General features: G+C 44.2%; 124 protein-coding genes, 1 tRNA gene, 1 other RNA gene, 2 pseudogenes and 1 riboswitch (1 of these 129 only partly in view). Of the genes and pseudogenes, 100 read left to right on the top strand and 28 right to left on the bottom strand.

Features of this window, described 5'->3' with window-relative positions:
* Positions 1–252 carry the 5' portion of an MATE family efflux transporter gene (locus tag HAP68_RS09650; protein ID WP_024085479.1) on the bottom strand. 1,110 nt of this gene lie to the left of the window's left edge, so 252 of the gene's 1,362 nt are visible here — the first part of the coding sequence; it begins with the start codon at positions 250–252; its stop codon lies beyond the left edge, outside the window.
* Between the two features lie 276 nt (positions 253–528).
* Here HAP68_RS09650 and cdaS point away from each other — a divergent pair, with 276 nt between their 5' ends.
* The 9 genes from cdaS to HAP68_RS09605 all read left to right on the top strand — a co-directional run bounded on the left by cdaS (position 529) and on the right by HAP68_RS09605 (position 12,757).
* Complete coding sequence (cdaS, locus tag HAP68_RS09645) at positions 529–1,155, top strand: sporulation-specific diadenylate cyclase CdaS (RefSeq protein WP_014305204.1); 627 nt, start codon at positions 529–531, stop codon at positions 1,153–1,155.
* A 118-nt stretch (positions 1,156–1,273) separates the two neighbouring features.
* Positions 1,274–2,485, top strand: a complete 1,212-nt coding sequence (locus HAP68_RS09640; RefSeq protein WP_024085478.1) for a macrolide family glycosyltransferase — start codon at positions 1,274–1,276, stop codon at positions 2,483–2,485.
* A gap of 318 nt (positions 2,486–2,803) precedes the next feature.
* On the top strand, positions 2,804–4,045 hold the full coding sequence (locus HAP68_RS09635; protein WP_024085477.1) for a C40 family peptidase: 1,242 nt from the start codon (positions 2,804–2,806) through the stop codon (positions 4,043–4,045).
* Positions 4,046–4,128: 83 nt separating this feature from the next.
* Entirely contained in the window at positions 4,129–4,719 is a 591-nt protein-coding gene (locus HAP68_RS09630; protein WP_003153756.1) for a superoxide dismutase family protein, read from the top strand.
* Between the two features lie 77 nt (positions 4,720–4,796).
* Entirely contained in the window at positions 4,797–5,687 is an 891-nt protein-coding gene (locus HAP68_RS09625; protein WP_003153758.1) for an AAA family ATPase, read from the top strand.
* Between the two features lie 10 nt (positions 5,688–5,697).
* On the top strand, positions 5,698–7,614 hold the full coding sequence (locus HAP68_RS09620; protein WP_024085476.1) for a vWA domain-containing protein: 1,917 nt from the start codon (positions 5,698–5,700) through the stop codon (positions 7,612–7,614).
* 226 nt (positions 7,615–7,840) lie between these two features.
* Complete coding sequence (sucA, locus tag HAP68_RS09615; protein ID WP_015388115.1) at positions 7,841–10,675, top strand: 2-oxoglutarate dehydrogenase E1 component; 2,835 nt, start codon at positions 7,841–7,843, stop codon at positions 10,673–10,675.
* Positions 10,676–10,690: 15 nt separating this feature from the next.
* Entirely contained in the window at positions 10,691–11,938 is a 1,248-nt protein-coding gene (odhB, locus tag HAP68_RS09610; RefSeq protein WP_003153764.1) for a 2-oxoglutarate dehydrogenase complex dihydrolipoyllysine-residue succinyltransferase, read from the top strand.
* A 72-nt stretch (positions 11,939–12,010) separates the two neighbouring features.
* Positions 12,011–12,757 (top strand): MBL fold metallo-hydrolase, encoded by a 747-nt coding sequence (locus HAP68_RS09605; protein ID WP_024085475.1) that lies wholly within the window; start codon positions 12,011–12,013, stop codon positions 12,755–12,757.
* 27 nt (positions 12,758–12,784) lie between these two features.
* On the opposite strand, the gene HAP68_RS09600 is transcribed toward HAP68_RS09605, so the two are convergent.
* Complete coding sequence (locus HAP68_RS09600) at positions 12,785–13,753, bottom strand: bile acid:sodium symporter family transporter (protein ID WP_015388118.1); 969 nt, start codon at positions 13,751–13,753, stop codon at positions 12,785–12,787.
* 203 nt (positions 13,754–13,956) lie between these two features.
* On the opposite strand from HAP68_RS09600, the gene HAP68_RS09595 reads away from it, so the two are divergent.
* Positions 13,957–15,294 carry a sodium-dependent transporter gene (locus HAP68_RS09595; protein ID WP_024085474.1) on the top strand — a complete coding sequence of 446 codons (1,338 nt, stop codon included), beginning with the start codon at positions 13,957–13,959 and terminating at the stop codon, positions 15,292–15,294.
* Positions 15,295–15,334: 40 nt separating this feature from the next.
* On the opposite strand, the gene HAP68_RS09590 is transcribed toward HAP68_RS09595, so the two are convergent.
* The 3 genes from HAP68_RS09590 to HAP68_RS09580 all read right to left on the bottom strand — a co-directional run bounded on the left by HAP68_RS09590 (position 15,335) and on the right by HAP68_RS09580 (position 19,644).
* Positions 15,335–16,180: a superoxide dismutase gene (locus HAP68_RS09590; RefSeq protein ID WP_014305196.1), complete on the bottom strand. Its 846-nt coding sequence runs from the start codon at positions 16,178–16,180 to the stop codon at positions 15,335–15,337.
* Complete coding sequence (locus tag HAP68_RS09585; protein WP_024085473.1) at positions 16,177–18,060, bottom strand: terpene cyclase/mutase family protein; 1,884 nt, start codon at positions 18,058–18,060, stop codon at positions 16,177–16,179. Before HAP68_RS09585 ends, HAP68_RS09590 begins: the two co-directional genes overlap by 4 nt.
* Positions 18,061–18,156: 96 nt before the next feature.
* The gene (locus tag HAP68_RS09580) at positions 18,157–19,644 is read right to left on the bottom strand and encodes an aldehyde dehydrogenase family protein (protein ID WP_024085472.1); all 1,488 of its coding nucleotides are present in this window, start codon (positions 19,642–19,644) and stop codon (positions 18,157–18,159) included.
* 182 nt (positions 19,645–19,826) lie between these two features.
* Here HAP68_RS09580 and HAP68_RS09575 point away from each other — a divergent pair, with 182 nt between their 5' ends.
* The 3 genes from HAP68_RS09575 to HAP68_RS09565 all read left to right on the top strand — a co-directional run bounded on the left by HAP68_RS09575 (position 19,827) and on the right by HAP68_RS09565 (position 20,873).
* Positions 19,827–20,030: a DUF6501 family protein gene (locus HAP68_RS09575; RefSeq protein WP_003153779.1), complete on the top strand. Its 204-nt coding sequence runs from the start codon at positions 19,827–19,829 to the stop codon at positions 20,028–20,030.
* A gap of 65 nt (positions 20,031–20,095) precedes the next feature.
* Positions 20,096–20,236 carry a DUF4025 domain-containing protein gene (locus HAP68_RS09570; RefSeq protein ID WP_003153781.1) on the top strand — a complete coding sequence of 47 codons (141 nt, stop codon included), beginning with the start codon at positions 20,096–20,098 and terminating at the stop codon, positions 20,234–20,236.
* A 292-nt stretch (positions 20,237–20,528) separates the two neighbouring features.
* Positions 20,529–20,873: a PH domain-containing protein gene (locus HAP68_RS09565; RefSeq protein ID WP_003153783.1), complete on the top strand. Its 345-nt coding sequence runs from the start codon at positions 20,529–20,531 to the stop codon at positions 20,871–20,873.
* A 44-nt stretch (positions 20,874–20,917) separates the two neighbouring features.
* Here the strand turns inward: HAP68_RS09565 and HAP68_RS09560 are convergent, their stop codons facing one another.
* Positions 20,918–21,151 (bottom strand): hypothetical protein, encoded by a 234-nt coding sequence (locus tag HAP68_RS09560; RefSeq protein ID WP_003153785.1) that lies wholly within the window; start codon positions 21,149–21,151, stop codon positions 20,918–20,920.
* The gene (locus tag HAP68_RS09555) at positions 21,148–21,420 is read right to left on the bottom strand and encodes a hypothetical protein (RefSeq protein WP_003153786.1); all 273 of its coding nucleotides are present in this window, start codon (positions 21,418–21,420) and stop codon (positions 21,148–21,150) included. The genes HAP68_RS09560 and HAP68_RS09555 overlap by 4 nt, the downstream gene beginning before the upstream one ends.
* A gap of 70 nt (positions 21,421–21,490) precedes the next feature.
* Here HAP68_RS09555 and HAP68_RS09550 point away from each other — a divergent pair, with 70 nt between their 5' ends.
* Positions 21,491–21,973: an Hsp20/alpha crystallin family protein gene (locus HAP68_RS09550; RefSeq protein ID WP_003153787.1), complete on the top strand. Its 483-nt coding sequence runs from the start codon at positions 21,491–21,493 to the stop codon at positions 21,971–21,973.
* Here the strand turns inward: HAP68_RS09550 and HAP68_RS09545 are convergent.
* Complete coding sequence (locus HAP68_RS09545) at positions 21,960–22,193, bottom strand: hypothetical protein (protein ID WP_014305194.1); 234 nt, start codon at positions 22,191–22,193, stop codon at positions 21,960–21,962. The two genes, HAP68_RS09550 and HAP68_RS09545, sit on opposite strands and share 14 nt — an antisense overlap.
* A 92-nt stretch (positions 22,194–22,285) precedes the next feature.
* Between HAP68_RS09545 and gerPC the strand changes: the two genes are divergently transcribed.
* The 7 genes from gerPC to HAP68_RS09510 all read left to right on the top strand — a co-directional run bounded on the left by gerPC (position 22,286) and on the right by HAP68_RS09510 (position 27,956).
* Positions 22,286–22,666, top strand: a complete 381-nt coding sequence (gene gerPC / locus HAP68_RS09540) for a spore germination protein GerPC (protein ID WP_024085471.1) — start codon at positions 22,286–22,288, stop codon at positions 22,664–22,666.
* Positions 22,667–22,749: 83 nt separating this feature from the next.
* Positions 22,750–23,241 (top strand): TraR/DksA family transcriptional regulator, encoded by a 492-nt coding sequence (locus HAP68_RS09535; RefSeq protein WP_024085470.1) that lies wholly within the window; start codon positions 22,750–22,752, stop codon positions 23,239–23,241.
* A 144-nt stretch (positions 23,242–23,385) separates the two neighbouring features.
* Positions 23,386–24,012, top strand: coding sequence for an FMN-dependent NADH-azoreductase (locus tag HAP68_RS09530; RefSeq protein WP_003153791.1), 627 nt, complete (start codon positions 23,386–23,388; stop codon positions 24,010–24,012).
* Between the two features lie 214 nt (positions 24,013–24,226).
* Positions 24,227–24,412: non-coding RNA, 6S RNA (gene ssrS / locus HAP68_RS09525), on the top strand.
* A 107-nt stretch (positions 24,413–24,519) separates the two neighbouring features.
* Positions 24,520–26,298, top strand: a complete 1,779-nt coding sequence (recQ, locus tag HAP68_RS09520; RefSeq protein WP_024085469.1) for a DNA helicase RecQ — start codon at positions 24,520–24,522, stop codon at positions 26,296–26,298.
* A 235-nt stretch (positions 26,299–26,533) separates the two neighbouring features.
* Entirely contained in the window at positions 26,534–27,406 is an 873-nt protein-coding gene (locus HAP68_RS09515) for a 3D domain-containing protein (protein WP_003153795.1), read from the top strand.
* A 157-nt stretch (positions 27,407–27,563) separates the two neighbouring features.
* The gene (locus HAP68_RS09510) at positions 27,564–27,956 is read left to right on the top strand and encodes a hypothetical protein (protein ID WP_024085467.1); all 393 of its coding nucleotides are present in this window, start codon (positions 27,564–27,566) and stop codon (positions 27,954–27,956) included.
* 31 nt (positions 27,957–27,987) lie between these two features.
* Here the strand turns inward: HAP68_RS09510 and HAP68_RS09505 are convergent, their stop codons facing one another.
* Both HAP68_RS09505 and HAP68_RS09500 read right to left on the bottom strand, forming a co-directional pair.
* Positions 27,988–28,965: a S66 family peptidase gene (locus HAP68_RS09505; RefSeq protein WP_014305190.1), complete on the bottom strand. Its 978-nt coding sequence runs from the start codon at positions 28,963–28,965 to the stop codon at positions 27,988–27,990.
* 64 nt (positions 28,966–29,029) lie between these two features.
* Complete coding sequence (locus tag HAP68_RS09500) at positions 29,030–29,533, bottom strand: N-acetyltransferase (RefSeq protein WP_014305189.1); 504 nt, start codon at positions 29,531–29,533, stop codon at positions 29,030–29,032.
* Positions 29,534–29,721: 188 nt separating this feature from the next.
* Between HAP68_RS09500 and HAP68_RS09495 the strand changes: the two genes are divergently transcribed.
* Positions 29,722–30,504, top strand: coding sequence for a VLRF1 family aeRF1-type release factor (locus tag HAP68_RS09495; RefSeq protein ID WP_024085466.1), 783 nt, complete (start codon positions 29,722–29,724; stop codon positions 30,502–30,504).
* A 144-nt stretch (positions 30,505–30,648) separates the two neighbouring features.
* A complete protein-coding gene (locus tag HAP68_RS09490) occupies positions 30,649–31,185 on the top strand; it encodes a DUF420 domain-containing protein (RefSeq protein ID WP_003153801.1) in 537 nt (178 codons plus the stop codon).
* A 64-nt stretch (positions 31,186–31,249) separates the two neighbouring features.
* On the opposite strand, the gene HAP68_RS09485 is transcribed toward HAP68_RS09490, so the two are convergent.
* Positions 31,250–31,915: a lysozyme family protein gene (locus tag HAP68_RS09485; protein ID WP_003153802.1), complete on the bottom strand. Its 666-nt coding sequence runs from the start codon at positions 31,913–31,915 to the stop codon at positions 31,250–31,252.
* Positions 31,916–32,106: 191 nt separating this feature from the next.
* Here HAP68_RS09485 and czrA point away from each other — a divergent pair, with 191 nt between their 5' ends.
* Complete coding sequence (gene czrA / locus HAP68_RS09480) at positions 32,107–32,439, top strand: Zn(II)-responsive metalloregulatory transcriptional repressor CzrA (RefSeq protein WP_007407993.1); 333 nt, start codon at positions 32,107–32,109, stop codon at positions 32,437–32,439.
* Between the two features lie 29 nt (positions 32,440–32,468).
* Here the strand turns inward: czrA and HAP68_RS09475 are convergent, their stop codons facing one another.
* The gene (locus HAP68_RS09475) at positions 32,469–32,990 is read right to left on the bottom strand and encodes a CcdC protein domain-containing protein (RefSeq protein ID WP_003153804.1); all 522 of its coding nucleotides are present in this window, start codon (positions 32,988–32,990) and stop codon (positions 32,469–32,471) included.
* Between the two features lie 224 nt (positions 32,991–33,214).
* On the opposite strand from HAP68_RS09475, the gene HAP68_RS09470 reads away from it, so the two are divergent.
* The 4 genes from HAP68_RS09470 (at position 33,215) to csaA (ending at position 35,662) form a co-directional block, all read left to right on the top strand.
* Complete coding sequence (locus HAP68_RS09470) at positions 33,215–33,934, top strand: MBL fold metallo-hydrolase (RefSeq protein WP_024085465.1); 720 nt, start codon at positions 33,215–33,217, stop codon at positions 33,932–33,934.
* On the top strand, positions 33,934–34,500 hold the full coding sequence (locus HAP68_RS09465; RefSeq protein ID WP_024085464.1) for a TetR/AcrR family transcriptional regulator: 567 nt from the start codon (positions 33,934–33,936) through the stop codon (positions 34,498–34,500). The genes HAP68_RS09470 and HAP68_RS09465 overlap by 1 nt, the downstream gene beginning before the upstream one ends.
* Before the next feature lie 50 nt (positions 34,501–34,550).
* Positions 34,551–35,261: an AraC family transcriptional regulator gene (locus tag HAP68_RS09460; RefSeq protein WP_003153808.1), complete on the top strand. Its 711-nt coding sequence runs from the start codon at positions 34,551–34,553 to the stop codon at positions 35,259–35,261.
* Between the two features lie 68 nt (positions 35,262–35,329).
* The gene (gene csaA / locus HAP68_RS09455) at positions 35,330–35,662 is read left to right on the top strand and encodes a chaperone CsaA (RefSeq protein WP_015388124.1); all 333 of its coding nucleotides are present in this window, start codon (positions 35,330–35,332) and stop codon (positions 35,660–35,662) included.
* A 597-nt stretch (positions 35,663–36,259) separates the two neighbouring features.
* On the opposite strand, the gene HAP68_RS09450 is transcribed toward csaA, so the two are convergent.
* Entirely contained in the window at positions 36,260–36,616 is a 357-nt protein-coding gene (locus HAP68_RS09450; protein WP_024085463.1) for a winged helix-turn-helix transcriptional regulator, read from the bottom strand.
* Positions 36,617–36,784: 168 nt separating this feature from the next.
* Here HAP68_RS09450 and HAP68_RS09445 point away from each other — a divergent pair, with 168 nt between their 5' ends.
* Positions 36,785–37,531 (top strand): SDR family NAD(P)-dependent oxidoreductase, encoded by a 747-nt coding sequence (locus tag HAP68_RS09445; RefSeq protein WP_003153813.1) that lies wholly within the window; start codon positions 36,785–36,787, stop codon positions 37,529–37,531.
* 391 nt (positions 37,532–37,922) lie between these two features.
* Here HAP68_RS09445 and HAP68_RS09440 read toward each other — a convergent pair whose 3' ends face one another.
* From HAP68_RS09440 to HAP68_RS09430, 4 genes and pseudogenes are all read right to left on the bottom strand, one after another.
* Positions 37,923–38,204, bottom strand: coding sequence for a hypothetical protein (locus HAP68_RS09440; protein ID WP_003153816.1), 282 nt, complete (start codon positions 38,202–38,204; stop codon positions 37,923–37,925).
* Positions 38,197–38,775, bottom strand: a complete 579-nt coding sequence (locus HAP68_RS09435) for a MarR family winged helix-turn-helix transcriptional regulator (RefSeq protein ID WP_014305183.1) — start codon at positions 38,773–38,775, stop codon at positions 38,197–38,199. The genes HAP68_RS09440 and HAP68_RS09435 overlap by 8 nt, the downstream gene beginning before the upstream one ends.
* Positions 38,776–39,241: 466 nt before the next feature.
* Positions 39,242–39,380, bottom strand: a pseudogene (locus HAP68_RS19795) (hypothetical protein).
* Between the two features lie 121 nt (positions 39,381–39,501).
* Positions 39,502–41,565, bottom strand: a complete 2,064-nt coding sequence (locus HAP68_RS09430; RefSeq protein WP_014305182.1) for a molybdopterin oxidoreductase family protein — start codon at positions 41,563–41,565, stop codon at positions 39,502–39,504.
* A gap of 146 nt (positions 41,566–41,711) precedes the next feature.
* Positions 41,712–41,804, top strand: a riboswitch (SAM riboswitch).
* A 121-nt stretch (positions 41,805–41,925) separates the two neighbouring features.
* Between HAP68_RS09430 and HAP68_RS09425 the strand changes: the two genes are divergently transcribed.
* From HAP68_RS09425 to HAP68_RS09415, 3 genes are read left to right on the top strand one after another with little or no spacing between them, the layout of a single operon-like run.
* On the top strand, positions 41,926–42,942 hold the full coding sequence (locus HAP68_RS09425) for a 2-hydroxyacid dehydrogenase (protein WP_024085460.1): 1,017 nt from the start codon (positions 41,926–41,928) through the stop codon (positions 42,940–42,942).
* Complete coding sequence (locus HAP68_RS09420) at positions 42,935–44,398, top strand: FGGY-family carbohydrate kinase (RefSeq protein WP_024085459.1); 1,464 nt, start codon at positions 42,935–42,937, stop codon at positions 44,396–44,398. The genes HAP68_RS09425 and HAP68_RS09420 overlap by 8 nt, the downstream gene beginning before the upstream one ends.
* A gap of 47 nt (positions 44,399–44,445) precedes the next feature.
* Positions 44,446–45,693 carry an RbtT/DalT/CsbX family MFS transporter gene (locus tag HAP68_RS09415; protein WP_024085458.1) on the top strand — a complete coding sequence of 416 codons (1,248 nt, stop codon included), beginning with the start codon at positions 44,446–44,448 and terminating at the stop codon, positions 45,691–45,693.
* Positions 45,694–45,724: 31 nt separating this feature from the next.
* Here HAP68_RS09415 and HAP68_RS09410 read toward each other — a convergent pair whose 3' ends face one another.
* The gene (locus HAP68_RS09410; RefSeq protein WP_015388133.1) at positions 45,725–46,486 is read right to left on the bottom strand and encodes a hypothetical protein; all 762 of its coding nucleotides are present in this window, start codon (positions 46,484–46,486) and stop codon (positions 45,725–45,727) included.
* Between the two features lie 65 nt (positions 46,487–46,551).
* Positions 46,552–46,857, bottom strand: a complete 306-nt coding sequence (locus HAP68_RS09405; protein WP_003153826.1) for a DUF948 domain-containing protein — start codon at positions 46,855–46,857, stop codon at positions 46,552–46,554.
* A 129-nt stretch (positions 46,858–46,986) separates the two neighbouring features.
* Here HAP68_RS09405 and HAP68_RS09400 point away from each other — a divergent pair, with 129 nt between their 5' ends.
* The 4 genes from HAP68_RS09400 to proB all read left to right on the top strand — a co-directional run bounded on the left by HAP68_RS09400 (position 46,987) and on the right by proB (position 50,525).
* The gene (locus HAP68_RS09400) at positions 46,987–47,703 is read left to right on the top strand and encodes a 3-ketoacyl-ACP reductase (RefSeq protein ID WP_003153828.1); all 717 of its coding nucleotides are present in this window, start codon (positions 46,987–46,989) and stop codon (positions 47,701–47,703) included.
* Between the two features lie 285 nt (positions 47,704–47,988).
* Complete coding sequence (rtp, locus tag HAP68_RS09395; RefSeq protein ID WP_003153833.1) at positions 47,989–48,357, top strand: replication termination protein; 369 nt, start codon at positions 47,989–47,991, stop codon at positions 48,355–48,357.
* 176 nt (positions 48,358–48,533) lie between these two features.
* Positions 48,534–49,382, top strand: a complete 849-nt coding sequence (proC, locus tag HAP68_RS09390) for a pyrroline-5-carboxylate reductase (RefSeq protein ID WP_014418088.1) — start codon at positions 48,534–48,536, stop codon at positions 49,380–49,382.
* Positions 49,383–49,406: 24 nt separating this feature from the next.
* The gene (gene proB / locus HAP68_RS09385; protein ID WP_014305177.1) at positions 49,407–50,525 is read left to right on the top strand and encodes a glutamate 5-kinase; all 1,119 of its coding nucleotides are present in this window, start codon (positions 49,407–49,409) and stop codon (positions 50,523–50,525) included.
* Positions 50,526–50,585: 60 nt separating this feature from the next.
* Here proB and gltC read toward each other — a convergent pair whose 3' ends face one another.
* Entirely contained in the window at positions 50,586–51,488 is a 903-nt protein-coding gene (gltC, locus tag HAP68_RS09380; RefSeq protein WP_003153836.1) for a glutamate biosynthesis transcriptional regulator GltC, read from the bottom strand.
* 145 nt (positions 51,489–51,633) lie between these two features.
* Here gltC and gltB point away from each other — a divergent pair, with 145 nt between their 5' ends.
* Positions 51,634–56,193: a glutamate synthase large subunit gene (gene gltB, locus HAP68_RS09375; RefSeq protein ID WP_024085456.1), complete on the top strand. Its 4,560-nt coding sequence runs from the start codon at positions 51,634–51,636 to the stop codon at positions 56,191–56,193.
* 16 nt (positions 56,194–56,209) lie between these two features.
* On the top strand, positions 56,210–57,691 hold the full coding sequence (gltD, locus tag HAP68_RS09370; RefSeq protein WP_003153838.1) for a glutamate synthase small subunit: 1,482 nt from the start codon (positions 56,210–56,212) through the stop codon (positions 57,689–57,691).
* 375 nt (positions 57,692–58,066) lie between these two features.
* Here the strand turns inward: gltD and HAP68_RS09365 are convergent, their stop codons facing one another.
* On the bottom strand, positions 58,067–59,047 hold the full coding sequence (locus HAP68_RS09365; RefSeq protein ID WP_041482368.1) for a zinc-binding dehydrogenase: 981 nt from the start codon (positions 59,045–59,047) through the stop codon (positions 58,067–58,069).
* A gap of 118 nt (positions 59,048–59,165) precedes the next feature.
* On the opposite strand from HAP68_RS09365, the gene HAP68_RS09360 reads away from it, so the two are divergent.
* The 4 genes and pseudogenes from HAP68_RS09360 to HAP68_RS09345 all read left to right on the top strand — a co-directional run bounded on the left by HAP68_RS09360 (position 59,166) and on the right by HAP68_RS09345 (position 61,984).
* Positions 59,166–60,032, top strand: a complete 867-nt coding sequence (locus HAP68_RS09360; RefSeq protein WP_024085452.1) for a LysR family transcriptional regulator — start codon at positions 59,166–59,168, stop codon at positions 60,030–60,032.
* 53 nt (positions 60,033–60,085) lie between these two features.
* Positions 60,086–60,325: pseudogene (locus HAP68_RS09355) on the top strand (His/Gly/Thr/Pro-type tRNA ligase C-terminal domain-containing protein); the annotation flags it as partial.
* A 37-nt stretch (positions 60,326–60,362) separates the two neighbouring features.
* The gene (locus tag HAP68_RS09350; protein WP_003153841.1) at positions 60,363–60,665 is read left to right on the top strand and encodes an ArsR/SmtB family transcription factor; all 303 of its coding nucleotides are present in this window, start codon (positions 60,363–60,365) and stop codon (positions 60,663–60,665) included.
* A 143-nt stretch (positions 60,666–60,808) separates the two neighbouring features.
* Entirely contained in the window at positions 60,809–61,984 is a 1,176-nt protein-coding gene (locus HAP68_RS09345) for an MFS transporter (protein WP_024085450.1), read from the top strand.
* Positions 61,985–62,030: 46 nt separating this feature from the next.
* Here the strand turns inward: HAP68_RS09345 and ggt are convergent, their stop codons facing one another.
* Complete coding sequence (ggt, locus tag HAP68_RS09340) at positions 62,031–63,806, bottom strand: gamma-glutamyltransferase (protein WP_024085449.1); 1,776 nt, start codon at positions 63,804–63,806, stop codon at positions 62,031–62,033.
* Positions 63,807–64,049: 243 nt separating this feature from the next.
* Between ggt and HAP68_RS09335 the strand changes: the two genes are divergently transcribed.
* The 3 genes from HAP68_RS09335 (at position 64,050) to HAP68_RS09325 (ending at position 65,254) form a co-directional block, all read left to right on the top strand.
* Positions 64,050–64,280 carry an excisionase family DNA-binding protein gene (locus HAP68_RS09335; RefSeq protein WP_003153848.1) on the top strand — a complete coding sequence of 77 codons (231 nt, stop codon included), beginning with the start codon at positions 64,050–64,052 and terminating at the stop codon, positions 64,278–64,280.
* A 313-nt stretch (positions 64,281–64,593) separates the two neighbouring features.
* Positions 64,594–65,139 carry a site-specific integrase gene (locus HAP68_RS09330; protein ID WP_003153850.1) on the top strand — a complete coding sequence of 182 codons (546 nt, stop codon included), beginning with the start codon at positions 64,594–64,596 and terminating at the stop codon, positions 65,137–65,139.
* A 42-nt stretch (positions 65,140–65,181) separates the two neighbouring features.
* Positions 65,182–65,254 (top strand) — tRNA-Arg (locus tag HAP68_RS09325).
* 158 nt (positions 65,255–65,412) lie between these two features.
* On the opposite strand, the gene HAP68_RS09320 is transcribed toward HAP68_RS09325, so the two are convergent.
* A complete protein-coding gene (locus HAP68_RS09320) occupies positions 65,413–66,525 on the bottom strand; it encodes a site-specific integrase (protein WP_039251237.1) in 1,113 nt (370 codons plus the stop codon).
* 239 nt (positions 66,526–66,764) lie between these two features.
* Here HAP68_RS09320 and HAP68_RS09315 point away from each other — a divergent pair, with 239 nt between their 5' ends.
* Complete coding sequence (locus tag HAP68_RS09315; protein WP_032858781.1) at positions 66,765–67,865, top strand: AimR family lysis-lysogeny pheromone receptor; 1,101 nt, start codon at positions 66,765–66,767, stop codon at positions 67,863–67,865.
* Between the two features lie 431 nt (positions 67,866–68,296).
* On the opposite strand, the gene HAP68_RS09310 is transcribed toward HAP68_RS09315, so the two are convergent.
* Positions 68,297–68,695, bottom strand: a complete 399-nt coding sequence (locus tag HAP68_RS09310; protein ID WP_014305167.1) for a helix-turn-helix domain-containing protein — start codon at positions 68,693–68,695, stop codon at positions 68,297–68,299.
* Positions 68,696–68,859: 164 nt separating this feature from the next.
* Between HAP68_RS09310 and HAP68_RS09305 the strand changes: the two genes are divergently transcribed.
* The 50 genes from HAP68_RS09305 (at position 68,860) to HAP68_RS09065 (ending at position 102,080) form a co-directional block, all read left to right on the top strand.
* Positions 68,860–69,066: a helix-turn-helix domain-containing protein gene (locus HAP68_RS09305; RefSeq protein ID WP_032858779.1), complete on the top strand. Its 207-nt coding sequence runs from the start codon at positions 68,860–68,862 to the stop codon at positions 69,064–69,066.
* 63 nt (positions 69,067–69,129) lie between these two features.
* The gene (locus tag HAP68_RS09300) at positions 69,130–69,453 is read left to right on the top strand and encodes a DUF771 domain-containing protein (protein ID WP_017417255.1); all 324 of its coding nucleotides are present in this window, start codon (positions 69,130–69,132) and stop codon (positions 69,451–69,453) included.
* Between the two features lie 228 nt (positions 69,454–69,681).
* Positions 69,682–70,542 (top strand): phage replisome organizer N-terminal domain-containing protein, encoded by an 861-nt coding sequence (locus HAP68_RS09295; RefSeq protein ID WP_039251241.1) that lies wholly within the window; start codon positions 69,682–69,684, stop codon positions 70,540–70,542.
* Positions 70,493–71,350 carry an ATP-binding protein gene (locus HAP68_RS09290; protein WP_039251244.1) on the top strand — a complete coding sequence of 286 codons (858 nt, stop codon included), beginning with the start codon at positions 70,493–70,495 and terminating at the stop codon, positions 71,348–71,350. The genes HAP68_RS09295 and HAP68_RS09290 overlap by 50 nt, the downstream gene beginning before the upstream one ends.
* Positions 71,331–71,492: a hypothetical protein gene (locus HAP68_RS09285; protein ID WP_154018700.1), complete on the top strand. Its 162-nt coding sequence runs from the start codon at positions 71,331–71,333 to the stop codon at positions 71,490–71,492. Before HAP68_RS09290 ends, HAP68_RS09285 begins: the two co-directional genes overlap by 20 nt.
* Positions 71,489–71,647, top strand: coding sequence for a DUF6906 family protein (locus HAP68_RS09280; RefSeq protein ID WP_165869033.1), 159 nt, complete (start codon positions 71,489–71,491; stop codon positions 71,645–71,647). Before HAP68_RS09285 ends, HAP68_RS09280 begins: the two co-directional genes overlap by 4 nt.
* Complete coding sequence (locus HAP68_RS09275; RefSeq protein WP_039251246.1) at positions 71,644–72,192, top strand: hypothetical protein; 549 nt, start codon at positions 71,644–71,646, stop codon at positions 72,190–72,192. Before HAP68_RS09280 ends, HAP68_RS09275 begins: the two co-directional genes overlap by 4 nt.
* 107 nt (positions 72,193–72,299) lie before the next feature.
* Positions 72,300–72,440 (top strand): BH0509 family protein, encoded by a 141-nt coding sequence (locus tag HAP68_RS09270; protein ID WP_015387918.1) that lies wholly within the window; start codon positions 72,300–72,302, stop codon positions 72,438–72,440.
* A gap of 12 nt (positions 72,441–72,452) precedes the next feature.
* Positions 72,453–72,608, top strand: a complete 156-nt coding sequence (locus HAP68_RS09265) for a hypothetical protein (RefSeq protein ID WP_015387919.1) — start codon at positions 72,453–72,455, stop codon at positions 72,606–72,608.
* Between the two features lie 79 nt (positions 72,609–72,687).
* A complete protein-coding gene (locus HAP68_RS09260; protein WP_024085436.1) occupies positions 72,688–72,891 on the top strand; it encodes an XtrA/YqaO family protein in 204 nt (67 codons plus the stop codon).
* 140 nt (positions 72,892–73,031) lie between these two features.
* Positions 73,032–73,409 carry a hypothetical protein gene (locus tag HAP68_RS09255; protein ID WP_039251249.1) on the top strand — a complete coding sequence of 126 codons (378 nt, stop codon included), beginning with the start codon at positions 73,032–73,034 and terminating at the stop codon, positions 73,407–73,409.
* Positions 73,406–73,636, top strand: a complete 231-nt coding sequence (locus HAP68_RS09250; protein ID WP_039251250.1) for a hypothetical protein — start codon at positions 73,406–73,408, stop codon at positions 73,634–73,636. The genes HAP68_RS09255 and HAP68_RS09250 overlap by 4 nt, the downstream gene beginning before the upstream one ends.
* Before the next feature lie 220 nt (positions 73,637–73,856).
* Positions 73,857–74,114 (top strand): hypothetical protein, encoded by a 258-nt coding sequence (locus HAP68_RS09245; protein WP_039251254.1) that lies wholly within the window; start codon positions 73,857–73,859, stop codon positions 74,112–74,114.
* 4 nt (positions 74,115–74,118) lie between these two features.
* The gene (locus HAP68_RS09240) at positions 74,119–74,256 is read left to right on the top strand and encodes a hypothetical protein (protein WP_172437940.1); all 138 of its coding nucleotides are present in this window, start codon (positions 74,119–74,121) and stop codon (positions 74,254–74,256) included.
* Between the two features lie 13 nt (positions 74,257–74,269).
* Entirely contained in the window at positions 74,270–74,959 is a 690-nt protein-coding gene (locus tag HAP68_RS09235; RefSeq protein WP_039251256.1) for a dUTP diphosphatase, read from the top strand.
* The gene (locus HAP68_RS19540) at positions 74,959–75,321 is read left to right on the top strand and encodes a hypothetical protein (RefSeq protein ID WP_225562147.1); all 363 of its coding nucleotides are present in this window, start codon (positions 74,959–74,961) and stop codon (positions 75,319–75,321) included. The genes HAP68_RS09235 and HAP68_RS19540 overlap by 1 nt, the downstream gene beginning before the upstream one ends.
* A gap of 139 nt (positions 75,322–75,460) precedes the next feature.
* Entirely contained in the window at positions 75,461–75,589 is a 129-nt protein-coding gene (locus HAP68_RS19790; RefSeq protein WP_099686887.1) for a hypothetical protein, read from the top strand.
* 13 nt (positions 75,590–75,602) lie between these two features.
* Positions 75,603–76,115 carry a sigma-70 family RNA polymerase sigma factor gene (locus HAP68_RS09225; RefSeq protein WP_039251258.1) on the top strand — a complete coding sequence of 171 codons (513 nt, stop codon included), beginning with the start codon at positions 75,603–75,605 and terminating at the stop codon, positions 76,113–76,115.
* An 11-nt stretch (positions 76,116–76,126) separates the two neighbouring features.
* Positions 76,127–76,579, top strand: coding sequence for an ArpU family phage packaging/lysis transcriptional regulator (locus HAP68_RS09220; protein ID WP_039251261.1), 453 nt, complete (start codon positions 76,127–76,129; stop codon positions 76,577–76,579).
* Entirely contained in the window at positions 76,576–77,118 is a 543-nt protein-coding gene (locus tag HAP68_RS09215) for a tyrosine-type recombinase/integrase (RefSeq protein WP_039251262.1), read from the top strand. The genes HAP68_RS09220 and HAP68_RS09215 overlap by 4 nt, the downstream gene beginning before the upstream one ends.
* A gap of 216 nt (positions 77,119–77,334) precedes the next feature.
* Positions 77,335–77,910: a DUF4145 domain-containing protein gene (locus HAP68_RS09210; protein WP_039251265.1), complete on the top strand. Its 576-nt coding sequence runs from the start codon at positions 77,335–77,337 to the stop codon at positions 77,908–77,910.
* Between the two features lie 284 nt (positions 77,911–78,194).
* Positions 78,195–78,365 carry a hypothetical protein gene (locus HAP68_RS09205; RefSeq protein WP_153952963.1) on the top strand — a complete coding sequence of 57 codons (171 nt, stop codon included), beginning with the start codon at positions 78,195–78,197 and terminating at the stop codon, positions 78,363–78,365.
* Between the two features lie 111 nt (positions 78,366–78,476).
* Positions 78,477–78,659, top strand: coding sequence for a hypothetical protein (locus tag HAP68_RS09200; RefSeq protein ID WP_039251267.1), 183 nt, complete (start codon positions 78,477–78,479; stop codon positions 78,657–78,659).
* Positions 78,660–78,737: 78 nt separating this feature from the next.
* Positions 78,738–79,106 (top strand): DUF2513 domain-containing protein, encoded by a 369-nt coding sequence (locus HAP68_RS09195; RefSeq protein WP_052250224.1) that lies wholly within the window; start codon positions 78,738–78,740, stop codon positions 79,104–79,106.
* Between the two features lie 111 nt (positions 79,107–79,217).
* Entirely contained in the window at positions 79,218–79,694 is a 477-nt protein-coding gene (locus HAP68_RS09190) for a hypothetical protein (protein WP_039251269.1), read from the top strand.
* A 176-nt stretch (positions 79,695–79,870) separates the two neighbouring features.
* Positions 79,871–80,245: an HNH endonuclease signature motif containing protein gene (locus tag HAP68_RS09185; RefSeq protein WP_039251271.1), complete on the top strand. Its 375-nt coding sequence runs from the start codon at positions 79,871–79,873 to the stop codon at positions 80,243–80,245.
* Positions 80,205–80,540: a transglycosylase gene (locus HAP68_RS09180; protein ID WP_225562146.1), complete on the top strand. Its 336-nt coding sequence runs from the start codon at positions 80,205–80,207 to the stop codon at positions 80,538–80,540. The genes HAP68_RS09185 and HAP68_RS09180 overlap by 41 nt, the downstream gene beginning before the upstream one ends.
* A gap of 86 nt (positions 80,541–80,626) precedes the next feature.
* The gene (locus HAP68_RS09175; protein ID WP_039251274.1) at positions 80,627–81,133 is read left to right on the top strand and encodes a phage terminase small subunit P27 family; all 507 of its coding nucleotides are present in this window, start codon (positions 80,627–80,629) and stop codon (positions 81,131–81,133) included.
* Positions 81,133–82,842 carry a terminase large subunit gene (locus HAP68_RS09170; protein ID WP_039251276.1) on the top strand — a complete coding sequence of 570 codons (1,710 nt, stop codon included), beginning with the start codon at positions 81,133–81,135 and terminating at the stop codon, positions 82,840–82,842. Before HAP68_RS09175 ends, HAP68_RS09170 begins: the two co-directional genes overlap by 1 nt.
* A 236-nt stretch (positions 82,843–83,078) precedes the next feature.
* Positions 83,079–84,329, top strand: a complete 1,251-nt coding sequence (locus HAP68_RS09165; RefSeq protein ID WP_039251278.1) for a phage portal protein — start codon at positions 83,079–83,081, stop codon at positions 84,327–84,329.
* Entirely contained in the window at positions 84,319–84,945 is a 627-nt protein-coding gene (locus HAP68_RS09160; protein ID WP_039251280.1) for an HK97 family phage prohead protease, read from the top strand. The genes HAP68_RS09165 and HAP68_RS09160 overlap by 11 nt, the downstream gene beginning before the upstream one ends.
* A gap of 39 nt (positions 84,946–84,984) precedes the next feature.
* Complete coding sequence (locus HAP68_RS09155; RefSeq protein ID WP_039251281.1) at positions 84,985–86,178, top strand: phage major capsid protein; 1,194 nt, start codon at positions 84,985–84,987, stop codon at positions 86,176–86,178.
* 12 nt (positions 86,179–86,190) lie between these two features.
* Positions 86,191–86,502, top strand: a complete 312-nt coding sequence (locus tag HAP68_RS09150; RefSeq protein WP_039251284.1) for a hypothetical protein — start codon at positions 86,191–86,193, stop codon at positions 86,500–86,502.
* A gap of 27 nt (positions 86,503–86,529) precedes the next feature.
* Positions 86,530–87,075, top strand: a complete 546-nt coding sequence (locus HAP68_RS09145; protein WP_039251286.1) for a collagen-like domain-containing protein — start codon at positions 86,530–86,532, stop codon at positions 87,073–87,075.
* 14 nt (positions 87,076–87,089) lie between these two features.
* Positions 87,090–87,437: a head-tail connector protein gene (locus tag HAP68_RS09140; protein ID WP_039251288.1), complete on the top strand. Its 348-nt coding sequence runs from the start codon at positions 87,090–87,092 to the stop codon at positions 87,435–87,437.
* Positions 87,370–87,729, top strand: coding sequence for a phage head closure protein (locus tag HAP68_RS09135; RefSeq protein ID WP_039251289.1), 360 nt, complete (start codon positions 87,370–87,372; stop codon positions 87,727–87,729). Before HAP68_RS09140 ends, HAP68_RS09135 begins: the two co-directional genes overlap by 68 nt.
* Positions 87,722–88,105, top strand: coding sequence for an HK97-gp10 family putative phage morphogenesis protein (locus HAP68_RS09130; RefSeq protein ID WP_039251291.1), 384 nt, complete (start codon positions 87,722–87,724; stop codon positions 88,103–88,105). Before HAP68_RS09135 ends, HAP68_RS09130 begins: the two co-directional genes overlap by 8 nt.
* Positions 88,102–88,482: a tail completion protein gp17 gene (gp17, locus tag HAP68_RS09125; protein ID WP_039251293.1), complete on the top strand. Its 381-nt coding sequence runs from the start codon at positions 88,102–88,104 to the stop codon at positions 88,480–88,482. Before HAP68_RS09130 ends, gp17 begins: the two co-directional genes overlap by 4 nt.
* Positions 88,483–89,091: a major tail protein gene (locus HAP68_RS09120; protein ID WP_039251295.1), complete on the top strand. Its 609-nt coding sequence runs from the start codon at positions 88,483–88,485 to the stop codon at positions 89,089–89,091. It begins immediately after the preceding gene.
* 51 nt (positions 89,092–89,142) lie between these two features.
* On the top strand, positions 89,143–89,481 hold the full coding sequence (gpG, locus tag HAP68_RS09115) for a phage tail assembly chaperone G (protein ID WP_039251296.1): 339 nt from the start codon (positions 89,143–89,145) through the stop codon (positions 89,479–89,481).
* Between the two features lie 2 nt (positions 89,482–89,483).
* Positions 89,484–89,669 carry a hypothetical protein gene (locus HAP68_RS09110; protein WP_172437946.1) on the top strand — a complete coding sequence of 62 codons (186 nt, stop codon included), beginning with the start codon at positions 89,484–89,486 and terminating at the stop codon, positions 89,667–89,669.
* A 12-nt stretch (positions 89,670–89,681) separates the two neighbouring features.
* Entirely contained in the window at positions 89,682–93,557 is a 3,876-nt protein-coding gene (locus tag HAP68_RS09105; protein ID WP_039251300.1) for a phage tail tape measure protein, read from the top strand.
* On the top strand, positions 93,557–94,396 hold the full coding sequence (locus HAP68_RS09100; protein WP_039251302.1) for a phage tail family protein: 840 nt from the start codon (positions 93,557–93,559) through the stop codon (positions 94,394–94,396). The genes HAP68_RS09105 and HAP68_RS09100 overlap by 1 nt, the downstream gene beginning before the upstream one ends.
* Positions 94,397–94,407: 11 nt before the next feature.
* The gene (locus HAP68_RS09095; RefSeq protein WP_039251303.1) at positions 94,408–96,111 is read left to right on the top strand and encodes a phage tail protein; all 1,704 of its coding nucleotides are present in this window, start codon (positions 94,408–94,410) and stop codon (positions 96,109–96,111) included.
* A gap of 108 nt (positions 96,112–96,219) precedes the next feature.
* Positions 96,220–98,712, top strand: a complete 2,493-nt coding sequence (locus HAP68_RS09090) for a peptidase G2 autoproteolytic cleavage domain-containing protein (RefSeq protein WP_225562145.1) — start codon at positions 96,220–96,222, stop codon at positions 98,710–98,712.
* Positions 98,713–98,729: 17 nt separating this feature from the next.
* Complete coding sequence (locus HAP68_RS09085; RefSeq protein WP_039251305.1) at positions 98,730–100,007, top strand: phage baseplate upper protein; 1,278 nt, start codon at positions 98,730–98,732, stop codon at positions 100,005–100,007.
* Positions 100,004–100,366 (top strand): hypothetical protein, encoded by a 363-nt coding sequence (locus HAP68_RS09080; RefSeq protein WP_039251306.1) that lies wholly within the window; start codon positions 100,004–100,006, stop codon positions 100,364–100,366. Before HAP68_RS09085 ends, HAP68_RS09080 begins: the two co-directional genes overlap by 4 nt.
* Positions 100,363–100,551 (top strand): XkdX family protein, encoded by a 189-nt coding sequence (locus HAP68_RS09075; RefSeq protein ID WP_039251307.1) that lies wholly within the window; start codon positions 100,363–100,365, stop codon positions 100,549–100,551. Before HAP68_RS09080 ends, HAP68_RS09075 begins: the two co-directional genes overlap by 4 nt.
* Positions 100,552–100,601: 50 nt before the next feature.
* A complete protein-coding gene (locus tag HAP68_RS09070) occupies positions 100,602–101,024 on the top strand; it encodes a phage holin family protein (RefSeq protein WP_039251308.1) in 423 nt (140 codons plus the stop codon).
* 42 nt (positions 101,025–101,066) lie between these two features.
* Positions 101,067–102,080, top strand: a complete 1,014-nt coding sequence (locus HAP68_RS09065) for an N-acetylmuramoyl-L-alanine amidase (RefSeq protein ID WP_039251309.1) — start codon at positions 101,067–101,069, stop codon at positions 102,078–102,080.
* A gap of 44 nt (positions 102,081–102,124) precedes the next feature.
* Here the strand turns inward: HAP68_RS09065 and HAP68_RS09060 are convergent, their stop codons facing one another.
* The 4 genes from HAP68_RS09060 to HAP68_RS09045 all read right to left on the bottom strand — a co-directional run bounded on the left by HAP68_RS09060 (position 102,125) and on the right by HAP68_RS09045 (position 106,228).
* A complete protein-coding gene (locus HAP68_RS09060; protein WP_039251310.1) occupies positions 102,125–102,868 on the bottom strand; it encodes a hypothetical protein in 744 nt (247 codons plus the stop codon).
* A gap of 192 nt (positions 102,869–103,060) precedes the next feature.
* On the bottom strand, positions 103,061–103,501 hold the full coding sequence (locus HAP68_RS09055; RefSeq protein ID WP_024085400.1) for an SMI1/KNR4 family protein: 441 nt from the start codon (positions 103,499–103,501) through the stop codon (positions 103,061–103,063).
* Between the two features lie 15 nt (positions 103,502–103,516).
* The gene (locus HAP68_RS09050) at positions 103,517–105,343 is read right to left on the bottom strand and encodes a T7SS effector LXG polymorphic toxin (protein WP_039251312.1); all 1,827 of its coding nucleotides are present in this window, start codon (positions 105,341–105,343) and stop codon (positions 103,517–103,519) included.
* A gap of 342 nt (positions 105,344–105,685) precedes the next feature.
* Complete coding sequence (locus HAP68_RS09045; RefSeq protein WP_015388142.1) at positions 105,686–106,228, bottom strand: IseA DL-endopeptidase inhibitor family protein; 543 nt, start codon at positions 106,226–106,228, stop codon at positions 105,686–105,688.
* Positions 106,229–106,456: 228 nt separating this feature from the next.
* Here HAP68_RS09045 and HAP68_RS09040 point away from each other — a divergent pair, with 228 nt between their 5' ends.
* The 4 genes from HAP68_RS09040 to HAP68_RS09025 form a co-directional block, all read left to right on the top strand.
* Entirely contained in the window at positions 106,457–107,845 is a 1,389-nt protein-coding gene (locus tag HAP68_RS09040; protein ID WP_003153854.1) for an MATE family efflux transporter, read from the top strand.
* A gap of 115 nt (positions 107,846–107,960) precedes the next feature.
* Positions 107,961–108,929: an aldose 1-epimerase gene (locus tag HAP68_RS09035; protein ID WP_024085393.1), complete on the top strand. Its 969-nt coding sequence runs from the start codon at positions 107,961–107,963 to the stop codon at positions 108,927–108,929.
* Between the two features lie 18 nt (positions 108,930–108,947).
* Positions 108,948–110,423: a D-alanyl-D-alanine carboxypeptidase/D-alanyl-D-alanine endopeptidase gene (dacB, locus tag HAP68_RS09030; protein ID WP_024085392.1), complete on the top strand. Its 1,476-nt coding sequence runs from the start codon at positions 108,948–108,950 to the stop codon at positions 110,421–110,423.
* Positions 110,424–110,902: 479 nt separating this feature from the next.
* A partial coding sequence (locus HAP68_RS09025; protein ID WP_192580579.1) for a non-ribosomal peptide synthetase occupies positions 110,903–113,874 on the top strand: 2,972 nt, incomplete at its 3' end.

Genomic DNA, 113,874 nt, shown 5'->3' with positions numbered 1-113,874 from the left:
TTGTCTGCCGGCTCCAAACAGCTGCGAAACAACGGGCGTAACGGCCATTAATATTCCTGCAAGGCCCGTATACACCGGCGTCCACAGGCTTGAACCGATTGCAACACCGGCTAAATCGGCGGCGCTCACTTTCCCTGACATCACCGTGTCCAAAAAGGTGATCAGGGCAAGGCCCGCCTGTGTGATTAAAATCGGAATGAAGATATGTAACAGCTGTCTGACCTTTTGGCCGATCGTGTTCGTTTCTCTCAATTTAGGTTCCCCGTTTCTTTATTTTAACGAGAGAAATTATAACATTTTATGTATAAAAAGCAATGAAAGCCGGCCTACTCTTTTTTGTCCGGTTTCGGCTTTTTAAACATCTTGGCATAAATGAATGAAAGTGAAATGACCCCTAAAAAGGTGCAGATATATTGCATCAGCCGTGCGAATTCCATATGATGTCTCCTCCTTTCATGATTATGGTGTACACAGCGGCGCATATCCATGCGCGCGATGCAGAAAATAAGGGAAAGGAGATGATGTGACATGCGCCACACTCAAATGACGGAAAGCGCGTTTACGGCTGCCGTTCAAACGTACTTGAAACAAATTACCGAGGATGCCGGAATGATACTGCGGACATTGGATGAAAAAGACCAATGCCTTCTTTGCGAATTAGATGAACTGGGACATACGTTTCAGGAAATGCAGGCTGTCGCTTCGTCGTTTTACCTGCAGTCATATATCGAACATTTTACGCCTTCCTATACAGAGCTGGCGAGGGCCGTGCAGCATCTGGCGGAAGAAAAGCACGGAGCGCTGATTGTGATTGAACGTGCAGATCCGCTGGACGGAATGATACAAAAAGGGACCAGCCTGCATGCCGAGATCAGTTCAGCTTTAATTGAGAGTATTTTTTATCCCGGCAATCCGCTTCATGACGGAGCCGTATTGGTCAGAGAAAACCGGGTTGTATCAGCAGCCAATGTGCTTCCGCTCACAACAAAACATGTCGATCTCAAATACGGGACGCGCCACAGGGCCGCGATGGGACTTTCGGCCGTGACTGATGCACTCGTGCTCGTTGTTTCAGAAGAAACGGGAAAAATGTCTTTTGCTAAAGACGGCGGACTGTATCCGCTTGTTTCGCCGCGGGCGCTTCATACGAAATAATAAGAAAATGGGAATATTGTACCCATTTAATATTAATAAGGTGAACATCTTTACCTTTTTCTGTATTGGTGTTATCGTTTAAATATACATAAAATTTAAAAGAATAGGGAGTGGAAAGATGGCAAATGTATTGATGATCGGCTTTCCGGGAGAAGGCCATATCAATCCGTCTTTAGGCGTCGTAAAAGAACTGAAGGCAAAAGGGGAACATGTCGTATATTACGGCGTGAAGGAATATGAGCACAAAATCGCGTCAAGCGGAGCGGAATTCCGTGAATGTGAAGATTTCCGAAAAGATGAATTCGGAAAAAACGCAACGGGTGATGAACAGCGGGATGCTACCGAGTTTTTACTGTTAATGATTGAGACTTCCGAAAAAGCCGCACTCCGTATTCTTGAGGAAGTAAAAGATGAATCATACGACTACATCCTTTATGATCATCATTTTCTGGCAGGAAGGCTTGTGAGAAATAAGCTGAAACTGCCGGCATATTCACTTTGCACAACATTTGCAATGAATGAAGCATTTATTAAAGAAGTGTTTTCAAATACAAACCTTATATCAGAGGAATCATCTCATTATCCGGCTTATACCGAAGCGGTCAGCCGGCTTAATGAAGAATTCAGCGCAGACATTAAAACGCCGTATGATATTTTCTCAAATGACGGCAGAAAAACCATCGTATTTACTTCAAGAGCGTTTCAGCCGAAAGAAGAAGAGTTTGGCGATTCTTATCTCTTTGTCGGTCCGTCCATAACTGAAAGGCCGGCGGCTCAGGATTTCCCGTTTGACCAGCTTGAAGGAGAAAAAGTCCTGTTTATTTCAATGGGCACGATTTTTAACAATCAGAAGGAATTGTTTAATAAATGCTTAAAAGCGGTCAGGAACTTTAACGGAAAAGCCGTCATGTCAATCGGCAAACATCTTGATCCGGCGGAGCTTGATGAAATTCCTGAGAATGTTATTGTAAAGCCTTATGTTCCGCAGCTTGAGATCCTGAAGAGAGCGGACTTATTTATCACTCACGGCGGAATGAACAGTACGAGCGAAGGGCTTTACTACAAAACCCCGATGATCGTCATTCCGATGGGAGCAGATCAGTTCGCCGTCGGAAGCCAAGTGGAAAACACGGGCGCGGGCAAGATGTTTAAAAAAGAAGATGTAACAGCGGAACTGCTCACTGAAGCAATAAAAGAATTGAGCGAAAATCCTGAATATCAGACAAAAGCTTCTGAAATCGGAGAATCCCTGAAAGCGGCCGGCGGAGCACAGCGTGCAGCGGAATTGATAGCAGAAGACGTGAAAACTGCCGAGACCCGGGTTCTGTAATCAGCCGTCACCCGCTTCCTTTAAAGGAAGCGGGCTTTTTTTGTTTGTTTTTCGGGAGGATTTTCACGCCGTGAAGAGAATTGTATGAAAAACAGACAAGAAAGGTGGAATGTCGCGGAAAAAAGCCATGTTATGAAAATGATTCCAAAGTCTTTTGTGAAATGTTCTCAATTTATGTAAAATGTGTGGCATTGGTGATGATCTAAGACAAATGAATCGGAATTAATGTCGACTTCTGAATGAATCCTGCATAACAGGCGGCGTCCAAAGAAAAGGAACGTCCCTTTCAGCAATGATAAATAGGAGGTTTTTCGTTATATGAAGAAAAAAATCGCAGCCGGACTGGCTGTATCTGCAGTAATGACTTCAACCTTCGCCGTGCATCCCGCTGAAGCAAAAACCATTCAAGTAAAAAGCGGCGACTCTCTTTGGAAGCTTTCCCGGCAATATCATACAAGTATTTCAGCCCTGCAGGCGGAAAATAAACTGAAATCAACGATACTCCACCCAGGACAGCGGCTGCACATTCCCGACGGCAGCGGCACACATAAAACAGGGCAAAAAGGAAAACGAAACACTGGTGCCTACACAGTTACATACGGAGACTCATTATGGGTGATCGCTAAAAAATACCGAATGAGCGTTTCTGAACTGAGAAGCCTGAACCGTTTGAGTTCAGATGTCATCTATCCGGGCCAAAAACTGAAAATTAAAGGGTCTGCCGGCGGCACGGACGGAGGCGGCAGACAGACAAAGCCTGATAAAGGCGCATCAGGGACTTACACTGTGAAGCCGGGTGACTCGCTGTGGAAAATCGCCAATCAAACCGGCATCACCATCGCCGAACTGAAAAAGCTGAATCAATTAACATCAGACATGCTGTATCCGAATCAAGTATTAAAGATCAAAGGTTCTTCACATAACGGAAACAGCGGCACAACACCGCCATCTCATTCAAACCCTTCTGAGAAGCCATCCACTTACAAAGTAAAAGCAGGCGATTCCCTCTGGAAAATTGCTAATCGGTTCGGCATCACCGCTCAGCTCATCAGAGAAAAAAATAAACTGACAACTGATGTGCTTCAAATCGGACAGGTTCTGTTGATTAACGGAACGGGAAAAACAGAAGAGCCTGCGCGGCAGCCGGGTAACAAACCGGCAAAGCCAAACAAGCCAAATACTCCCGAACCTCCGGTGACAGGGTCAAAGATTGACAGAATGATAGGCGAGGCGAAAAAACATGTCGGCGTGCCTTACCGCTGGGGAGGCAATACGCCTGCGGGCTTCGATTGCAGCGGTTACATCTATTACCTTTTAAATAAGGTAAGCTCTGTTTCCCGTCTGAGCACGGCCGGATATTGGAATACGATGAAACATATCAGCCAGCCGTCAGCAGGCGACTTTGTCTTCTTTACGACATATAAAGCGGGCCCTTCTCATATGGGAATGTATTTAGGCGGAGGAGATTTTATTCACGCAAGCTCCTCCGGGGTTGAAATTTCAAACTTAAGCAATCCATATTGGAAAAAAGCTTATTTAGGAGCGCGCAGTTATTTTTAAAAAAAAGCCTTTCGGGGCTTTTTTTGTTTACCATTTTCACGTTTTGACAAGACTGATGGGTAAAAAAATAAGGGGGAGGAAGCATGAATCGTCTCTTGCTTTTTCTCATGCTCGCATCAATTACGCTTTGCGGCTGCGGGGCGAGATCCGCTCCTGTTCCGCCCAAAAAACATGGGGAAAGCCGCGCATTGGAAGCATCTGCATATCGTGAGCATGCCGGACTCATCAATCAAAACGGAAAAACGATCGGATATATCGAAGTGAGGGAATCTGATGATGAAGGATCAGACATTCATATATCAGCGGGACATCTGCCGCCCGGCGCTTCTCTCGGATTTCATATTTATGAAAAAGGGACATGTCAGGCACCTGATTTCGAATCAGCCGGCGGTCCGTTCAACCCTTTGAACAAAGAACACGGCTTCAACAATCCGATGGGTCATCACGCCGGAGATCTCCCCAATCTTGAAGTGGGGGCTGACGGTAAAGTGGATGTCATTATGAACGCGCCGCAAACTTCATTAAAAGAAGGGAGCAGACTCAGCCTGCTCGACCGGGACGGAAGCGCGTTCGTCATTCATGAACATACGGACGATTATTTAACAAACCCGAGCGGAAATTCCGGAGCCAGAATCGCCTGCGCTCCCCTGACAAAAAGCGCCCGCAGGGAATGAGCCCTTTTGTATTGAGTATACAAGGGCTTTTTTAGTATACTCGGTTATGGAATACAAATGGAAAGGAAACATCACCTATGACTTCAGAATTACAGCACCTATCACTTCCGGAAGATATACAAAACAAACTGCAGGCTTATCAAAATCATCCCGTTTCCCAAGAATTCCGGGATTTAATCGGATCATCAGGCTATGAGGCCGAAGATAAAGCAATTGTATTCGATGCCGTCATCGCTTTGACAATGGGAAAAAATATCTTATTAAAAGGACCGACGGGTTCGGGAAAAACAAAATTGGCGGAAACGCTTTCGAACTATTTTCATAAACCGATGCACAGCGTCAACTGCTCCGTAGACCTCGATGCAGAAGCGCTTGTCGGCTATAAAACGATTGAAAATGAACAGGGGCAGGCGACAATTGAATTCGTTCCCGGACCTGTAACAACCGCAATGAACGAGGGACATTTTTTATACATTGATGAAATCAATATGGCAAAGCCTGAAACCCTTCCGATTCTAAACGGCGTGCTTGATTACAGAAAAATGATGACAAATCCCTTTACAGGAGAAGTGATTAAGGCAAGCGAAGGATTCGGTGTTATCGCCGCGATTAATGAAGGCTACGTCGGCACCGTTCCGCTGAACGAAGCCCTTAAAAACCGTTTTGTCATCATTGATGTTCCGTATATTAAAGGAAGCCTCCTGAAACAGGTGCTGACCTCTCAGTCTGTCTTAAAAGATGAGAAATTAATTGAGCGCTTTATGACGCTGTCTTCTGATTTAATCGCACAAGCGCATAACGGACAAGTATCAGAAGAAGCGGCGTCCATCAGGGCTCTCATAGATACGTGCGACTTGGCTGCGTACATCCCGCCGAAACGGGCGATTGAAAGAGGCATCGTGGAAAAACTTGATGACGACAGGGAAAAAGCCGCTGTCAGAAATATTGCAGAAACGCTGTTCGAATGAGGGATATACAATGAAGTTTATCAAATTTAACGACAGCACGATTGATTCGTTTTTGTTCATGATGCTGACTGATCTGGCCAAAACACTGACCAGAAGCAGTGAAGTTGAAGTGGAATACGGCGTGCAGTCTTACTACAATCCCTTTGAAAAGAAAATTTACATGAGCCACTTTTGGAAAGACCGATCAGCCGGGGATATGGAAGCCGGCCTGAAAAGCGATGTCTATTTGCGCGCTGTCGGAACACGCAGCAGCTCATTTCGGGTATTTGCGGGGTTTTTAAATGACGTTCACCGGCACTTCACCCGCCAAAGCTTTGCCAAGCAGCTGTTTATGCTGCTCGAGGATATCAGAATTGAAGAGCAGATCAAAAAAGAACGGCCGGGAACGAAACGTGTTTTTCAGAAGCGGAGGGAGATGTACAGGAAATATTTCACGACGCAGCTGACATTGAATTTAGAACGGAGCATTTTCACCGACGCTTTGTATTGCGCGATGTTTGTCAAGCTGACGGCTGAGTCTCCGCTTGAAGGCATTCCTTCCATGCATGAAAATATTGATATGATGATACCGTATATTGAACGTCAGCTCATCCGGGTGTATGAGGCGGATTCTACGGAACAAATCGCAACAATAACGGAAGACCTCATGGAAGGCCTTGATGAAGTGCTTGAGAAAGATATGCTGAACACTTACTTTTTTCTGCCGGAACTTGATTACGAAAAAGCGGCTGAAAAGCCTTTATTCGAAAGCGTAAAAAAAGCGCCTTCGTTAAGTGACGATCTCACGCTCCCTGAGTCTTCCGACGGAGATGAAGAAATCCTTGAAGAGAAAATGAATACGTGGCACCGGGAAACCGAAGCGCCGTCAAAAAGCTTCCTTCAATTTGATATTGAGCACGGCGCGAAATCAGATCTTGGGAAAGACGCAGCCAGAGAAGGCGATGACGGTGACCAGGCGCTCGGCTCCGTTCAAGGTTCCGCACGTCAGACGAAAAGAGAGGATTACTCCAAACTGGAAGCGCTTGAATCCATTCAGGATGAACATGAGGGCGCCGGGCTGGCTGACGGAAAAGAAAACAAATTTGCCTTCCCGGTTTATCAAACGCCTCATAAAGCGTCTCCTGAAGAGGAGCAGTCTTATAAAGAACAGGCAAAAACGATAGAATCATATCAAAAACGCCTGAAGCAGATGATACAAAAAACACTTGAGCACAAAAAAACGCTCCCGCGGACCGACCTTCACGCAGGCCGGCTGAATCGCAAACTGATCCGCTATTTTACGGAACGGAACCCGCGCCTTTTCTATAAAAAGCAGGACCCGTCTTCAGACATTGACGCCGTTTTTACATTGCTTGTCGATTGTTCGGCCAGCATGTTTGACAAAATGGATGAAACAAAAAGAGGGATCGTTCTTTTTCATGAAGCCTTGAAATCAGTGTCCGTCCCTCACCAAATCGTCGGATTTTGGGAGGATACAAACGAAGCGACCGAAACGAGCCAGCCGAATTTCTTCAATACCGTCATTCCGTTCGAAGAGTCGCTGCTGCAGGCTGCGGGTCCGCTGATCATGCAGCTTGCGCCCGAAGAAGATAACAGAGACGGATACGCCATCAGACAAATGACGAAACAGCTGATGCGGCGGAGTGAGGCGCAAAAATTTTTAATCGTGTTTTCAGACGGAGAGCCGGCAGCATTCGGATACGAACAAAACGGCATCGTCGATACGAGCGAGGCTGTCATCGAAGCGAGAAAAAAAGGGATAGAAGTCATAAATGTTTTTCTGTCCAATACTGCGATAGAAGAATCCCAGATGAAAACCATTCAGGATATGTACGGAAAGTACAGTATTTTTGTTCCGGATGTCGATCAGCTGCCCGATGTGCTGTATCCGCTTTTGAAAAAACTGCTTCATAAAAGCATAGGATAGGCATTTCCTATGCTTTTTCGCTTTTTATTTTAAAATGATTTAATTTTTTCGGTATTGATCTGTTTTTTTTACTATTTTGTGAACAATCAAGGTAGAATCCAAACGCAATCAGTGGTAAAATATCCTTGGAAGCGTTTTTATTACATAATTTTGGGCACAGCGTTCAAAAGTTATTTCAAGATAGTGAATTGATCACTTGATTATCTAGGTTGGGGGTAATATTCAAATGTTTCAAAATAATATGAAACAAAGAATGAATTGGGAAGATTTTTACGGACCGAACCTCGGCTACGCACTGGAGCTGTACGACCAATATGCTGAAGATCCAGACAGCATTGATCCGGATCTGAAAGACATGTTTGACGAACTAGGCGCTCCGCCAAGCCAAATAAAAGAGGCATCGGAAACAAAGGAACAGGGACGCGTCACCGCAGATCTGATTCAAAAGATCGCAGCAGCAGTTAAACTTGCAGAAGATATTCGAACCTATGGCCATCTGAACGCTTCCGTCAATCCGCTCAGAAAGGATCCGAAAAAGAGCGAGCTCTTTCCGTTATCCGAGTACGGGCTTACAGAAGAAGAAATGAAAGCAATACCCGCGTCTGTCATCTGTAAAGACGCACCTGCCAATATAACAAACGGCTTAGAAGCCATCCAGCATTTACGCAATACCTATAAAAGAACCATCTCTTTCGAGTTTGACCATGTGCATGATTTCGAAGAGCGCGCGTGGATTACAAAAATGGTCGAATCCGGCGAACTGTTCCGGAAAAATTCACCGGAAAAACTGTCAGCCGTTTTAGAAAGACTGACGGAAGTAGAAGGGTTTGAACAATTTTTACACCGGACATTCGTCGGTCAGAAGCGTTTCTCAATTGAGGGATTAGACGCGCTTGTGCCGGTTCTTGACGACATTATCGCCCAGTCTGTGAAAGCGGGCACAACCAATGTCAATATCGGGATGGCGCACAGAGGCCGTTTAAATGTGCTTGCGCATGTGCTCGGCAAACCGTATGAGATTATTTTCTCAGAATTCCAGCACGCGCCGAATAAAGACCTTGTGCCGTCTGAAGGATCGACCGGCATCAGCTACGGCTGGACGGGCGATGTTAAATACCACCTCGGTGCAGACAGACAGCTTCAGGATGCTGAAACCAAAAGCGCGCGGATTACGCTTGCAAATAACCCGAGCCACTTGGAATTCATCAATCCGATTGTGGAAGGAAGCACGCGGGCGGCACAGGAAACAAGAACGCAAAAGGGGTACCCGGTTCAAGACGAAACAAAATCGCTCGCCATTTTAATTCACGGTGACGCAGCGTTCCCGGGAGAAGGCATTGTCGCCGAGACGCTGAACTTAAGCTCACTGAAAGGCTATCAGGTGGGCGGGGCCATTCATATCATCGCCAATAATATGATCGGCTTTACAACTGAAAGCGATGAATCACGATCCACAAAATATGCCAGTGATTTGGCGAAGGGTTATGAAATTCCGATCGTTCACGTCAACGCGGATGATCCGGAAGCATGCCTGTCAGCCGTTAAATTTGCGGTTGAATACCGGAAGCGGTTCAATAAAGATTTCTTAATCGATTTAATCGGGTACAGACGATACGGCCACAATGAAATGGATGAGCCGTCAACGACACAGCCGATGCTGTATGATGCCGTCAGAAAACACCCGACTGTCAAGCGGATCTTTGCGGAAAAACTCGTAAGTGAAGGACTGATCAGCGAGGAAAAAGCGCAAAACATCGAAATGGCAGTGACAAAACGAATTGAAGACGCCTATAAAAAGGTGCCCGCCAAAAAAGAAGACGCCGTACGGGAAATTGAATTGCCGGAGCCGGTGTCCAACGGTTTTCCAGACGTTGATACAGCCATTGATTTTGATGTTCTCCGCAAGCTGAACGGCGAACTTATCAACTGGCCGGAATCCTTTAACGTGTTCGGCAAACTGAAAAGAATCCTGGAAAGACGTGCAAAAGCGTTTGATGATGACCGTAAAGTTGAATGGTCATTGGCTGAATCGCTTGCGTTTGCTTCCATTTTGAAAGACGGCACGCCGATCCGGCTGACCGGGCAGGATTCAGAGCGCGGAACGTTCGCTCAAAGAAACCTTGTGCTGCATGACAGCGAAACAGGAGAAGAATTTGTTGCTCTCCATCACTTAGACGACTGCGCTTCTTCATTTACGGTGCATAACAGCCCGCTCTCTGAAGGATCGGTTCTCGGCTTTGAATATGGATACAACGTGTATTCGCCTGAAACGCTTGTGTTGTGGGAGGCGCAGTACGGGGACTTTGCCAATGCGGCTCAAGTCTATTTTGATCAATTCATATCTGCAGGACGGGCAAAATGGGGACAAAAATCAGGGCTGGTCATGCTGCTGCCTCACGGTTACGAAGGACAGGGCCCTGAACACTCCAGCGGCCGCGTCGAGCGGTTCCTGCAGCTGGCGGCGGAAAACAACTGGACAGTGGCCAACCTGACAAGTGCGGCTCAGTATTTCCACATTTTAAGAAGACAAGCGAAAATGCTGCTTCGTGAGGAAATCCGCCCGCTTGTGATCATGACGCCGAAGAGCCTGCTGCGCAACCCGAATACGGTATCTGAAGTGCAGGAACTGAGCGAAAGCCGATTCAAGCCTGTCTATGAGCAGTCCGGTCTTTCCCATGCTTACGAAAAAGTGACTCGCGTCGTATTATCAAGCGGAAAAGTGTCAATTGATATCAGCGATCACTTCAACAAAATGGAAGGCGATAAGGATTGGCTTCATATTGCCAGAATCGAACAGCTGTATCCGTTCCCGGCAAAAGATACGAAGGAGCTTTTCGCCAAACTGCCGAACCTGCAAGAGATCGTTTGGGTTCAGGAAGAGCCGCAGAACATGGGGGCATGGAGTTATATCAGCCCGTATCTGACGGAAATTGCGCCAAAAGGAGTAAATGTCCAATACATCGGCCGAAGAAGACGATCCAGTCCCGCAGAAGGAGATCCGACAGTCCACAAAAAAGAACAGGAACGCATTGTATCTGATAGCTTGACTCGCAAAAACTAAGGGGGAAATGTAAAAATGGCGGAAATTAAGGTACCTGAATTAGCAGAATCAATCTCAGAAGGAACGATAGCCCAATGGTTAAAGCAGCCCGGTGATTATGTAGAACAGGGTGAGTACTTGCTTGAACTGGAGACGGACAAAGTAAATGTTGAATTGACAGCAGAAGAATCGGGTGTTCTAAAAGAGGTATTGAAAGATTCGGGTGATACCGTCCAAGTAGGAGAAATTATCGGTACCATTACAGAAGGCGCTGGCGAAAGTTCTGCACCCGCCCCTTCAGAAAGTGCTCCAGCCAATGAACAAACGAAAGAGGAAGCAAAAGCTGAACCTGCTGCACAAGAAGTCAGCCAGGAAGCACAATCAGAAGCGAAATCCAGAACGGTAGCGTCTCCGGCTGCACGCAAGCTGGCAAGGGAAAAAGGGATTGATCTATCACAAATTCCGACGGGGGACCCGCTTGGCCGCGTGCGCAAACAAGATGTGGAAGCTTATGAAAAACCGGCTTCAAAACCTGCGGCACAGCCGAAACAGCAGGCTCAAAAAACACAGCAAAGCTTTGACAAACCTGTCGAAGTGCAAAAAATGTCCCGCCGCAGACAGACGATCGCGAAACGATTGGTTGAAGTGCAGCAGACTTCTGCGATGCTGACTACATTTAACGAAGTTGACATGACGGCCGTTATGAATCTAAGAAAACGCCGTAAAGACCAATTCCTTGAGCAAAACGATGTAAAACTCGGTTTCATGTCGTTCTTTACAAAAGCCGTCGTGGCTGCATTGAAAAAATTCCCGCTCCTTAACGCTGAAATTCAAGGCGATGAGCTGATCGTGAAAAAATTCTATGACATCGGTATCGCTGTCGCGGCTGAAGAAGGGCTTGTCGTCCCAGTCGTACGTGACGCTGACCGCCTGACGTTTGCCGGCATTGAAAGAGAGATCGGCGAACTTGCGAAGAAAGCGCGAAACAATAAATTAACATTAGGTGAGCTGCAAGGAGGCTCCTTCACGATCACAAACGGAGGTACATTCGGATCGCTTATGTCAACACCGATCCTAAACAGCCCTCAGGTCGGGATCTTAGGTATGCACAAAATTCAGCTGCGCCCAGTAGCAATTGATGCGGAGCGCTCTGAAAACCGTCCGATGATGTACATCGCTTTATCATATGATCACAGAATTGTAGATGGTAAAGAAGCGGTCGGGTTCCTTGTCACCATTAAAAACCTGCTTGAAGATCCGGAACAGCTGCTGCTGGAAGGATAATTTGAGACAGACAAAAAGTACACTGCCCTTACAAGCAGTGTACTTTTTTATTGAGCGAAGGGGAGAATTTATATGAAAAGCTGTTATCCGCTTGAGATCGAATTTGAATATAATGAAGAATTGCATTCTATCACTCCGGTTCTTCTGCAAGACGAACATGACACGATATTAATAGACTGCGGATATCCCGGTTTTACAAACCATCTTCAACATGCTGCTGCCCGGCATGGAATGTCGCTTCATTCATTGACAAAAATCATTGTAACGCATCACGACATAGACCATATCGGCTCACTCGCTGCATTACATCGTTTGCACCCGGATATCAGCGTGACAGTACATGAGCGTGAAGCGCCGTATATTGACGGCTCTAAAAAATCTTTACGGCTTGAGCAGGCTGAATCAACGTTTAGTTCATTGCCAGAGGATGCAAAGCCTTATGCAAAACAGTTCATTTGCTCGCTTCAATCAGTCGAATCGGCTCCAGTTCACCGGACAGTTACTGACGGTGAGCTGCTGCCTTGGTGCGGAGGCATTCGCGTTGTAGCCACGCCGGGTCATACACCCGGCCATATCAGTCTTTATCTGCCTGCCGAAAAAACAATGATCGCAGGTGATGCGGTCGTCATTGAAGACGGAAAGCTGAACCTTGCTAATCCTGACTATACGTTACATATGGATGATGCGGTCCGATCTGTGCAGCGGCTGCTCGATTACGATATCCGCCAATTGATTTGTTATCATGGAGGTTTATTTCAGGGGGATGTAAAAAAAGCGCTTTTGCGCCTGTTTCGTGATCTGCAGAATAAACAAGGATAGGAGCGGCGGCAGCCTATCCTTGTTCAGTTATGAAAACGGAATCTTTGCCGTTTCTTCTTCGGCGCTGTTTTTCTCTTTTTTCTTAGACCAGTAGGTGGCAAGAACAGACCCCGACAGATTGTGCCATATGCTGAAAATTGCGCTCGGCACGGCTGACAAAGGGGAGAAATGCGCTGTCGCAAGCGCTGCGCCCAGTCCGGAGTTTTGCATTCCGACTTCTATCGCAATCGCTTTTTGTGAAGCATAATCCATTCTGAACAGCTTTGCAGTCAGGAATCCTAACAAATATCCGATTCCGTTATGTAAGATGACGACAGACACAATCAGCAGTCCGGATTGAAGCAGATGCTCACGATTTACGCTGACGACAGAGGATACAATCGCTACGATGCCGATTACCGATACGAGAGGAAGCGCGTGCACGGCTTGTCCGACCTGTTTTTTGAATAACAGCTTCACAATCACCCCGAGGACGATCGGCAAAAGCACGGCTTGCATAATGGAAACAAACAGTGAACCGAAAGAAACGGGAAGCCACTCTTTCGCAAACAGCATAATAAGTGCCGGCGTTACAATAGGAGCAAGCAATGTTGAGATCGTGGTGACCGCAACAGAAAGCGCCGTATTGCCTTTCGCCAAAAACGTCATGACATTTGATGCCGTACCGCCCGGACAGCATCCGACCAGAATGACGCCCGCGGCGATTTCTGCGGGGAGGCGGAGCCCGACTGATAAACAGAAAGCCGCAAGCGGCATAATCGTAAACTGGGCAGCGACTCCGATCACGACATGCCAAGGCTTTCTGATTAATTCTTTAAAATCGTCTGCTTGAAGAGTAAGCCCCATCCCAAACATAATAATACCAAGGAAAATCGTCATATAAGAACTGATCCAAGAAAACAAATCAGGGCAGGCGAATCCCAAACCGGCAAAGACGATAACCCACAAGCCAAAGGTTTGGCCCGCAAACCCGCTTATTTTTTTCAGCCATTCCATAAACACAGCTCCTTTTACATCCAATCAATCAGTCAAAAAATATGACTGACTTTTCTGTACTCCATTATAAATAATATTCTGAATAATTCAATATTAAATATAAGTTTTCGATAAAATTATTATGTAAACTAATATCTTCTTGACTATTCAGACATATATTCTTACAATTGATTTTTATACTGAAATGAATTGGGAGTGCTGAAGTGAAAGAAGCTAATCAATGGTCATCTAAGCTGGGATTTATTTTAGCTACGGCCGGCTCTGCAATCGGGCTCGGCGCAATATGGAAGTTCCCTTACGTAGCGGGAACCAGCGGAGGCGGCGCTTTTCTGCTTGTTTTTATTTTATTTACTGTTTTAATCGGACTGCCGCTTTTGCTTGCTGAATTTATTATCGGCAGAAAAACACAAAAAAACGCCGTTGAATCCTATAAGGCGCTGGCGCCGGGGAAAAAGTGGCACTGGATCGGATATCTCGGAATCATAACGTGTTTTATTCTATTATCCTTCTACAGCGTAGTGGGGGGATGGATATTAATCTACATTATAAAAGGCTTTACAGGCGGTTTAACGCTTTCTTCGGGATTTGATACGTTATTTATCGATACCATTTCAAACCCTTATGCAGCGGTTTTCGGTCAGCTGCTGTTTATCGTGCTGACGATTTTAGTTGTGGCAAAAGGGGTGAGCAGCGGCATCGAAAAGGTAAGCCAGGTGCTGATGCCGGCTCTGTTTATTCTGTTTATTCTTTTAATGATCCGCTCCGTTACGCTGCATGATGCAGCGAAGGGATTAAAATTCTTCTTCATGCCTGATTTTGGCGCGATGGATGCCAGCACCATTTTATATGCGATGGGTCAATCATTTTTCTCGTTAAGCGTCGGAGTGTCCGTAATGGTTACATACAGCGCATATTTAGAAAAAGAAGAAAATATTGTTCAATCCGCCGTATCGGTGACGGTATTAAATGTCCTTGTTGCCGTGATGGCGGGAGTGGCGATTTTTCCGGCGGTATTTGCATTCGGTCTCAAGCCGGATCAAGGTCCGCAGCTTTTATTTAACGTGCTGCCGACCGTCTTTAACCAAATGCCGTTGGGCATCGTGTTTTTACTCGCCTTTTTGCTGCTGTTTTTATTTGCGACGCTGACATCGGCTTTTTCAATGCTTGAAATTTTAGTTGCTGTTTTGTCAAAAGGCGATTCGGCAAAACGGAAGCGGTATGCATGGATCGGGGGACTTGCTATATTTATTGTCGGGATCCCTTCGGCGCTGTCGTACGGAATTTTGAGTGATGTTTCTATTTTTCACCGCAGTATTTTTGACGCTGCGGATTTTCTGGTCAGCAATGTCTTAATGCCGTTGGGCGCGCTTTTAATTGCCGTGTTCGTACCGCTGAAAATTCCGAAACAGATGCTGTTTGACGAACTGAAAAGCGGTTCCGGTATAAAACGAAAATGGTTTGCAGTCTGGCTCCTATTAATCCGTTATGTGGCTCCTGTAGCCATTATTATCGTTTTTCTGCACGTGCTTGGTATTTTTTAGACCAAAAGAAGCAGGCCCCCGTTCAAGACGGGGGCCTTTTTTAATAAAGCGGCCACATCACGCGGTGCGCTTGCTCGAACCGTTTCTCCGCCTCCCGCCAATCAACGACATTCCACCATTGATCCACGTAAGCCGCGCGGTCGTTTTTATATTGTAAATAATAGGCGTGTTCCCATACATCCAGCGGAAGCAAAGGAATGACGTCCCATTGGCTGTAGAGCTGATGCTTCTCAGCGGCTAAAATCTCCAGCCGCCCGGAGCGCGGCGCCCAGACAAGGATAGCCCAGCCGACTCCTTCGACTTTTTTTGCTGCTTGAGAAAATTGCTCTTTAAAAGCGGAATAGCTTCCGAATGACACATCAATCATTTGAAAGAGCGCACCCGTCGGCCGTCTTTTTCCGTTTGGATTCATGGAAAACCAAAAAATACTGTGCAAATAATGGCCGGCACCGTGAAACGCCAATTGCCGCTCCCAATGCGCCACTAAGTCGTACTGTTTCGTTTGTCTCGCTTTTTTGAGCTCCAGTTCTGCTTTATTCAGACCGTCAACATAGCTCTGATGGTGTTTAGTATGGTGGAGTTTCATAATCTCTCTTGAAATATACGGTTCCAGTGCGGAATAACTGTATGGCAGTTTAGGGAGGACATGCTTGCCGATCGGCACATAGGCTCTGCGCTCATCCGGCTCATCCGGTTCGGTAATGTCCCGGTAAAGTGCTGATGCCTGTTCGTACCATTCCGCCTCCGTTAATCCATCATCCTGAAGGGTGTGAAAAATCCGGTCGATTTGTGCCGCGAAGCGATCGAACCGACCTTGCTGTATGACTTGTTCCTTCAAGGTTTCACACCAATTCAGCATTTCGGTTTGATAAGCGTGCCGTTTCATTTTTCTTCCTCCTTTTCACTCACTTTCATAAAAGTGCTGAGCGCAAGCAAAGAAAACACATACGGGTAGCTGTGATACCTGATGTAAAACTGTTTCGGCAGGCCGATTCCGGTCGGATAGCTGAAAGCGTATCCTTCGTAATGCCGGTTTTCAATAAGAAAAGATATGCCTTTTGTGACGGCTTGATGATGAGGTTTTTCGTATTGCAGCAAAGCTTCGGCCGCCCAAGCCGTCTGTACAAGCGTCCCGTAAGAAAGCGGAACATAGGTTTTGACTTCTGCGCTTTTACAGGATTCTCCCCAGCTTCCGTCCTCGTTTTGAATGGACTTCAGCCAGCGGATCGCTTTTTTCACGGCCGGGTGGTTTTGGCTCACGCCGCAAGCCTTCATCCCTGTCAGCGCTGCCCATGTGCCGTAAATATAGCAGACACCCCATCTGCCGTACCACGATCCGTCCTCTTCTTGATGGCGGATCAGCCATTGGACGGCCTTTTCAATCTGAGGGTGATCAGGAGAAAGCCCCGCTTCTCCTAAACAGTGCAGCACCCGTCCGGTTAAGTCGCTTGTTGAAGGATCGATGGCAGCTTCCTCAGCCGATTCCAGCGGCAGCAGGCGGACCAGCGGATGATTGACATTTTTCTCAAAAGCAGAGAAGCCGCCGTCACTGTTTTGCATGGACAAAAGCCAGCTCAGTCCGCGTTCCCATGAGGCGGGATAACGTTTTCGCGGAATGGCTTTGAGCACTGCGGCTGTGTCATCACAATCAGGATTATTTGTATTAATGTTTGAAAAACCCCATCCTCCCGGTTCAGCATGCGGGTTGTGAACGGCCCAATCAGCGACTTTCGTCTGCTGCCGTTCACGCAGAAACCGGGCGGCGCCGGTTATCATTTGATCGTTATCCGAGATGCCGCTTTTCATAAGCGCATAGCTGAGAAGCGCCGTATCCCAAACGGCCGACGTTGAATTTTCCAGGTACGGTATATCGCTGCAAGACGTGAGCAAAGCTTTCGTGCCGGCAAGCGCTTTTCTGATAACGGGGGAGTGGCGCGATACACCGAGAGCGAGCAGGCCGTACACCATAAAAATAGTGGCACTCGCATAGCTGTATAATGTGCCGTCTTCTTCAATCCGGTCAAGCATATACGTTTTGGCCGTACGCAGACTGAGCTGGTGAAAAGCGGCAGGAATCTGCAAAAGCCGCTTCCAGTGGGCGAAAAGAGAAGAGAGGTCTCTGTTCTCATCATGATCGGAACGAAGCCATGTAAACGGATTTTTAGTCATATGCCGATCTAAATGCGCGAGAGACGGAACATTGGGATTTTTCAGCGAAAATCTTTTGTTAAGCGTCACGGCCATCGGTACGAAATGAATACGAGCGTATGTACTGAACTGGTAAAAATGCAGCGGGAAGGATGGGGGAATGACTAAGAAAGATAATGGCAGATGCAGCGCGGGCCATGGGTAAAGGCCGTTTGCCGCAAGCATCCACTTTGTCATGAAGTGTACGTTGCGCAAGCCGCCATTTGAGATGATAAAGCGTTCGGCCTGAATCATATGCGCCTCAGAACGGCTATATAAACCGGAAGCCAGCAAGCCGGCATAGCCCTGTACAGTAGCGGTCACATTTCCTTTCCGGTCATCAGGATAGTTGGCAAAAGTTCCGTCCGGGCGCTGTTTAGCGCGAATGCCTTCTGCAAGCTCAGCGATCAGTTCTTTATCATTGTCTCCAAGAGAAGTGAGAAGGAGGATCAGAAAGGCGTTTGTCAAAATCGGACCTTCAAAACAAAATGACCATGAGCCGTCCGCATTTTGCGTTTCTCTTAATAGGGAGATGATTTTCTTTTGGCGGCTTCTGACGTTTTCATGAATTGTGCTCACACTCGCTCAACTCCTTCAGAAGCATATATATTCATATGTAAAAGGCGGCATGACAAAAGAAAGAAACTGCTGACAGGCAGCAGTTTCTTGTTTGATTTAATCTTCCAGGTTGATCCAGACGCTTTTCACTTCTGTATAATTATTCAGCGCGTAAGAGCCCATTTCCCGCCCGAGGCCGGATTGCTTATAGCCGCCGAAAGGAGATGCCGCATCGAAAACATTGTAGCAGTTGACCCAAACGGTGCCGGCTTGGAGACGGTCAGCAATGTAATGAGCGTTTTTCACATTTTCAGTCCAAAGTCCGGCTGCAAGACCGTATTCCGAGCGGTTCGCCCGCTCAATGACTTCATCAACCGTATCATACGGAATGGCGGCTAAGACCGGGCCGAAAATTTCTTCTTTTGCGATGGTCATGCTGTCATCCACATCCGCAAATACAGTCGGGGAGACAAAATACCCTTCTTCAAACGGGCAGCTGCCGCCCGCGACAGCTTTGGCTCCTTCCGCTTTTCCTTTTTCAATATATGAAAGCACGCGCTCATGCTGTTCCTGGCTGACGAGCGGGCCGATTTGTGTATCTTGGTGAAGGCCGGCGCCTTGCTGAAGCGATTTCGCATATGAAACCATTTCGCTGACGACCTCATCATATTTGTCTTTGTGAATGAAGACACGGGAGCCTGCGCAGCATACCTGTCCCTGATTAAACATGACCCCGTTTAAAGCGCCGGGAATGGCTTTCTTCAAATTGGCATCAGGCAAAATGATGTTAGGTGACTTTCCGCCAAGCTCCAGTGTCACGCGTTTAATTTTTTTTGCGGCTTTTTCCATGATTTTTTTGCCGATTTCTGTAGAACCGGTAAAAGCGAGTTTATCGACATCGTCATGGTTGGTCAGCGCTTCCCCGGCCGTCTCGCCGAACCCTGGGACAATATTGATGACGCCGTCAGGGAAGCCCGCCTGATCTATTAATTCCGCTAAATAGAGGGCGGTCAGCGGTGTCTGCTCCGCCGGTTTCAAAACGATTGTGCAGCCTGTGGCAAGGGCGGCGCCCATTTTCCACATCGCCATAAGGAGCGGAAAGTTCCAAGGGATGATCTGCCCCACGACGCCGACAGGCTCATGGCGGGTGTAATTAAAATATGAGCCGGCGACCGGAATCGTTTGTCCGGTTATCTTTGTAGACCACCCGGCATAATAACGCATATGCTCAATTGCGAGCGGGATATCCCCATTCGTCGTTTCATTAATCGGTTTTCCGTTATCAAGTGTTTCAAGCTGCGCGAGTTCCGTTTTGTGCTCTTCCATTAAATCGGCAAGCTTATACATCAGCCTGCTTCTGGAAGCGGCCGGCATAGTGCGCCATTCGCCGTGATCAAAGGCTTTGCGTGCCGCTTTCACTGCACTGTCAATGTCTTCTGACTGTGCCTCGTAAAGCGTCATCAGCGTTTCTCCGGTTGCCGGATTCGGTGTGACAAATGTTGATCCTGAAGCGCTCGGAACAAATTTTCCGTCAATATAAAGTTTCTTCGTACCCTGTAAAAATGTTTCCAGCCTTTTTGTGATCTGCATCGTTAAAGAACTCATTCGTAACAAACCTCCCGAAATTTTTTATGGTCTGTTTTGAGCATCTTGATGTCCGCGCAAAGTAAGCGCATACAGTCATTCTATAATAACACCCCCGGTAAAATCAATCGATAACCGTTATTGCAATTCACAAGAAAAAACGGCTACAATAAGCTTATCGATTAAGAAAAGGAGTTTTATAAATGATTCATAATAATTGGCAGACAAAAGAAAGCGTCAAAAAGGTCAAATGCGTACATACAGATGCGAAAAAATACATTGTCAAAAATGTGCTGACGCCGGGTAAAGAGTATGAAGTCAAAAATGAAACAGAAGAATTCATTTTTGTTGCAGACAATACAAACAAAGTCGGAGGCTTCTACAAAGAGTATTTTGAAGAAGTTTAAAGCTGAATGAATTTATTTTGCCTGAGCCATACTAAAAAAGACTACATATAAAGGGTGGCTGCAAAATGAAAAAAACAGAGCAAGACAAACAAAATAAAACATCAGATCAGCTTCAGCAAGTGCAACCTGAAGAAGGCACCGACACGACGATGGAACAAATTTCAGATACCTATAAAGAAGGAACAATTGAAGATACGGATCGTTGATGTTTTGTTGAAACCGCGGCATTGGAGAAGCCGCGGTTTTTTATGGCGAAAATAAAAAACTGACTTTTCGAAAAAAATACCGTTTTCTTGAAACCTTTTCTTCCGCTGAACCGTATTACTTCATAACAGCGGCACCTTTCGCGAAGGGCTTTTTTGATGAACGTTCTAAAAATGTAATCTGTTCGTAATGGTTTAAATGCCGTCTATGTCGTATTCTTATATAGGGATAAAGAACTTATTTTTTATGATTGTAATAAAACAATAGTATAGAAGCAGAAAGTGGGGTTCTTCATTGGGAATTTTTTCTGTCAGCAGATCAACCGACACAAAAAAGCTGGAGGCTTTGCTCGTTGAGGGAGAACGGATCGAAACGATTTATAAACTGCGGGTTGACCAAATATGCTTTACGAATAAACGAGTGATTTTCTTTGATAATAAAATGTTCTCCAAAAAGAAAGTGCGCGTATTTCTTCCATATAAAACAATTGAAAGCTTCGCCATTCAAGAAGCGGGAATGTTTGATCCCGATACCGGGCTTGTATTAATGACAAGGGGAAAAACTTTCGAATTGGAATTTGCAAAAGAAACGGACTTGACTGAGGTTCAAGCCATCTTAACAAAATACTTATGCAGTTAAATATCACATAAAAGCCATCCGAATGCATGCGGATGGCCTTTTTATTATATAATGCTTGTTTTTCCGGAGTTCGAATCAATGAGATCCGGATCAGCGATAGAACTGATGGGAATATAAATCGGCGCCAAATCACCATTTTCTTCACCGAATCCGTAGTTGATCTTATTGGATAAAAAATAATCGATTTGCTGATACGGGCCGATCGTAATGGAAGAACCGCGGTCGACCGCATTTACTTTAAAGCCTCCTACATTTACCAAAACCGGCGAAAACATCATAATGGGCCTCCTTTTCCGGCAGGGATTTTGTCGCATGCAGACTCAAAGGTTGATGGAGAATCAATTTGATCCCGGTCATCCACTTTGCCGTTCGTGCCGATGAAGCCGCTTGCATCTCCGAAGTTCTGTCCGTATCCCTGATTCTTTTTATCAGAATTCTGCCATTCCGCCAGTAAATTTTGTCCGACATTCACCGCTGAAGCATTTTCAAAGGAATTAATTTTCAACATGAAAATATTAATATTGATATATGGAGTTGGTTGAACCACAGGCAAACCTCCTTTAATACAGGTGTATGCCGGCTGTTATGATCGTATGCTTAGACAGGGGGCGATAAAAATGGATTTCGATAAGATGAAGCAATGGATGGAAATGGCGCAAAACATGTCCGGCGGCGACTTTTGGAAAAACGTTTTTGATGATGAACAACTGAAATCATTTCAAAACGGCCATTCTCATTTTCCCTTTCAACAGGGAGATGGGCAAATGAGAAGAAATGAGGATGCTTTTCCTCTTATAGATATTGTGGAAACCCATGATGAGCTCCAATTTTTGCTGTATCTGCCCGGCTACCGGAAACAAGATGTTCAGCTTTTGTCCTATGGAGAATATATTGTCGTAAAAGGCACGAGAAAATCCTTTTTCAATGAACAGGATTTTAAACAGAAGACCGGAAAATACGGCGATTTTGAAAAAAAACTCGATCTTCCGCACTCCGCTCAAGGTACGAAGGGAATGCAGGCGGTATTCAAAGACGGGATTTTATATATATCGATTGCTAAACATCTGGGGGATGCAAGCCAGATCATTATCGAAGGCTGATCTTGTTCGCTGTGCCATCTATCAGATCTGAATCATCGATACTCATGATAGGGATGGCGACAACGGTGCAATCACCGTTTTGTTCACCGTACCCTTCATTTCTTTTATTGGCTGCTGTGTTTCTCACCATAACGGAAGAGCCGGTGTTAAAAGCCGCTCCGCCGCTGATTCCGTTCATTTTTATATACTCAAAGTTGATAACGGACGGAAAAAACATCATGATTCGCCTCCTTTTTGTATATCATGTTTATATATTCGCAATACGGGACGCATAGAACTTTCCAAGAGTGACGGGGAAAGAAGTGATTTTCTTTGAAAAAAATAATGAAAGAGATGTTCAAAAAAGTGTGTGAAGAAGAATTAGACCGGCTTAAGAAAGTGGAACAACAGCTTGATGAGCTTCAGGATAAGTGTCATTTTGAGCCGCAAACGGTTGAAGGGGAAAAAACATATGTCCATATTGAGCACGTCAAAGTGGACAAGATTGAATACAATATTGATTTTGAACAGCTGAGTATAGAAGAGCTGAGCGGTATGCTGAATATCGGCGCCACTTACCATACACCGGCGCACAGGCTCAAACAAGCCTGCGCTGAAGAAAGTCGGGACAACCCGCAAAATGATGCTGCGAAAGAAAAAAGACAGACAAAGCAGCAGACACCCAATGTCACCATCAGGGGGAGAAAGCATTGACCCCCATTGTTTCATCCTCCTTTTTCGAGGGTATGTATTAACAGATGCAGCGAAGAATACAGACGAAAAAGGAGATGATGAATATGTCATTATCAAAAGAACAGCAGGACAGCCTTTATCATAAATTAATCGATTTAAAGGAAAGTCTTCAGGGAGAATCAAAAGAAAATTATTCAATGAGCGAAGACACAGGAGAACTGTCGAACGGAGTAGATAATCACTTAGCTGATCACGGAAGCATTTATTTGGACAGGGTCACGAATCAGACGCTGGACGGTGTCGATCAGAATCTTTTAGATGAGGTGAACGCCGCGCTTGAACGAATGGATAAAGGAACATACGGGATTTGCGAGAAAACGGGAAAAGAAATTCCTTATGAAAGACTTGAAGCCGTACCGTACGCCAGAATGACCGTCGAAGCGCAGCGAGAAACAGAAGGGGATGTGAAAACAGACGCTCCGTCATATGAAAGGGAATTTCACGAGCAGGTGAAAGACCTCTCAAATAAAGAAACCGTTGATCAAAAAAGCTCACAAACTTACGAAATCCTGGATCGCGAGCAGGATTCACAATAATAGCAGCAGGTACATTCATATGTACCTGTTTTTTTATTCCATAAAAAATCTCAGAATCGAAATAAAATCATTGACTTTATATAAAAAAGAAAGTAACATACTATTTGTAAGTAAATATTAAAAGATTACCGGGAGGAATTTAGAATGTCTCAAGTATTATTTGTAAAATCAAGCGACCGTACGGCTGAAGAAGGCGTGTCCGTAAAATTATACGAAGCGTTTCTGGCTGCTTATAAAGAAAACAATCCGAATGATGAAGTGATCGAACTTGATCTTCATAAAGAAAACCTTCCTTACCTCGGAAGAGATATGATTAACGGAACATTCAAAGCTTCAAAAGGAATTGAAATGACAGACGAAGAGAAAAAACAAGCGTCAACTGCTGACATTTACTTAAATCAATTTGTCAAAGCTGACAAAGTCGTGTTTGCATTCCCGCTTTGGAACTTCACAGTGCCTGCTGTGCTTCATACTTATGTTGATTACCTGTCTCGCGCAGGGGTTACTTTCACATACACGCCTGAAGGCCCTAAAGGTCTGATGGGAGATAAAAAAGTAGCGCTCTTAAACGCACGCGGCGGCGTATATTCTGAAGGACCGATGGCATCTCTTGAAATGTCATTAAACTTCATGAAAACCGTTCTCGGTTTCTGGGGTGTCCAAGATCTTCACACTGTTGTCGTTGAAGGTCATAATGCTGCACCGGATAACGCTCAAGCGATCATTGAAAAAGGACTGCAAGAAGCGAAAGATCTGGCTGCAAAATTCTAATTGCCATAACTCTTGCGCCCCTACAGGGTGTGAGAGTTTTTTCTATTATAGAAGAAACTGGCGGCAGCTTTCGATCTGATCTTATATTGATATATTGATGTTTTGTCGAAAAAACAATTTTTATGTAGAATAAAGCATTTTTTACAAAGAAAAAAGGTTTTCTGTAAAAGAATTAACCCTCTTGCCAAAATACGACTGATGGTGTAGGATATAAGAGAAGCTACATTGTTCGTATTGTTAATTAAGTTTTAACCTTTAAGCTGTAATAGGGAGTTTTATATCGAAGCCGGAATGTCATGCCTCCATTGCAGAGGACGACAGGAACGCTTCTGCAAACACCCACTTTGAGGAGTGGTGGTTTAAAACTTTCTTACTTGCGTACGGCATACGTAGCGAAAGCCATTTCCCTTGCGGAGATGGCTTTTTATTTTGAATTGCCCTTGAGCAGCGTACTTTATCAGTATGATAAAATGAAAGAATCAAAGACAAAGTGAGGTTTTACAACATATGCTGGATAAAGCCCAATCCCTTCTGGCGCATTATTTTGGCTACGACAGTCTTCGCGCGGGCCAAAAGCAGGCGATACAATCAGTTGCAGAGGAGAGAAAAAACACGGTCTGCATTATGCCGACGGGGGGCGGAAAATCAATCTGCTATCAGATTCCCGCACTGCTGTTTGAAGGAACCACAATCGTTATTTCCCCTCTTATTTCCTTAATGAAAGATCAAGTCGACGCGCTTGAAGAAGCGGGTATCGCGGCAGCTTATATTAACAGCACCCAGACAAGCCGTGACATTCATGAGCGCCTGACCGGTTTGAAACAAGGGGCTTACCGGCTCTTTTACATCACACCGGAGCGTTTGACTTCTTCAGAATTCATTCATATCCTGCAGAATATTACGGTTCCTCTTGTCGCCATTGACGAAGCTCACTGTATATCGCAATGGGGACATGATTTCAGGCCGAGTTACCGGAATATCGAAATCCTTTTTAATGAATTAAAAGAACCGCCCGTCATCATCGCATTAACGGCGACGGCTACGCCTGAGGTTCATGATGACATCTGCAAGCAGCTTCATATTAAGAAAGAACAAACTGTATATACCGGTTTTGCCAGAGAGAATTTAACGTTTAAAGTAGTAAAGGGCGAAAACAAAGACCGGTTTATCGAGCGGTACCTCGAAAAAAATAAACACGAAGCCGGCATTATATATACAGCGACAAGAAAAGAAACCGACCGTTTATATGAGAAATTAAAACGCAGCGGCATCAATGCCGGCCGTTATCACGGCAGATTGGCGGATGACGACAGAAAAGACCAGCAGGAGCGGTTTCTTAATGATCAGATACAAGTGATGGTAGCTACGTCCGCTTTCGGAATGGGAATCGATAAGAGCAACATCAGGTTTGTTTTACACGCGCAGATTCCGAAAGATATGGAGAGCTATTACCAAGAAGCCGGACGGGCCGGGCGCGATGGTCTTAACAGCGAGTGTGTGCTCTTATTTTCGCCGCAGGATATTATGGTGCAGCGTTTTTTAATAGACCAATCGGCCGCCGGAGAAGAAAAACAAAAGCAGGATCTCAAAAAGCTGAGACAGATGGTGGATTACTGTCATACGGAAGATTGCCTGCAGCGGTTTATTCTGAAGTATTTCGGCGAGAATGAGGCGGAAGCTTGCGAAGCGTGCGGCAATTGCACTGATACAAGGACCGCCCATGACGTCACAAAAGAAGCGCAGATGGTATTGTCTTGCATCATCAGAATGAATGAGCGCTTCGGAAAAACGATGGTGGCGCAGGTGCTTAGCGGGTCAAAAAATAAAAAAGTGCTGGAAAACGGCTTCAGCAGCCTGTCCACTTACGGCATTATGAAGCATCAATCCGCAGCGGAAATCAGTGATTTTATCGAATTTCTTATTTCAGATGAATATATCAGAATGGCGGACGGCACATTTCCCACGCTTATGGTCACCCAAAAAGGCAGGGACGTTCTGCTTGGAAAAAGCGCAGTCGCGAGAAAAGAAGCCTTACAGGCCGCCGCCGTTACCGAAAATGATGAATTATTTGAGCTTCTCCGGCGTCTCCGCAAAGAGATTGCAGCTGAACAGGGTGTGCCTCCATTTGTCGTGTTCTCAGACCAGACGTTAAAAGAAATGTCGGCGAAACTTCCGAAAACAGATCAGGATCTTCTTTCCGTAAAAGGGGTCGGGGAACAAAAAAGATTGAAATACGGAGCGGTTTTTTTAGAAGAAATCCGAAATTATGTAAGAGAAACAGAGTGAAAAAAAGTTTTTTTAGAAATTTGCACATTGTGTTTTTCATGGGCGCCGGAAAAATCAGAAGCTTGAAAACCCTTGCTGTATCAAGGTTTCAGCAAGACTTACCAAGCGAGAGAAATGTTTCATGTAAAGGAACTGTAATCTAATTCAAATCGTTTTGTTATTGAACTGACATTTTCATATGTTACGATATCACCTGTTAGCCGCCAATAAAAAGCTAACAAGGGAGGATTTACTTATGAAGAAGACGATTATGTCCTTTGTCGCAGTTGCAGCAATTTCAACAACTGCATTTGGAGCTCACGCTTCTGCTAAAGAAATCACGGTGCAAAAGGGTGACACGCTCTGGGGGATCTCGCAAAAAAACGGAGTGAACCTAAAGGACTTAAAAGAATGGAATCAGTTATCTTCTGATTTAATCATTGAAGGAGAGAAACTGACTATTTCTTCAGTAGAAACAACCACATCTGGGCAGTACACAGTGAAGCAGGGCGACAGCCTCTGGAAAATTGCTCAGAAATTCGGAACATCAGTCGGCAATCTGAAAAGCTTGAATAACTTGCAATCAGATATAATTTACGCAGGCACAACGTTAAATGTGAAAGGTCAGGCTCAGGCTGCACAGCCGGCTCAAGAAGCCAGCCAGCCGCAAACTGAACAAAAACCAGCTGCTGAGACAGAACAGCCGAAACAAGAAGCTGTCAAAAACGAGCAGCCTAAACAAGAACCTGTTCAAGAACAACAACAACCTAAACAAGAAGCGAAGGCTGTCGAAGCAAAACAGCAGCCTGTTCAATCAAATACAAACCAACAAGAGCCTAAAAAGCAGCTGACAATGACTGCAACTGCTTACTCTGCTAACGACGGCGGCATTTCCGGTGTAACGGCAACCGGTGTTGACTTAAACAAAAACCCTGATGCAAAAGTCATCGCGGTAGACCCTAGTGTCATTCCGCTTGGCTCTAAGGTTTATGTTGAAGGTTACGGAGTGGCAACAGCAGCAGATACAGGCGGCGCAATTAAAGGAAATAAAATTGACGTATTTGTTGCAAAGAAAAGTGACGCTAACAACTGGGGCGTCAGAACAGTAAATGTTAAAGTATTAGACTAGTTTCATATAGAGATGAAGAACACAAGGCGAAATGCTTTGTGTTCTTTTTTTCTTCCCTTTTTTGACTGTATATAATCGTTATATGCGGAAAAAGAAAAAGCGTTTCTCTAATATAATAAGGAATGGATGTGAAAAAAGAATTGAAGGGATGAATCTGATGGAGCCGGAATGTATATGTTTATGGAATACCTTCACAGAATCACCGGTGTTTCAAGCAGGTATATGCACCGCTTTCGCCATTGTGCTCGTTATCGGACTGTCTATGCCTGCTGTCAGGCTGTTTCAGGCGCTTGACAGAGGGAGAGGAAGGCCAGCCGTTATTGAAAAGGTGAGACGTACTGGCGTGATGAAGAATGGCAGGCACGAGCTTGTACTTATTTTAAACGTAAAAAACCAAGACGGAACGCATGATAAACGTGAACTGACACACGCCGTATATAATGAAGAGATCAGCCGTTTTTATGAAGGAGCTTCCGTATGGGTGAGGGCAGCGGCTGGCGGACGAATTATGATCGCTCCTCGCACGCCGCGGCATAAGGCGTCAAAATAAAAAGACGGGGCGGTTTTCCCGTCTTTATGTATTAATGCCGATCGATCCATATCCGTCCGCCTTCTGAGCCGGCTTCTATCCTGCATGCTCCTCCGATCGGGAATGTCATCAAAGGGGAGGTATGGCCGAAATCAGCATTTGCGATAACAGGCATGGATGACAGTTCTTCTTTTGTACGGATGACGGCACGCAGAGCCTCCTCAGACACATTTGAAGCATGCTGGAAACGTCCGATGACAATTCCCTTCACGGCTGAAAAAGCGGGAAGATGGATGAGTGACTGCAAATCCCGGTCAAACATATGAATGTCCGACATATGATCATCTTCTATAAACAGAATCACTTGTTCCATCTCCGGAAAGTATTCGGTGCCCTGCAGAAGATTCAGCGTGCATAGATTTCCTCCGATCAGTGTTCCTTCCGCATATCCGGGCTGAATAACGAGCGGTCCCGGATTCCGATAAAAACGTCTGTCCTCCTGGTTCAAATACCATTTATCATCACTCCACTCGGATGAAGGTTTTACCTCATACGGGTTGTCAGAAGCACAGCAGGCCAAGAAAGAGTCAATCGTATAGTCCAGCCCTTTTTTCATGGCAAATGAAGAAAAATGGGGACCGGAATATGTAATAAGGCCGGTTTTTTGATATATGGCATGGCCGAGAGCGGTAATATCTGAATAGCCGCAAAGGATTTTCGGATGCCGCTTGATGTTTTCATAATCAAGGTAGCGGAGCAGCTGATTTGATTGGAAGCCGCCGAGTGTCGTCAAAATCGCTTTGATGTCAGGATCAGCGAAAGCTTCGTGCAGATCCCGTACACGCGATTCAATCGATGATGAATGAAATTCATTTATTTCCTTCGCATTCTCTGAAAAAGAGACACAAAAGCCCAGCTCCTCCAATTTTGTCTTCGCGGCATTTATATTTTCATCTGACATAGCGGACATGCTTGTGGCCGGAGACACAATACGGATGCCGTCGCCTTTTTTCAATTTTTCCGGATACAAAAAAAACCCTCCTTAAATGGTTTAATCTATTACACCATATTAACGAGGGTTTATCTATCATTTTTTACAGGTCGACCCATTTAATGCCGCCTGATTGCGTATCATTGTCAATCCAGACATCAAATTGATGCTTTTCATAAAAATGAACGAGCCGGTCGACATGATCCCAATCACGCTTAGCGATGTCGCCCGTCACTTTCGGGATATTCTGCTCTCTGGCGATATGTTTTAAAAATTTCATGCAGATCGAGCCGTAGCCGTGGTTCGGGGGGCCTTTAATATCCCCGATATGAATGGCATTGTCATAATAAGAAGCGATCAGTGAAAAACAGCCTCTTCCCCGGTAGGCTGATTCACAATCAGTCAGCATAATCTTACATGTTTGGCCATCATCAATCGAGGAAACAATGATCCAATCATCATTGTTCGATTGATCAATACCAAGCACTCGCGCGTCTTTTGATACATCTATCAGATTTTCCCGCATTCTGAAAATCTGAAATTCAAGTTTATGAAGCTCTTTTTCCAGCTCTTTCTGATCTCTTTCTTCTGCAGTAAACAAAATCATACTCCTTTCACAGCGTAAAAGTCTTAGTCAAACACAAGTATCCATTGTAGTAAATGATGTCTTGGTTTGTAAATGGGTTTTGCAAAAACTTTTTTAGAAAAGTCTGCCGTTTATATGTGGATTGACGTTTTTAAGGCGGTGGGGATAGGGAAAGGAACAGTGAGCAGCGGAAAAAGGAGGAATCTATAATGGCAATTGACTCACTCATCGGCAAATTGAAGTACGTAATGACGGAATCTCCTGATAAAATGCTTTCCTTATATGTAAATACGGATATGAGAAATCCGGATCAGCAGGGGGGAGAGTGGAAAATCACCTTGAAAACCGGTTTTCGGAGATTAAAAGAGTATCTGTCTGTAAGTGATCCGGAAGAAGAAAAATCTCTCGTCCGCATCATGGAACGTGTCTATCAATATATCGATGGGCTTGGTAAAGAGATGCCGCGAAGCCTCGTATTTTTTGCATCGGGGGAAGGCGGTGTCTGGGAGACGATTGAATTGCAGGTGCCTGTCGAAACACGATTTTATTGGGAAGAAACGGCTGTCCTTGATCAATTAGAACTTCTCCGTGAACAATTTCCAAGCACGGCTTTTATTCTCACCCAGCAGAATGAAGTGAAGATCATAGAAACCGTACTCGGAAAAATTGAAGGGGTGGAGCATTATCAATACGACGTCATCAATGAATCGTGGAAACCGCAGGATGTAAGCGGAAGCTCCGCATCAATGGACGAAGACGCCGCCAAAGTCCATGTCGAAGAAAACCAAAACAGGCTGTATAAACGATTGGCTTCAAACCTTGATCAAAAGGCCGCTTCACACCAATGGGAGCGTCTCGTAATCGCAGGGGACAAAGAAACAGCCGATATTCTCGATCAGCATATGAATAAACCGATAGATCGGATCATTCCAAAAAATCTGTTGAATGAAAACGAACATAAAGTGATAGAAGAACTGTTGAAGGAAGCATAATATGACGAAAGGCCGGGTCTCAAACACCCGGTCTTTTTAGGGCTTAAGTTTGTCTAATTTCTGACGAAGCGGACGAAACCGTTGACATCAAAGCTGAATTCTCATACCATTTGGATAGTCAGTAAAATTGAGAGAGGTCATAAGATGAATCAGACAGAAAACAAACCTAAAAGTTATACCGGTATCGTGCTGACATTGACCGTTTTGATCAACGGGTTAATTGCGGTGCTGTTTTTTATGCCGAAATCGGGACAGGTCAGCATTGCCAATATTCATATTCTGCCGATGTTAAATGCTATTTTTAACAGCTTTACTTTTATCTTTTTGCTGGCAGCGCTCTTTATGATTAAGCAAAAAAATATTCAAGCGCATAAACGCTTTATTTTGGCGGCGTTTACGACGACTCTGCTGTTTTTGATCTGCTATGTCGTGTACCACTCGATAGCTGAGAATACTTTATTCGGCGGCCACGGCATCATTCGGGGGATTTATTTCTTTATTTTGATTACGCACATCTGTCTTTCCGCCGTTATCGTGCCGCTTGCGCTGTTTACGCTGATCAGAGGATTCAGCATGCAGGTGGAGCGCCACAAAAAAATCGCGAGATGGACGATGCCGCTCTGGCTGTATGTCAGTCTGACGGGTGTCATTGTATACTTAATGATCTCACCGTATTATTAAAAAAAGCCGTGCTCTGCGCGGCTTTTTTCTATTGATGGAAAAAGGCGCCTCATCAGGGCGCCTTTTACTCTTCAAGCGTTTCAAGTGTTGTTACATTTAAGGATTGTTCAACGGTTTTTGTTTTTGCTTTTACTTTTTCTGCGTACGTGTAATCACCATAGCAGTAGGGATAACGGAAATTGTCTTTGTTCCCTCCGCAAGTGTAAAGTTTCGGATTCTTTTTGACCTGCTGCTCGGAGTATTGTTTTGCCAGTTCCTCAGTATGCGATCCTCCATGTTCAGCCACAAAATCAATATAGCCGGCTCCCATGTTGTAGCTTTGTATAATCGTATCCAAGTCTACGCCTTTTTTCTTGCCTGTTTGGTACATGAGAGTGAATTGTTTGATTCCCTGTTTGATACTGGTTTGAGGGTTTTTAATCTCATTTCGCTTTAAACCCAGAGATTCTGAAGACTGCATGGGATCATTTCCTCTTCCTTTTGACTCCTGATATATCATGCCGAGTACAAGCGATGTATATTTGGTGAGTCCTTTTTCATCCAGCTCGTCTTCAACAAGCGGTTTGTAATCTGTCAGCCGTTCAAGCACGATCGGTTTGACATCAAACGGAAGACTTTTGAGCCATTCATTATTTGAAAATAACAGAATGAGGAAGAAGGAAACCATGACAAAAACACATATCATCATAAGACCCGCGGCAGCGAAACAGCCTTTTTTCTTTTTCTCCACTGTGTTTCACCCTCAATTTCAGGAGCATTATGACTTTTTCATTATGACACAGATGAATGCGCGAAACCAAGCGGAAACCCGTATTTGAAACATAAATTTAAAATAACGGTTCTTTTGTCAGGCGCAGGATGTATCTGCATCAATTGACATTTGGTATAATTGGGCTACTTGAGAAAAGAAGGGTGAGGTATATGACTGAATTTCACGAATCCGGAAACACGAATGACCCCGCTGTCGATTTAGATGAGGAAACTTTATTTTTGGTTGCCCAGACTTTTAAGGCGCTGTCTGATCCGACCAGAATCAGAATTCTCCATTTGCTGTCACAGGGTGAACACGCGGTAAATGATATCGCAGAAAAGCTGAATTTGCTGCAGTCTACCGTTTCTCATCAGCTGCGTTTTCTTAAAAATCTGCGCCTCGTCAAATCACGCAGAGAAGGAACATCCATCTATTATTCTCCTGAGGATGAACATGTGTTAGATGTGCTTCAGCAAATGATTCACCATACGCGGCACGATTAAAAAACATCCCTGCTTTTTAGACAGGGATGTCAGCCGTACTGACTGTTATTGGTTTGGTCTCTGCTCGTTTTTAAAACATAAAAAGAGAAGCCGCTGTAATAAACTGCGATGAAATAAAAGATACTGATGGTCAGCGGATCGGCCCCGACCGTTTGGCTGTATGCCTCCGGATGGGTAAAGTCCGCTGTGACCCGGTAAATTTCAATAACGCGATAAACAAATCTCGATAGGAAAAATGTTAATAGAATAAGTTCAATCCACAGGTGAGTGCGAAAATACATTTTTCCGCGGCGTTCTTCAAAAGAAATATTCCGTTTGGCAAACAGGACCAGAAGCCAGCCGCAAAAAGTGCCGAATATAAGATGGCCGTATAAAGCCGGGTGTGTGATGCTGAAAAACGCCAGAGCTGCGGCCAGCAATGAAAACAAAATCATTCTTGTATAAAGCCAGCGGGGTTTCAAAGGCTGAAAGCCGACGGACCGTTTCACCTTTTTATACAGAAAAAAGGCAATCATTAAGACAGGGCAGATGCTTTGAAGTGTGATATGCATGGTGTGAAACTCCCCCTCCGTTGAGTAGTGTATGCTTATCCGGCTGGTTTTAGTAGTCTGATTTATTCGCAGGCTGAAAGCATCTTTTATCACAGTATGCGCGTTTCTTTTTTTTGCATAAGAGAAGCGCCCGCGCCTTTTTCAGGATTTAAACAGAAAACTCTTGATAAACTAACGGTATTAGTTATAATAAAACTAACGATATTAGTTTTAGGGGGATGTTGATGAGAATCTTACAATACGGAAGGGTTTGGCAGCTGACTTTTTTTCCAGCGCTTTTCCCGGTGAATTGTTATTTGGTCGAAGAAGAAGTAGGAGTAACCCTGATTGACGCCGGACTGCCTAACAGTCATAAAGGAATCAAACAAGCATTGCGGCAGCTTGGGAAGCCGCTGAATGACATATTACTCACCCACGCGCACGGGGATCACATCGGTTCGCTTGACTCATTAGCTGCGGAATTTCCGGATGCCTCCGTCTGTATTTCTGAGCGGGATTCTTTCTTGCTGAAAGGTGACACTTCATTATTTGAGCATGAAGCACAAACGCCGATAAAGGGGGGAGTGCCGAAAAATGTTCAGACCGAACCTGATCGCCTGCTGAAAGGCGGCGAGCAGATCGGATCTTTACTTGTCATTCCCGCTCCCGGTCATACGCCGGGAAGCCTCGCTTTTAAAGATATGAGAAATGATATGCTGATCGTCGGAGATGCCTTTCAAGTACGGGGCGGCCTTGCTGTTTCAGGGAAGCTGAAATGGAAATTTCCGTTTCCGGCTTTTGCTACGTGGAATAAAGAAGAAGCTGTAAAAACAGCAAGAACGCTTATCGCTCATCAACCAAGCAGTCTGGCCGCCGGACATGGAAATGTTCTCTGCAATCCCGTTGAAATGATGGCTGAGGCTGCTGAGGAAGCTGAACGAAGCCTGCCGGGAGGCCGATCATAATGTCACCGAGAGTCGGAATGAGCCTTGACATGATATTGAGAGCCGCAGCAGGCATCGCTGACGAAAAAGGGCTGAACGAAGTGACGCTTGCGGCCGTTGCAAAGTCCTTAAACGTAAAACCGCCTTCCCTTTACAATTTTGTCAATGGCCTTCAAGGAATTAAAACAGAGCTGGCTGTCTCCGGTTTAACTATGTTATTTGAAAAAATGGCGGCCTCTGCAGAAGGACTGACGGGTGAAACGGCTTTGCTCGCTCTTGCCGATGCCTATATCAATTTCGCCGAAGCCAATCCCGGATTATATGACGCAACATTTCAAAAAATAAAAGACGGCCGGATTGAGAATCTGTCAAGCCTGCTTGTAGAGCTTGTTGTCAGGCAGCTGACAGCTAACGGTTATGCACAGTCTGACACTGCGATTCATGCTGCGAGAGGACTGAGGAGCCTTCTTCACGGATTTGCCGTGTTGAGAAAACAGAGTGCATTTGAATTAACCGAATCAATTAAGGAAAGCCGGAAGTTTGCAGTTGTTGCTTTCCTAAGAGGTTTACAGGAGAGGGGACAATAATATTATTATGTAAACTAAATAAAAAAACGCATCAGTAAAAGGAGGGACAAATGGATTCATTACAACATATCATTTGTGAGCGGCGCACCTATTCACATATTTTTGATTCTCATGCACACACATACTGCCAAATGCTCTTTCCGCTCGAAGGACAGCTGGACTTGGAGACAGAAAGACGTGAAATCAGATTAAAACCTGATCAAATGCTGTATATTCCGCCCGGGCATGAACATCGGTTCCGTTCTTTGGAGCGAAACGAATGTCTCGTTCTCGACATACCGGCATATTTTTTCAAAGGTTCATTTGATCCCGGCGTTCTGAATAAGCTTGATTCTTTTTGGACATCGATTCGGTTTCTGCTGACAGAAGAGACTAAGCAGCAGTCGGCTCATTCATTGAGTCTGCTTGCAGAATATATTGCTGAAAAGATACAAGAAAACCGTACGAATGATTCAATTGCGTATATCCGCCGAAATCTCTCAAAGACTTTTTCAATTAAAGAGCTTGCCGCAATGGAACATTACCACCCGGCGTATTATTCCGACTGGTTTAAAAAGCAGACGGGGAAAAGCCCGCAAGCTTATATTGCTGAGCTCCGTATGAAGAAAGCGGAACAAATGCTTATTGAAACAAAATGCCGGCTGACAGACATCAGTCAGGAGGTCGGCTTTCAAAATTTGTCTTCCTTTACCAGATGGTTTGTCAGACATAAGGGAATAACGCCGCGCGTCTTCCGAAACACCTTTCAATCTGATAAATAATACTGAAAATCAGTTAAATAAACTGCGTCTTTTTTTGGTATCATGATTGTAAAAAAGGAGTTTTTGATATGGCAGTCATCGAAGATTTTATCAAGCTCGATCTCAGAATAGGAACGGTCGTAAAAGCGGAAGTATTCCCGGAAGCAAAGGTGCCGGCCATTAAGATGACAATAGATTTCGGCGAAGAGATCGGCATGAAACAATCAAGCGCCCAGATTACAGAACGGTACGAACCGGGTGATCTGACGGGCAGGCAGGTTACCGCTATTGTCAACTTTCCGCCGCGGCGGATCGCAGGATTTAAGTCAGAAGTTCTCGTTCTTGGCGGCATCCCGGAAAAAGGAGATGTTGTCCTGCTTACGCCAGAGCAGTCAGTACCGGACGGAACGAAAATCGGATAATAAAAAAAGACGTTTGCAGAAGCAAACGTCTTTTGCGTATTGAGGCGATACACCACACGCCACATTCGTGTGTGCCGCAAGGGCATGTGCATCGGCTTACACAATTCAGCTCATCGCTATATGAATATAGCATGGCGGGTGTGGAAATGCAAGAGATTTTTTAATATATGTTATATCTGGCTTTGTTTTGCCGATCCCCGATTCCTTCGTGTAAGGTTTCGTTTGAAATTTTATGATCTTGAATAAAGCAGTTCGACAAATGCAAGAGGGAATTTGAGCAAGTTGTGACCGAAGTGTGACCTGGAATTAAAATCCGGGTCTTTTTGTGTAAAAGATGCATGCGAAGAGACCATATAGGCATTAAATGTTATTACTGATGTCTTCATTTATCTTTTTGCTAAGTTTCTGAACCTTCTCTTTAACATTTGAAACAGCTCTTTTTTGATTTCATCAAAGTTCTCCTGAATATAGTCCATGACACTTCTTATTATAACTTCACTTTCAAAATTGAATATCTCATTTATTTCTGGCTGTTCTTTATCTGTCAGGTGATGGTATTGAAGTTGTTTAGCATTTACTTCAGCAGCTGCATCAATCCTAACTTAGTTGTTCTGGCTGTACAATTTCATATTCACCTTCTGCATACTTTTGCTCTGCATAATGGCCTCCCCATTGACAGAGCTCCTGCAAGATAGGTTTAAGAGATTCTCCAAGTTCAGTGGATGAATATTCAACCTTCGGCGGTACTTGATTATACATCTTTCTGCTCACAAGTCCACTGGCTTCAAGCTCTCTAAGTGTTTGAATCAGCACTTTCTGAGTTATATTTGGGATAATGCGCTTTAATTCACTCGTTCTCTTTGGTCCATTCATTAAAAAGTATAATACAAGGCCTTTCCATTTTCCGCCAATCACTTCCTTTGTCACTTCAAACCCACAGCTGAATTTTTTCATGTCTAAAGCTCTCCATTCCACATTTATTACTTTTTAGTTACTATATCACAAAAAAGTGGGTACTTCCGATAATGTGCTTACTGAAGGATACTATTACTTGTAAGTTGTTCTTCAAGTACTTAAAGGTACTAGACATAAAATAATATTAATTCTAAAGGAGTGTTAAGTATGGGTGAATTTGAAGGTAAAGTAGCGCTTGTAACGGGTGGAACAAGTGGGATTGGTCTTGCTGCAGCACAAAAATTTGTAAACGAAGGTGCATATGTTTATATCACGGGACGTAGACAAAACGAACTTGATAAAGCTGTTAACCAAATTGGCAAGAACGTAACCGGTGTTCAAGGTGATATTTCTAAGCTTGAAGACTTAGACAAACTATATGACATGATAAAGCAGGAAAAAGGTAAGTTGGACATCCTTTTTGCTAATGCAGGCATCGGCAGCTTCCTTCCATTAGGTGAAATTACTGAAGAGCAGGTTGATAGAACGTTCGGCATTAACGTGAAAGGAACCATTTTTACTGTTCAAAAAGCGCTATCACTATTCCCGGACAAAGTAGGTTCTATTATTGTAACGGGCTCTACTGCTGGATCAATTGGCAACCCAGCATTTAGTGTATATGGAGCATCTAAAGCAGCATTAAGAGCACTGGTTCGCAACTGGATTCTTGACCTAAAAGGTACTGAAATCCGTGTAAATGTGGTAAGTCCAGGAGTGATTCTTACACCTGCATACGATGAGCTTTTTGGTGATGCACTTGAAGGAGCGATGGAAAATGCCAGAAATACTGTTCCAGCTGGAAAAGTTGGGACACCTGAAGAAGTAGCTAACGCTGTATCTTTCCTTGCTTCAGACGAAAGCAGTTACTTGACGGGTATTGAATTGTTCGTAGATGGCGGGCTAGCACAGGTATAATTTCACTGCGCAGAGGTTACAAATCTTCCCCAAAAAAGGTTAATGGGGATTTACTTGAAGAAGCCGTATAAAAAAGTCGTTTTCCTTAAAGGACAGGGAATTCGACTTTTTTATGTTTGAATTTGATTAACGTTGTAAATTCGCATTTTCCTGGGGCTGTCACTAAATGACCTGTAAAAAAGATTACTTTGTGAATAAATGACTTAAAGTAACGGAAAGGAGAATGTCCAGTTGTTATTTGGAGTGAATTCGGTGGCTATAAAGAACTTAATTCCATTTTATAAAGTTCTTTTATGAAAGACTTCATGAGATGAAAGAAAATCGGGAAGAAGATGAAGACTAAGACGATTAATAAAAGAAAGCTCTCTTTTAGAGAGCTTTTTTCAGATTTTCAATTTTTAACAGGCTTTATAATGAGCAAACAGGCATTACTCAAAATACTCGCCGCGCCTATCCAAAGCAGCCATTGTGTTGCGGTCAGCCATGAGGCAGTTAGGATAAAGAGTCCAATGGCAATTGATATATAATTGCCGGCTCGGTCCAGTTTACGATTGCAATGAAGTTTATATTTAGCCTGAGAAATAAATTGATCAATTTTATCTTTCAGCTCATAGCATTTTTCCTTCATCTTATCCTCAGTTTCTTTTACTTTTCGATAAAGCATATTATTCATCGTTTGCACTCCCATATCGCCGTTTTGAAAATTCAGCCATGATTTTTTCTTCATAGTCATCTGAGATGGATTGTGCCTGGTCTTCAACTTTCAAATGTGCTTTTTCTTCAAAACCGTCCTGTTCTTCACCATCAAAACGATAAAGTTTTTGCAATAGCCTCCAGAATGTTTCAACTTCTTCAGTTGTGAACTCATGAAACATATCCGCTAAAAAATAGGTGGATCTTTCTGAACAGGAAATTAACGCTTTTTTTCCTTCAGGGGTAATCTCAATATTGATTGCACGTTTATCCAGTTTGCTTGGCACAGTGTGAACATATCCTTTTTTCGAGAGACTTGAAATTAATTTGTTAGCGGTTTGTTTTGTTGTGCCCAGCTTTTTAGCGATATTCATAAGTGTGGTATCTTCCGTCGGTAAATGGGCAATAGCAATAAGAGTCATGTGCTGTCGGGAAGTCAACATTTCTAAGTATTCGTCCCCCCGAGTCTGCACCTTATTGACAACCGAAAATAATGATGCGTAACTTTGTTGCATAAAATGCAGTTCCTTCATTAGTAATTTAATATCCATAAGTTATCTCCCATCTAAATTGTCACCATGTTGACAATTACAATATACATCACGAAGGGAAATAAGTCAACATGGTGACTAATAGGGCGGGTACGGCTGTTTTCAAAAATGCCACAGACAGTCGGAGTGTTTACAAAAGGGGAAATAAGTATAATAAATGCGAAAAGGGCATTAATCCAAAGTGGGAAGGTGTTTGACATTCAGAAAGTGAACTGGTCAGAACGGTATGAATGGTTCAATAAACAAGATGAAAAAGATGGGCGTTTAATGGCGTTCCTTCGTCATGAGCTTACATATGAGGAAGTCATACGGTTATATAAGAAAGGGTTTTATTTGAAATCAAAAGAAGGGGATGTTTCGTTACGTAAGAACGATATCTGTCGTATGTTTGGGGTTGAAGAGAGGCAGTGGGGCAAATCTTAATGAACGGGAAGAGAAAAACTCTTCCCGCTTTTCATAGCAGCTGTTATTCTTTTTCCAGCATGGAAGTCAGCCATTCTCTTAATGCCGGTTTCTGCACATACCGCTTTCCGTTTCTCGTGATATGCGGAATGTCAGATATTCATGAGGATCAGGTGAGTTAAAGTTTTCAATCCGTCTCCGATGAAATATCCGGCTAAAGCGATTCCAATGCCGGTAATATATCCAAACCTCCAATAAACGTTATCATTTTTTATACGGTGAAGCCGGCCGGAGGATTCAGCCTTCAGCAAAACCGCCGGGCGTTTATTGCGGACGGTTTTGATTGCTGAGCTTTTCCACCTGCACCTTTCCGGAGAAGAAAACAGCACCTCCGCCCATATCCGCCAGCCGATCGGGCGTGAGTGAATTGACGAGCTGTTTTTTATCATCCATATCGGCCCAAAGACCTTGGCTCACCGCAACGCCGGGAAGCACCTGTTCGCCGACCGAAACAGTCAATTCGCACTCTCCGCGGTGATTCCAAACTCTAACGGTTTCTCCGTCTTCTATGTTCCGGTGTACAGCATCTTCTGTATGAATAAAAAGTTTTGGCGCTTTTTCCAGTTTTACGTGTTTTTCGTTATTTGAAAATGTCGAATTTAAAAAATTATGATTCGGTCCCGGGACAAATAAAAGCGGAAAATCGTCATCGCTCTCAAGAGGGATGTGTGTCGGCAGCGCCGGATAACCGTCCTGTTTCATCTTTTCCGAATATAATTCAATTCTTCCGCTCGGTGTCTTGAGCTTTCCCGGAAAAAGCGGTTTTTTCCGTTTGGCTTTCATGAAGGAATGGCTTGAGAGCGCTTCGTAATCAATATCCTCGATATACGGATTGTCGGGAAAGTCCAGCGCCTGTCTGATTAATTCTTCATCAGAATCCTGAAGCTCCTGCTCGGTAAATCCCATTGCTCCGGCAAGCAGACGGAACACTTCCGTATTCGATTTGCTGTCTCCGTAGGGTTCGATCACTGGTTTTTGCAGCTGAATAAAATGATGCCAGTAAGACGTGTAAAAATCCGTGTTTTCAAAAGCGGATGAAGCAGGGAGCACGATATCCGCATATTTGGCGGTTTCCGTTAAAAACAGATCGTGAACGACTGTAAATAAATCCTCCCGCAGCAGGCCTTTTCTGACTTTATTCGCTTCCGGCGCAACCACTGCGGGATTCGTACCGTAAATAAACAGGGAGCGCACGGGCGGTTTTGTTTCTAAAAGAACGCTTCCGAGCCTGTTCATATTAAATGATCGCGGCTTCCGGCCGTAAAGCAGATCAGGCCGCTGGAGCGCTTGTCTGTTATAGTTTAATACCGCGCTGTTGTGCTTGATTGCGCCTCCTCCGGTGTTGAGCCACTGTCCTGTAACAGCCGGAAGGCAGGCGACGGTGCGGACGATCATTCCGCCATTGTCATGGTGCTGAATGCCGTTTCCGATCCTGATAAGGGAAGGGGAGGTTTCCCCGTACATTCTCGCAAGGCGTCTGATATCGTCGGCTTTAACGCCTGTAATAGCAGAAACCGTTTCCGGATCATAGTGTTTGACATGCGCTTTTAATTCGTCACTGCCTTCGGTGTATTCTGTGAGAAATGCTTCATCGTGAAGGTTCTCAGCGAATAAGACATGCATGATACCGAGGGCGAGTGCGGCATCTGTGCCGGGACGAATGGGAATAAACCAATCAGCAAGCCGGCCGGTTTGGTTCTTATGTACATCAATAACGACAATCTTAGCCCCTTTTTTCCGGGCTTTTTGAGCAATCATGACTTGGTGCATATTCGTGCTGACGGCATTGATTCCCCAAAAAATAAAGAGCTTAGCATGTATGGTCTCCTCCGGATCAGTACCCGCTCCTTCTCCCATTGTATAGTTATAGCCTTCAGAACCGGCTTTGCTGCAGATCGTCCGTTCGAGATGACTCGCTCCGAGACGATGGAAAAAACGGCGGTCCATTCCCTCTGCCGCCAGTTTTCCCATATTGCCGTAAAAGCTGTACGGAAGAATGCTTTCCGCTCCTTCTTCGGCAATAAGCTCTTTCCAGCGCGAACTGATCGTATTGATTGCTTCCTCCCAGGAAATAGGCGCAAACGCGGCTTCACCTTTTTTACCGATCCTTTTTAACGGAACGGTTACGCGCTTCTCATCATAAATACGCTCAGCCATGTGTCTGACTTTGTTGCAAATATTCCCTGATGTGACCGGGTGATCGGGGTCTCCCTGAATGTTAACGATTTTTCCGTCTTTTTTTGTCACAAGCAAGCCGCATTGATCGGGACAGTCTAGTGAGCACACCGACTTAAAGACCCCGTTCGGCTGTGTTGCAGCAGAATTCATAGCCCATTTCTCCTCTTTGTTTATATTGTAAGCATTATAACATTTCAAAATCGAACGTCAATTCAGAAAAAAGTGTTGACATTACGGAAAGACTTTTCTATGATGAGTTTATTCTTTTAAACAGCCTGACAATTTCATCATTTTATTTTCTATCCAGAGAGGTGGAGGGACTGGCCCTATGAATCCTCGGCAACATTTATTGTGCCAATTCCAGCAAGCGTATGCTTGAAAGATAGGAAAGAATGGTCTATACATATTTGTGCGCTTCAAGCGTATAAAGACGGTATATGAATCTCTTTCCTTCTTTGAGGAAAGAGATTTTTTTATGAAAAAATTTATGTGAAAAGGATGTTTTGCACCATGACGGTTTTAATTACCGCGCCATATCACGACGAGGGGCTGAAGGAGCTGGCTGAGCTGTTCGGCCGGACTGTGCACCGGCCGTGGAAGAAGCACGGCCGGGCCTATCGGGAAGATGAATTGATCCGGATGATTCAAGAGACAAACGCGTCGGGGCTTATAACCGAACTTGATGAGGTGTCTCAGCGTGTTATTGACATATTGCCGGATTCCGCTTTTATCGGTGTCTGCAGAGGAATGCCGTCTAATGTGGATATTGCGGCGGCGACTAAAAGAAAAATCCCCGTTTTCTTTACACCGGCCCGCAATGCCCAGGCCGTTGCTGAAATGTTTATCGGAAATGTGATTTCATTTTTGCGTCATACGTATTCTTCCCATCAGTGGCTGAAGGACGGAAAGTGGAATGGTGATTATTTGCAGGCTTACGTCAAATTCAGAGGAAATGAGCTGACGGGGAAAACAGTCGGCCTTATCGGTTTCGGAGCTGTCGGACAGAGAATCGCCAGGCTATTGGCCGCTTTTGACTGCAAGGTGCTTTACTATGATCCATTTGTCCGTCATGAAAACCGGGAGTATGAAAAAACGACGATTGAACGGGTATTTTCTGAAAGTGATATTGTTTCCGTTCACTTGCCGCGCACAGAAGAAACCATCGGCCTTATCGGCGCCCGGCACTTTCAATTGATGAAACAGGAAGCTGTTTTTGTCAATACGTCAAGAGCGGCGGTTACAGACAGGGAAGAGCTGCTGCGGGTGCTGAAAGAACGGCGGATTAAGGGAGCGATCCTTGACGTGTTTTATCACGAACCGCCTGAATCTTCTGATTATGAATTGATCTCTTTGCCGAATGTGTTCGCGACTCCCCATTTAGCGGGCGCAACATTTGAAGTGGAAGATCATCATGTGAAGATTTTAAATGAAGCGCTTTTCAAATGGAAACAAGATCAAACCTGTTCAATACGTGAACTTTATAACAAAAGAGAACTTGAAACGGAAGGAGGCGGCTGTAATGGCTGAACAAAAAGGCTACCTTGTATTTGACATCGGGACTGGGAATGCGCGAGTCGCGGTCGTGACTGCCGGCGGCGAAGTGACCGCGCTTGAAAGGGAAGACATTGAATATGAGACGGATCCGTTTTATCCGGACGGACGATATTTCTCACCGGAAGGGTTATGGACGCAAATCAGCGCTATGGCAAGAAAGGCTATTGCCAAGAGCCCTCATATTACATTAATCGGAATCACCTCAACAAGCCAGAGGCAGGGAATCGTTTTGATCAATAAAGATAAAAAGGCATTTCTCGGTCTGCCCAACATTGATAACAGAGGGCGTGAATGGGAAGGCGGAATTGAGGCAGAAGAAGTGCATCAGCAAACCGGACGTCTTCCGAGCGCTTTATTTTCCGCCATGAAACTTGTCGGATTAAAAGCCAGACAGCCGTCTTTATGGAAAGAAGTGAAGTGCATCACAAGCATCAGTGACTGGGTGACATTTGAGCTGAGCGGAATTTTAAGCTATGAACCGTCACAGGCTGCTGAAACACTGCTGTTTGACGTAAGGAAAAAGGCGTGGTCAGAGAAATTATGCAACATCTTCGGTGTGCCTTCTGCCATTCTTCCTTCACTCGTCCGATCTGGGACGGTTGTCGGAATGTTAACGTTTAAGAAAGCGGCGGTGCTCGGTCTTTCTGAAAGAGTGCCTGTGATTGCAGGCGGGGGAGACACACAGCTTGCCATCAAAAGTGCAGATGCAAAGCCGGGAGATATCGTCATCGTATCCGGCACGACGACGCCGATTACAAAGATAACAGCGGAGACCGGAACCGAAAGTTTAGAGAATGCATGGCTGAATTGCCATACAGAAGAAGGTGAATGGCTTCTTGAAACGAATCCGGGTGTAACAGGACTCAATTATCAAAAATTAAAATCCATTTTTTATCCGAATGAATCCTACAGCGTCATGGAACGGGAAATCGCAAGTCTGCCGAAACATGATCATGCCTGTATATCTGCGTTAGGCTCCTATTTATCTCCTGAGAAAAACGCACTGGCAAAAGGCGGATTTATTTTTGACGCTCCGCTGTCCCAAAACTTAAGCAGAGCCCATTTTGTCAAAGCTGCACTGCTGGAAATCGCTTTTTCAATCAAATGGAACTATGAGGCGTTAACAGAGGCGGCTTCCTTTTCACAAGATTATGTGAAGGTGTGCGGCGGCGGTTTCCAAAGTGATGCTTTGACGCAGTTTCTTGCTAACCTTCTTCAAAAGAAAATCTATAAGAGAGAGGGGTTCAGCCAGGCATCCGCAATGGGAGCGGTGATGATTTGCAACGAAGCTCTCGGTGTGAAAGCAGAGCTTTCGACCTGCACAAAGGTAATTGAGCCGGAAGCGGATCAGACGGATCTCTTCCTATATGAAGAATGGAAACATACCCAAAAATTATTTACTCATTTTCAGCCGGCGGTGAAAGCCTGACTTGGGGATGAGATGACAACATGAAAGATTGCTGAGGAGGAACAAAAATGCTTAATAAAATAGGAATTCCGAAACAGCTCGCCTGGGGATTTTTAGGGGTCGTGCTGTTTATGATGGGAGACGGCCTTGAACAAGGCTGGCTCAGCCCGTTTTTAGTTGAAAACGGCTTGACGGTACAGCAATCAGCATCCCTGTTTACGGTTTACGGTATTTCTCTTGCTGTGGCGTCGTGGTTTTCAGGGGTCTGCCTCGAAGCCTTCGGCGCAAAGCGGACGATGTTTATGGGGCTGTTGTTTTACGTCATCGGCACAGCCGCGTTTATCGCATACGGATTTGAGAATCTTAATTTGCCGGTGATGTATGTCACGTATTTTATTAAAGGGCTGGGTTACCCGCTGTTTGCCTATTCTTTTTTGACATGGGTGATTTACCGGTCGCCGAAAAACAGGCTCAGTACGGCGGTCGGCTGGTTCTGGATTGCATATTGCTGCGGGATGTTTGTATTCGGTGCTTGGTATTCAAGCTGGGCCATCAAATCCTTCGGCTATTTGAATACGATGTGGAGTTCAATTTTCTGGGTATGCCTCGGCGCGTTTTTTGCTTTGATTTTAAATAGGGACCGCTTTGAAAAGAAAAAGGCAGATAAGCGGGAAAAGGCGCAGGAATTAATGAAGGGAATCACCATCCTTGCTGAAAATCCGCGCGTGCTCTCTGGGGGGATCATTCGAATCATTAACAGCATCGGAACATACGGATTTCCGGTATTCCTCCCGATGCATATGGCGCAGCACGGCATTTCTACAAATGTATGGCTGCAAATTTGGGGAACGATTTTTCTCGGAAATATCGTCTTTAACTTAATCTTCGGCGCAGTCGGCGATGCCTTCGGCTGGAAAAAGACTGTCATGTGGTTCGGAGGAGTGGGCTGCGGCATTTTTACTCTTTTATTATATTATGCTCCTGTTGTATCACATGGGAATTTGCTGTTCGTCAGCATTGTCGGTTTTATATGGGGAGGGCTCCTCGCCGGGTTCGTTCCGATCGGGGCTATCGTGCCGACGGCGGCCGGCAGCAATAAAGGTGCTGCTATGTCTGTGTTAAATCTGGCTGCGGGCCTGTCGGCATTTGTCGGCCCCGCGCTTGCCTGGGCGTTCATCGGGCTTGTCGGCGCACAAGGCGTTGTATGGATTTTCGCAGCGCTCTATTTCGTAAGTGCGATCTTGACAAATCAAATCAAAATACCTGAAGAGAAAACGGCAAAACACAATAAAGCATTGCCTGAATACGCTTCTTAACAGCAGCGCCCCGAAAATTCGGGGCGTTTTTTTACGGCTGATGAAGAAACCCGGCAAACCGCTGAATTTGTTCACGTAACGATTGTTTGTTTTCGTGAAATTGTTTGAAACGATGTCCGTTTGCTCCGGACGGATGCGGGAAGCCTTCCAGAATGACCGCATGGCCCATTCTGCCGTTTTTCTTCAGTGTGCGGCAGGCTGATTCTGCTGCTTTTCCGAGAGGGATAAGCAGAATGTCTTTTTTCATCATTTCTATTTCATCCGGAAAACATGTCAGCGCGTAACGGCTGAGAAGAGCTGATCTGCTGATGGCCGGCCGGTGTCCCGTATAGTTTTTCTGTTTATAAAAAACAGGGTGTTTGATAACGGATGTCGTATGAAGCAGCTCCCGTTTTGAATCAAAAAACCGGGATGAATCCTCAACGTGAAGCGCGGCCGGCAGACCGCATTCATTAAGCATTTCGATGATGTGCTGCCTCATGGAACCGGAAAGTCCGGCCGCTTTTTTTGTCTCATATGCTATCACCTCAAGAGATTCGCCGTTTTTTAAAAGCTGTGCCGCTGCTTTGTAAGCCCGCTGCATCTGAAAAAAACCGGGTGTAATTCCGGAGATGACAACCGCAGCATGTGGGTTGATATACTCATTATGAGGCGAATAATACATATCCAGATCTCCGTCCTTGGCTAAATGGAACTCCGGAGTCAGCAAATCCGATTTTGTAAATCCTCCCGAAGATGATAATGCTTTAAGCTGCTGCAAAAAATGCGCAAGCCGCTCACGATCGCAAATCATGTTATGCCTCCTTGAATCCGCCAGTTTCTCTTAGTGTCATCAAAAACGTCGGATGACATGCAGGCTCATAAACCGCTTTTACCGGCGTTCCAGAGCATTTTCAGGACGTGAGGCGTTCCTTTAACTTCGGCTGCCGTCGTTTGCACGGCTGTTTTTTTAGTAAGAAAGTCTTCCTGCAGTTCTTTCTGCTTTTGTGATAACAAACGGGTTTCTGTTTTGATTTCTTCAACAGACGTCTGCATGGACGCTGTCGCGGCGTTAATCTTCTTTATATCAGGCGCTGTGTTTCTTTTAAAATGCACGGCGGATACGGCTGCATAAATTAATGCGGCAGCCGCAACGGCAGCACTGATATACAAAATGATGATCATCTGCTTTTCACTCCTTTTTTTCAGTTGATACCCTTTACCGATCGTGCTGAATCATTTTATTTGCTAATTGTTTTTTTTCTGCTTATAATGTGAAATCGTACATAAGGACATTCAGAAAGGGTGAAAGACATGGAAAGCTTACAAAACAAAACGGCTCTTATCACGGGTGCGGGCAGAGGAATCGGCCGCGCCGCCGCTATCGCTTTAGCCAAAGAAGGAGTCAATATCGGTTTAATCGGCCGTACAGAAGCAAATGTCGAAAAGGTTGCGGAAGAAGTGAAAGCCCTTGGTGTAAAGGCATCATTCGCTGCTGCCGATGTAAAAAACCAAAAAGAGGTTGAACAAGCCGTCTCTTCTATTAAAGAAGAACTCGGTGAGGTTGACATCCTGATTAACAATGCCGGAATCAGCAAATTCGGCGGATTTTTGGATCTTACGCCTCAAGAGTGGGAAGACATCATTCAAGTTAATGTAATGGGTGTATACCACGTGACACGCGCCGTTCTTCCTGAAATGATTGAGAGAAAATCAGGAGATATCATTAATATTTCTTCTACGGCGGGCCAAAGAGGCGCCGCGGCGACAAGTGCGTACAGCGCTTCTAAATTTGCCGTTCTCGGTCTGACCGAATCTCTCATGCAGGAAGTCAGAAAACACAATATCCGTGTCAGCGCAATGACTCCGAGCACGGTTGCAAGCGACATGTCTATTGAATTAAATCTGACAGACGGCAATCCGGAAAAAGTCATGCAGCCTGAGGATCTTGCAGAATATATGGTTGCTCAATTGAAATTACATCCGCGCATTTTCATCAAAACTGCCGGTTTGTGGTCAACTAATCCTTAAACAAAAGGGGACCTGTCTTCGTGACGGGTCTTTTTTTGTTTCCGCAACCGGATTAAACAGGCATAAAGATCCGTTTTTGCAGAAAAAAGAGTGAAAAAGAAACCGATATCAGCTATAATTAAACTAAATGAACTATGTACCAAATGTTCACTAAGGTTATTTTTCCCCGCATCCAAAAAACAAATCAATACAAACCAAACTGTCCGAACAATAAAAGGGAAAACGGGATATAAAGAGAATATTTAGTACATGGAATAATTTGTTAGAAGGAAGGGTGGGCACATATTGAAAGAAGAAAAAAGAAGTTCAACCGGTTTTTTAGTGAAACAAAGAGCCTTTTTAAAGCTTTACATGATTACAATGACAGAGCAGGAACGGCTTTACGGACTGAAGCTTCTCGAGGTGCTGCGTTCGGAATTTAAACCCATCGGTTTTAAGCCGAATCATACCGAGGTGTACCGTTCACTTCACGAACTTTTGGATGACGGGATTTTAAAGCAAGTAAAAGTGAAAAAAGAGGGAGCCAAACTCCAGGAAGTCGTTCTCTATCAATTTAAAGACTATGAAGCTGCGAAGCTTTACAAAAAACAGCTGAAGACAGAGCTTGACCGCTGCAAAAAGCTGATAGAAAAAGCCATTTCAGATAATTTTTAAATCCGGCCGGAACGCACCCGGCCTCCCGGGCTCAAAAGGTTTGTTCTGTGATTCATTATACATAATAACAGGCTCGGAACAATACATATCAATAAAACCTCCACACTTGACATCGACTCCTGAAGTGGTAACATAAAAAACGTGTGAAAAATACGAACAAAATACGAACAAGGGAGATGTTACCGATCTTAGATCAAAAGAAAGTTGCTTTTATCGGAGCAGGATCAATGGCTGAAGGAATGATATCAGGCATGGTCCGCGCAAAAAAAATTCCCAACCAAAACATCTGCGTGACAAACCGCCGCAATACAGAGCGACTCGCTGAATTGGAACATCAATACGGAATTCAAGGCATTGCTTTTGACAGCATGAAAACCGAAGACATTGATGTCTTTATTTTAGCCATGAAACCGAAGGATGCTGAAATCGCTCTTGCTACGCTGAAACGGCGTATTCAACCTCATCAAATCATCCTGTCTGTTCTGGCAGGCATAACAACCTCATTTATACAACAATCATTACATGACCGTCAGCCAGTTGTAAGAGTGATGCCGAACACATCCAGCATGATCGGCGAATCGGCAACAGCTGCGGCTTTCGGAGACCATGTCTCTTACGGTTCAGCAAAAACCGCGGTATCTCTTTTGGAATGCCTCGGGGAAGTGTACGTGATCAAGGAAGATCAGATGGACATTTTCACCGGCATCGCAGGCAGCGGACCGGCGTATTTCTATTATTTAATGGAGTTTATTGAAAAAGCAGGTGAAGAAGCCGGCTTAGACAAACGGCTGTCCCGCAAAATCGGGGCGCAAACGTTATTGGGCGCTGCAAAAATGCTGATGGAAACGGGTGAAAAACCGGATGTGCTTCGGGAAAACATCACCTCTCCAAACGGCACGACGGAAGCCGGCCTCGATGCGCTCAGGTCAGAAGGCGGCGGAGAAGCCATTGCCAAAGCCATTAAACACGCGACCGAACGTTCTATTGAGATCAGCAAAACAATTGAAAAAACGGCAGCACTATAATCGTTAAAAAACAGGAGTGATACAGTGACGTCTCGGACGAAGATCAAAAGAGTCGCGGTGAAAATCGGAAGCAGCTCACTGACGAGCCTGCACGGGGAAATCAGCAGAAGAAAGCTGGAAGCATTGGTGGATCAAATCGCACAGCTGAAGGACAGCGGCTATGAAGTGATTTTAATATCTTCCGGCGCAGTGGCGGCAGGTTATCGGAAGCTCGGATTTATTCAGAAACCGGAAGGCCTCCCTGAAAAACAGGCTTCTGCTTCCATCGGGCAGGGATTATTAATGGAGGCTTACTCAAAGCTGTTTTTAGCGCACGGTTATGTCGCATCACAAATATTAATTACAAGAAGCGATTTTTCCGATGAATACCGCTACCATAATGTGCGCAATACGATGAACGTCCTTTTGGAACGGGGCATTATTCCGATTATTAATGAAAATGACACGGTCACAGTCAACCGGCTGAAATTCGGAGATAACGATACACTTGCAGCGAAGGTGGCAGGTTTAATTGATGCCGACATGCTTGTAATTTTATCAGACATTGACGGTTTATATGATGATAATCCGCGCAGCAACCCGAAAGCGAAAAGAATCAGACATGTAAGTGACATCACTCCGGAAATAGAAGCAAGCGCGGGAGATGCCGGGAGTGAAATGGGAACCGGCGGAATGCGTTCGAAACTGGATGCTTTTAAAATTGTGATGGCCTCCGGTATTAAAGGCTTTCTCGGGCAGGCTAACATTCCGGACATTCTGCTTCAAGCGGTAGATGAGGCGGCTGAAGGAACTTATTTTGAAGCGGAAGGAACCCTGCCGTTAAACCACAAAGAACAATGGCTTGCATTTAATTCCGGCCCCGAAGGCGAAATTGTGATGGAAAAGAAAAGCAGCCGCGATGTCGCGAACGGAAATATGGCGCTGTCACCGCAGGATATCGAACAGATTAAGGGCAGATTCAGCAGCGGAGCGGTTGTCAGGCTGCTTGATCAGCAGGGAGAAGAGCTCGGACTCGGCATCGTCAACTATTCCTCAGCCCAGCTGAAGACATTTAAAGAAACGCCTCACAAACAGACCGATCAATCAGTCATTGATCCGGAAGCGTTTGTCTGCCACGTTGAACTATCCATTCCGATCGGCTGAGAAAGATCTATAAAAATATGAAAAAGCCCGAGGCTTCGTTTTGAAGCTCGGGTTTGTTTTTTATTGATATTGTTCAAGTTTGGAGAAAAATTGAATGACAAAATGATAGAAATCATTTGCAGACGGAGCCAGTTCTCTTCCTTTTGGTTTAATAATGCCTACGGTGCGCTTCACTTGAGGAAATTCAATCGGAATTTTGACCGTGAACCGGGGTGTGGTTTCTGCAAAGGTGCTTTCAGGCAATAAAGTAACTCCCATCCCCGCGGAGACTAATCCTTTAATGGCATCTAAATCCTCGCCTTCCGTCGATACAAGCGGCGCAAAGCCGGCCTGTCTGCAAGCGTCAATCGCCATGTTTCGGAGAATAAACCCTTCGGGAAATAAAACGAATTGGTCGCCGCGCAGATCAATTAAATGGATATTTTTCTGTTTGGCAAGCGGATGATGCAGCGGAACAAGCGCGTAAATCTTTTCCGTGAATAAGATATTGCCTGTTATGTCGGGGAATTCCGTCGGAACGGGGCCGAGCAGCGCAGCATCTATATCCCTGTTTCTTACCGCTTCGATTAAAAACTTATAAGAACCCTGGCGGAGCAAAAACTCAACGTTCGGGTATTCCTCTTTAAATGCCGAAATCACAGTCGGCAAAAGCTGGCTTGCAAGGCTCGTCGGAAATCCTATTTTGACGGTTCCGCGATTCGGATCAAGATATTCATCAATTTGTTCCTTCGCATAATCAATTGCTTTCATCGCCGTTTTAACATGTTCTAAAAATTGTTTGCCGATCGGCGTTAATTTAATATTTCTGCCTTCCCGTTCAAATAAAGTGACTTTCAGCTCTTCTTCAAGATTTGCAATCTGCCGGCTGATGGCGGATTGTGCGACATGCAGATGATCAGCCGCTTCTGACACATGTTCCCGTTCTGCTACCTCCATAAAATACCGAAGCTGGCGTAATTCCATTGCGTTCACACCCATCTATCTCATTTTGAGATGTATTTGATCTAAATTATATATTGTTTATATTGTTTTGAAAACTTACAATTAATTTAAAGTTGTCAGATTTTATGACCGATAATTAACGGAAACTGATCGGGGGAGAGGAATTATGACTTACAATCAAATGCCGAAAGCACAAGGTCTCTACCGTCCGGAATTTGAGCACGATGCATGCGGAATCGGCTTGTATGCCCATTTAAAAGGGAAACCTTCACATGACATTGTCAAAAAAGGACTGAAGATGCTTTGCCAGCTGGATCACAGAGGAGGACAGGGCAGTGATCCGAATACGGGTGACGGCGCCGGCCTGATGGTTCAGATCCCTGATGCTTTTTTTAAGAAAGAGTGCGGAGAAATGAAGCTGCCGGAAAAAGGCCGTTACGGGGTAGGAATGGTCTTTTTCTCGCAAAATGAAGAGGAAAGAAAAAAGATCGAAAAACAGGTGAATGCATTCATTGAGCAGGAAGGACAGATCGTTCTCGGCTGGAGAACCGTCCCTGTAAATGTCGGAAAAATCGGAACAGTGGCACAAAGCACTTGCCCGTATGTGCGTCAAGTATTTATCGGAGCCGCAAACGATTTGAAAGACAGCCTTGCTTTTGAACGCAAATTGTATGTTATCCGGAAGCAGGCGGAAAATTGGGGTGTTCAAGAACAGCTTGATTTTTACTTCGCAAGCCTGTCAAGCCAGACTATTGTTTATAAAGGGTTGTTAACGCCTGAGCAGGTTGACGCTTTTTATTTGGATTTGCAGGATGAAACCTTCGTATCTGCATTTTCACTCGTGCATTCAAGATTCAGCACAAATACCTTTCCTACTTGGGAACGTGCCCATCCGAACCGCTATCTGATTCATAACGGAGAAATCAATACGCTCCGGGGCAACATCAATTGGATGAGAGCGAGGGAGCAGCAGTTCGTTTCAGAAAGCTTCGGAGACGATCTTCACAAAGTGCTGCCGATTTTAAATGCTGAGGGCAGTGACTCATCCATTCTTGATAATGCGTTTGAATTTTTCGTGATGGCGGGGCGGAAACCGGCACATACGGCAATGATGCTGATTCCGGAACCATGGACGGAAAACACTCACATGTCTAAAGCGAAACGGGCTTTTTATGAATATCACAGCTCTTTAATGGAGCCGTGGGACGGGCCGACCGCCATTTCGTTTACGGACGGAAAACAAATCGGCGCCATCCTTGACCGTAACGGCCTGCGTCCGGCACGTTACTATGTGACAAAAGATGACCATATTATTTTCTCATCTGAGGTCGGCGTTATTGAAGTGGAGCAGGAGAACATTCTTCATAAAAAACGTCTGGAGCCCGGAAAAATGCTGCTCATTGACTTAGAGGAAGGCCGGATTATTTCAGATGAAGAAGTAAAAACAGAAATCGCCAATGAATTCCCGTATCAAAAATGGCTTGAAGAAGAATTAATTCAAGTAAATCCTGACCCGGAAATCCGGGAAGAGGAACAATTCGATGATCTTCTCGTCCGTCAAAAAGCGTTTGGCTATACGTATGAAGATATCCAGAAATATTTAATTCCTGTTATTAAAGAAGGAAAGGACCCGCTCGGCTCTATGGGAAATGATTCGCCGCTCGCCGTTTTATCCGATCGCGCCCAATCACTGTTTCATTACTTTAAACAGCTGTTTGCGCAAGTCACAAACCCGCCGATTGACGCGATCCGCGAGCAGCTTGTGACCTCTACGGTGACATGGCTTGGGGCTGAAGGTGATCTGCTGCATCCGAGTGAAAGAAATGCACGCCGCATAAAATTGTATACTCCTGTATTATCAAACGAACAGTTTTATGCGCTGAAAACACTTGTGCACCCTGACATTAAGAGCCAGAACATCCGCACGCTGTTTTCCGATGACCTGGAAAAAGGCCTGAAGGATTTATTTCAGCAAGCGGAAAAAGCGATCAAGGAAGGCGTATCTCTGTTAATTTTATCTGACAGGGCAATGAGTAAGGAATTGACGCCGATTCCGCCGCTTTTGGCCGTCAGTGCGCTGCATCAGCATTTGATCCGTCAAGGCCTGCGAACAAAAGCAAGCATTATCGTTGAATCCGGGGAAGCGCGTGAAGTTCATCACTTTGCGGCTCTCATCGGGTATGGTGCCGATGCTGTCAATCCGTATTTGACTTATGCTACGTATAAGCAGGAAATCGATGAAGGCCGGCTTGATATTCCGTATGAAGAAGCTGTCAGCAAATACGGAAAGAGCGTAACAGAAGGCGTCGTGAAAGTGATGTCAAAAATGGGGATTTCAACTGTGCAAAGTTACAGGGGCGCCCAAATTTTTGAAGCGGTCGGCATCGGTGAAGAGGTTATCGCCAAATACTTTACCGGTACTGCATCTCAGCTTGGCGGAATCGATATCGAGACGATTGCGCAAGAAGCGAAACAGCGCCATCAAGCGGCGTACAAGGATGATTACAGCCAAACTCTTGATCCTGGAAGTGAATTCCAATGGCGGAACGGGGGAGAGCACCACGCTTTCAACCCGAAAACCATCCATACGCTGCAATGGGCCTGCCGAAAAAATGATTACAGCCTGTTTAAGCAGTATTCTCATGCAGCGGATGAAGAACGAATCGGATTTTTACGCAATCTGTTCGCCTTCAAAGAAGACCGCAAGCCTTTAAAATTAGAGGAAGTTGAATCAGCTGCGTCCATCGTGAAACGTTTTAAAACAGGAGCGATGTCATTCGGTTCATTAAGCAAGGAAGCCCATGAGGCTTTAGCGATAGCGATGAACAGGCTTGGCGGAAAAAGCAACAGCGGAGAAGGCGGCGAGGACCCGAAACGTTTCGTTCCGGATGAAAATGGCGACGACAGAAGAAGTGCGATTAAACAGATCGCCTCCGGCCGTTTCGGCGTAAAGAGCCATTATCTCGTCAATGCGGATGAATTGCAGATCAAAATGGCGCAAGGAGCGAAGCCGGGAGAAGGCGGTCAGCTTCCGGGGAACAAAGTATATCCTTGGGTCGCGGATGTCCGCGGTTCTACACCAGGTGTAGGGCTGATCTCACCGCCTCCTCACCATGATATTTATTCAATTGAAGATTTGGCGCAGCTGATCCATGATTTGAAAAATGCAAATCGAAGCGCGCGAATCAGCGTCAAGCTCGTGTCAAAAGCCGGTGTCGGCACGATTGCGGCCGGTGTGGCAAAAGGCACTGCGGATGTCATCGTCATCAGCGGCTACGATGGCGGAACGGGCGCATCGCCGAAAACGAGTATTAAACATACCGGTCTTCCGTGGGAGCTTGGTCTTGCAGAAGCTCACCAAACGCTGATGCTGAACGGTTTACGGGATCGCGTGGTATTGGAAACGGACGGTAAGCTGATGACAGGCCGAGATGTCGTGATGGCCGCCTTGCTCGGTGCGGAGGAATTCGGCTTTGCTACAGCGCCGCTTGTTGTTCTCGGCTGCGTCATGATGCGCGCCTGCCATTTAGATACATGTCCTGTAGGTGTCGCGACGCAAAATCCGGAGCTCCGCAAAAAATTCATGGGCGATCCTGACCATATCGTAAATTACATGCTGTTTGTCGCAGAAGAAGTGCGTGAATATATGGCGCAGTTAGGCTTTAAGACGCTTGATGAAATGATCGGACGGACAGACGTTCTTCATGTCAGTGAACGTGCGAAAGCGCATTGGAAAGCGGGCCAGCTTGATTTATCCACACTGCTGTACCAGCCTGAAGGCATACGCACTTTCCGTACGGCGCAAAACCATAAAATCGACGAGTCGCTTGATATGACGGTTATTCTTCCGGCGGTGCAGGCTGCAATTGAAGCCGGTCAGGAAGCGGAAACTGAAATCAAGATCAATAATACAAATCGCGTAGCCGGAACCGTGACGGGAAGTGAAATTTCTAAACGCTACGGAGCGGAAGGCCTGCCGGATGATACGATCAGACTTCATTTTACCGGATCAGCCGGACAGAGTTTCGGAGCATTTGTCCCTAAAGGGATGACGCTTCATTTGAACGGGGATTCAAATGACTACGTAGGCAAAGGGCTTTCAGGCGGAAAAATCATCGTGAAAGCGCCTGATGCCTTCAATTGTGAAACACACGATAACGTTATTATCGGGAACGTCGCATTTTACGGAGCAACAAGCGGGGAAGCGTACATTAACGGGCGCGCCGGTGAACGTTTTGCAGTCCGTAACAGCGGAGTCAATGTCGTTGTAGAAGGTATCGGAGACCACGGCTGTGAATACATGACAGGCGGCCGGGTTGTCGTCCTCGGCGAAGTCGGCAAAAACTTCGGGGCGGGAATGTCAGGCGGTATCGCATACGTCCTGAGTGAAGATGCCAAAGCATTTAAACGCAAATGCAACATGGAAATGATTTCATTTGAAAAGCTGACGGATGAGGCGGAGATCAAAGAAGTGCAAGAAATGGTCAAACGGCATGCGGCGCTGACAAACAGCAAAAAAGCCGCAAATCTCCTGGACAATTGGGAAAAAGCCGCAGAAACCTTTATCAAAGTCATTCCGAAAAACTATAAACAAATGCTCCTCAGCATCGAAGAACAAAAAGCGGCGGGTTTATCAGAAGAAGACGCAATTATGTATGCTTTTGAAGCCAATACAAAGGTTCAGCAAACGCCTGCCAAAGATCAAAAACAAGCGGTAGTACAGTAAGAAAGGGGAGAGGAACATGGGGAAACCAACTGGATTCATGGAAGAAAAACGAGAAAAACCGGCTGAGCGGGACCCTCTCACTCGCTTAAAGGATTGGAAAGAGTATTCGGCTCCATTTTCAGATGAAGCGTCAAAGCGGCAGGGGGCGCGGTGTATGGATTGCGGCACACCGTTTTGCCAAATCGGCGCTGATATCAACGGTTTTACCTCCGGATGCCCGATTTATAATCTGATACCGGAGTGGAATGACCTCGTCTATCGGGGTCGCTGGAAAGAAGCCTTGGAGCGCCTTCTGAAAACGAATAACTTTCCTGAATTCACAGGGCGGGTCTGTCCCGCTCCTTGTGAAGGATCTTGTACGCTGGCCATTTCAGATCCGGCTGTTTCAATTAAAAACATCGAGCGGACGATCATTGACAAAGGTTTTGAAAATGGATGGATTCAGCCGAGAATTCCCGCGAAACGCACAGGTAAAAAAGTCGCTGTCGTCGGTTCAGGCCCGGCGGGTCTGGCAAGCGCTGATCAGCTGAATCAAGCCGGTCATTCCGTAACGGTCTACGAGCGTGCCGACAGAGCCGGCGGCCTGCTGATGTACGGCATTCCGAGCATGAAGCTTGAGAAAAATGTCGTCGAACGCCGTATTAAGCTTTTGACGCAGGAAGGTATAGATTTTGTGACAAATACCGAAATCGGCGTTGATATAACGGCAGATGAGCTGAAAGAACAATTTGATGCCGTCATTTTGTGCACAGGCGCCCAAAAGCAGCGCAATCTGCTGATTGAAGGCCGGGAAGCAAAAGGCGTCCATTATGCGATGGACTATTTAACACTGGCGACGAAAAGCTATTTAGATTCCAACTTCAAAGACAAACAATTTATAGACGCTAAAGGGAAAGATGTCATCGTGATCGGCGGAGGAGACACAGGAGCTGACTGCGTGGCAACCGCGCTGCGTCAAAAAGCGCGCAGCGTGCACCAGTTCGGGAAACATCCTAAACTTCCTCAGACGCGCACGAACGACAATATGTGGCCTGAACAGCCGCACGTCTTTACCCTTGAATACGCCTATGAAGAAGCGCAGGCAAAGTTCGGCAAAGACCCGAGAGAATATTCAATTCAAACGACAAAAATGGTGGCCGATAAGCAGGGCCGCTTACAAGAGATCCACACCATTCAAATGGAAAAAGTCAGAAACGAATTCGGAAAGTATGAATTTCATGAACTGCCCGGTACAGAAAAAGTCTGGCCTGCTCAGCTGGTGTTCATCGCCATCGGTTTTGAAGGGACAGAACAGCCATTATTGAAACAGTTCGGAGTCGATTCGGCAAATCATAAAATTCAGGCGGCATATGGGGATTATAAAACGAATGTTGACGGTGTTTTCGCCGCAGGGGATGCGAGAAGGGGCCAAAGCCTGATTGTATGGGCGATTAATGAAGGCCGGGAAGCAGCGCGCGAAGTCGACAGTTATTTAATGGGGAGCACTGTTTTACCGTAAATAAAGGGGTTTATTTATAAAACCGGCTGGGATCAGCCGGTTTTTCGTATTGAAATGGAACCTCCTTCTTCTTGTATTGGTCATATAAAGGTAATGTGGAAATGGAGGATAAATATGGAATTTTGTTTTACAGAGCGGAGAGATTGTTTTTTTCCGCAGACTGATACGATTTGCAAGCCTTGCGCAATCGATCAGGGTGCTGCTGACGGCGGAAGTCATCGCTGCCGTTTAAAATGACGCCTTAAAAAACATGACGGGCTCTGTGTGTCTGCAGTCGATTTGCGGGCAGATTTTAATCGATGAAGAAAAACATATTGAATTTCAAGCGGAAACGCTTAAAAACAAATAAGGGAACGGACGGGTCCGTTCCTTTTTTTAGACATCTATACGAAAGCCGATATTGCCGAACTGCCGTCCTTCCCGCATTCTGTTAAAAGCGGCAGCTGCTTCACTGAGAGGGTACATGCGGTCGATAATGGGACGGATGCCGCAGCGGTTTATCAATTCCAGCATATCCGCGAATTCCTCATTGCTTCCCATTGATGTACCGAGAATATGAATCTGCGGAAAAAACAGCGAGCGAATGGGAAATCCGAGCTGATCGCCTGAACTGGCGCCGAATGTTACGATCCGGCCATTCGGTTTAATAATGTCAAGATAGTGTTGATATAAAGCGGGGCCTACACCGTCAAGTATGATATCTGCTTTTTCGCCATTCAGCGCCTCATTCCAGTCACCGTAGCTGTCAATCGCCCGGTCTGCACCGTATGACAGTGCGGTTTGTTTTTTGTTTTCACTGCGGGAGGTGACGCTGACTGTCGCTCCGATAGCTTTTGCCATTAATAAGGCATATGTTGCCACGCCGCTTCCGATGCCCGGAAGGATAAGGTGTTCGCCTTTTTTTAATTGTCCTTTTGTAAATAAGGCGCGATAAGCGGTTAATGCTGATAACGGCAGGACGCCCGCTTCCTCCCAAGTCAGGTGTTCGGGTTTTAAAACGGCATTTTCCGCAGGAACGATGACATAAGGTGAAAATGTTCCGTCGCTCGGACCGCCTAAAATATCAGGGACGGCTGGTACGTCCTCAACAGTCTTCCAATTCAGTACCGGGTTGATGATGACTTCTGCATTCAGTAAATGAGACCGGATGCCGTGTCCTATTTCGGTTACGATTCCCGCGCCGTCTGAACCGAGAATAAATTCATGGTTTCCGGTTTCGTGTTTTTTCATTAAAAACAAATCACGATGGTTTAATCCGGCTGTTTTCAGCTTTATTTTTACTTCGCCGTTTCCCGGCCTTTTGTCAGGTGCCTGCCTGAAATTAAAGCCATTTTCGTGTATGATAAGGACATTCATGATTCTTCTCTCCTTTATGATTGATGAGAAAAATTTTACAGGCTGTATCAGCTGCAGTAAATAAATGAAAATTGATAGCCGGCTATCAATAAAAATCATAGCAAGAAGGTGCCCTTAGATGGAAAGCGGAGACTTAAAGATTTTTCAGGCTGTCGCCCGCAAAGGAAGTATTTCAAAGGCGGCAGAAAGCCTGCATTATGTTCAATCAAATGTGACAAACCGGATTCAGCAGCTGGAACGGCAATTGCAAACACAGCTTTTTTACCGCACAAATCGGGGAATGACGCTGACGCCAACAGGTGAAAACTTATTAAAAGACGCAGACAGAATCCTTCAATTGCTGCATGAGGCGCAAAAAACAGCGCGAGAGGCAGGCGATCCGAACGGCCCGCTTCGAATCGGTTCTCTTGAAACGGCGGCAGCCGTCCATCTCCCTCAATTTTTCACGGAGTATTGCAGCCGCTACCCGAAAGTACAGCTGTCTCTGTCAACCGGTGATACACATACCTTAGTGCAGCGCGTTCTACACTATGAGCTGGACGGCGCTTTTGTTTACGGACCGGTCGAATATGAAGATCTTGAGCAAGTCGCTGTATTTCAAGAAGAATTGGTCTTGGTTTCAAATAAGCGGGAAGGCAGTTTGCAAGACTTGCTGCGAGAGCCGATTCTGTATTTTGCCGCGGGCTGTTCGCACCGCCGCAAAATAAAAAACATACTGAAAGAAGAGGCAGTGCCCGCACATAAAATCATTGAATTCGGTACGTTGGAAGCCATTATTGGGGCGGTGCAGGCGGGGATGGGGGTCTCCTTTCTGCCTGCATCAGCCGTCCGTTATTTTCAAAACAGGAAAAATCTTTTTCTTCATGAGCTTCCTGAACATTTTCGGAATATGAATATATCATTCATCTACCGGAGTGATTTATTTTTAACATCGGCGTTTGAAGAACTGCTGAATGGATTAAAAACATTATCGAACAGAAGATGAGAAAACAGGACAGCTGTGTACGCCAATTTTTTTTCGTTCCGGTTTTTCTCAAAAAGAAAGCGGGTATCCGGGCTGAGCTCGATCAGCGTGATGAAAAACTCGGCTATAAAATCAGAGAAGCACAAATGAAAAAAATATCGTATATGGCGGTTGTGGGAGATCAAGAGTGCCGCCACCATTCTGTACATGTAAGGCAATACGGGCGGGAAAACACATTTGAAGAGAATGTGAGTGATTTTATTTCCCGGATCATAAGAGAGACAAAACAAAAAATAGAGATTCAAGAAAAATAACATTGACATATCGTAAAATCACGATATAATAAAGCGTATGAAACCTATTGATGTTTTTAAAGCGTTGTCTAATGAGTCACGGCTTGAGATTTTACAATGGCTGAAAGAGCCGGACCGTCACTTCGCACCGCATGATGGCATTGATATGAATGAGATCGGAGTATGTGTCAGCCAGATCACCGATAAGCTTCAGATGACACAGTCAACGGCGTCTCAATATCTTTCCATTCTTCAGCGCGCAGGCCTTATCCAAACAAAACGGATTGGCAAATACACCTATTATAAAAGAGATGAAGATGCGATAAAGGCGATGGCCGATTATTTTCAGCGCGAAATGTAGGGCTGAATCCTTTAGAAGAGGGATTCAGTTTCTTTTTTCGACTACACATCGACATATTGCGATTTGTTTCTGTTTGTTCAATTCTTTATATCGATATATCACAATATATCTTTATATAAATTATCAATGAAGGAGTGTGTCAGGTGCAAAATACCTGGAAGATTTACATTTTGGCAATTATCAGCTTTTTAGTGGGGACGTCTGAATATGTGATATCCGGGATGCTTGATAAAATTGCAGGTTCCTTGGGAGTTACTGTGGCAGCAGCAGGGCAGCTGATTACGATTTTTTCACTTGTTTATGCAATCGGAACGCCTGTCATGATGGCCCTTACAGCAAAACTGGACAGAAGGAAGCTCATGATCTATGCTCTTGGATTGTTTGTAATCGGAAATATCATTTCATTTCTTGTACAGGGATACGGCTTATTTGCGGCAGCCCGGGTGATCATGGCGCTTGGAGCAGGAACTGTGGTGGTCACCGCGCTTACGATCGCAGCAAAAATCGCTCCCCCGGGAAAACAGGCAAGTTCTCTCGCGACCGTCATTATGGGGTTTACGGCGGCGCTCATTATCGGTGTTCCGATCGGAAGAACCGTGTCTGAAGCTTTTGGCTGGAAGGTGGTTTTCGCCGGAATTGCGGCAATCGGAATCATTGCCATGCTTATTATACGTTTTGCGTTGCCTGAGATAAAAGGAGATAAACCGGTGCCGCTTATTCAGCAATTTTCTCTTTTGAAGAAACGAAAGGTGGCTGTCGGGCTTGCTATTACGTTTTTTTGGCTCGGAGGCTATTCGGTTGCGTATACGTACCTTTCTCCGTATTTACTGAACGTCACTCATATCGGCAGCGGAATACTGAGTACATTGCTGCTTATTTTCGGTGTTGCTAGTCTTGCCGGTTCTAAAGCAGGCGGTTTCAGTGCTGACAAATGGGGGGCGCGTATGACATTAACCGGCGGAATGGCGCTTCATGCTATCATGCTCATGTTATTGCCGTTTGTCACACATTCTGCTTTCGGAGCGGCGGCAGTACTTATTTTTTGGTCCTTCGCCGCCTGGTCATCAGGACCTGCTCAGCAGTATCATTTGGCAACGATGGAGCCTGAATCATCGGGTGTATTACTTGGTCTCAACCAGTCTGTGATGCAGCTGGCTATGGCGGCCGGGGCGGGCATCGGGGGCATTGTTGTCACTCATCTGTCTCTTGCGTCAGTGACATGGATCGGATCAGCGGGTGTTGTCATCGCGATGTGCGGCGTGCTTTCACTTGCCTCGTTAACATCTGAAAAACCCTCATCTGAATACAGTGCAGAATAAACAAAAGCCTCGTTTCTCAGCTTGAGAAACGAGGCTTTTTGTCTAGTTATTTTTTATATTGTTTCAAGTTTACGCCGATTGCGGCTCCGTTTCGGCTTGAATCGGCAACTCCGGTAAAGGTGCCGTTTTCACGGTCGATCAGGATGCTTTGCACATTACCGATATCAACCGGGCTGCTGCCGAATTTATGCCCCATTTCGTTCAGTTTTGTGCGGGCTTCTTCCGGCACTCCTTTTTCATATCGATAGGATGTCATGCTGTTTGTGTAAATTCTCGGCTCTTCGACCGCCGCTTTCAGATCCATGCCGTACTCAACTTTGTTCAGGATCGTTTGCAGGACGGAAGAAATAATCGTTGCTCCGCCGGGAGAGCCGACAGTCAGGACAGGTTCGTTATTTTTGAATAAAATAGTCGGAGTCATGCTGCTGAGCGGACGTTTATTCGGCTGCACTTCATTTGCGCCGCCAGGCACCGCATCGAAGTCTGTTAACTCATTATTCAACACAACGCCGTATCCGGGAACCATAATGCCGGAACCGAACAGCTGTTCAATCGTTGTCGTATAAGATACGACATTGCCGAAGCGGTCGGTTACCGTGAAGTGGGTCGTTTGGCCTTCTTGTTTGTCAGTCGGCTGCTTCACTTGTTTATAGTTTGCAGAACCTTCCTGATAGGCCCAAGGGTCGCCGGCTTTCGGTTTTTTATTGACTTTATCAATATCTATCAGCTGTCTGCGGGCATTGATATAATCTGGATTCAAGAGGCCTTTGAGAGGGACGTTGACGAATTCTGGATCCCCGGCAAATGCGGCGCGGTCAGCATAAGCCAAATGCATCGTTTCTGCGAGAAGCTGATATTTTTGCCAAGAACGGATATCATATTGAGAAAGCTTAAAATCATCCAGGAGGTTCAGCATTTGCAACAGGAAAACACCGCCCGAGCTTGGAGGAGGAGCAGTTGCGATATGATAGCCCTGGTAATCCCCCCAGATCGGTTCGTCAATCGTCACATTGAAGTTTTTGATATCTTTTTCTGTCATTGAGCCGCCGAATTCCTGCACTGTTTCCGCAAGCTTTTTGGAGAATGCACCGTCATAGAATGCTTTTGTGCCTTTGTACTTAATAGCTGTAAATGTTTTGGCTAAGTCTTTTTGGATGAGTGTGTCTCCTTCTTTCAGAGGTTCTCCGTCCGGAAGAAACACGTCTTTTGCAGCGGTGTGTGATAATTTGTCTTTATAATCTGAGATGGCATCAGCTAAAACCGAATCGATCGGAAAGCCTTTTGAGGCAAGTTTAATGGAAGGGGTGATGAGTTGTTTCATGGAGCGTGTGCCCCATTTGTCGAGCGCTTTTTCAAGTCCTTTTAATGTTCCCGGAACACCGACTGCAGTCCCTTTAGTAACGCGTTCGGAGAAAGGGATAGCTTTGCCGTTCTCGTCAAGGAACATATCCGGTGCTGCGCCTGCCGGTGCGCGTTCCCGGCTGTCGATAATGGTGGTGTCTTTCGTCTTCGCATCATAAACCATCATAAATCCGCCGCCGCCGATTCCTGACATCATAGGTTCAGTTACGTTTAATGCGAATTGAATGGCGACCGCGGCGTCAATTGCATTCCCTCCTTTTTTCAGCACGTCGGCACCGATTTGTGAAGCGAGAGGATGGGCGGTGGCAACCATGCCGTCTTTGGCGACATCTACCTGTTTGTAGTCGTCATAGGAAAACGGGTGTTTCTTAGCCTGAGCGTGATAAGGGATGCTTCCGGCCGTGAGCAAAGTACTGAGCAGAACGATAAAACAGAGATTCATAAACTTTTTCTTTTTCATAGTCTGCCTCCTTTGTTTTCCGCTTACAATTATAGAGTAAGTAAAATGTGCTGTTTTCACAAGTGACAAACGGAATAGTCCGGTGCGCAAAAAGCCGGAGTTTCTGTGTGAATATAATCAGTCGCAAATAGGCTAAATGGGAAACCGGGCAGAAAAAGCTGTGAAACAAGCATAAAGACAAAAAATAAGCTACAATAAACAAAACAGAATTCACTCACATGACATATGAAAGGAACGTGAGCCATGTATTTAACGATCAAAGAGACAGCTGAGTTTACCAGTCTTCCTGAAGAATATGTGCACAATCTTGTTTTGACGAATAAAATAAGGGCCGTACATGACGGACAGCAATATTTAATCAACAAGGAACAATTTCAAACCCATCTCGAACAGCTGGAAAAATATAAGGAAATGATTCAAGAGTTTTTAAATGAGCCGCTTCCTGAAGACATTGATGTAAAAGATGAAGACTAGGACACAATTTCATATTGTGTCTTTTTTTCATTTTTTTCGGTTGCTCACAAAAAAACGAATGCTCAGATTTCGTTTTAAGGGCGTTGTTTTTCTTTTTTAATACCGTGAGTCTCTATTGATTTAAAATCCCGTCATCGGGTCAAAAATGATGTTTTTGAAGACTTCGATGAAACTGTGTGCCTTATTCCTCTTATGTAACACTATGTATATTATGTTACATAAGGCCCTTTATCCTTTATCATTCAACAGGTTTCGGCTATAATAGTAACATAACGCTCAATATGTTACTTTACCAATTATAAGGGGTTTTTTGATGCATATCGTACAGCCGATCCGAAGTTTGGAGAAGATCCAGGAAGTCAAACAGTATTTAATGAAGAAAAGTGATCGTGATTATTTTTTATTTATTTTCGGCATGAACAGCGCACTGCGGATTTCTGATGTTCTGCCGCTTCGCGTGAGGGATGTAAGGAACAAAGATCATGTGTGGGCAACCGAAAGCAAAACGAGAAAGAAAAGAAAAATTCTGATACTGGAGTCTTTAAAGGCCGACATATACGCTTATACAAAAGACATGAAAGAGGATGACTATTTGTTTAAATCGAAACGGACGAATAAGCCCATTTCCCGGATTCAGGCATACAGAATATTAAAGGAAGCAGCTGCCGCGTGCGGATTGGAGGAAATCGGGACGCATACGCTTAGAAAGACGTTCGGGTATCATTTTTATCAGAGGACAAAAGACATTGCTGAACTGCAGAGGATTTTGAATCATTCTTCTCCGTCTATTACAATGCGTTATATCGGAATAGATGAAGATACGACGAGAGCCGCCTATAAAGTGTTCGGAGGGCTGTAGGCTTGAAAAAAACGGCCGCCAGCGTTACTATAATAGAAGCAGGCTCTAGTAGCACAGCGGATAGTGCAGCAGTTTCCTAAACTGCAGGTCGGGAGTTCGAATCTCTCCTAGAGCGTTTCCAGCATAAGATAGGTGCAGATTAATAATGTCGGCAAAACAGAAAAACCCTTGTTACACAAGGGTTTTTCTCGTTTTTGTAAGTTTTTTATTTGTGTATGAACCCGCTGAAAAACGATATGATTTTATTTTTTTTTGCACAAATTTTGCACATTTCTAAACAGATTTTTTCACGTCTGGCATTTTTTCAAACAGATCAAGGGTGTTTCGTGTATCTTCTTCACGGAGTTCTTTAATTATATGTGAATAATAATTAAGCGTGGTATCTATCTTGGCATGACCTAAACGCTCTGAGACATAATAAATTGAAATCTTTTTATAGAGCAACACGCTGGCATGTGTATGTCTCAATCCATGTATCGAAATTGATTCTATTTTCAAGTCTGTTAATGTCTTTTTCAATATTTTGTTGACAAATTCGTTAGTGATGACTTTCTTAGAGCTGCGAGGACTATAAAATACAAGATTATGTATGTTATCAGGTATTTCAGATTCTGCAAACAGCTTTTTGAATAAACCCATTGTATTAGAATCCATTTTAATGGTCCTATTCGAAGACGCATTTTTTGTCGTAGCAAAACCCGTTCCTTTTTTATAATCCCAGGTTTTGTTGATTGTAATCTCATTTAATTTAAAGTTGAAATCCTCAGGTGTTAACCCTACAATTTCTGCAAATCGCATTCCTGAAGTTAGGGCCAGTATTAATAAATAATATCCGATAGACTGATCCTTGCGCACATATAATTCATTTAAAAGCTTTTGACTTTCAACATAATTCAAGTGTTTTTCTTCGGGGCGTTTTGATTCCACACTTCCAGTCAATTTTGCTTTCCTGGTAAAATCAAACTGAATAATTCCTTCTTCAATTGCCTCTAGCACACAAGCTCTAATGTGCGTATTTATTTTTCTAACAGTTTCTTTTGCGTGTTCAGCTCCAAACTTATTTAAAAACTCTTGATATTCTCGTTTAGTAATGTCATTGATATATCTGCCTGCAAAATTCTCTGAAATTTCTCCAAGTGTAATATAGTAACCTTCACGAGTGATAGCGCTAATATCAGCTCTATAAACATTTACCCAACTTTTAAAGTATTCATCAAAGAGGACTTTTGTAGTGCCCGGCGTTTTATATTTCCTCAATCTTTCTTCAACCTCTGTGGCAGCTACTTGAGCTTCCTTCTTAGTTTTAAAACCGCCTTTCCTGATGGGCTTGGGTTTAGCGCTAACGCAATACTGCCACGTTTTACCGCGTTTTAGGAAACTAGCCATTTCTTCACTCCTATAGGGGAACTTTAGTTCTCAATAATAAGATAGCACTATCTTAATTTATTTAAAAGATTGTCCCAAATAAGGCTTTTCGATTAGTTAACCATTGTAAAATAAGTTATAATAAGTATTGAGAGGAATAAATTATAACGTAAAAAATCAAAAAATTCTAAATCTTATCGCCATCGTTCGACAAAATTTTCTTTGTGATTATGTTAAATTTGAGGTGAAAAGGTGATCATATGGAAACAGTAGCAGCTAGAGATATAAGGATCCATCTAAAAGAATTAATAAAATCCTCTGATGAAAAGCAGAATGTTATAGCTGCTAAAATCGGGATTAGCGAAGGCTATTTAAGTAAGTTTCTTAGCGGAAAAGAAATTAATTTTTGGATGGTTCGAGAGATCATAAGGTATGTTGATCCAGAAAATGAAACTGCATTGATGGAACAGCACTGCTTAACTGGAGTGAAAAAGAAAAATTATGCTTCTGCTTTGGAATATTGCTACACTAAGCAATTATATTCTGTTATAGAGGCATTGATAAGCGCCCAGATTGAAAGGGATGGCAAATACGATCAATGGTCTAATATTTATAGATTTATTCTTAATTCAAGATTCTCTTTTGGGAATATTGAGTATACCGAAGGATTAAAGAAGTTTAGTCCTTCTTGTGACGAAATGAGAACGTTGTTGAGTATACTAGAAATGTATGGGTACTTTTATAATGGCAGGTATGAGATCACTCTATACCATATTCGATCCATTCGAAGTCTTATTAAAAATTTATCAGATCCATTTTTGAAAATCGCATTTACTGCTCGTATAGAAGAAGTCTTAGTGAATATATATTTAAAACAAAACAACGACGTTAATAAGGCGAGAGAGGCGGCCTTCTCTCTCCTTGAAAAAGACCTCAGTATCAATTTGAATATGACAGCTTTGTACATATTGGCATTGTCTTATATGAATGAATCATATTGCCATTCTTATAGGTACTATTTGAGGTGTTTGAACTTACTTGCAAATTTCCCTGATCGCAGTGAGGAAATGGTCCAGAATAAAGAGGAAATAGCCATATTACAATATTATTGGAACAAAGAAATTTCAAAGGAGTTTCAAGTGACTGAATTCGCAAAGGCTTTAGGAAGATCCGACCCATTAAACTCTTTCTATTCGGATTCCTTTTATAAAAAATATGCTCTTCTTTTTGATGGGAAAAGAGAAGAAAACGCTGAAAAATTATTGCTATCCCTTTATTATTTTTCTCAACAGCAAGATCAATTTAGAGCAACTCTTCCTAAAATTGACTTGATAAAATTAGGATTTAATTTTAATATTTAGAAGTGGGAGGTGTTGCAGATGAGAAAAATGTCATTGACCTTAGTTTTAGCGTTCGGTATACTGACTACTGCTTTTGTGGGTGTTTCGTTAAACCATTCTGAAGCAGGCGGAAGTTTTCAAACGACTGAGATAAGAGTAGGCATGTAGTATATCTGACTCCCGAAAAGTACATAAAAAAACAAAAAGACGCTGCCATGACTGGCAACGTCTTTCGTACTTTTCGGGGATATTTCCTGTTTTCCGGAAAAACGAAAATAGGAAATTCCTGAAAAAGTATTTATTTTAAAATTGTTATTAAATATAATAGGAACAAACGTTCTGTTTTGGGAGGGGAAACACATCATGCATATTACATTCGAGAACATCATCGGGAATCTAAAAAAGGAAATTGAAAAGGAGAAAAATGTGGACACAAAAAAACTTAAAGTTGGTTAATTTAAATCTTTCAAATGTCGTTCTTTTAATTCCCTTAATTCCTTTAAATAATTTATAACCATTTGCAATTCTTCTTCTGTTATCTTACTTCCGTTATCGTGGACAATGTTTAGCTTCTTGAGATCATCTATTGTTATACTCTTCTGTGAAAGAAGCTGCTTCTCTGGTTCTGAATACTTTTCTAGGCTCTCTTCATCAAAAAACAAGTATGATTTGTGGACGCCTAAATAGTCAGCGATTTTTTCTATTACTTGTATTGATGGCTGTTGTAAATTTCTTTCTATTCTTGAAAGGTAGCTGTGTGTAATTCCCACAGCTTCGGCAACTTCATCTAATGTTTTTTTCTTTTCCTTACGAATACGCCGAATCGCTTCTCCCATTTTCATATTTCCCATAATAACACCTGCTCTTTTGAAAAATTAACCTTATTCCTCATAGGTAATTATACCATATCGTGTACCTCACGAGAAAATTCTTTTAAAAAGCACTTGTGTAAAAAAAATCGCTATGTTAAGATCGAATTGTTCCTTTCAGGTACAAAAAGGATGTGTTAAAACAAATGTTCGATCTGAAAGAGTTTGGACGTCTGCTCCAAAAAATCCGAAAAAAGCGGAAAATGTCTCAAATCGAATTCGCTCAATTCTTAGGGTACACAGCTTCATACATCTCAAGAGTTGAGAGAGGGAAAGCGAATCTTTCTATGCAGGCGATTGAAAAGGTCACGAAGAAACTTAATATTAAGATCCGATTTTTTTTTGAACAATAATGGTACTGACAGGAACAAAATAAAAGTGAGTAAAATTTTTAAAAGACATGAGAGGAGAAACTTATGGAACAACTTCTTGATGTTAGCCTGTCAATTCCGATCCCTGCTGACAAAATTCTCATCAGCAAGGTGGAACTCCAGGAACTAAGAGAACAATCGTTATCCGGGGTCTATTGGAACATGAAAGACCTTGAGAAAAAGACAGCACGTAAAAGCGAGTGGATCAAAGAAAACATTTTATACCCAAGTCGGTTCCGCAAAGTTTTAGATTCGGTAAACGGGGGTTTTGTATTTTACCCGCAAGCCAAAGGGCAAAACTGGAGCTTTCAAGCTTCTAAAATGGCTGCCTTTTTAGATAAGCACTTTGCTGAGATTTTCAACAAATAGCCGAAAGGAGAATACATGTGTTTTTAGAAAGCCACGTCTGGCTGCATAATCAAATTCACGTAATTATAAGCGAGTCTGTTAATACTCACGAAAGGGCAATTGCCGAACTAGAAGCTCAAGGCGGCACCTGCCTGTCTGATCAATGTCAGCAAAACACCCTCGGCTCTGTAATTGTCAACGGCAAGCGGTCTGTATGGTCTTTGACCAAGTCAGAAAGGGGGGAGTTGAATGGGCGAAATTAAATTCGTAAAGCTCAGCACCCATATGTTTGATGACGAAAAAATTAAGCTTATTGAACAGATGCCCGAAGCTGACACTTTGTTAATTATTTGGGTGAAATTACTCGCTCAAGCTGGTAAAACCAACGCCTCCGGTTACATCTTTCTTAGTGAAAATGTTCCGTATACTGACGAAATGCTTGCAGCTATTTTCTCGCGGCCGTTGGGGGTTGTAAGAATGGCCTTGGATACATTTAGACGGTTCGGAATGATCGAGATTAACGATCAGAACTATATCAGTATTTGCAATTGGGAAAAGCATCAGAACGTCGATGCGATGGATAAAATCAGGGAAGATACACGCAAAAGAGTTGCTAAATATCGGGAAAAACAAAAGGCTTTACAGCTTTCTCAACCTAGTAACGTTACAGGTAACGTTACAGTAACGCAAGGTAACGAACAAGAAGAAGAAAGAAGAAAGAAGAAAGAAGAAGAAGAAGAAGAATTAAAAGATATATTGTCGGGTAAACCCGACGACGCATCTTCTTCCGAAAACGAAAAGGACGAGATTCCATACAAGCTGATCATTGATCTGCTGAACAAAGTAGCGGGTACACGATACCGATATACCACAGAAAAAACAAAAAAGGACATCAAAGCACGCTGGAACGAAGGTTTTCGTTTTGAAGATTTTAAACATGTCATTCTTGTAAAAACAGAGGAATGGCTCAATGATCCTACTATGAATAAGTTTCTACGCCCTCAAACATTGTTCGGGACAAAATTTGAATCATACCTAAACCAAAAAGGAGGGGGTTCAATTGCTCAGAGCGGAAAGCCCGAGAAAGACCAATACTCAGGCCTTTTCTAAAGTGCTCCCCGACAGGCTCAAGCATTTGTTTCCTGACAAGATCGGAGAAAGAGAATGCGAATCATGCGGCAATACGGTTCCTATCTACATGCAAAACGGGGCTAGGCATAGCCGGTGTTTATCATGCGATAACTTAGCGCTTGAAAAAGAAATGATTCAATTTCAAGAAGAAACAGCAGCGGACGCTTTTTTCTGGAATAACAGTCTTGTCCCACCAGATACACAGAAAGCCAGATTCGGAAATTTTAATTTGAAGGGTTTATCCGATTCGCAACAGGACGCTTTTCGCAAGCTGAAATGGTATGCGGAGAACTTTGGAAACTGGGGTGATTTTGATTCTTTATTATTGCAAGGGAATTATGGAATCGGAAAGAGCCACCTGTCTCACAGTGTCGCACAGCATGTGAAGAGCCTACGAAAAAATGTCATCTTCGCCAATACAAAAATGCTGCTTAGAAAAATTCGAAACTCTTATGGCGATTCAAAAGAGACAGAAGCACATATTTTGAAAAACATTGAATCATGCGAGTTACTGGTGCTGGATGACCTTGGAGCTGAATACGTCAGGAAGGATAAAGACGGGGAGGAATCATGGGCTGCTGACTTGATTCTGACAATTATTGAGTCTCGAGAGGACAAGCCCAATATCATAACGACCAACTACAACGTTGAAAGCCTCCAAAGCAAATACGGTACACATGGCGGCCGGATCATATCTCGAATGATGCAAGGGACGAGGGTTGTCAAGTTTACCGGAGAGGACAGACGCATTAAAGGAGGTGGGAATAGTGCTTGGAACCAAGGCTGATATGATCATGCCCGGCGTTTGGGAATTCAAGGCGGAACGAAAGCTTACCGACGCTGAACGCAAACAAGAGCTTGATAATCTTATTGCTCTTCTTGATCAAAAAATAGCAGACTATCAGAACTTTAGGGGGAATGCAGTGTGAAACACGGGAAGCGCCCGACGCGCGCACAGAAAAATGTTATTAAGGCAAACGGCTTAAATCCAAACAACTGGCTTGTAACGAAGAATCTGCAGCATGAACACCGCCTCATACTTGTTCACCGCTATATGAATTACAAAAAGGAGTGTTTAGCATGAGTCAGGCGGTCAATGCCGAACGGTTCGAACTGGCTTTGGAGGATATGAATTATGAATGGTCAATGGTCCAGCTGAAAAAGGTAGTTCAATACTGGCATGATGGGAAATCAATTCTTGATATGTCGGAATTATTAAACAGGGATTCGGATGAAATCATTTTGCTGGTCATGGACTTTGCAAGAAAAAACATCCTGCCCGCCCGTAAGAACGGTTTACGCGCTAACAAAAGAATTAGAATATCCGAGAAAACCATGAAAGATAAAATGTTCCGACTACGCTATTTGTTTGAAGAAAGCCCGGTGTATATCCCTTTTCAGGACCTAAACTTCATGTTTTATGACAGTGAAATCAGGCGTTTCCGGGAGCTGTGGGCGGCAGATGAGTCTTACCTCAACATAGCAAAAGAGCTGAAACGGAATGAAGATGAAACGTTATTCCTTATCATCGACCAAGCAAAAAGAGACCTCATTGAGCCTCGGGAATCCGGCTTGCTCGGAAAGGAAGCGTCAGAAGATGAACGCAACAAGCAAAAGCTTCCGTTTTGAAAAAGCAACGGTCCAGCAACTTATGGTCATCGTGCGTTATGAAGACTGTACCCCGGAGGTGCGGAACGCGGCTTTACAAATGCTGATTATGAAGGGAGTGGCAGACGTTGGGACAGGCAGAACGAAAGCATTTAATGGAATGGCTTTTGCTTATCGGTTCTTATGGCAGAGATTTTTTAAACCGCCAGACAGATGAAGAGCTTGAGCGCTTATATAATCTTCAAATCAAAGGCATGAATAAAGAATAGGAGGACAGCACCATGACAGAAAACAAAAACTTGCGTCGGCACGGAGAAGTTACAACACGGGTGATGAGCGAAGAGGAACGCGTTGAGTATATAAAAAAACACCCAATCATTCCGACGGAAAAACCAAAGGTTGGCATACAGCTATTCCCGTCAAACTATTGGATGTAAGGACGGCCGCTAAAGCAACCGCCACCGTATGGTAAATAAAACCTAGACACTTTTATTATACCATACGGAGGCTTTGAACATGCAGCCAAAACATATATCACTCAATCAAAATACAAGTGTTTCTCAATTTATTGAGCCGGGGAAGGTGTCTGTCATCGTGTTAGACGGCAACCAAAACGCCGCATATGTCGTTGAGGCACCGGAACACGGTAAAACAATCATTCAAACAGTAAAAGGCGGTCTGGCTCGTTGTGATTACGAGATCGGCCATAAATTCAATTAGCAGGGGTTTTCCCCTGCGGGGGAGGAACGGAAAATGTATCAAAACGAAATCGCCCGCAAGTGTGAACGCTGCGGAAAAATATATTATTCAGCTCATTGGGTTGTATGCAAAACATGTCTTTTAGACCGGGAGGCCCGGGCATGAAAGAATTCAAAATCAACTTATCAAAAGGTGAAGTTTTATATACCGGCTCTTACATTTGCACCATTTCGAAAACGGCGGCCAGTACACCGGAGCAAATATCTTTAGAAGCAGCAGCCGAAAAGCTCGCGGAAGAGTTAATCATGCAACAGGCTATGAATCGGGAGCATCAGCGCCAGCAGGATGTCACGGTCATTCAGTTTCGGCAGGCTCAGGAAGAGATTCAGCGGCTTACAAAAGAGAACGAAGAACTAAAATTAAAGGTCGAGGGACAGGAAGAAGAAATAAGAGATTTAGAATTTGAAAACAGCAATTTAGAGGACGAGATAGAGGAATTGGAAGATAAAGTTGAAGCATTGGAGGGGGCTGCGGAATGAAGACAAAAAAAGTAACGATTCCCGCCCGCGATACCAATGGTTTCCTGACCGGATTCAAAACAATCAATGCACTTTGGGAATGCCCTACTTGTGGCGGGGAAATGGGAAATCCTCAGCTCACGCAGCACGCTGAAGACGGATTCTTTGGACAGGTTCATATTTGGAAAAATCCCTGCGGACATGTAGCTCATTATAAAAATCTTCAGATTGTAGGTGACGCGGAATGAGCGAATTATCCCAAGAACAAACTTGTCCGTATTGCGATTGCACAGAAGAAGCATCCTTTTCTAACTGGGATTCAGACAGCGACGGGATCGTAACATGCACGAGTTGCTACAAAGAATATTATTCAATGCCCCAATATCGCTTTGAGGGTTGGCAGGTTGAAAAAATATGCGAAGAATGCGGTCATGAAGAAAGTGAATGCCATTGCGAGGGGGAAGAAAAATGATGCCACTACAAGTAGAACTGCAACGGAACGTGAAGGCCACGAAGGACGAAGCAATGACCGTCGAGCAAGCGGCCGAGCTTTTAAAGGTTCACCCGGACTACATCCCGACGCTTGTCGCTCGGTCTGACGATCTGAAAATGATTGGCGATCATACCATTATCGCTAAACGGGATAAAACAAATATCTGGCTGGTCGGGGCTTGCGTGGGGCTCATCTTCTTCACTATCTCCGTGCTGCCGGGATTGATGGGGTGAGATAGTGAAACAGGATTACAGGCAGGCTTTTGAACAAGCATTGGCTGTCTTCCGTGAAAAGTACGGACCAGAAACAGGCGGCATGCTGCTGATGTGTCATGTACATGAATTTCTTCAAAATACCGTCGGCGGGCGGAAATAAGGGAGCGGAAACAATGAATCTACAAAAAATGTTTGAAATGCAAAAGGTGCTTGACGATCGGATCATCAAAGAAAAGGGGCTTGAGGGACAGGACTTGCTGCCGAACCTCATTCTCGCTTTACAAGTGGAGCTGGCCGAGTGTGCGAATGAATGGCGCGGCTTTAAGCATTGGAGTAATAACCAAAAGCCAAGAACAAAAGTATCAACAAATGTTGGTGCGACTCCTGAAAATGCATCCTTTTTCCGGTGTGAAAATGATAATTGCGGAGAGCATTTAAGCAAAAAAGATTTTGAAAACTTATTCGATCCTGATTATGAGGAGTGTCCAATTTGCAAAGTGGGTGATGTAACGGCTTTTCGTGATACAAACCCACTGCTTGAGGAATACGTGGACTGCCTGCATTTTATCTTGAGCATTGGCAATAGAATTGGATTTGATAATGGCGCTACGATTCAGCAGATCATGAGACGGGCAGAAGAAAGGGAATTAGAAACAAATATCGGTATTGGAAAAGCATTTTCACATTTAATGTCACTTGTATATGGTTTCTATTTTTCGATTGAAGACGAGTGGACTTATGTAATGTCTTTTGAGCGCTTTTTGAATTTAGGCAAATTGCTTGGGTTCGCGCCTGAACAGATCGAAGCAGCTTACATGGACAAAAACGCCGTCAATCATCAGCGGCAGCAGGAGGGGTATTGATGAACCACGCTGACAACCCGATCATTTCAGCCGTCATCAGCAAACTAAACGCACAACAGGACAAGGGGCTTGCCAAGTACGGCCAGCCCGTCCAAGTTAATGCCTATGATCTGCGCGGCTGGTTGCAGCATGCACTTGAGGAAACTCTTGATCTTGCAGTCTATCTGGAGGCGGCTATTCAGACTTTAGACAGAAAAGAAGAGACACTACAAGCGACATATAACAATTTGAAAAATAATCCACCTGCTTCCGAATCAATAGAAGATATGGGCGATTACTATATGAACCTTAATTCAGCTCAAGCGATTTATTCCACTGCATTTTTATTAGGTTTTAATCTTAAAAAGGAGGGCGCGGAATGAGCCACACCGACCATCAAATTTTTACGTGAAGTAATCAAAAATCAATATGTCCAAGACGGAGAGCCTGCGGACACTGATCATTGCACAGAATCACTGTGCTCTGATTGGTGTCCGTTTTTTATTTGAACGGAGGGACGGCATGAAGAAGAGGAAGGAAAAGCCCAATAAAAACGCTCAGGAGCGATCAGAGCGCTTTTGGCGGCAAATGATGGGACAAGACAGGCAAACACTTAAAAGAGGCAAAGGCGGGGCGTTAAAGCGTAAATAAGAGGGGGATCATTGTGAGAGATTTACTTTTCAGCTATAAAAGTACACTAAAACAAACAAGAGCAATGTATAAGCCACTTGCGGAAGCAAATGAAAGCGACCTTTCTGCTGCTGGTATGAGAGATAAAAAGAATCTCAGAAATATGATTTCTGATCTCCAATGGACAATCGACTGGCTTGAAAGTGGGAGGCAACCCGTGTCACGTCGCTCAATAGATCGCAGAGCCTCATATCAAAGGACTATGTTCATTGATCCTAAGATAATGGAAGTCTTCTCAAATGATTTTTCTATTCAGCCAGAGCAAACCGGATCAGTTACGGAGGAAGAGCAGAAAATAATTAATGATTGTCTCGGCAAACTTACGAATCGCGAAAAGGAAATTTTTCTTTTGCATATTGTAGAAGGTTTTTCTTATGAACGTATTAGTGCACTGCTCGGTATTGCAAAAGGAACTGTTCAAACAACAATTAACCGTTCACGAATGAAGATTGCAAGATACATTAATTCAAATATTAAAGGTGCATAGGGGGGAAAGAAATGAATCAATTGACATTAAATATTCCTCAAATTGACGAAGAAGCAACGAGAATGAAAGCAGAAAAGCTGCTCGAACAATATCGCATGTACTTGTTACAAGTGCCGGAGGATTTTTTGCCGAAAGTGACCGCAACATACAGCCTTGTTCCGCCCAGCTTTTCGAATGAATTTCATTCCTCCACAGAAGACGCAGCATTAAAACGTATGGATTGGGAGATTGAGAGGGAACGGTTTTTAAAGAGAATGCAAAGAGCGGTTAACCGGCTTTCCCAAAAGGAGCGGCAAATACTTGTCATGCTCTACATGCAGAATGAAGAAATGTATGATTATGAAGTCTATGCAGAAATGAGACTCAGTCAGCGGAGCTACTACCGGACGAAAGCAAAAGCATTTTACCGGCTGGCCTTTGCTCTTCGCGTGGAAGTCTATAAGGACGGGGGCGCGCCGGAATGAATTTTGTTCAGCCGATAAGGGACCCGGAATGCATTTTCTATATCAAACGGTTTTTAAAAGAACAGAGCGAGCGGAATTACATGCTATTTGTCACCGGGATAAATTCAGGTCTCCGCATATCAGATATATTGGAACTGAGAGTAAGGGACGCCAGACGGCCGTATTTCAACCTTATAGAGAAGAAAACCAAAAAGAAAAAGAGAATTGAAATGACGCCGGAACTTCAAAGAGAATTAAAGGCATATATTGAGGGGAAAGAAGATCACGAATATCTTTTCAAAAGCCGCGAAGGGATCAACAAGCCCATTTCCCGGTCGATGGCTTATAAGATTTTGAGGGCTGCTGCTGAGTATGTCAATTTGGATGATATAGGCACGCACACGTTGAGGAAAACATTCGGATACCATTTTTACAAGCAAACAAAAGACGTTGCCATGCTGCAGGAGATTTTTAATCACTCAGATCAGCGGACAACCCTTCGATACATTGGAATCAATCAGGATGCCATGAACAACGCCATGAAGAAATTCAAGATATAAGCAGGCTCATCTCATAAACAAGATGAGTCTTTTTTTCTGCATATTTTTATTGATTCCCTTCAAAAAGAAAACGTGGAATTCATTTTAGGGATATTGTTTGAAAACACGGATGGCAAGGGCTGACGGCACTTCGGGCAGTTGCACAGTATATAAGATATGAGTAATTGGTGGATAATGTGGATATGTTATACTATACAAAAAAGAGGAAGTGGAATAATGGTATTATGGGGAGAATGGGTTGATGTTGATAGAATGGATCCGTGTAAATATCAATGCGCCCACTGTGATGCATTAGTTGGCCCGGATTCAGGTTATTTATGTGATCGACATGGGGGTGCATTGGGGAAAGTCTATATATGTCCTAACTGCAACAGACCCACTTATTTTGAAATGAGTAATGATAGGACTCAAATTCCTTCACCGCGATATGGGAATAAAATAGAGCATCTTCCAGAAGAAATCGAAAAAGTCTACACAGAAATAAGAGATTGTATGTCTCATCAATTATATACGGCAGGTGTATTGTTAGCTAGGAAGCTGTTAATGAATATAGCTGTTGATTCAGGTGCAAAAGAGGGAGAAAGTTTTGTAACCTATGTAAATTTTCTTGAGAGTGAAGGCATTATTCCTAAAGACGGTAAGGATTGGGTTGATGCTATTAGACAAGCGGGTAACATTGCAACTCATAAAATTCCATCAATAAATCAAGAATTAGCAGAAGATATTGTAACGTTTTTAGAATTTTTATTAAGAATAAAGTATGAAATGCCTGGTAGAATGGCAAGAAAATAATTTTGGCACAAACTTGGCACGATAACGGCACACCATTTTGTTTTAGATAAGGTATTATGGTAATAGGTAATAAAATAAGGGAGCGGCACTGCTGATGAGCGGGGGCGCTTTTTTATGTTCTCTGTAAACTGCGTCCGGTAAATCTCAGGATAGACTATTGGATGTTTAAGAAGCCTTTTGAGTATGATTGGTTTAGAAAGAATATAAGTAAAGATGATTTATTGAAAATCTTAGTCGTTAGATATAATTTATGGTAGGATTCACATAGAAAGGAGGGGGGAATCTTGGATCCTAAGTTCGCAAAAATTGCATCTGAGTTAATAGAAGAGTACATGCCAACAATTGAGAAAATTAAAGGGCAGACAACGTATCATATCTATGAAGCTATGATCAAACTAAATGCTGAGATGTTGGCAAAAGCACTAGAAAAATACGAAAAAGCATCTAAAAATTAAGCGAGTTTGATAGTCGCTTTATGAGAAATTTTTGTTTCGCTGTAACTCTCTATGCAAAAAAACAGGCGCTTTCCCAATCGGGAGGGCGCTTTTTCTATTGGAGGGATTTCATTGAAGAATTTAGTAATGCGGGTTACACATTGCAAGGGAGCGGCTTTGGACAAAATTACACAGATTCTTGACGCTGGTCAAATATTAGAAGTCAAGTCAACAAAAGAAGAACCCTCTTTAAAGAATGAATACAACAAGCACGGCGACATTTGTTACAGCATAAGAGGTTATGATCCAGTTTAATTACTAATCGTTCGACAAATTTCGCAAATGATTCCCTTGTCGCTTCCTTTTACCGATAATAAGGTGGGAGGGATTAAGATGAAAAGAGATTTTGATTTAATACGAGAAATACTTATTACTTTAGAAAATGATAATAATCCAGAATCTTGGAAAGTTATTCAACTCGAAGAGAGAGACCAAAAGGTTATAAGTTATCATGTAAAATTGTTAACAGAAGCAGGATTAATAGAAGGAAAAGATACTAATTTAAATCCTGGATTTTGGTGGTATGCAAGGTCATTAACAAATCAAGGCCATGACTTTTTAGACACAATTAAAAATGAGACAACTTATTCTAAGATTAAAGAAAAAATGGGGAATCAGTTAAAGACGGCTCCTTTAACAGTAGTATCGAGTGTAGCAGTGGAAATAGCGAAAGAGTGGACTTTGAGTAAACTTGGTTTCTGATTAAGGATTTATTCTTTGCAAAAACTATTTCTAGTAAATCGTTCGACAAATTTCGCAATTGGTTCCATTATCCCTACCATTACCTCATAATTAGATAGGGAGGAGAATCGCATGAAAAATACAAAAATTACTATTAATGGTGTTGAAATCAACTGTAAGGCTGAGTATATTGATGGAAGAGATAATCACTTGTCAATACAATTTTTAACCCATGGTGCAAATGAATATCATCTGTATTCAAGTTTATTCTCGAATAATAAATTAGACGTGGTAACACCGAGAGGATCGTTCGTAGCAAAACTAGAGAGCTCAACAACAAATTACCAAGGAGAACTAGATAGAAATACGGCCGTCTCCTTTTCAATTGTACTTAAAGAAGCTGAAGCTAATTCTAATGAAAACTGGCAAGCTAATTCTGTGTTCTTATCAATTACCAACAAATTAGATATTGTTACGTTAGTTCAATTGCTTGTGGAAAAAGAATTAATTGACCTGGATGAATTCAATTCAAGATTAGAACAGGTAAATCAAAAGGAATTTACTAAGATTCATAAGATCATTTTTGGTGATTCGGAAGCTGGAGATTGAAATTATAAAAATATTTTAACCAAATATAATGAGTTTGAAGAAAGAAGAAAAACATCCTACGGGGTGTTTTTTATATTCTCTGTAAACTGCGGCCGGTAGATCTCAGGATAGACAATTGGCGGTTAACGGCTTGAGTGCGGGCGCAGTTTAGAAAGAATATGATTGGAGGGATTGGAATGAAGAAAGCTTTGACGCCTTGCAATGAACCCGGCTGTCCAAACCTCACACGAGAGGGCTACTGTGAACAACATAAGCGAACCAAGCCGGCTTATGATCAATACCGGGAGTCTGCGGCCAAACGGGGGTATAACAGCAAATGGAGGCAGTCGCGCGCTGGCTACCTGTCTAAGCATCCGTTATGTGCCGCCTGCTTAATGCAAGGCAGAAGAACCCCGGCGACAGTTGTCGATCATATCGTTCCACATAAAGGCGACAAAAAACTATTCTGGGACTCGGGTAACTGGCAGCCTCTCTGTGGGCCATGCCATAGCCGGAAGACGGCAAAGGAGGATGGAGGATTTGGAAACAGAACATCAAACGTGCGTGTGTGATCAATGCATGACCAGACTTCTTGTCAAAGGCTGTTCAAAGATCAGGAAGCACGACAACGGAATCAAGCAGCATTATATCAAGTGTCCACGCTGCAAGGCTGAGTACACATCCTTCTATACGAACGAGGACATCAGACGAATGCAGCACAGAATACGAAAGATGTTTACTCTTCGTCGTAACATGAAAAAGGAATCAGCTGTTGATCTATATTCAAAGAAAATAGAAGCAGCACAAACGGAAATACAAGCAGCCATGAGCCAGCTGAAGAAGGAGATGGAGACCCCCCACCCTTAAATCCCTAGAGGACTTTTGCCGGAGACCGCGCTCCCCTCCCCATTTTGAAAAATTCCCTAAATGAAAATTCGGAAGGAGGTGAGGGAATGGCCAGACCGCGGGAACCTTTAGATTTGTTACTTTATAAAGGCAAGAAAAACTTGACAAAGCAAGAGATTGAGGAACGTCGGGAACAAGAAATAAAGGCACCAAACGACAAAGTAAAAGCTCCATCGTATTTGCCAAAAGACTTAAAAAGAGAGTTTAAAAAGATAGCGGATGAGCTAAAAAACATCGGAATTATGACTAATTTAGATGTGGACGCGCTTGCCCGTTTTTTGTTTGCTCGAAAACAATACTTGGAAATGACCAAAGTCTTACTCGAAACGCCCATTACTGCATTAGTTGAGGATGATGACGGAAATAAATTTGAAGTAGCGAACAAGACATACAGTGATTTGCTTATCAATCAAGACAAGCTGTTCAAACAATGCAGGCAAGCTTCCAGTGATTTAGGGCTGACCATTTCCTCTCGCTGTAAACTTATTATCCCGAAAAAAGATGATGGGAAACCGAAGTCAAAAGAGGAAGAACGGTTTGGGGGCCGCATGTAATGCAAGAGATTACAGCCGAAATTCTCATTGAGCGGGTTTGGTCATATGCTGGGAAAATTCGCTCCGGGGAAATTAAGGCAGGCAAAAAGCAAAAATGGGCTGTAGAGCGTTTTTTTAAAGATGTTGACCGGCTCGCAGAAGATGACTGTCCTTATTACTTTGATGCTGAAGCTGTTGTGGATTTTTATGAATGGTCGCGGCAATTTAATCATGTCGAAGGTATACTTGCAGGGCAGCCGATTGAATTAACAGACTTTCAGCTTTTTATTGCGGCCAATATATACGGATTCTATAAAAAAGAAAATGGCGCCCGCCGGTTCCGGAAAGCTTATATCCAACTGGCCCGTAAAAATGCGAAATCGCAATTTTTAGCTTTAATCGCGTCGTATGAGATTTTCCCGACACAAGAAAAACACCGGGTATTTATCGCAGGCTGGTCCCGTGAACAATCAGATGAGGTATATCAAGCCATCCTTGAGCAGCTGCATCATGCACCAATACTAAAGGGGAAATACACCTCTGCTAATGGCCGCGTGAAAAAATATAAAACAAACTCTATTATCCAGCCTCTTTCCCGTGAGGCTCGGAAGCTCGGGGATGGTAAAAACCCATCATTGGGCATTGTGGATGAATACCACGCACATGAAACAAGTGAGATTTACGACGTCCTGGACAGCGGGATGGTCGCCCGGCGCAGTCCGTTAATGGCTGTTATTACGACAGCGGGTTTCAACATGGAGCGGCCATGCTTTAAGGAATATCAATATACGAGTAAAATTCTTGATCCAGACATTGACACGGAGAATGATGATTATTTTGTTATGATCTGTGAGCTTGATCCAGAGGACGATATAAAAGATGAATCAAACTGGATTAAGGCCAACCCAATTGTGGCAACGTACCCCGAGGGGATGGAGTCATTACGTTCTGCTTTAAAAGTGGCTCTTGAAGTGCCTGAAAAGATGCGCAGTTTCCTCACCAAAAATATGAACCGATGGGTTGACCAGAAGGACAATGGTTATATGAAGATGACAAAATGGCGCGCTTGCAGCGGGGAAATTCCTGATCTGCAAGGACTGCCCGTTTATTTGGGCCTTGATTTATCAATGACAACAGACTTAACCTCCGTTGGATATGTGGCCGTGCAAGACGGCTTTTTCTATGTCGGTCAACATTCCTTTATGCCTGAAGCCCGAGCCAAAGAAAAAATGGCGACGGATAAAGTGCCATATGATTTGTGGAGAGAGATGGGATTTATCACTTATACATCTGGCGAAGCAGTTGACTATCAATTAGTTGAACAATGGATCATTGAATTTATTCATAAAAACCGTTTTCGGCTACAAGAGACAGCATATGACAAGTGGAATGCTCTTCATTTAGCGCAGCGGCTTGAATCAAAAGGGCATACAATGGTGGAACTGCCGCAGAGAATTAATCATCTTTCATTACCAACAAAAAGCTTTCGAGAAAAGGTATTTGAAAGGAAAGTCGTGCATGGCGATGATCCGGTTTTAACATGGGCAATTAATAACGCAATTACGAAAATGGACCCGCAAGAGAATATCATGCTGGATAAAGCAAAATCACCGCAGAGAATTGACCCTATTGCGGCTGTTATAAATGCATTTGCCCGTGCGATGTATTTCGGCAATAGTGGAAGAGTTGATTTGAATGAACATTTTGGCTCCGGCAATTTCAGTTTTTAGGATGTGAGAAGTATGAAAAAGATTAGTGTCTTTTTTGCTGCCTTGTTTAACCCTAGAGTTTTTAAAAAAGGGTTTTCTTTTTTCTTATTGATATTAAATGATCTGCTGTTTATGGCGGGAGCCGCCTTTATTCTGACAGCTGTCTATAGATGGAGCACAAACATCGGTCTTATTCTGACGGGTGTCTTTTTAATGTTTTATGCGTACCTCATATCAAAGAAAGCGAGGTGATATAAATGCTACTCGAACGAATGTTTGAGAAACGTTCTGGCTCGTCAGATCATGAAGATGGTTTTAACAACATTTTATTAAACATGTTCGGCGGCCGGAAAACAGCAAGCGGCGAAAGAGTGAGTGAAAGCAACTCACTTGTGCAGCCGGACATATTTGCATGTGTCAATGTATTGTCGGATGACATTGCGAAACTGCCGATTCACACATATAAAAGAACGGAAGGCGGCATAGAACGGAAACCCGAGCACATGTCCGCGCATGCTGTTTATGCTCGGCCGAATCCTTACATGACAGCCTTCACGTGGAAAAAGCTCATGATGACTCATGTTCTGACTTGGGGGAATGCATATTCCTATATTCAATTCGGACCACATGGTTACCCGGAAGCGCTCTTCCCCTTACGCCCTGATTACACGAATGCTTACGTTCATCCGACAACAGGGATGCTGTGGTATCAAACTGTGTTAAACGGGAAAGCCATTGAATTATATGACTACGAGGTACTGCATTTTAAAGGGCTTTCGACTGACGGAATACATGGTAAATCACCTATTGGTGTTGTGCGGGAGCATATCGGGGCGCAAGCGGCTGCCACAAAATATAACGCCAAACTGTACAAGAATGAGGCAACTCCTCGGGGGATATTGAAAGTTCCGGCGTTCCTGGATGAAAAACCAAAAGAGAACGTGCGCAAAGAGTGGAAACGGGTGAATCAAGGTGAAAATATCGCCATTATAGATAACGGACTGGAATATCAATCTATTTCCATGCCTCTGCAAGAAGCTCAATTCGTTGAGTCTATGAAGTTTAACAAAGCACAGATTTCCATGATTTATAAAGTACCGTTGCATAAGCTGAACGAATTGGATAAAGCGACATTTTCAAATATTGAGCATCAGTCCATTGAATATGTCAGAAACACGCTGCAGCCATGGATTGTAAATTTTGAACAAGAACTAAACGTTAAATTGTTCTTAGATCACGATCAGAAAAGCGGCCATTACGTGAAATTCAATATAGACAGCGAGCTGCGCGGCGACAGTAAGACGCAAGCGGAGTATTTGAAAACACTTCATGAAACAGGAGTGCTGAATAAAGACGAAATCAGAGAATTACTTGAGCGCAACCCTATTGAAAACGGCGACAAATATATCTCCAGCTTAAACTATGTGTTCCTCGATTTTGTGGAAGAATATCAGCGGCTTAAAGCTGGCGGCGCCATGAAGGGGGGTGACAACAAGAATGAAGGATAAAGAGGTTCGGCATTTGACGACGCCGATCGAGCTGCGTTCCGAAGGTGAGGGGCAAAGTGAATATATCGAAGGGTACGCTCTCAAATTCGAAAAATGGTCTGAACGCTTGGGCTGGTTTAAAGAGATAATCAGCAGAACAGCTCTTGACTCAGCTGACATGTCTAACGTCATCGCCCTTTTCAACCATCAGCAAGATTTTCCCTTGGCGAGAAATACCGTTTCCGGGGATACTGGCCGCCTTGAATTAGATACAGACGGGATAGGCCTCAAATTCCGATTCAAGCCCTCAGACACGTCATATGCGCGTGATTTAATGGAGAATGTCCGGAGCGGCGTGATCAATCAGTGCTCCTTTGCTTTTTCATTGGATTATGGGGATGCTGAGGCAGATGAATGGCGTATCAATGAAGATGAGGACATTTACGAGCGACGAATCAATAAAATCAATCGCATTTTCGATATTTCACTCGTCACTACGCCTGCTTACAGCGATACTGAGGCGGTTGTAGGTGCCCGCAGTTTAGAAAAGGTTGAGCAGCTGAAAGAAAGACGTAATTCATCAGATGAAGCGTTAAAAATGGAATTGGAACTATTAGGCCTTGTACTCCCGGAGTAAGGTCTTTTTTAGTGCAGAAAACAAGGAGGAAATGATTTTATGCCAATGCAAATGAGCAAAAAAGAAATCGCATTAAGACAACAGTTTACTGAAAAGAAGCAGCAAGCAGACAAGGCGCTGCAGGAGGGCAATACCGATGAAGCGCGTGCATTGCTTGATGAAGTGAAACAGCTTAAAAATCAAATCGAATTGATGACCGAAGGACGTTCACTTGATGTCCCGGATTTACCGGGCGGTGTAAACTTTGTGCCCGAGCAAGAGCGCAACCCAGAGGGGCAGCGTTCACAAGGTCAAGGAAATGAGGAAAGGCAACAGCAATACAGCAAAGCTTTCCTTAAAGGATTGAGAGGCAAAAGACTTACCGACGAAGAGCGTGACCTTCTGGATAGTCCAGAATTTAGAGCGATGTCCGGTATAAATGATGAAGATGGCGGAATTTTGATCCCAGAGGATATTGGAAGGCAAATCCATGAATTTAAACGTCAGTTTGAGCCGTTGGAACAATATGTAACCGTTGAACCTGTCACAACTCGATCTGGAACTCGTTTACTTGAGAAAAATGCTGATATGGTGCCGTTTTCACCCGTAGAGGAATTGGGGAATTTACCTGAGATTGATCAGCCTAGATTCACAAAAGTATCCTACTCAATCATAGATTATGGTGGCATCATGACTCTATCTAATTCAATGTTGAATGACTCTGACCAAGCGATCATGAAATATGTAGCAAAATGGTTCGCAAAGAAATCAGTTGTTACCCGTAACAATTTGATTTTGGCTGCAATTGCATCATTGAAAAAAGTAGATATTGATGGTTTGGATGGTATTAAAAAAGCATTAAATGTCACGCTTGATCCGATGGTGGCGCCGGGTTCTATCGTGCTGACAAACCAAGACGGATATGACTGGTTAGACACGCTTAAAGATGGAACAGGCAGATACCTATTACAGCCAGACCCAACCAATCCTACAAAGAAGTTGCTTGATGGACGACCTGTCGTGCCTTTTACTAACAGAGTATTAAAAACTCAAAAAGGTAAAGCTCCACTCATCATCGGGAATTTAAAAGAAGCGATTGTTCTGTTTGATCGTGAACAACAGTCAATTGCATCCACAGACACAGGGGCAGGAGCATTTGAAACAAATTCAACAAAAGTCAGAGGGATTGAACGAGAAGATGTCCGTAAATGGGATGAGGATGCTGTAGTATTCGGACAAATCACGGTTGAATAAGGAGAGATAAGTATGAGCTATTCAACAAAAAACTACACCGCCGACGGGGGAAATCGTACCGTCATCGGCGGTGTTTTAGAAATTGCCGGGGGCAAGGTCATTAAAGATGGACAAGAGGTCAGTTTTGGCGGCAACCAATCTGAACCAGGACCCGGAAGCGTAACCCATGAAATGCTGGCGGATAAGTCGGTCCGCAGCAGGAATATCGGCACCGGCAGTGTAATGGAAGAACACTTAAATTCATCTGTTTTAGATCGTCTCAAGGCTATTGAGGATAAATTGAAAGAGCTTGCCAGTTCTGAGTCTGACGGAAAAACGGAATAAAAAATAAAAGGAAAAGGATGATTACAGATGGCTGAAGATTATTTATATGAAAGTAATGGAGTCAAAACTTCATCTGAAAAAGGAAAAGACGGCAAGGCGATAACGCCGGTCTATCTCAAAGAAAACAGCGAAGAAAATCCTCTTTTTGTAAAAGGACTGCAGGGTGAAAAAGGTGAGAAAGGAGACAAAGGCGATATCGGTAAACAAGGTCCTCAAGGAGAACCGGGGGAACCCGGCCCGCAAGGACCAAAAGGCGATAAGGGGGAACCCGGGGAACAGGGACCACAGGGTGAACCGGGACCGGCCGGACCAAAGGGAGATACTGGCGAGCAAGGCCCGCAAGGTGAGAAAGGAGACAAGGGTGATCCGGCTGTTATTGAAGAAAGCAGCATTACGTATGAAATGCTTGCAGAAAAATCAGTCCGGAGTAAAAACATCGGAACTGGCAGCGTGATGCCGGAGCATCTAAACAGCGAAATTACAAAATTGCTTGATGAATTGAAACAAAAAATGAATAACCTTGAAAGTGACCTGGCTGCTTTGAAAGGAACAGAAGAAGAACCGACAGAATAGGCGGTGTGTCCTGAATGGATTTAGAGGCTATTAAAAACTATTTAAAGGTCGAGCATGAAGAAGATGATCGTCAGCTTTTGAATCAAATGGCGGCGGCCAAAAGCTATATTATCAACGGGATAGGCAGGTATATTGAAGGGCACCCGCAATTTGAGCTGGTGCTTCAAATGCTTGTCCAACATTGGTATGAAAACAAAGGGATATATGAGACCGGGGGAACCGGCTTATCTATCCCTTTTACTGCTGAAAATATATTGACGCAGCTGCGTTATGTATCTGTGGAGGAACAAGAAAATGAGAAAAAAGATCAGCCAACTCCGGCACCGTCTGACCTTTCAAAAGAAAACCGAGACACAGGATGAAGAAGGTAATTGGAATGCAACCTATGTGGACTTATTCACGGTCTGGGGAGCTGTAGAGGGGGCTGGCTCTCTCGGAAATAGCGAAACTATGATTGCCGGAGCATTGGGAGTCAAGACTCCAAAAAAAATCACGGTGCGTTACCGGAAGGATATAAAACCGAATATGCGGATTGTTAAGCGCGTTCCTAAAGAAAAGACGGAACGCGTTTTTGATATTTTGGACACTAACGATCCGGATGATCAGGGGGAAGAGCTTGAGATTCTTTGTCAGGAGGTGGGAATCAATGGCTGATATGAGCTTTGACGGCATAGAGGATCTAACGCAGTATTTTAAAAAAATCGGCGGAGACGTCGAAAAGGTGGAACCCGTAGCGCTAAAGGCCGGCGGTGAAATTATCGCTGAACGGCAACGCTCCCACGTTAACCGGAGTGATAAAAAACAACCTCATATGCAGGACAACATCACAGTCTCCAATGTCAGAGAATCCAAGGACGGAGTGAGGTTTGTGGCCGTTGGTCCGAATAAAAAGGTAGCGTATCGCGGGAGGTTCTTGGAGTGGGGAACCTCAAAAATGCCGCCGCAACCGTTCATAGAAAAAGGCGGAAAAGAAGGGGAGGGCCCCGCTGTGGAACTAATGGAGCGAATACTTACAGCGCCGATCAAATGACCTACTCTCCTAAAATTGAATTGGTGAGCACACTTAATTCCAGTGCCTTATTAAAAGGCCTGACATCTGGCGGAATTCATAACCTCGTTGCGAATGATGTCAGCGCATTTCCGAGAGTAGTTTTTTCGGAGATTCAAGATGCTGATGCGGATTTTGCAGACAACCAGGTCTATTCATTTGAGGTGCGTTATCAGATCAGTATTTTCACTCAAGCGAGCACCCGCGGCAAGGAAACAGCGATTGCTGCGGAAATAGATAAGCTTATGCGAGAAATCGGCTACAGCCGGTATGATTCGCAAGATTTATACGAAACAGACACAAAGGTCTTTCATAAGGCCAGACGTTATAAAAAAACCTATTATCAGGAGGGGAAATAGATGGGGAAAGTATTATCTGGTTTGGATATGTTTCATATCGCAGAAGTATTAAAAGACACAAAAGATGAATTAAAATTTTCTGTTCCCGAAGAAATACCGGGCGCCGTTAACTTAAAAATTGATCCTAAATCAGAACAGGAGGTTTTTTATGCCGACAACGTGGCATATGCCACTGTTAATAGTTTAAGTGATATTGATGGTGAAATGGAAGTTGCCGACCTTCCTCTTGACATGCAGTCAAGGATTTTCGGTAAGCAAGTGGAGAATGGCATTCATTTTTCTAGTGCTGATGATAAGACACTAGAGATTGCTCTTGGTTTCCGGGCCAAGCTCTCTACCGGCGGGTACAGATACTATTGGGTGCTTAAAGGGACCCCAGAATTAGTACCGATTGAACACAAAACGGACGAAGGGAAAGCTACACCCCAAACAGCGCAGGTCAAAATTAAATTCATGCCTCTTACTAATGTAAAAGAGGGTAAGCGCAGATGGGATGCAAAAGCAGAAGAAGATAAGGCCAATGGGATTAATGCTGAAACATGGTTCAAACAAGTTGTCTATAAGGACATCACGAAAGAGGGAACGCCTGTCGTTGATGTCGGTAAATAATTCATTGAGCGCCTAAGAGCGCTCTTTTTATATGAAAAAGGAGGAACTTACATGGAAGCATTGTCTATTACACTTCGGCTTGATGGCAAAGATAAAAAATTTGTTACACCTGACCACATTACAGGTTTATTGTTTCGAAAGGCTGCAAAGATTGCAGACGATTTTGAATCACAAGATTCAGAGCGTCTTTTTACTAATGAACAGGTTGAATTTGTCTGTAATACCTTTGGCCAGAAATTTACACCTGATGAGTTTGAAAAAGGAATTGATGCCCGGCTGGTAGGAAGAACAATCTATGCTGCTGCACAGTATGTGTTGGGGAATATTGCGGAAGCAACGGCTCTTTTAAATAGCGAGGGAATTTCCAGCGGTGAAGAGCCGGGGGAGTGAGTCTGCCTGAGTCAGTCCTTGATATGTATAACGCCCTTGAGGAAATAGGATATACGCAGAATCAAATTGACGAAATGGACATTGTCTATCATCTGAAAAGACTGGCTCGGAGAAAATCACAAGAGAAGACCCAAACGAAGGCAAAAAACAATGATGAACCTATGTATATTGATCAATTTCTCGGATAAGGAGGTGCCCGATTGAGCAAAGACATAAAGGTCAGGCTGTATTCGAATTCATCTGAGTTTAAAAAAGAAATGAGCGCCTGTGCTGTTCAAATGAAAAATTTGAAGTCGGAATTTGAAAAAAACCGTACGGCAGTGGGTGTGTGGGGAAACGAATTAAAAACTGCTCAAGTAACCGAAAAAACATTAACACAACAATTGGAAACGCATAAACGCAGAGTAAAGGCGCTTGAGAGAGCTTACGCAGACGCGGCTATAAAAAAAGGGAAAGACATAAAAGAAACGCAAACGCTCGCCCGCCGTTTAAATAATGCTACTGCCGCAATGAATAAGACGCAAAACGCGCTAAATAGTACGACTCAGAGAATAAAAACGTTAGAGGAGGCAGCGAAAAGAGCTTCCTCCCGTGTTCGGATCATGGGCGAACGAATGGATTCAATTGGTGGAAAAATGCGTTCCGTTGGTTCGTCAGTAGCTATGACATCGGGCATCGCTTTTGGTGCGCTGGCTCTGTCCCTACGTGATGCTGTTCAGGTCGGCATGGACTTTGAAAAGCAAATGAGTAAAGTCCAGGCCATTTCCGGCGGATCGGCGGCAGAGATCGCAAAATTGAGAGAGCAAGCAAAAGAACTCGGTGCAACCACTGTCTTTACAGCAAGTCAGGCAGCGGATGCACAGGGTTTTTTGGCAATGGCCGGATTTAAGGTTAATGACATTTATGACGCAATGCCCGGGATGCTCAGTCTGGCGGCAGCCGGCCAACTGGAATTAGGTGCAGCAGCAGATATTACATCAAATATCATGTCTGCCTTTGCTCTAAAAGCAAAAGAGTCAGGGCACGCCTCGGATGTCATTGCTTACGCCGCAGCCAACGCAAACACCAACGTTGAACAGATGGGCGAAGCCATGAAGTTTTTGGCGCCGAACGCTAATTCCCTTGGTTGGGGAATGGAAGAATCAGCGGCCGCCATTATGGCTTTTGGTGACGCAGGTCTTCAAGGCTCAATTGCCGGGCAGGCTTTTGGTACATCCTTGATCCGTCTCGCTTCGCCAACGGGTAAGGCGTCGAAGCTTGTCAAAAAATTAGGTTTTGATTTCTTCGATGCAGCCGGAAACATGAAAAGCATGCCGGAAGTCGTTGAGGAAATGGAAAAAGGTCTGAAAGGCATGACCAAAGAGCAACAGGCGGCCGCATTAAAAACGATCGTGGGCGCTGAAGCATATAAACATTGGGCTGTCCTTCTTCAAAAAGGTTCAAAGGCTCTTGGGGATAATACTAAGGCGCTTGAAAAATCAGATGGAGCCGCTAAAAAGATGGCGGATACAATGCTGGATAATGCACACGGAAGCATAGTAGCTTTTCAGTCAGCACTTGAAGGGGCAAAAATCAAACTGACGGAAAGCCTTTTGCCTGCCCTGGGCGATTTAGCAAACAAGGGCAGCGACTTGATTATGATGTTTAATAATCTGGATTCCGGCACCGTGCAAACCATAGCGAAAACAGCCGTTCTGGCGACAGGTGTATTAGGGGTTACGACAGCCGTCGCCACGCTTACAGCTGGAATAGGGGCGCTTTTAGCGTTTACCGGTCCTGTTGGCCTTGCAATTGTCGGAGGTACAGCACTGCTAGGCGGTATTTCGGTTGCTACTTACGCTTACACTGAACAATTGAAGAACCAGAAAAAGCAGCAAGAAGAGGCGCGAGAATCTGCCTTGCTTTACGGTGAGGGTGTTTCTAAAGCAACACAAAAATCTGCTTCCACCTATGTGGACTTAAGAGAAAAGGCAGAACTGCAGCTGTTTGAATTGACCCGGGTATCTGGTTCAGAAGCTCAGAAGATGTCAGCTAAATTAGTTGAAACTTATGCCAGTATGCGCGACCAGCTAATACAAGAACTTGAAGGGCTTAAAAAGGATGCTCTGGTTGTCTTAAAAGGGCTATATGCGGACACCGATGAGAAAACAAAAAAAGCCGGCGAAAAGATGACTGACAAGATGGTCGGCGCAATTGATAAAGATATGCAAGAGGCTAGGAATAAACTAAAGCAGTTAAACGCACTGCAAAAAGAGACAGGCCTCGTCACTTCCAATATGAATGCCTCACAAAAGAAGCAATTCAATGACATTGTTTCCTATTTTGAATTGTCTACAAGTAAATTTGCGGCCAATCAAAAAGAAGCATTAGCAATGCAAAAAGTAGTAACGGATCAGCAAGGACAGCTTTCATTTAAACAAGCTCAGAAGTACAACAACGACATTAAAAAAGTCTATGACGATGGTAAACAAGCCGCCAAGAAAGATATGGAATACAGAAATGATGTTATTGAGAAGTTGTTTGCGCAGGGATATATAGAGGCGGAACAAAGAAGATCATTACTGAGCAAAAGCACGGCTGACTATAATACCGCATTAGCAAAAAACACGGATGCCTATGAAAAAAATTCAAGAGCCTTATTTTCCAAAATGTCACGAGACGGCAAGCTGCTTGATTTAGAGACCGGAAAGGCATTGGATAAACAAGATGAGTTTATATCTAATTCAATGGGGATTATGGTCAAAACTGAAGAGTCAGAAGCTCAATATCAAGAACGATGGGCAGCCCGGCAAATAGATTTTCTTCAAAAATTAGGACAATCCAAAGAAGAAGCAATTGAGACTACCCAACAGGCTTTAGAAGAGTTTTACCAAGGCATGGGGATGACCCAAGAACAAGCCCGTGAAGAAGCAAGTCAGATGGTTGCCAATGTTGAAGGGGAATTAGATAAGCCGACAAGCGCCGAACAATCAGGGAAGAAGGTTGCCGAGGACTTTTCCGCTGGCTTGAAGCAGTCCACACCAGCAGTTATTGGCGGGGGGACGGTCTTACAGCAGGCCCTTAACAATTCGCTTTCCGCAGATAACACCACGCCCGCACAGGCCGGACAAAATAAAGGAAATGCCTTTCGTACCGGTATCAATTCTACAAAGCCCGGTAATGCACAAGCAGGATCGTCTATACTTCAATCTGCTTTAAATGAGATGAAGAAAGGCGGCGGGCAAGCAAATGCAGCAGGACAAAACAAAGGAAATAAGCATAAAGCTGGTTTAACGTCTACCAAAGGCGCCAATACATCTGCGGCCGGCTCTCTCAGCTCATCGGTAACGAGCAATTTAGCCAAAACCTCAGACGGCGGAGGCGGTAAAAAGGCCGGAACTGAATTGGCCAGCGGCGTTCTCAGTAAAAAGGGCACAGCAAACAGCGCCGGAAAAAGTGTTGCAAACAGCGCAAAAACGGGGCTGAAAAGCGTTAAGACACATAGTGTTGGTTCTGACTTTGTAACCGGCTTTATAAATGGAATGGGATCGCAAAACGGCTCTCTCTTCAGTGCGGCGTGGAACTTGGGGAAATCCGCCTTGAGGTCTTTAAAGAAATCTATTGACTCCCATTCTCCCTCCAAACTAACAAAAGCGGAAGGAAACAACTTTTCTGATGGGTTTGCGTTAGGGATAGAGGACAAAGCCAAAAACGTAAAACAAAGTGCTGCTTTTATGGCGCAGAACGCAATGACCTCGTTTAAGCAGGAATTAAATCAGATGGCTTTCAACATAAAGGGGGCTGCTGATCAGCTCATTTCAATGAAGTCAGAGCTTACCATCCGGAATGAAGTTGACACGCCTGCTTTAAATCAAAAGCTAGATGCTCTAATCACACTCCTGTCACAGCAACAGTCTGGCGGGGCAGGCCAGGCCGCGATACCTCAGCAGCCTATTATCATCCATCCGGCTGCGGTGCATATGGACGGCCAACAAATTGCGACGATCGCTTTTGAAAAAGGAGATGGCAGGATACTTGACCAGAAAGCTGCAGACCGATACAACCAGAATGCCTATAAAGGCGGTGTCAGATCATAATGCTAGATTTATATATTGATTTTAATAACAGTATGGGAGAACAAAGCTTATCACGAATTCTCCCCCGTTTTAAGGTGCGCAGCTTCACGCCTGACTCACCGAATATTGAACGAGAAACAACAACCCTCCCAAGGATAAACGGTTTAGTGCTGCCGCAGCACCCCCGGGACGTTGTCTACAAAGAGAGAGACATCAAGGTTGATTTTTTATTAGATTCCATCATTCCCGAAACCTTTTATCAGAACAGGCATGAACTTTATTCATTGTTAGTGCAGCCGTTTCCTTATTATATTTCAACGGACCTTCTGCCTAACCGTCGGTTCCTTGTTACGTGTGACGGGAATTTTACTATCGCTAAGGACAAACAGAAAAACCATGCCACATTCACAGTGGGGTTCACGGATATTCTGGGGCTTGCCGAGTCGAAATATACCTCTTCTACCATCCAGAATTTCAATGGAGAGCACTGGAGTCCCGGTATGGGAATCCTTCGGAGAGATGATCTTGAATATCATTTCAAGAACCAAAAACGATTCAGCGTTTACAATCCCGGCGGCGCCGCGGTCAACACTCTGCAGCATGATTATAACGTCTTTCTGTGGGCCAAAGGGACAAACGTAACCATTGCGAACCGAACGAACGGGGAAAAATTGAAAATTGAGCAGGAGCTAAAACGCTCGCAAAAAGTCACATTCATCAGGCAGTACACTGTAATCGGGGATAAGCGTCTGAAAACATCCGGCCGTCTGCCGACACTGGATGTAGGATGGAACGATTTTGAAATTATAAACTCAAATGACTTTGAAATTTTATTTGATACTCGTTTTTATTATAAGTAAGGAGGGATGACATGGCTGTGGCTGACTTTATTAAAAGCCTGGTACCCGGGGCGAAAAAGGTATGCAAAAAATATAATGTCCTTGCCAGCCTTGTCATTGCTCAAGGCTGTCTGGAAAGCGGGTTCGGCACGAGCGGCCTTTCCAAACAAGCTTACAATTTGTTTGGGATAAAGGGAACCTATAACGGAAAATACGTGTTGATGTGGACCAGCGAGCAGGACAAATACGGAAATGTTGAGAGGGTACAAGCTAAATTCAGAAAGTACCCTTCATATGCTGAGAGTTTGGCAGATCTGGGAAGCTTGTACACTCGTCTTGATCGGTATAAAGCAGTGGTAGGGGAAACGGATTATAAAAAAGCATGCCGAGCCGTTCAAAAAGCTGGCTACGCAACAGACATCAACTATGCTAATAAATTAATTACCATGATCGAACAGTATAAGTTGATGCAATATGATGATACGTCAGAATTGCCGAACGAGCCTGATGATCCAGAATCCCCGGAGACCCCAGAAGAGGAACCGAGTTTTCCAAGTAAAGAATACGCGGGTAACGACATCCCTCTTAATAAAAAACTGCCGTCAGATGTGGACTTTCCTCAGCTGCATGTTTCCACGAAAGACGGAAATGACGTTGTGGAAGTAACAGGCGTGATCGTTGATCTTACAGACGATACTACCGGGAAAAAGAGCTTTACCTTTACAATTACCAAAACAGAGAGCAATGCGACTGAATTCGATTTACTGGTCAATGACAATATTCTTTACATTGACGAAAGAAGATTCAAACAACAAAAATACTATATTACAGATGTAGACTTGAAGCAGGCTAAAAACGTCCTGACAAAAACAATCACGGCCAATCATATTTTTACCGTTTTTCTTGCTGAGAACCAAGTAAATGACACTGTAACAAAGAAACTGACCGTAAAAGAGGCCTTTGACATTGCGTTAAAAGGTACTGATTTTTCATATGTGCTGGAAGAGCCTGAAAGCAAATTCGCCACCGCCGAAGAAGAGAATTTCGGTGATAAAAACTCCACCGAATTAATAGATCAGCTCATAAATGATTATGAGTTAGAGCTTGACGTGGATAATTATAAAATTCATGTCTATAAGAAAATGGGGAAAGAGATTCCTTTCACATTTGACTCCCGTTATAATATGCCGGGCATCAGTATCAAAACCAACTCGCAAAACTGCTCTACCCGTGCATGGGGATATGGTGCGATGTCTAAAGACAGTAAGAGCACAGACAAAAAACCGAAATACGTATTTGAGCCGATCTTGTACATCCATCCAGAGGAAAAGAAATTTCTGCGGGAAGGTAAGCCGAAGTGGGCCGACCCGATCAGAGACGAAACTATAAAAAAGTCGGGCAGCATGGTTTCTGCGCTGAAAAAACATGTGAATCCATATCCGGAAACAGTCGTCAGTGTAGATTATCAATATGTATACGAACCGAAATTGATCAAAATTGAAAAGCCGTTCTGGAAAGGCGATACAGTCCACATTTTAGCCGACACAGCAGACGGAACGACTTATGAGGATGATGTGCGGCTCTTAACGATTCAATACAATCCGCTAAATCCATACAGCAGCCCGAAGCTGACTTTTGCTAATTTCAGAAAAGACATACAAGATATTGCGGTGAATCAGGCGAAGAAGCTGAGAGAACAAAAACGATATATTGATCAAATACTGACAGCGCTTTGATAGGCGTTTTTTATTTTGTCGAAAAGGAGAGTGAATACAGTGTTGAGGTTGAAAAAAAATTACGATACCACTAGAAACTCTCGCTATGAGGATGAGCTATCTGGTGATATGGAAGCGATCGAGAGAAGCGTAAACGGACTTGAAAGTGAAATTACCCGTCATAAGAAAGCTGCTACGGCGCATACATCTGAGCAAATTGATCACGGGGGCTTTTCTTTACGAACTTATATTGACGGCCTGTATAATCGGGTGCGTAATCTCATTCTTAATGCCGACGGGACAAATGTAAAAGAAGTAGTGGACGCCCGTGTTAATGCTGATGGAGAAATTGCTCCACTGTTGAAAGAGCGTCTTGATAAGGAATATAACAAACTTCTGCGTAAAATCACCAGAAACGTTAACGTAGACGACTACGGGGCCGACCCTACCGGGGAGACAGACAGCACAGAAGCATTCAAAAGAGCGATCGGAAACGGAAAGGTGCGGCTCAATCTATCAGCCGGCGAATACGTGATAAGAGGCGTCAAACTGCCGTCATGGACGTATTTGATCGGCCAGGGCATGGGCGTCACCACTCTGAAGCTGCACGAGGACACGCCGGCCAGTGAGTGGGTTGTCACAAATGCTGATCATGCGAAAGGCAACCGGAATATCGTTGTGGAAGGTATGTCGCTTGACTGGAATCCTGATCGCCAGGGCGGCGTAGGCGCAACCGGTGGTGTACATTCAAGCTGTCTGCTTTTTGCGCAAGTAAAGTTTGGCATTGCACGTGGTGTTGAAGGCATTAACCCAGGTTTGCATTGTTTTGATGTATCAGCGCCTTCTTATAACATCACAGCAAAAGATTACACGGCAACAGGGAGCAAATATATTTGGATCGACAAGTGTGTTGGCTCTGGGTATGGTGACGACGGCATTACGACCCATTACAGCGAGTATGTTTTCATCACAAACAATGTGATGACGAATCCGCGCGGTACTGCACACCGTAAAGGCGGAGCCAATTCAAACGGAATTGAAGTGGACGACGGCTCTAAGCATGTCTGGGTTATAGATAATTATACGGAGGGGAATGTGCGGGGCGTAGAGGTAAAAGCTCATAAGGAATGGCCGGCACCGAGTGACGTTCACATTCGCGGTCATGAATCATTTCGTGACGTTCGCTCATTTGATTTACGGCATATTGATCACCATCTTGTAAAAGACCCTTGGAGCGAGACGGCTCGTGATGTGACGTTAGTAGACTGCACATCCCGTGAACCCGTCTATAATTCGCTTTATGAAGGATTAGCTCCGAAAGCCCTTGTCGTTTCGGCGTACCAGCGTGTTCAGATAATCGGTTTTAAAGCGATTGGCGATCCGACATATGACTACAAAGACGGCTCGATCATTGCCTTCCAGTATAAAAGCAGGAAGATAACAGTAAACAACTTGCACATTACCGGATTTAAAAAGGCTGATTGTGACATTTATATCACCGGCGGCGATCAGATGACCGACGATGTATTTATTTCTGATTTTGTTATCCATGATTCCGCAAGAACCGGCATCGCGATAGGGGGCGGCGTGCGTAATGTCAACTTGTTAAATGGCCTTCTGCATGTAGCAAGCGGAACGGCCGGCATCACCTCTCCGAACACCCAGACCAATATTTTTCTTGTCAGAGCTTACGGTTATAAGGATGCAGCTGTCCTTGCCGGAGAAAAGCATTCAGTAGTTCCGAATAACGTCAAGGGAGGATTTCGAGCAGCTTCCAGCTCGGGCCATGCACTTACGAAGTACAGTGCGATTATTGCGTGTACGGGGGCGACGTATGCGAAGGGTGAGCGCAATTTGCTTGCGGGTAATGCTGGCGGCTCTTCTTCTGAGGGTTCACGCAACGGCGTCATGTTTTCATATGACTCTCACACAACAGGAGATGGGGCGTCCGCGGGTGTCATGTTCTCCAAGGCCACTAAGAACAGCAAATCTTACACAATGGTTTTAGGCCATGGAAACGGCAAAGCCTCGGAAGCCAACAAAAAAATTGAATTAAACGCAAAGGGCGGAACAGTGCGGTCCACCGGCGCAATAGAAAGCGTATCGAATTTAAAAGACTTGGCGGAGTATTTTGAATCAGCTGACGGAACAAAGATAGAGGCATCTTATCTTGTAGCGTTAGAGGGCGACAAAATCCGAAAAGCTCAAGAAGGCGACAAGATACTAGGGGTCGTTTCCAAGACTGCCGGCGTTGTGCTCGGCGGAGCTGCCTTCTATTGGAATGATCGTTTTCTTCGTGATGAATTTGGGGGCATTATCTACCGGGAAGTATTTGACGGTGACGACATCATTACGATTCCAGCTGAGAACCCGAACTATGATCCGGAAGCTGAGTACAAGCCACGAGAGGAAAGAGACGAATGGCATATTATCGGTTTGATTGGTCAAGTCTTTGTGCGGGTTGATGATACTGTTAACGTCGGTGACAGCGTTTCAGCAGTTGACGGCATCGCCACAAAGGCGGAAAGCGGCGGCTACGGAACCGTTATGAAATTAGATACACCTTATGATGCGAAGAAAGGCTACGGCGTGGCTCAAATGATGGTTACGCCGCAGCACTAAGGGGGGGATAAACGACGATGTATAAAACGGGCAGCGTGCCGATCAACATTAATACAAATCCAATCAATGGCCGGAGTACAAATATACAATTTATGACGCAGGACACTGGCAGCGCAAAGCTGTTTTTTTCTTTTATAAAGGATGGTGTACCGTTGCCTCTGTCAGCCGTAGACGCAAAAATCGTTCTCCTGTATGATGATGGATCGTTTTATAAAAAGAGCCTTACCATCACTGACAAGATAAATGGCACGGCGGAATATGTGTTGTCGAATGCAGAACTCAAGCATTACGGGACGGTTAAGGCTGAAATCAAACTATATTACACGAACGGGCAAGCGCTGGCGACTTCTTTTTTTACTTTCTCTATCGCCAAAACGTTAGAGGATCAGAACATCATCCCAACAGCTGACTATTACATTGACGATTTTGAAACGCTGAAAGACGGGATAAAACACATCGTCGAAGAAATCAGCCAGACTGTCGAGGAATTGAGAAAGAAATTTGCTGACCTGGAATCCATTGAAACGAAAGAGGGCGCGCAGCAAAAGGCGGATGCTGCAGAGGAAAACGCCAAGTCTTACACAAACGAACATGCAAAAGATAACGTGAAACACATCACGGCTGCCGAGAGAAAAGAGTGGAATGCCAAGGAAACCCCTTCCGGCGCGCAGGATAAAATAAACGCCCATGCGAACGATGCAGATATGCATGTTTCTGCAACAGATCGGAAGTCTTGGGACGCCAAGGAAACCCCTTCCGGCGCTCAAGATAAAGTAAACAAGCATGCAAATAATGAAGACATTCACGTTAACAAACCTTTTAAAGATACATTGGAAGAGTTATCAAAGCTGTTCACAGCAGATTTTAAAGAAAAACTGGAAGAGTTATTACAACAGTTCACTGCCCATAGTTATAATCAAATTCGGCACATCTCTGCAGCTGAACGGAAGACATGGAACGGAGCCGCCACCTATGCTAACATCATGCTGAAGAACGGAGCCGCCGCAGGGACACGAACGCCTATATACGCAAAATGGGGGCCTCTTATCTTATTAAGGGGGCATGTTAGAACTGAACCAGAAATCATATTCGGCTCCATCCCCGAGGAATACGCACCAGCTGGCGGTGGCGTTTATACACTTCCGTTAAGTGGTACAGGTGGCACGGCCAATTTAATCATTTATGATAATGGGGATTTAAAAATAAAATACCCGGACCCGGCGGACTCAAGTAAGATGGGCGGAGGCTATTATCTGGATGTGGTCGTGGGCTTTCAGGAAGGAGGGACAGCATGATTCAGGTTTATGAATACGATGAAAATTTCATTTTGACCAAACCCGTTCAGATTGAGCCTGATGAAGAAGGTAACTATACAATCCCTGAGAATTGTACAACCGTCCAGCCTCCGTCTTTCATAAAGGCGATGTATCATCCGGCTGAGAAGACATGGACGGAGGCGGCCACCCAGGAAGAGAAAAAAGCCTTGGAAAAGCAAATTGAAAGCGGGCGGGTACCTTCTCCCGTTGATGAGTTGAAAGCTCAGAACGCGGCCATTACAACGCAGCTTGCAGAAGCTCAAAGTCTGGCCGAGTCACAAGCGCAAATGATAGCCAATCTTTATCTGATACTAGCGGAGGGAGGGAAAGGAGAATGATGGATTGGTTTACAAGCGTTAAAACAATCTATGGATGGGGGCCGCAGTATTACAGTAATGAAGACGTGGCCCGTTTTGTTGAGTGGGGGAGAATTACAGAAGATGAATACAATAAAATAACCGGCTTGACCTATCCGATGACAAAACAGCCTGTCAGTGTGGATTTAGGCGGCGCCGCAAACTGATCGACACCCCAGAGGTGTTTTTATTTTGCCTCGAAGGAGGTGATTAATAATTGGAGGGAATATACGTGTGGATGAATTTTGAGAGCTTACAGATCGCAAGAACATATCTTTTCGGGGAGGTGAAATACCTTGATTTACTTTTGATCCTCAGCATCTTGGATGTTATCACCGGCATTATTAAAGCGTGGAAAATGAAGCAGCTCCGGAGCCGCAGCGCGTGGTTTGGGTATGTTCGAAAGATGCTGAGTTTTATGGTGGTCATTGTCGCCAACATTATTGATACGATAACAAATTTGAACGGTGTTCTGACCTTTGGAACCGTTCTTTTTTATATTGCAAATGAGGGCCTATCCATCACGGAGAATTTGGCGCAGATCGGTGTTAAAATTCCGGCCGTCATCACTGACCGGCTTCACGTGATTGAAAGCGACAACGATCAGAAAACAGAAAAAGAGGAAAAAGCTGCTGAGTAAATTCAGCGGCTTATTTTATTACTCAAAAGGAGACGATGAAACATGGTGAAAATCACTAAAGACTTTATTCCAACGGGGCACAATAACAGACCGGGATACGCAATGAACCCGGCATACATCACAGTTCATAACACGGCAAACACGGCACAAGGGGCAAGCGCAGCCATGCACGCCCGTTATGAGAAAAATCCGGAAACACCCACCAGCTGGCACTTTACGGTAGACGACAAAGAGATTTATCAGCATCTGCCATTGAATGAAAACGGATGGCACGCGGGAGACGGAAACCGCGGAACTGGCAACCGGAAATCTATCGGCATTGAAATTTGCGAGAATAGCGATGGGGATTTTGAGAAAGCCGTGGCAAATGCTCAATGGCTGATCAAAAAGCTCATGAAGGAGCAGGGCATTTCCTTTGCAAACGTGGTCCCTCACCAGCACTGGTCCGGCAAGTATTGTCCACGCAAGCTGCTTGATCGATGGGACTCCTTTAAAGCATGTATCAGCGGCGCCCCGTCTAAAACGGTAAATTCTCCTGTTGATAAAACAAAAGAATCTTATATTAAAAATACAGTTGTTGCTGACAGCCTTAATGTGAGAACTCAACGCAATGCCAACTCGTCTATTGTGCTTGCTCTTCCTAAAGGTTCGACTGTCCAATATAAAAAAGGATCGACTCAAAATGGTTGGGGTTACATTAAATATACCAATTCTAAAGGAGCCACATACAGCGGTTACGTTAACGTAAGATATATCAAGAGTGATGCAGAGTTAGGGAAAACCTCTTCAAAATCTGCTCCTGCTAAACCTTCAAACAAGACTAGCGGGGGTATTAAGTCTGTAGGCAAAATTAAAATTGTTGGTGTTAAAAGTGCAGCCATTATTATGGACAAACCAGACCGTAAAAATGCCAAGAATGTGGATACGATTGGTCTCGGCAAGACAATTAACATCTCAGGTTCTGTTAAAGGTTCAAACAACTCTAAAGGCTATTGGGAAGTCATCCACGACGGCAAACGGCGGTATGTGTCTGGACAATATGGGGAAATGGTTTAAGTAAAACGCTTTTGAAATAATGAAAAAGCCCCCAAAAGGGGCTTTTATTTTGGTTCAATATTTATAATTAACGACATTTGAGGAATTTTAGCTAGTGTAACAAGATAGTCACCATCAAATACCTCAAGTGTATTTTGCTCGCTTTTTAGAAGGTCGTTTACATGCTTAATATCAATTCCTAAAGCATGAAAAACCGTAAGTGTATTAACCAGGCCTATTTGAGAAGCCATATTATCTGAACCAGAAGTGGATAAATGTAAACGGTAGAATTTATGATTCTTGTCATACCATGCTTCCAAAGTGAAAGTTCCACCGGAGTTATCAGTTTCTGTTTTCAGTTCTCTGGTGTAAATTGTACCATCTTTGGCTTCGGTAAGTTCAAAGTCTCCGATATTATCTTTATTAATACGATTGAGACCAGAGGATTCAATATCTTCATCACTTTCAATATCTCGAGTCGCTTCATTGAAAGACTGTACAAATTCTTCAGGACTGAAGTTAAATTCTTTTTGGTTATCTTCAACACTCCGGACGTCAGAGTCTTCCTCGTCTTCAGAATACATTGGCTCCTCTTCTGTACTTTCTGTGGCAGCAGTGACATCCTCAGTTTTGGTTTCGTGAGACTCTCGATTCAACGCACCCATAATGAAAAAAAGAGATAAAGCCAAAACAAGGCTTATTGGAGCTATTTGTTTACCTATTTTCTTAGTTTTTTCAAAGAAGATAAAAATCAATGCTGTAATAAAGACAAAGGTTGCTAATGTTGCAACAATACCAAGAATAATCATATGATCCCCCTCTTATTTTAAAACGAACGTTTACATTTTAAAGCAAAGGAGGATTCATTTCTATGCTTTGTAAAGGATTTGATAATGATTGGAATTGCGAACCGAAGACAAAAGCAATACTGGAAATATTATCGAAATAACAAAAAACCCTTCTCAAAAGGGAAGGGCTTTGTTTATATGGACTTTTTGTTTCTATTCTTCGTAGAGCTTATCTACCAATTCCGTAAACGAATTACATATATGACTCAGAGCACCCTCTGGATTTTCAAATGCAATTTCATGATCCCAAAAAACAAGAGGGGGATTACTATGATTCTTTCTAAAATCGAAACAGATCTCATTACCAAACACATCATCCGCAATAGGAATTACTTTATCAGGCATTCTGCCGTCTCGATAACGATTAGAAACGTTAATTATGTATGACTCACTATCCTCATGAAAACTATGTAAGTATCCGAAAGCAATCCCTTTTCTTCCTTCAAAATCAAAAGTCTCAGGAGTTGGTGTTGCGCCAGAATAACTTTTGACATATTCTAAGTAATCTTTTGGGAACTTTACTTGTAGCGTATTTTCTACTTCTTGAATTTCTTCGTTACTGATAGGATGTTCTCCGAAATCCCATTCAACCATGTTATTACTCTCCTTTTATCTGTATTCGGAACCTCCGCCCCAGATGTTTCTTCCACCAGTGTGACCTGTTTTACCATGTATATCTGAATCAACTAGCTGCATTATACCTTCATTTTGATGATGATGCCACGTAAACCCTTTTGGTTTTTTCCCTTTTAAAATTTGCTTCAACTGCATTTCTGTAAAGTGATTTTTCAACTCGGGATTTTTGTTGATTTCTTGCAACAGGAGTTCGGTTGCTTTTTTAAACTGTACAGTATCTTTTTCAAGATATAATGACTTATCAATTTTCACTTCTGCAACGGGCTCAAATATTGGAAAACCATTTTTATCATAGGGTATACCTGTTATAGGATGCACATCATTTTTTAAATGACCATTTTTTAAGTTAGTTGTTACTGTATTTCCAAAGGCATCTTTATGTGTGAACGGCGCGGCCTGTGTCAGCATATCTTGCTTTTTTTGAATTTCTTTCTTTAAAAGCGGGGTGTTTTTTACATTATGGGTGTTTTCAATATCTTTTGCTATTCCAACAAGGGCAGGTTCGTTTTTATTTTTCAATAAAGAGTTGATATAGTCTGTTCCGTTCTTTATTCCTGTGTGTACATGGCTTGCAGCGCCAGGCTCCAATAATTTTCCCACCTTGGAGAAGCCTGTTTTTGCGAGTTTGTTTGATACTTTAACCGTCGAGCCCACACCTTTCAGGCCGACAAGGCTGCCCACCGCATAGGAGACATAGTGCGCTCTAGAGTACGTATCACCATTCACCATTTGATCATTCCACGAATCGGCTAGGTTTGTCCATATGATTTTTGCGTAAGACGGAGTATTCAATACGGTAGAAATCGTTTTAACAACCTTTTGTTCATCAGAGAGCTGATAAAAGTCCCAGGCGCCGACAGCGAGGTCTTTCAGACCTAACACAGTATCTTTCCCAACATCATAAAGGCCGACTGCAACCCCTTTGAAACCGTCTGTGAGTTCTTGCGTGTTTTCAATTTGAGTGAAATAACGCTGCTGTTCTTTTGTCAGGTTTTCATAGCCGATTGTTTTAGCCATTGAGTAGAACTCATCGGCATTCGCATAGTCGAAATTGTTTAGCCTTTCTTTTAGTTTTTCAACCTCACGTTCTCTTGCTTCTTCTTTCTTAATCGTAAGGTAAGCATCCGAATGCCTAGCAATCTCGCCTTTTTTCTTATGGATGTCGCTTTCACGGTACGCCTTGGCATTGTAATGAAGCGGAGTTGCGCTTTTTCCTTTGCCCGTGGCGTTTTGAAGCTGCTGGAAGTCAGCTTGGATGAACTGTTCGTTCGCTTCGGTTTCTGCGTATTCTTTCGTTAGATCGTGATCAAGCTTGCCGAGCTTATGTATGGTTTCGCTTCTTTTTTTGTCAGCTGAAGAGAGCTTCTGATCCATGTTTTCGGTTGAAAACAGATCAAGCGAGATGATGTCTTCGATCTCTCCGAGGATGGAGCGCATGTCCTTTTTCTGCTCTTCCATAATCGCCTTTGATTTACTGAGGGCATGGGTGAGCTCGTGCTCGAGAAAAGATTCTTCTACATGAGATTCGGAAAGGCCTGCGTCTTCGACTTTGCCGGGAAGGCTTGTGAGAAATGCGATTTTCATATCGATCAGATCAAGCCAGCTGTCTGTGACGCCGGCGTGGTCCTGGAAAAAGGCTTTGATGTTATCTGCGCCCCGGCCAGAGAAATCGCCGTCACCGAGATCAGCCATGCCTTGAAATGCTTTTTTCAGGTTAACCATCTGGCCGCGGAGTTCTTTATATTCGTTTGCGCGTTGTTTAGCGGCAGAAAGCAGGGTGGTTGCTTCAAAGATTTTCATGCTCATATCCTTTCGCGATAAAATGTTATTCAAAATTTTACCACGTTGAAACTCGGAGTAAAATGAATATCTTTAAGAATTCGAAATTTACACAGATAAAAACACTTAAAATATTTTTCACAAATTTAGCACAAGTATTGTTTAAAAAGCTTATATATCAACGAATATAGAGGTATATTGTACGTTCTCCTAGAGCGTTTTTTGTATAAGATAGGCGCAGATTAATAATGTCGGCAAGACAGAAAACCCCTTGTTATACAAGGGGTTTTTGAGTTGAATATTTCGCAAGAGCCTGGTGGAAATGATGTGAAAAAAGCCCGCTGTAAGCAAGCGGGCTTTTTCTTATATGACAGCATCAAATTGATTGACTTTCCAAACGTTGTTTTCTTTTACGAATGTTACATCGCGTTTTGCTGACGGGGAACCGTCAAGAGTCGGTACAGTGAAGCGGTATGTTTGAACGCTTCCTTTTTTAGAAAGAAGAGTCATTTTTGCTTTTTTCCAATTCAGGAGGTTATCTCCGTCGCCGACCGGAACAGCCAATTTGCCGTCTTTTACAGTGAAGTGGTAATCTTTGAGCCCTTTGTCAATCGCTTGCTTTGTAAAAGCGGGTGTCAGATATTTTACGGCTTTCGCTTTTGTTCCGAGGTCTTTGCACATAAATACGTATTGAAGATTTTGATATTCAAACGGTTCAGATGTGCAGTTTGCGTTTGATTTAAGCGCACTGCCGCTCATCGTGTTCCAGAAATGTTCTCTCGCTGACAGGGCCAGCTGAAGTGCTTGTTTTTGTGTAAGGTCATTAGGTGCATTTTTTGCGGTCGCCGCAGTGCCCAATGACAGAATCAATGTAATAGTAGTGAGGAATAATAGCCATTTTTTCATGATATAATCTCTCCTTCAATCAATCTCTTTCTCTTATGTTACAAATGTTACAATAATTACGGTAAGATTACAATACCTTTTCAGAAATATTTTCCGGACTTTTTATTTTTATGGTTTATTTCCATGTAAGACGTGAGAATAAGATAAAGAGTTTCATTGAACAAAAGGTTTTTACAAGCTGTCTGCTGAATAATAAAATGGAAGAAAATCAAAAAAGGAGTCCTACATATGGAAGTACAAGATCATTTAGAAACAGCGGAAGGCCGCGGCCAGTCTGTCTGGCGATCGATGTCACTATTTTTAGTGCCGCTGCTTTTAAGCAATGTATTGCAATCTGTCGGCCAATTGGTCGGAATGGTATTTGTCGGAAGGTGGCTCGGGGTTGATGCGCTTGCCGCCGTATCGTCTTTTTTTCCGCTGTTTTTTCTGCTGATCTCCTTTACGATCGGAATCGGTTCGGGAAGTTCCATTCTGATCGGGCAGGCTTACGGCGCGAAAAACGAAGAGAGGATGAAGGCGATTGTCGGCACTACACTGACTTTTACCTTTATGCTCGGTGTTGTTCTGGCAGTTGTCGGCAGTGTGTTTACGCTTGATATTCTGCGGCTGATGGGAACGCCGGAAAACGTAATAGATGTCAGTGTCCGATATGCGCGTATTTTGTTTTGCGCAATGCCGCTGATGTTTTTATATTTTGCGTATACGACATTTTTACGCGGAACGGGAGATTCAAAGACTCCGTTTTATACGTTAATCGTCAGTACAGTCATAAACATCGGTCTCTTGCCCTTATTGATTCTCGGGCTTTTCGGACTTCCGAAGTTCGGCATTTACGGTTCGGCGTATGCAACCGTGATTTCAAACATCGTGACATTTATCGTACTCATGGTTTATTTGCGGAAAAGGAAACATCCATTGGCATTTGACCGGACTGCGCTCCGTTCTCTTAAAATGGACAAAAAGCTGCTCGCGCTTTTACTCCGTCTCGGTATTCCGTCAAGCATCAATATGATTCTCGTATCACTTTCTGAAATTGCGGTCATTTCATTTGTCAATCATTACGGATCAAACGCGACGGCTGCTTACGGGGTCGTCAACCAAGTGGCGAGTTATGTGCAGATGCCGGCGGTAAGCCTCGGTATCGCCGTTTCAATTTTTGCCGCCCAATCCATTGGCGCCAATCAATTCGGCCGGCTGAAGCAGGTCATCAAAGTCGGCATCGGCCTGAATTATTTGATCGGCGGGGTTTTGATTGTGCTGATTTACACCTTCTCCCGGCAGATACTGGCTTTGTTTTTAACCGATCAGGATACACTCCGCATTGCCCGCAATCTGATTATGATTACCCTTTGGAGCTATCTGATTTTCGGTCACGCTCAGATTGTTTCAGCAACAATGCGGGCGAGCGGTACGGTGTTATGGCCGACGATTATCAGCATTTTTACGATTTGGGGAATTGAAGTGCCTGTGGCCTTTATTCTTTCTCATTATACGAATCTCGGCATTCTTGGCATTTGGGTCGGTTATCCGGCGGCTTTTGTCGTCAGCCTGCTGCTGCAATACGGGTATTACCGGTTTGTATGGAAGAAAAAACAGATTACCCGGCTGATTCAATAAGGTTTTACCGCACATCGCTCAATTCATACGGGCGATGTTTTTTTTAGAGAAGGAAAATGAGTTTAGAAAATGGAATTCCTATACATGCTAGAAAACAAGGAAAGGGCAGGTGCTTATGACGATTGAACATATGACTTATTTAGGAGTTTCAGCCATAAAGGCGGAGACTGATCAGGCTGAATGCATCATTGTGCCGGAGTGGGGATCAAATGTCATATCGCTTCGGGATAAAAGAACCGGTATGCGGCTTCTGAGAGAACCGGAAACTGCGGAGGAATTCCTCAAAAAACCGATGCTGTACGGCATTCCCGTTTTATTCCCGCCGAACCGGATTACGGACGGGACGTTTCGTTTTGACGGGCGCGCGTATCAATTCGAGATAAACGAAGAGGATAAACATAATCATATTCACGGCTTTCTTCACAATCAGCATTGGAAAGCGGCAGCAGCGAAAGAAGAGGGGGGTGGAATGACAGTCGAAACAGAAATTGATCTTTCAAAGATTCCCCGTGTTCATAAACAATTTCCGCACGATGTCATTGTCCGGATGACCTATACATTAAAAGACAATGTGTTTACGCAGCGGGCGCTGATTATGAATAAGGGAACGGAGGCTTTTCCTTGGGGGCTAGGCTATCATTCCACATTTGTTTTCAATGAAGAGCGATCCCGTCTATTTTTGACGGCTGACCGCATGTGGGAATTAAATGAACGTTTCGTACCGACGGGCCGTTTATTGGATGTTCCTGATAAAGAAGCGTTCCGTCATGGGATGTCTTTGAAAAATAAACAGTTTGACGATGTTTTTCTTTCTTCCGGACGGAATGGCGGCAATAACGAAGCTGTTATTTATCATCCGAATGAGAAATTATCCGTTTTGTATCAGGCAGACACGTCTTTCAAGCATTGGGTGGTATATAACGGCGACGGCAAGCAGGGGTTTGTCAGTCTTGAGCCTTATACTTCCGTTACAGATGCTTTTAATCTGAATCAGCCTGCATCACTGACAGGGCTTCAGATTCTGAAACCGGGCGAAGAAGCGGCTGCATCATCCAGGATCACCATTTTGCATGACGAAGAATAGGAAAGAGGCGGGATAACATTGAAAACATATGTGAAACGCTTGTGCGCGGTGATTCTGCTTTTGATCATTGCCGAAGTTCCTTATATTGATGATGCGGCTAAGGCGGCTGAACAAAAAAATACTTTGCAAAAAGAGCTGGAACACATTCTGGATAAAGAACCCGCTTTAAAGGGAGCTTCAGCGGGCGTCAGTGTCCGGTCAGCAAAAACAGGGGAGATGCTGTTCGGCAGCCGGGAAGATATGCGGCTGAGGCCTGCATCACTGATGAAGCTGCTGACGGCATCTGCTGCGCTTTCCGTTCTCGGAGAAGATTACACCTTTAAGACAGAAGTACGGGCAGACGGCGCCGTGAGAGGAAAACAGCTGCGCGGAAACCTTTATCTCAGGGGAAAAGGCGATCCGACCCTATTGGCTTCTGATTTTGAGAAGATGGCTAAACAGGTCAAAGCCAGAGGCATCCATGTCATTAAAGGAGATCTGGTCGGGGATGATTCGTGGTATGACGATACGAGGTATTCAGTTGATCTTCCGTGGAGTGATGAAGGCCAATATTATGGCGCGCAAGTATCAGCTCTTACCGCTTCCCCAAATGAAGATTATGATACCGGAACGGTGATTGCGGAAATCAGCCCGGCGAAACAGCCCGGTAAAAAGCCGCGCATTTCAATTTCTCCCTATACGGACATCGTTCGTGTGAAAAATGAAGTAAAAACCGTCGCTTCTGATGAAAAGAAAGAATTGACGGTTGAACGGGAGCACGGTGGCAATGTGATTACGATAAAGGGAACCATACCTGCCGGCTCGGCAAAGGCAAGAGAATGGGCGGCAGTGTGGGATCCGTCGTCCTATGCTTTAGATTTATGGAAACAAGCGCTTACTAAACAGGGTATAACTGTAAAAGGGAAAATCAGAACAGACCGAATGCCGCACCGCACCCAGCTTGTCACATCACGGTCATCCATGCCTCTTTCAGAATTATTGATCCCGTTTATGAAACTGAGCAACAACGGGCACGCCGAAATTCTGATCAAGGAAATGGGAAAAGTGAAAAAAGGGGAGGGCAGCTGGGAAAAGGGCTTGGACGTGATGAAATCGGAGCTCAAATCGTTCGGGCTCAATCCGGATGAATTGATTGCAAGAGACGGATCCGGCGTTTCTCATATTAACGGCGTATCCGCCGGCCAAATCGGAGAGCTTTTGTATGCGGTTCAGAAAGAGAAGTGGTACCCGGCTTTCCTTCGTTCGCTCCCTGTCGCCGGTGCAAGCGACAGAATGACGGGAGGCACTCTTCGGAACCGGCTGAAGAATACTCCGGCAGAGGGCAAAATTAAAGCAAAAACCGGGTCACTAACATCAGTCAGTTCGATTGCCGGCTATGCAGACACAAAAACAGGAGATACGCTTATTTTTTCCGTGCTTCAAAACGGGCTGCTTGACGAAGATGACGGAAAAGACATTGAAGACAAAATCGCAGTCGTGCTGGCAAATCAATAAGAAGGGCCGGATCCTTAGAGGGTTCGGCTTTTTTGATGTCTGTAAAACATTATATTGCGATTATGAATCAATCTTTTCAAAAAGTAATATCGGCAACATTCTTCCTTTTTTTTACATGATACTTTCTTACTTGTTCACTGATTTTTCATTTTTTATCATAAAATTTCTTTTCGGAAAGCAAAACCTTTTTAAAAGCGCAATTAATTATACATTTTATTCCTTATTATAGTGTTTTAGAACCAGTTTGCAGTGTACATACATACTGTTTTACATGGTATAAAAATTATAGAAATGAAGAAGTGAAGTGAGGAATATATACTATATTCTAAAAAATGTTAGAAAAAATTTAATTTTTTATTGTGATTTCTAAAATATGTTTTAAAATAATGCTTATATGGATGATTTAGTCATATGCTGTCGAAATTTAATTGTAATTATTTCACTTTCTTATCCTCTTAAATTGAAATGGAGGGATTCCATTGAAGAACACTGTTTATTCTTTAACTCACGCCCAAAGAAGAGTCTGGTTTACAGAGCTGCTCGAGCCGGGCACAAGTATCTGCAATCTTGCGGCGTGCGTCAAATTCAGGGGGAATATCGACTTTGACGTATTGCGCCGTGCTTTAGATTTCTCTATCTTGCAAAATGATTCGCTCAGGTTTCAACTGACGGAAGGGGACGGCTCAGAACCCCAGCTGTATCTGGCCGGGCATCGGCCGATTTCTTTAGAGACCGTTGATTTTACTCATATTGATCAATCAGAGCGGGATGCATGGATTGACAAACAGACGCGTGTTCCGTTCAAGCTGTTTCATTCACCGCTGTATCATTTTACTCTGCTTGTCATGTCAGACGAAGAAGTTTGGCTTTATTCAAAATTTCACCATATTATTATGGACGGCATCTCGCTCAATCTGCTTGGCAATCAGCTCATTGAAATCTACCAAAAAATCATGCGAAGCGAGGATTTGGCCGAACACCAAAGCCCTTCCTATCTCAGCTACATGGAAAAAGAACAGCAATACTTACAGTCTTCCCGTTTTCAAAAAGACCGTTCATTTTGGACTGAAACATACCGAACCGTTCCGGAACACCTTTCACTGGCGGAACGAACCTCTCATCTTAGACAAAGCACTGCAGCTTCAAGAGATACAATCACTCTTTCCCACTCCTTAGAACAATCAATCCGGCGTTTTTGCAAAGATCATAATGTCAGCATCATCTCTCTGTTTATGGCTTCGTTATACATATGCATCAGCCGTCTGACGGCTAAAAAGGATATTGCCATCGGTACTTATTACGGAAACCGCGGTTCCAAGCTCGAAAAGGATATGCTCGGCATGTTCGTCAGCACGCTGCCGATCAGAATGACGGCAGATCCGGATGCGGAGTTCGTGTCTTTTGTCCGCAGTGTAGGAAAACAGCAGCTGTCTGTTATGCGGCACCAGAAATATCCTTACAATCTTTTTGTCAATGAATTAAGGCAGATTCATCACGACCTGCAAAATATCATCGGGATTTCGATGCAATACCAGCCTCTCGCGTGGCGTCAGGCAGAAGGTTTCGATTATGAAACGGCGATGTTTTTCAGCGGGCATACGGCAAATGAGCTGTCCATTTTAATTAAGGAGCGGACAGATACGGGATTGATTGAGCTGAATTTTGATTATCAATCCGCTTTATTTACTAAAACATCGATTAAACGAATTCAAACTCATTTGCTGACGATCGTTGAAAATGCCGTTAGAAATCCAAACCGGCTGATTCGGCATATTGATATGGCGGATGAAAAAGAAAAGAAACGGGTGTTAACTGCGTTTAACCATACAGAAACGGCTGAACCGCCGGCCCCGACGCTTCACGGGCTGTTTGCCCGCCGCGCCGCGCTTTCGCCGCATCGTCCGGCGCTCCGTTTTCCGGGCGGTATGCTGACGTACGCTGAGCTTGACCAGTACACAGACAGGCTCGCCGTTCGGCTCCGCCAAAAAGGCATCCGCAAAGAAAGCATGGTCGGCGTACTCGCTGAACGCTCGCCGGAGATGGCGGTTTCAGTGCTTGCCGTGTTAAAAGCGGGCGGCGCCTACGTGCCGCTTGACCCGGACTATCCTGAGGACAGGCTGCGCTATATGCTTGAGGACAGCGGCGCTTGTCTCCTGCTTGCACAGCCGGGGTTATCCGTTTCCGGTTTTTCCGGTGAAACGCTAGAAGCGTCTCTTTCTTCTCTGACAAGTGAGACGGAGACAGGGGCTGTCTCTGACGAAGCGGATGCTGATTCGCTCGCTTATATCATTTATACGTCCGGTTCGACGGGAACACCGAAGGGAGTGGCTGTTGAACACCGTCAGGCCGCCGCCTTTTTATCAGGGATGCAAGGGCAGTTTCCGTTAACGGAAGAGGATATTATTGTGCTGAAATCATCCTTTTCATTCGACGCCTCCATCTGGCAATTGTTTTGGTGGACGATGTCAGGCGCCTCCGTGTATCTGCTTCCTGCCGGCTGGGAGAAAGATCCTGTGCGGATGATTGAAGCGTTTGCCTCAGAAAAGGTGACGACCGCGCATTTTATTCCGGCGATGGTCAACAGCTTTTTAGACGCGCTGGAAACGGAGCCTGAGGAAACAAGAACACGCCTCGGCAGAACACTGACACGCGTGTTCGCCGGAGGGGAAGCTCTTTCCCCGCTTACGGCTGCCCGGTTTGCCGATCTTCTGCCGGAGACCATGCTTATTCACGGCTATGGACCGACGGAAGCGACGGTTGATGCGGCGTTTTACGTCTGTGACCGAAAACAGGACAGCGGACGAACGCGGCTTCCGATCGGAAAACCCGTTCCGGGTGCCCGTCTGTATGTATTAGATAGCGGAGGAACCATCCAGCCTGCGGGCGTGGCAGGAGAGCTGTACATCGCGGGGACCGGCGTGGCCCGGGGCTATCTGAACCGCCCTGAGCTGACGGAGGAGCGCTTTGTCGTTGATCCGTTTTATCCGGGAGAACGCATGTATCAGACGGGCGATATCGCACGCTGGACAGAAGACGGCCTTGTCGAATGGCTTGGGCGTTCAGACGGACAGGTGAAAGTCCGCGGCTACCGGATTGAACCGGGGGAAATCGAAGCGGCGATCCGGCGCATCGACGGCATTCGTGAGGCGGCGGTCACCGCCCGGACCGAACACGGCGAAACCGCGCTTTACGCCTATATCGAAGGACGAAAAAGCGATGACGTGCGGGCAGAGCTTGCGGCACGCCTTCCGGCCTACATGATGCCGGCTCAGTTTATAGAGATGAGCGAATGGCCGGTCACGCCGAGCGGAAAGCTTGACCGCCGCGCGCTGCCGGCTCCCGGCGGATCGGCAGACAGACAGGCGTACACCGCCCCGCGGAACGTCACGGAAATGAAGCTTTGCGCCCTTTGGGAAGAGGTGCTGAAAAACGGCCCCGTCGGCATCCGGGA

This window comes from Bacillus sp. Bvel1, assembly GCF_014872755.1.
Taxonomy (GTDB): Bacteria; Bacillota; Bacilli; order Bacillales; family Bacillaceae; genus Bacillus; species Bacillus velezensis.
Note: the sequence above shows the minus strand (reverse complement) of the source record. Positions and strands in the feature narration are given on the sequence as shown.

What these genes read in the sequence shown, in the direction of transcription:
- HAP68_RS09145 (WP_039251286.1), top strand. Translation starts at nt 86,530, where the DNA reads ATGGCTGAAGATTATTTATATGAAAGTAATGGAGTCAAAACTTCATCT.
- HAP68_RS09570 (WP_003153781.1), top strand. Translation starts at nt 20,096, where the DNA reads ATGAAAAAAACAGAGCAAGACAAACAAAATAAAACATCAGATCAGCTT.
- HAP68_RS09440 (WP_003153816.1), bottom strand. Translation starts at nt 38,204, where the DNA reads ATGAATAATATGCTTTATCGAAAAGTAAAAGAAACTGAGGATAAGATG.
- HAP68_RS09350 (WP_003153841.1), top strand. Translation starts at nt 60,363, where the DNA reads ATGAAACCTATTGATGTTTTTAAAGCGTTGTCTAATGAGTCACGGCTT.
- HAP68_RS09590 (WP_014305196.1), bottom strand. Translation starts at nt 16,180, where the DNA reads ATGAAACGGCACGCTTATCAAACCGAAATGCTGAATTGGTGTGAAACC.
- HAP68_RS09460 (WP_003153808.1), top strand. Translation starts at nt 34,551, where the DNA reads ATGGATTCATTACAACATATCATTTGTGAGCGGCGCACCTATTCACAT.
- HAP68_RS09215 (WP_039251262.1), top strand. Translation starts at nt 76,576, where the DNA reads ATGAATTTTGTTCAGCCGATAAGGGACCCGGAATGCATTTTCTATATC.
- HAP68_RS09120 (WP_039251295.1), top strand. Translation starts at nt 88,483, where the DNA reads ATGGGGAAAGTATTATCTGGTTTGGATATGTTTCATATCGCAGAAGTA.
- recQ (WP_024085469.1), top strand. Translation starts at nt 24,520, where the DNA reads ATGCTGGATAAAGCCCAATCCCTTCTGGCGCATTATTTTGGCTACGAC.
- HAP68_RS09510 (WP_024085467.1), top strand. Translation starts at nt 27,564, where the DNA reads ATGGAGCCGGAATGTATATGTTTATGGAATACCTTCACAGAATCACCG.
- HAP68_RS09085 (WP_039251305.1), top strand. Translation starts at nt 98,730, where the DNA reads ATGTATAAAACGGGCAGCGTGCCGATCAACATTAATACAAATCCAATC.
- csaA (WP_015388124.1), top strand. Translation starts at nt 35,330, where the DNA reads ATGGCAGTCATCGAAGATTTTATCAAGCTCGATCTCAGAATAGGAACG.
- cdaS (WP_014305204.1), top strand. Translation starts at nt 529, where the DNA reads ATGCGCCACACTCAAATGACGGAAAGCGCGTTTACGGCTGCCGTTCAA.
- HAP68_RS09060 (WP_039251310.1), bottom strand. Translation starts at nt 102,868, where the DNA reads ATGATTATTCTTGGTATTGTTGCAACATTAGCAACCTTTGTCTTTATT.
- HAP68_RS09175 (WP_039251274.1), top strand. Translation starts at nt 80,627, where the DNA reads ATGGCCAGACCGCGGGAACCTTTAGATTTGTTACTTTATAAAGGCAAG.
- HAP68_RS09255 (WP_039251249.1), top strand. Translation starts at nt 73,032, where the DNA reads ATGAAAGAATTCAAAATCAACTTATCAAAAGGTGAAGTTTTATATACC.
- HAP68_RS09425 (WP_024085460.1), top strand. Translation starts at nt 41,926, where the DNA reads ATGACGGTTTTAATTACCGCGCCATATCACGACGAGGGGCTGAAGGAG.
- HAP68_RS09630 (WP_003153756.1), top strand. Translation starts at nt 4,129, where the DNA reads ATGAATCGTCTCTTGCTTTTTCTCATGCTCGCATCAATTACGCTTTGC.
- gltB (WP_024085456.1), top strand. Translation starts at nt 51,634, where the DNA reads ATGACTTACAATCAAATGCCGAAAGCACAAGGTCTCTACCGTCCGGAA.
- HAP68_RS09165 (WP_039251278.1), top strand. Translation starts at nt 83,079, where the DNA reads ATGCTACTCGAACGAATGTTTGAGAAACGTTCTGGCTCGTCAGATCAT.
- HAP68_RS09545 (WP_014305194.1), bottom strand. Translation starts at nt 22,193, where the DNA reads ATGATGTTTTTTCCGTCCGTTATCAACTTTGAGTATATAAAAATGAAC.
- HAP68_RS09410 (WP_015388133.1), bottom strand. Translation starts at nt 46,486, where the DNA reads ATGATTTGCGATCGTGAGCGGCTTGCGCATTTTTTGCAGCAGCTTAAA.
- HAP68_RS09065 (WP_039251309.1), top strand. Translation starts at nt 101,067, where the DNA reads ATGGTGAAAATCACTAAAGACTTTATTCCAACGGGGCACAATAACAGA.
- HAP68_RS09305 (WP_032858779.1), top strand. Translation starts at nt 68,860, where the DNA reads ATGTTCGATCTGAAAGAGTTTGGACGTCTGCTCCAAAAAATCCGAAAA.
- HAP68_RS09260 (WP_024085436.1), top strand. Translation starts at nt 72,688, where the DNA reads ATGCAGCCAAAACATATATCACTCAATCAAAATACAAGTGTTTCTCAA.
- HAP68_RS09535 (WP_024085470.1), top strand. Translation starts at nt 22,750, where the DNA reads ATGTCATTATCAAAAGAACAGCAGGACAGCCTTTATCATAAATTAATC.
- HAP68_RS09075 (WP_039251307.1), top strand. Translation starts at nt 100,363, where the DNA reads ATGATGGATTGGTTTACAAGCGTTAAAACAATCTATGGATGGGGGCCG.
- HAP68_RS19540 (WP_225562147.1), top strand. Translation starts at nt 74,959, where the DNA reads ATGAACCACGCTGACAACCCGATCATTTCAGCCGTCATCAGCAAACTA.
- gltC (WP_003153836.1), bottom strand. Translation starts at nt 51,488, where the DNA reads ATGGAATTACGCCAGCTTCGGTATTTTATGGAGGTAGCAGAACGGGAA.
- czrA (WP_007407993.1), top strand. Translation starts at nt 32,107, where the DNA reads ATGACTGAATTTCACGAATCCGGAAACACGAATGACCCCGCTGTCGAT.
- HAP68_RS09635 (WP_024085477.1), top strand. Translation starts at nt 2,804, where the DNA reads ATGAAGAAAAAAATCGCAGCCGGACTGGCTGTATCTGCAGTAATGACT.
- HAP68_RS09330 (WP_003153850.1), top strand. Translation starts at nt 64,594, where the DNA reads ATGCATATCGTACAGCCGATCCGAAGTTTGGAGAAGATCCAGGAAGTC.
- HAP68_RS09095 (WP_039251303.1), top strand. Translation starts at nt 94,408, where the DNA reads ATGGCTGTGGCTGACTTTATTAAAAGCCTGGTACCCGGGGCGAAAAAG.
- HAP68_RS09495 (WP_024085466.1), top strand. Translation starts at nt 29,722, where the DNA reads ATGGCAATTGACTCACTCATCGGCAAATTGAAGTACGTAATGACGGAA.
- HAP68_RS09575 (WP_003153779.1), top strand. Translation starts at nt 19,827, where the DNA reads ATGATTCATAATAATTGGCAGACAAAAGAAAGCGTCAAAAAGGTCAAA.
- HAP68_RS09445 (WP_003153813.1), top strand. Translation starts at nt 36,785, where the DNA reads ATGGGTGAATTTGAAGGTAAAGTAGCGCTTGTAACGGGTGGAACAAGT.
- HAP68_RS09420 (WP_024085459.1), top strand. Translation starts at nt 42,935, where the DNA reads ATGGCTGAACAAAAAGGCTACCTTGTATTTGACATCGGGACTGGGAAT.
- HAP68_RS09335 (WP_003153848.1), top strand. Translation starts at nt 64,050, where the DNA reads ATGTATTTAACGATCAAAGAGACAGCTGAGTTTACCAGTCTTCCTGAA.
- HAP68_RS09130 (WP_039251291.1), top strand. Translation starts at nt 87,722, where the DNA reads ATGGCTGATATGAGCTTTGACGGCATAGAGGATCTAACGCAGTATTTT.
- HAP68_RS09600 (WP_015388118.1), bottom strand. Translation starts at nt 13,753, where the DNA reads ATGGAATGGCTGAAAAAAATAAGCGGGTTTGCGGGCCAAACCTTTGGC.
- HAP68_RS09315 (WP_032858781.1), top strand. Translation starts at nt 66,765, where the DNA reads ATGGAAACAGTAGCAGCTAGAGATATAAGGATCCATCTAAAAGAATTA.
- HAP68_RS09360 (WP_024085452.1), top strand. Translation starts at nt 59,166, where the DNA reads ATGGAAAGCGGAGACTTAAAGATTTTTCAGGCTGTCGCCCGCAAAGGA.
- HAP68_RS09415 (WP_024085458.1), top strand. Translation starts at nt 44,446, where the DNA reads ATGCTTAATAAAATAGGAATTCCGAAACAGCTCGCCTGGGGATTTTTA.
- HAP68_RS09400 (WP_003153828.1), top strand. Translation starts at nt 46,987, where the DNA reads ATGGAAAGCTTACAAAACAAAACGGCTCTTATCACGGGTGCGGGCAGA.
- HAP68_RS09430 (WP_014305182.1), bottom strand. Translation starts at nt 41,565, where the DNA reads ATGAATTCTGCTGCAACACAGCCGAACGGGGTCTTTAAGTCGGTGTGC.
- HAP68_RS09045 (WP_015388142.1), bottom strand. Translation starts at nt 106,228, where the DNA reads ATGAAAAAATGGCTATTATTCCTCACTACTATTACATTGATTCTGTCA.
- HAP68_RS09210 (WP_039251265.1), top strand. Translation starts at nt 77,335, where the DNA reads ATGGTATTATGGGGAGAATGGGTTGATGTTGATAGAATGGATCCGTGT.
- gpG (WP_039251296.1), top strand. Translation starts at nt 89,143, where the DNA reads ATGGAAGCATTGTCTATTACACTTCGGCTTGATGGCAAAGATAAAAAA.
- HAP68_RS09055 (WP_024085400.1), bottom strand. Translation starts at nt 103,501, where the DNA reads ATGGTTGAATGGGATTTCGGAGAACATCCTATCAGTAACGAAGAAATT.
- HAP68_RS09220 (WP_039251261.1), top strand. Translation starts at nt 76,127, where the DNA reads ATGAATCAATTGACATTAAATATTCCTCAAATTGACGAAGAAGCAACG.
- HAP68_RS09035 (WP_024085393.1), top strand. Translation starts at nt 107,961, where the DNA reads ATGACGATTGAACATATGACTTATTTAGGAGTTTCAGCCATAAAGGCG.
- HAP68_RS09530 (WP_003153791.1), top strand. Translation starts at nt 23,386, where the DNA reads ATGTCTCAAGTATTATTTGTAAAATCAAGCGACCGTACGGCTGAAGAA.
- HAP68_RS09295 (WP_039251241.1), top strand. Translation starts at nt 69,682, where the DNA reads ATGGGCGAAATTAAATTCGTAAAGCTCAGCACCCATATGTTTGATGAC.
- HAP68_RS09620 (WP_024085476.1), top strand. Translation starts at nt 5,698, where the DNA reads ATGAAGTTTATCAAATTTAACGACAGCACGATTGATTCGTTTTTGTTC.
- HAP68_RS09625 (WP_003153758.1), top strand. Translation starts at nt 4,797, where the DNA reads ATGACTTCAGAATTACAGCACCTATCACTTCCGGAAGATATACAAAAC.
- HAP68_RS09155 (WP_039251281.1), top strand. Translation starts at nt 84,985, where the DNA reads ATGCCAATGCAAATGAGCAAAAAAGAAATCGCATTAAGACAACAGTTT.
- HAP68_RS09515 (WP_003153795.1), top strand. Translation starts at nt 26,534, where the DNA reads ATGAAGAAGACGATTATGTCCTTTGTCGCAGTTGCAGCAATTTCAACA.
- gp17 (WP_039251293.1), top strand. Translation starts at nt 88,102, where the DNA reads ATGACCTACTCTCCTAAAATTGAATTGGTGAGCACACTTAATTCCAGT.
- HAP68_RS09605 (WP_024085475.1), top strand. Translation starts at nt 12,011, where the DNA reads ATGAAAAGCTGTTATCCGCTTGAGATCGAATTTGAATATAATGAAGAA.
- HAP68_RS09050 (WP_039251312.1), bottom strand. Translation starts at nt 105,343, where the DNA reads ATGAAAATCTTTGAAGCAACCACCCTGCTTTCTGCCGCTAAACAACGC.
- HAP68_RS09435 (WP_014305183.1), bottom strand. Translation starts at nt 38,775, where the DNA reads ATGGATATTAAATTACTAATGAAGGAACTGCATTTTATGCAACAAAGT.
- proC (WP_014418088.1), top strand. Translation starts at nt 48,534, where the DNA reads ATGTTACCGATCTTAGATCAAAAGAAAGTTGCTTTTATCGGAGCAGGA.
- HAP68_RS09490 (WP_003153801.1), top strand. Translation starts at nt 30,649, where the DNA reads ATGAATCAGACAGAAAACAAACCTAAAAGTTATACCGGTATCGTGCTG.
- HAP68_RS09640 (WP_024085478.1), top strand. Translation starts at nt 1,274, where the DNA reads ATGGCAAATGTATTGATGATCGGCTTTCCGGGAGAAGGCCATATCAAT.
- HAP68_RS09310 (WP_014305167.1), bottom strand. Translation starts at nt 68,695, where the DNA reads ATGGGAAATATGAAAATGGGAGAAGCGATTCGGCGTATTCGTAAGGAA.
- HAP68_RS09465 (WP_024085464.1), top strand. Translation starts at nt 33,934, where the DNA reads ATGTCACCGAGAGTCGGAATGAGCCTTGACATGATATTGAGAGCCGCA.
- HAP68_RS09185 (WP_039251271.1), top strand. Translation starts at nt 79,871, where the DNA reads ATGAAGAAAGCTTTGACGCCTTGCAATGAACCCGGCTGTCCAAACCTC.
- HAP68_RS19790 (WP_099686887.1), top strand. Translation starts at nt 75,461, where the DNA reads ATGAAGAAGAGGAAGGAAAAGCCCAATAAAAACGCTCAGGAGCGATCA.
- HAP68_RS09550 (WP_003153787.1), top strand. Translation starts at nt 21,491, where the DNA reads ATGGATTTCGATAAGATGAAGCAATGGATGGAAATGGCGCAAAACATG.
- HAP68_RS09160 (WP_039251280.1), top strand. Translation starts at nt 84,319, where the DNA reads ATGAAGGATAAAGAGGTTCGGCATTTGACGACGCCGATCGAGCTGCGT.
- HAP68_RS09195 (WP_052250224.1), top strand. Translation starts at nt 78,738, where the DNA reads ATGAAAAGAGATTTTGATTTAATACGAGAAATACTTATTACTTTAGAA.
- HAP68_RS09405 (WP_003153826.1), bottom strand. Translation starts at nt 46,857, where the DNA reads ATGATCATCATTTTGTATATCAGTGCTGCCGTTGCGGCTGCCGCATTA.
- HAP68_RS09265 (WP_015387919.1), top strand. Translation starts at nt 72,453, where the DNA reads ATGACAGAAAACAAAAACTTGCGTCGGCACGGAGAAGTTACAACACGG.
- HAP68_RS09320 (WP_039251237.1), bottom strand. Translation starts at nt 66,525, where the DNA reads ATGGCTAGTTTCCTAAAACGCGGTAAAACGTGGCAGTATTGCGTTAGC.
- odhB (WP_003153764.1), top strand. Translation starts at nt 10,691, where the DNA reads ATGGCGGAAATTAAGGTACCTGAATTAGCAGAATCAATCTCAGAAGGA.
- HAP68_RS09140 (WP_039251288.1), top strand. Translation starts at nt 87,090, where the DNA reads ATGGATTTAGAGGCTATTAAAAACTATTTAAAGGTCGAGCATGAAGAA.
- HAP68_RS09090 (WP_225562145.1), top strand. Translation starts at nt 96,220, where the DNA reads ATGGAAGCGATCGAGAGAAGCGTAAACGGACTTGAAAGTGAAATTACC.
- HAP68_RS09580 (WP_024085472.1), bottom strand. Translation starts at nt 19,644, where the DNA reads ATGAGTTCTTTAACGATGCAGATCACAAAAAGGCTGGAAACATTTTTA.
- HAP68_RS09150 (WP_039251284.1), top strand. Translation starts at nt 86,191, where the DNA reads ATGAGCTATTCAACAAAAAACTACACCGCCGACGGGGGAAATCGTACC.
- HAP68_RS09560 (WP_003153785.1), bottom strand. Translation starts at nt 21,151, where the DNA reads ATGATGTTTTCGCCGGTTTTGGTAAATGTAGGAGGCTTTAAAGTAAAT.
- HAP68_RS09170 (WP_039251276.1), top strand. Translation starts at nt 81,133, where the DNA reads ATGCAAGAGATTACAGCCGAAATTCTCATTGAGCGGGTTTGGTCATAT.
- HAP68_RS09080 (WP_039251306.1), top strand. Translation starts at nt 100,004, where the DNA reads ATGATTCAGGTTTATGAATACGATGAAAATTTCATTTTGACCAAACCC.
- HAP68_RS09180 (WP_225562146.1), top strand. Translation starts at nt 80,205, where the DNA reads ATGGAGGATTTGGAAACAGAACATCAAACGTGCGTGTGTGATCAATGC.
- HAP68_RS09470 (WP_024085465.1), top strand. Translation starts at nt 33,215, where the DNA reads ATGAGAATCTTACAATACGGAAGGGTTTGGCAGCTGACTTTTTTTCCA.
- HAP68_RS09250 (WP_039251250.1), top strand. Translation starts at nt 73,406, where the DNA reads ATGAAGACAAAAAAAGTAACGATTCCCGCCCGCGATACCAATGGTTTC.
- HAP68_RS09135 (WP_039251289.1), top strand. Translation starts at nt 87,370, where the DNA reads ATGAGAAAAAAGATCAGCCAACTCCGGCACCGTCTGACCTTTCAAAAG.
- HAP68_RS09040 (WP_003153854.1), top strand. Translation starts at nt 106,457, where the DNA reads ATGGAAGTACAAGATCATTTAGAAACAGCGGAAGGCCGCGGCCAGTCT.
- HAP68_RS09190 (WP_039251269.1), top strand. Translation starts at nt 79,218, where the DNA reads ATGAAAAATACAAAAATTACTATTAATGGTGTTGAAATCAACTGTAAG.
- HAP68_RS09475 (WP_003153804.1), bottom strand. Translation starts at nt 32,990, where the DNA reads ATGCATATCACACTTCAAAGCATCTGCCCTGTCTTAATGATTGCCTTT.
- HAP68_RS09300 (WP_017417255.1), top strand. Translation starts at nt 69,130, where the DNA reads ATGGAACAACTTCTTGATGTTAGCCTGTCAATTCCGATCCCTGCTGAC.
- HAP68_RS09450 (WP_024085463.1), bottom strand. Translation starts at nt 36,616, where the DNA reads ATGAAAAAATTCAGCTGTGGGTTTGAAGTGACAAAGGAAGTGATTGGC.
- gltD (WP_003153838.1), top strand. Translation starts at nt 56,210, where the DNA reads ATGGGGAAACCAACTGGATTCATGGAAGAAAAACGAGAAAAACCGGCT.
- HAP68_RS09100 (WP_039251302.1), top strand. Translation starts at nt 93,557, where the DNA reads ATGCTAGATTTATATATTGATTTTAATAACAGTATGGGAGAACAAAGC.
- sucA (WP_015388115.1), top strand. Translation starts at nt 7,841, where the DNA reads ATGTTTCAAAATAATATGAAACAAAGAATGAATTGGGAAGATTTTTAC.
- HAP68_RS09275 (WP_039251246.1), top strand. Translation starts at nt 71,644, where the DNA reads ATGAGTCAGGCGGTCAATGCCGAACGGTTCGAACTGGCTTTGGAGGAT.
- HAP68_RS09245 (WP_039251254.1), top strand. Translation starts at nt 73,857, where the DNA reads ATGATGCCACTACAAGTAGAACTGCAACGGAACGTGAAGGCCACGAAG.
- ggt (WP_024085449.1), bottom strand. Translation starts at nt 63,806, where the DNA reads ATGAAAAAGAAAAAGTTTATGAATCTCTGTTTTATCGTTCTGCTCAGT.
- HAP68_RS09235 (WP_039251256.1), top strand. Translation starts at nt 74,270, where the DNA reads ATGAATCTACAAAAAATGTTTGAAATGCAAAAGGTGCTTGACGATCGG.
- HAP68_RS09500 (WP_014305189.1), bottom strand. Translation starts at nt 29,533, where the DNA reads ATGATTTTGTTTACTGCAGAAGAAAGAGATCAGAAAGAGCTGGAAAAA.
- HAP68_RS09365 (WP_041482368.1), bottom strand. Translation starts at nt 59,047, where the DNA reads ATGAATGTCCTTATCATACACGAAAATGGCTTTAATTTCAGGCAGGCA.